The organism is Rhodococcus sp. MH15 (assembly GCF_019266045.1).
Taxonomy (GTDB): Bacteria; Actinomycetota; Actinomycetes; order Mycobacteriales; family Mycobacteriaceae; genus Rhodococcus_F; species Rhodococcus_F qingshengii.
In genome coordinates, this window is the sequence record NZ_LPNP01000061.1 from 1 (window position 1) to 115,343 (window position 115,343).

103 protein-coding genes, 3 tRNA genes, 1 rRNA gene and 1 riboswitch (1 of these 108 running past the window's edge) are annotated in these 115,343 nt (G+C 63.1%); of the genes, 66 read left to right on the forward strand and 41 right to left on the reverse strand.

Annotated features, from left to right (window positions below; all coding sequences use genetic code 11):
* Positions 1–6: 6 nt before the first annotated feature.
* The 19 genes from rrf (at position 7) to ATN37_RS08175 (ending at position 18,238) form a co-directional block, all read left to right on the forward strand.
* Positions 7–123 (forward strand): 5S ribosomal RNA (gene rrf, locus ATN37_RS08085).
* A gap of 61 nt (positions 124–184) precedes the next feature.
* Positions 185–1,126 carry a hypothetical protein gene (locus tag ATN37_RS08090; RefSeq protein WP_080961175.1) on the forward strand — a complete coding sequence of 314 codons (942 nt, stop codon included), beginning with the start codon at positions 185–187 and terminating at the stop codon, positions 1,124–1,126.
* Positions 1,123–2,106: an HAD-IIA family hydrolase gene (locus ATN37_RS08095; protein WP_007731903.1), complete on the forward strand. Its 984-nt coding sequence runs from the start codon at positions 1,123–1,125 to the stop codon at positions 2,104–2,106. Before ATN37_RS08090 ends, ATN37_RS08095 begins: the two co-directional genes overlap by 4 nt.
* Before the next feature lie 76 nt (positions 2,107–2,182).
* Positions 2,183–2,425: a hypothetical protein gene (locus ATN37_RS08100; RefSeq protein WP_003946140.1), complete on the forward strand. Its 243-nt coding sequence runs from the start codon at positions 2,183–2,185 to the stop codon at positions 2,423–2,425.
* A gap of 1 nt (position 2,426) precedes the next feature.
* The gene (locus ATN37_RS08105) at positions 2,427–3,266 is read left to right on the forward strand and encodes a TlyA family RNA methyltransferase (protein ID WP_003946142.1); all 840 of its coding nucleotides are present in this window, start codon (positions 2,427–2,429) and stop codon (positions 3,264–3,266) included.
* The gene (locus tag ATN37_RS08110) at positions 3,263–4,210 is read left to right on the forward strand and encodes an NAD kinase (RefSeq protein ID WP_003946132.1); all 948 of its coding nucleotides are present in this window, start codon (positions 3,263–3,265) and stop codon (positions 4,208–4,210) included. Before ATN37_RS08105 ends, ATN37_RS08110 begins: the two co-directional genes overlap by 4 nt.
* A gap of 2 nt (positions 4,211–4,212) precedes the next feature.
* Complete coding sequence (recN, locus tag ATN37_RS08115) at positions 4,213–5,991, forward strand: DNA repair protein RecN (RefSeq protein WP_003946143.1); 1,779 nt, start codon at positions 4,213–4,215, stop codon at positions 5,989–5,991.
* 86 nt (positions 5,992–6,077) lie between these two features.
* The gene (gene steA, locus ATN37_RS08120) at positions 6,078–7,262 is read left to right on the forward strand and encodes a putative cytokinetic ring protein SteA (protein ID WP_007731902.1); all 1,185 of its coding nucleotides are present in this window, start codon (positions 6,078–6,080) and stop codon (positions 7,260–7,262) included.
* Positions 7,259–8,212: a copper transporter gene (locus ATN37_RS08125; RefSeq protein WP_007731900.1), complete on the forward strand. Its 954-nt coding sequence runs from the start codon at positions 7,259–7,261 to the stop codon at positions 8,210–8,212. The genes steA and ATN37_RS08125 overlap by 4 nt, the downstream gene beginning before the upstream one ends.
* A 156-nt stretch (positions 8,213–8,368) precedes the next feature.
* The gene (locus ATN37_RS08130) at positions 8,369–10,129 is read left to right on the forward strand and encodes a CTP synthase (protein ID WP_003946139.1); all 1,761 of its coding nucleotides are present in this window, start codon (positions 8,369–8,371) and stop codon (positions 10,127–10,129) included.
* A 6-nt stretch (positions 10,130–10,135) separates the two neighbouring features.
* A complete protein-coding gene (locus ATN37_RS08135; protein WP_081557917.1) occupies positions 10,136–10,768 on the forward strand; it encodes an NUDIX hydrolase in 633 nt (210 codons plus the stop codon).
* A 1-nt stretch (position 10,769) separates the two neighbouring features.
* The gene (xerD, locus tag ATN37_RS08140) at positions 10,770–11,693 is read left to right on the forward strand and encodes a site-specific tyrosine recombinase XerD (RefSeq protein ID WP_007731892.1); all 924 of its coding nucleotides are present in this window, start codon (positions 10,770–10,772) and stop codon (positions 11,691–11,693) included.
* Between the two features lie 143 nt (positions 11,694–11,836).
* Positions 11,837–12,850 carry a ParA family protein gene (locus ATN37_RS08145; RefSeq protein WP_003946138.1) on the forward strand — a complete coding sequence of 338 codons (1,014 nt, stop codon included), beginning with the start codon at positions 11,837–11,839 and terminating at the stop codon, positions 12,848–12,850.
* A gap of 50 nt (positions 12,851–12,900) precedes the next feature.
* Entirely contained in the window at positions 12,901–13,722 is an 822-nt protein-coding gene (locus tag ATN37_RS08150) for a ScpA family protein (RefSeq protein ID WP_046379919.1), read from the forward strand.
* A 41-nt stretch (positions 13,723–13,763) separates the two neighbouring features.
* Positions 13,764–14,447, forward strand: a complete 684-nt coding sequence (scpB, locus tag ATN37_RS08155; protein WP_037127047.1) for an SMC-Scp complex subunit ScpB — start codon at positions 13,764–13,766, stop codon at positions 14,445–14,447.
* A gap of 77 nt (positions 14,448–14,524) precedes the next feature.
* Positions 14,525–15,946, forward strand: coding sequence for a pseudouridine synthase (locus ATN37_RS33135; protein ID WP_019748584.1), 1,422 nt, complete (start codon positions 14,525–14,527; stop codon positions 15,944–15,946).
* Between the two features lie 11 nt (positions 15,947–15,957).
* Positions 15,958–16,638: a (d)CMP kinase gene (gene cmk / locus ATN37_RS08165; RefSeq protein WP_182261235.1), complete on the forward strand. Its 681-nt coding sequence runs from the start codon at positions 15,958–15,960 to the stop codon at positions 16,636–16,638.
* A complete protein-coding gene (gene der, locus ATN37_RS08170) occupies positions 16,635–18,062 on the forward strand; it encodes a ribosome biogenesis GTPase Der (RefSeq protein WP_003946199.1) in 1,428 nt (475 codons plus the stop codon). The genes cmk and der overlap by 4 nt, the downstream gene beginning before the upstream one ends.
* 102 nt (positions 18,063–18,164) lie before the next feature.
* Positions 18,165–18,238: transfer RNA gene (locus ATN37_RS08175), tRNA-Pro, on the forward strand.
* 270 nt (positions 18,239–18,508) lie between these two features.
* Here the strand turns inward: ATN37_RS08175 and ATN37_RS08180 are convergent.
* Positions 18,509–18,934: a hypothetical protein gene (locus ATN37_RS08180; protein ID WP_054828053.1), complete on the reverse strand. Its 426-nt coding sequence runs from the start codon at positions 18,932–18,934 to the stop codon at positions 18,509–18,511.
* A 467-nt stretch (positions 18,935–19,401) separates the two neighbouring features.
* On the opposite strand from ATN37_RS08180, the gene ATN37_RS08185 reads away from it, so the two are divergent.
* On the forward strand, positions 19,402–19,857 hold the full coding sequence (locus ATN37_RS08185; protein WP_021333520.1) for a hypothetical protein: 456 nt from the start codon (positions 19,402–19,404) through the stop codon (positions 19,855–19,857).
* On the opposite strand, the gene ATN37_RS08190 is transcribed toward ATN37_RS08185, so the two are convergent.
* From ATN37_RS08190 to ATN37_RS08225, 8 genes are all read right to left on the reverse strand, one after another.
* Complete coding sequence (locus ATN37_RS08190; RefSeq protein WP_042451032.1) at positions 19,858–20,199, reverse strand: hypothetical protein; 342 nt, start codon at positions 20,197–20,199, stop codon at positions 19,858–19,860.
* A gap of 35 nt (positions 20,200–20,234) precedes the next feature.
* A complete protein-coding gene (locus ATN37_RS08195; RefSeq protein WP_081557915.1) occupies positions 20,235–20,798 on the reverse strand; it encodes a hypothetical protein in 564 nt (187 codons plus the stop codon).
* Positions 20,799–21,093: 295 nt separating this feature from the next.
* Positions 21,094–21,978 carry a hypothetical protein gene (locus ATN37_RS08200; protein WP_007731949.1) on the reverse strand — a complete coding sequence of 295 codons (885 nt, stop codon included), beginning with the start codon at positions 21,976–21,978 and terminating at the stop codon, positions 21,094–21,096.
* A gap of 65 nt (positions 21,979–22,043) precedes the next feature.
* Positions 22,044–22,904, reverse strand: a complete 861-nt coding sequence (locus ATN37_RS32465; protein WP_075833273.1) for an ABC transporter permease — start codon at positions 22,902–22,904, stop codon at positions 22,044–22,046.
* Positions 22,901–23,845 (reverse strand): ABC transporter permease, encoded by a 945-nt coding sequence (locus ATN37_RS08210; protein WP_075833272.1) that lies wholly within the window; start codon positions 23,843–23,845, stop codon positions 22,901–22,903. Before ATN37_RS08210 ends, ATN37_RS32465 begins: the two co-directional genes overlap by 4 nt.
* Before the next feature lie 98 nt (positions 23,846–23,943).
* Positions 23,944–25,476, reverse strand: coding sequence for an ABC transporter substrate-binding protein (locus tag ATN37_RS08215; protein WP_190287613.1), 1,533 nt, complete (start codon positions 25,474–25,476; stop codon positions 23,944–23,946).
* 130 nt (positions 25,477–25,606) lie between these two features.
* On the reverse strand, positions 25,607–26,581 hold the full coding sequence (locus tag ATN37_RS08220) for an ABC transporter ATP-binding protein (protein ID WP_007731960.1): 975 nt from the start codon (positions 26,579–26,581) through the stop codon (positions 25,607–25,609).
* Complete coding sequence (locus ATN37_RS08225; RefSeq protein ID WP_232329862.1) at positions 26,581–27,492, reverse strand: ABC transporter ATP-binding protein; 912 nt, start codon at positions 27,490–27,492, stop codon at positions 26,581–26,583. Before ATN37_RS08225 ends, ATN37_RS08220 begins: the two co-directional genes overlap by 1 nt.
* A gap of 275 nt (positions 27,493–27,767) precedes the next feature.
* On the opposite strand from ATN37_RS08225, the gene ATN37_RS08230 reads away from it, so the two are divergent.
* Positions 27,768–28,325 carry a QsdR family transcriptional regulator gene (locus tag ATN37_RS08230; protein ID WP_021333511.1) on the forward strand — a complete coding sequence of 186 codons (558 nt, stop codon included), beginning with the start codon at positions 27,768–27,770 and terminating at the stop codon, positions 28,323–28,325.
* A gap of 85 nt (positions 28,326–28,410) precedes the next feature.
* Here the strand turns inward: ATN37_RS08230 and ATN37_RS08235 are convergent, their stop codons facing one another.
* Complete coding sequence (locus tag ATN37_RS08235) at positions 28,411–29,232, reverse strand: class II glutamine amidotransferase (RefSeq protein ID WP_031331541.1); 822 nt, start codon at positions 29,230–29,232, stop codon at positions 28,411–28,413.
* Positions 29,233–29,253: 21 nt separating this feature from the next.
* Positions 29,254–29,697, reverse strand: coding sequence for a hypothetical protein (locus tag ATN37_RS08240; protein ID WP_218694993.1), 444 nt, complete (start codon positions 29,695–29,697; stop codon positions 29,254–29,256).
* 342 nt (positions 29,698–30,039) lie between these two features.
* Here ATN37_RS08240 and ATN37_RS08245 point away from each other — a divergent pair, with 342 nt between their 5' ends.
* From ATN37_RS08245 to ATN37_RS08265, 5 genes are all read left to right on the forward strand, one after another.
* Positions 30,040–30,762 (forward strand): hypothetical protein, encoded by a 723-nt coding sequence (locus ATN37_RS08245; protein ID WP_209922930.1) that lies wholly within the window; start codon positions 30,040–30,042, stop codon positions 30,760–30,762.
* The gene (locus ATN37_RS08250) at positions 30,759–31,373 is read left to right on the forward strand and encodes a class F sortase (protein WP_308125198.1); all 615 of its coding nucleotides are present in this window, start codon (positions 30,759–30,761) and stop codon (positions 31,371–31,373) included. The genes ATN37_RS08245 and ATN37_RS08250 overlap by 4 nt, the downstream gene beginning before the upstream one ends.
* Positions 31,374–31,466: 93 nt before the next feature.
* Positions 31,467–32,267 (forward strand): bifunctional hydroxymethylpyrimidine kinase/phosphomethylpyrimidine kinase, encoded by an 801-nt coding sequence (gene thiD / locus ATN37_RS08255; protein WP_003946192.1) that lies wholly within the window; start codon positions 31,467–31,469, stop codon positions 32,265–32,267.
* A gap of 48 nt (positions 32,268–32,315) precedes the next feature.
* Positions 32,316–34,799 carry an aminopeptidase N gene (pepN, locus tag ATN37_RS08260; RefSeq protein WP_218694994.1) on the forward strand — a complete coding sequence of 828 codons (2,484 nt, stop codon included), beginning with the start codon at positions 32,316–32,318 and terminating at the stop codon, positions 34,797–34,799.
* 65 nt (positions 34,800–34,864) lie between these two features.
* Positions 34,865–36,154: an esterase family protein gene (locus ATN37_RS08265; RefSeq protein WP_218694995.1), complete on the forward strand. Its 1,290-nt coding sequence runs from the start codon at positions 34,865–34,867 to the stop codon at positions 36,152–36,154.
* On the opposite strand, the gene ATN37_RS08270 is transcribed toward ATN37_RS08265, so the two are convergent.
* Complete coding sequence (locus ATN37_RS08270; protein WP_099698225.1) at positions 36,116–38,383, reverse strand: DUF2254 family protein; 2,268 nt, start codon at positions 38,381–38,383, stop codon at positions 36,116–36,118. The two genes, ATN37_RS08265 and ATN37_RS08270, sit on opposite strands and share 39 nt — an antisense overlap.
* Positions 38,384–38,387: 4 nt before the next feature.
* Positions 38,388–40,523, reverse strand: coding sequence for a bifunctional lysylphosphatidylglycerol flippase/synthetase MprF (locus tag ATN37_RS08275; protein ID WP_218694997.1), 2,136 nt, complete (start codon positions 40,521–40,523; stop codon positions 38,388–38,390).
* A gap of 139 nt (positions 40,524–40,662) precedes the next feature.
* Between ATN37_RS08275 and ATN37_RS08280 the strand changes: the two genes are divergently transcribed.
* From ATN37_RS08280 to gcvP, 11 genes are all read left to right on the forward strand, one after another.
* Entirely contained in the window at positions 40,663–41,277 is a 615-nt protein-coding gene (locus tag ATN37_RS08280; protein ID WP_003946186.1) for a CoA pyrophosphatase, read from the forward strand.
* A gap of 109 nt (positions 41,278–41,386) precedes the next feature.
* Entirely contained in the window at positions 41,387–41,986 is a 600-nt protein-coding gene (locus ATN37_RS08285; protein WP_030537518.1) for a CDP-alcohol phosphatidyltransferase family protein, read from the forward strand.
* Positions 41,983–42,849, forward strand: coding sequence for a DUF881 domain-containing protein (locus ATN37_RS08290; RefSeq protein WP_003946177.1), 867 nt, complete (start codon positions 41,983–41,985; stop codon positions 42,847–42,849). Before ATN37_RS08285 ends, ATN37_RS08290 begins: the two co-directional genes overlap by 4 nt.
* Positions 42,850–42,862: 13 nt before the next feature.
* Positions 42,863–43,213 carry a small basic family protein gene (locus ATN37_RS08295; protein WP_003946178.1) on the forward strand — a complete coding sequence of 117 codons (351 nt, stop codon included), beginning with the start codon at positions 42,863–42,865 and terminating at the stop codon, positions 43,211–43,213.
* A gap of 3 nt (positions 43,214–43,216) precedes the next feature.
* A complete protein-coding gene (locus ATN37_RS08300) occupies positions 43,217–43,999 on the forward strand; it encodes a DUF881 domain-containing protein (protein ID WP_007731994.1) in 783 nt (260 codons plus the stop codon).
* A gap of 45 nt (positions 44,000–44,044) precedes the next feature.
* Positions 44,045–44,449, forward strand: a complete 405-nt coding sequence (gene gcvH, locus ATN37_RS08305; protein WP_003946160.1) for a glycine cleavage system protein GcvH — start codon at positions 44,045–44,047, stop codon at positions 44,447–44,449.
* Between the two features lie 211 nt (positions 44,450–44,660).
* On the forward strand, positions 44,661–45,155 hold the full coding sequence (gene garA, locus ATN37_RS08310; protein WP_003946166.1) for a glycogen accumulation regulator GarA: 495 nt from the start codon (positions 44,661–44,663) through the stop codon (positions 45,153–45,155).
* Positions 45,155–45,892 (forward strand): MerR family transcriptional regulator, encoded by a 738-nt coding sequence (locus ATN37_RS08315; RefSeq protein ID WP_003946161.1) that lies wholly within the window; start codon positions 45,155–45,157, stop codon positions 45,890–45,892. The genes garA and ATN37_RS08315 overlap by 1 nt, the downstream gene beginning before the upstream one ends.
* Before the next feature lie 93 nt (positions 45,893–45,985).
* On the forward strand, positions 45,986–46,459 hold the full coding sequence (locus ATN37_RS08320; RefSeq protein ID WP_003946194.1) for a bifunctional nuclease family protein: 474 nt from the start codon (positions 45,986–45,988) through the stop codon (positions 46,457–46,459).
* A gap of 332 nt (positions 46,460–46,791) precedes the next feature.
* Complete coding sequence (locus ATN37_RS08325; RefSeq protein ID WP_021344354.1) at positions 46,792–47,346, forward strand: MerR family transcriptional regulator; 555 nt, start codon at positions 46,792–46,794, stop codon at positions 47,344–47,346.
* 220 nt (positions 47,347–47,566) lie between these two features.
* Positions 47,567–47,695: riboswitch (glycine riboswitch) on the forward strand.
* A 53-nt stretch (positions 47,696–47,748) separates the two neighbouring features.
* Complete coding sequence (gene gcvP, locus ATN37_RS08330; RefSeq protein WP_218694999.1) at positions 47,749–50,607, forward strand: aminomethyl-transferring glycine dehydrogenase; 2,859 nt, start codon at positions 47,749–47,751, stop codon at positions 50,605–50,607.
* 22 nt (positions 50,608–50,629) lie between these two features.
* Here the strand turns inward: gcvP and ATN37_RS08335 are convergent, their stop codons facing one another.
* The 8 genes from ATN37_RS08335 to ATN37_RS08370 form a co-directional block, all read right to left on the reverse strand.
* Positions 50,630–51,778, reverse strand: a complete 1,149-nt coding sequence (locus tag ATN37_RS08335) for a metallophosphoesterase (protein ID WP_218695001.1) — start codon at positions 51,776–51,778, stop codon at positions 50,630–50,632.
* The gene (locus ATN37_RS32915) at positions 51,778–53,472 is read right to left on the reverse strand and encodes a VWA domain-containing protein (protein WP_058038818.1); all 1,695 of its coding nucleotides are present in this window, start codon (positions 53,470–53,472) and stop codon (positions 51,778–51,780) included. Before ATN37_RS32915 ends, ATN37_RS08335 begins: the two co-directional genes overlap by 1 nt.
* Positions 53,473–53,631: 159 nt before the next feature.
* Positions 53,632–55,815, reverse strand: a complete 2,184-nt coding sequence (locus tag ATN37_RS08345) for a malate synthase G (RefSeq protein WP_064074336.1) — start codon at positions 55,813–55,815, stop codon at positions 53,632–53,634.
* A gap of 152 nt (positions 55,816–55,967) precedes the next feature.
* Complete coding sequence (locus tag ATN37_RS08350) at positions 55,968–57,218, reverse strand: trans-acting enoyl reductase family protein (RefSeq protein ID WP_042451005.1); 1,251 nt, start codon at positions 57,216–57,218, stop codon at positions 55,968–55,970.
* Between the two features lie 44 nt (positions 57,219–57,262).
* On the reverse strand, positions 57,263–57,694 hold the full coding sequence (locus tag ATN37_RS08355; protein ID WP_218695003.1) for a universal stress protein: 432 nt from the start codon (positions 57,692–57,694) through the stop codon (positions 57,263–57,265).
* Between the two features lie 156 nt (positions 57,695–57,850).
* Complete coding sequence (locus ATN37_RS08360; RefSeq protein WP_074447104.1) at positions 57,851–59,392, reverse strand: SDR family NAD(P)-dependent oxidoreductase; 1,542 nt, start codon at positions 59,390–59,392, stop codon at positions 57,851–57,853.
* Between the two features lie 108 nt (positions 59,393–59,500).
* Positions 59,501–59,586 (reverse strand) — tRNA-Leu (locus tag ATN37_RS08365).
* A 162-nt stretch (positions 59,587–59,748) separates the two neighbouring features.
* Positions 59,749–59,834 (reverse strand) — tRNA-Leu (locus tag ATN37_RS08370).
* Positions 59,835–59,952: 118 nt separating this feature from the next.
* Between ATN37_RS08370 and ATN37_RS08375 the strand changes: the two genes are divergently transcribed.
* Both ATN37_RS08375 and ATN37_RS08380 read left to right on the forward strand, forming a co-directional pair.
* Positions 59,953–61,305: a M20/M25/M40 family metallo-hydrolase gene (locus tag ATN37_RS08375; RefSeq protein ID WP_003946170.1), complete on the forward strand. Its 1,353-nt coding sequence runs from the start codon at positions 59,953–59,955 to the stop codon at positions 61,303–61,305.
* A gap of 65 nt (positions 61,306–61,370) precedes the next feature.
* Entirely contained in the window at positions 61,371–61,907 is a 537-nt protein-coding gene (locus tag ATN37_RS08380) for a YbhB/YbcL family Raf kinase inhibitor-like protein (RefSeq protein ID WP_007733394.1), read from the forward strand.
* 58 nt (positions 61,908–61,965) lie between these two features.
* On the opposite strand, the gene ATN37_RS08385 is transcribed toward ATN37_RS08380, so the two are convergent.
* The 3 genes from ATN37_RS08385 to ATN37_RS08395 form a co-directional block, all read right to left on the reverse strand.
* Positions 61,966–63,036 (reverse strand): quinone-dependent dihydroorotate dehydrogenase, encoded by a 1,071-nt coding sequence (locus tag ATN37_RS08385; protein WP_054187384.1) that lies wholly within the window; start codon positions 63,034–63,036, stop codon positions 61,966–61,968.
* A 75-nt stretch (positions 63,037–63,111) separates the two neighbouring features.
* A complete protein-coding gene (locus tag ATN37_RS08390; RefSeq protein ID WP_003946171.1) occupies positions 63,112–63,360 on the reverse strand; it encodes a DUF5703 family protein in 249 nt (82 codons plus the stop codon).
* Positions 63,360–64,385 (reverse strand): YncE family protein, encoded by a 1,026-nt coding sequence (locus ATN37_RS08395; protein ID WP_081557902.1) that lies wholly within the window; start codon positions 64,383–64,385, stop codon positions 63,360–63,362. The genes ATN37_RS08390 and ATN37_RS08395 overlap by 1 nt, the downstream gene beginning before the upstream one ends.
* 183 nt (positions 64,386–64,568) lie before the next feature.
* On the opposite strand from ATN37_RS08395, the gene ATN37_RS08400 reads away from it, so the two are divergent.
* A complete protein-coding gene (locus ATN37_RS08400; RefSeq protein WP_007733387.1) occupies positions 64,569–64,991 on the forward strand; it encodes a hypothetical protein in 423 nt (140 codons plus the stop codon).
* Here ATN37_RS08400 and ATN37_RS08405 read toward each other — a convergent pair.
* The 5 genes from ATN37_RS08405 to ATN37_RS08425 form a co-directional block, all read right to left on the reverse strand.
* A complete protein-coding gene (locus ATN37_RS08405; RefSeq protein ID WP_007733386.1) occupies positions 64,972–65,835 on the reverse strand; it encodes a heme ABC transporter ATP-binding protein in 864 nt (287 codons plus the stop codon). The genes ATN37_RS08400 and ATN37_RS08405 overlap by 20 nt on opposite strands.
* Positions 65,832–66,929 (reverse strand): iron ABC transporter permease, encoded by a 1,098-nt coding sequence (locus ATN37_RS08410; protein WP_030537529.1) that lies wholly within the window; start codon positions 66,927–66,929, stop codon positions 65,832–65,834. The genes ATN37_RS08405 and ATN37_RS08410 overlap by 4 nt, the downstream gene beginning before the upstream one ends.
* A gap of 63 nt (positions 66,930–66,992) precedes the next feature.
* Positions 66,993–68,000: a hemin ABC transporter substrate-binding protein gene (locus ATN37_RS08415; RefSeq protein WP_042450998.1), complete on the reverse strand. Its 1,008-nt coding sequence runs from the start codon at positions 67,998–68,000 to the stop codon at positions 66,993–66,995.
* On the reverse strand, positions 67,997–68,683 hold the full coding sequence (locus tag ATN37_RS08420; RefSeq protein WP_218695004.1) for a heme oxygenase (biliverdin-producing): 687 nt from the start codon (positions 68,681–68,683) through the stop codon (positions 67,997–67,999). Before ATN37_RS08420 ends, ATN37_RS08415 begins: the two co-directional genes overlap by 4 nt.
* A gap of 92 nt (positions 68,684–68,775) precedes the next feature.
* Entirely contained in the window at positions 68,776–69,711 is a 936-nt protein-coding gene (locus ATN37_RS08425) for an aldo/keto reductase (RefSeq protein WP_063316377.1), read from the reverse strand.
* A 228-nt stretch (positions 69,712–69,939) separates the two neighbouring features.
* Between ATN37_RS08425 and ATN37_RS08430 the strand changes: the two genes are divergently transcribed.
* From ATN37_RS08430 to ATN37_RS08445, 4 genes are read left to right on the forward strand one after another with little or no spacing between them, the layout of a single operon-like run.
* Positions 69,940–70,785: an undecaprenyl-diphosphate phosphatase gene (locus ATN37_RS08430; RefSeq protein WP_218695005.1), complete on the forward strand. Its 846-nt coding sequence runs from the start codon at positions 69,940–69,942 to the stop codon at positions 70,783–70,785.
* A 58-nt stretch (positions 70,786–70,843) separates the two neighbouring features.
* The gene (locus ATN37_RS08435) at positions 70,844–71,539 is read left to right on the forward strand and encodes a histidine phosphatase family protein (RefSeq protein ID WP_003946173.1); all 696 of its coding nucleotides are present in this window, start codon (positions 70,844–70,846) and stop codon (positions 71,537–71,539) included.
* A 55-nt stretch (positions 71,540–71,594) separates the two neighbouring features.
* Entirely contained in the window at positions 71,595–72,194 is a 600-nt protein-coding gene (locus ATN37_RS08440) for a DUF3090 domain-containing protein (RefSeq protein WP_003946200.1), read from the forward strand.
* 4 nt (positions 72,195–72,198) lie between these two features.
* On the forward strand, positions 72,199–73,005 hold the full coding sequence (locus ATN37_RS08445; protein ID WP_003946172.1) for an SCO1664 family protein: 807 nt from the start codon (positions 72,199–72,201) through the stop codon (positions 73,003–73,005).
* Here ATN37_RS08445 and ATN37_RS08450 read toward each other — a convergent pair.
* On the reverse strand, positions 73,002–73,460 hold the full coding sequence (locus ATN37_RS08450) for a MarR family winged helix-turn-helix transcriptional regulator (RefSeq protein WP_218695006.1): 459 nt from the start codon (positions 73,458–73,460) through the stop codon (positions 73,002–73,004). The two genes, ATN37_RS08445 and ATN37_RS08450, sit on opposite strands and share 4 nt — an antisense overlap.
* A 127-nt stretch (positions 73,461–73,587) precedes the next feature.
* Here ATN37_RS08450 and ATN37_RS08455 point away from each other — a divergent pair, with 127 nt between their 5' ends.
* Both ATN37_RS08455 and mshC read left to right on the forward strand, forming a co-directional pair.
* On the forward strand, positions 73,588–75,678 hold the full coding sequence (locus tag ATN37_RS08455) for an MMPL family transporter (protein WP_374103514.1): 2,091 nt from the start codon (positions 73,588–73,590) through the stop codon (positions 75,676–75,678).
* A gap of 10 nt (positions 75,679–75,688) precedes the next feature.
* Positions 75,689–76,930 (forward strand): cysteine--1-D-myo-inosityl 2-amino-2-deoxy-alpha-D-glucopyranoside ligase, encoded by a 1,242-nt coding sequence (mshC, locus tag ATN37_RS08460; RefSeq protein WP_064688179.1) that lies wholly within the window; start codon positions 75,689–75,691, stop codon positions 76,928–76,930.
* Between the two features lie 57 nt (positions 76,931–76,987).
* On the opposite strand, the gene ATN37_RS08465 is transcribed toward mshC, so the two are convergent.
* The 6 genes from ATN37_RS08465 to ATN37_RS08490 form a co-directional block, all read right to left on the reverse strand.
* Positions 76,988–81,163, reverse strand: coding sequence for a TIGR02680 family protein (locus tag ATN37_RS08465; RefSeq protein WP_064688180.1), 4,176 nt, complete (start codon positions 81,161–81,163; stop codon positions 76,988–76,990).
* Positions 81,160–82,602, reverse strand: a complete 1,443-nt coding sequence (locus ATN37_RS08470; protein WP_058226710.1) for a TIGR02678 family protein — start codon at positions 82,600–82,602, stop codon at positions 81,160–81,162. Before ATN37_RS08470 ends, ATN37_RS08465 begins: the two co-directional genes overlap by 4 nt.
* Entirely contained in the window at positions 82,599–84,104 is a 1,506-nt protein-coding gene (locus ATN37_RS08475; protein ID WP_081557900.1) for a TIGR02677 family protein, read from the reverse strand. The genes ATN37_RS08470 and ATN37_RS08475 overlap by 4 nt, the downstream gene beginning before the upstream one ends.
* A gap of 33 nt (positions 84,105–84,137) precedes the next feature.
* Positions 84,138–85,223 carry a hypothetical protein gene (locus ATN37_RS08480; protein ID WP_081557899.1) on the reverse strand — a complete coding sequence of 362 codons (1,086 nt, stop codon included), beginning with the start codon at positions 85,221–85,223 and terminating at the stop codon, positions 84,138–84,140.
* 146 nt (positions 85,224–85,369) lie between these two features.
* Positions 85,370–86,530, reverse strand: a complete 1,161-nt coding sequence (locus tag ATN37_RS08485; protein ID WP_050655280.1) for an MFS transporter — start codon at positions 86,528–86,530, stop codon at positions 85,370–85,372.
* Positions 86,527–87,381 carry a PAC2 family protein gene (locus tag ATN37_RS08490; RefSeq protein ID WP_232330052.1) on the reverse strand — a complete coding sequence of 285 codons (855 nt, stop codon included), beginning with the start codon at positions 87,379–87,381 and terminating at the stop codon, positions 86,527–86,529. The genes ATN37_RS08485 and ATN37_RS08490 overlap by 4 nt, the downstream gene beginning before the upstream one ends.
* A 168-nt stretch (positions 87,382–87,549) precedes the next feature.
* Here ATN37_RS08490 and metH point away from each other — a divergent pair, with 168 nt between their 5' ends.
* From metH to hisG, 6 genes are all read left to right on the forward strand, one after another.
* Positions 87,550–91,119: a methionine synthase gene (metH, locus tag ATN37_RS08495; protein WP_047270513.1), complete on the forward strand. Its 3,570-nt coding sequence runs from the start codon at positions 87,550–87,552 to the stop codon at positions 91,117–91,119.
* Positions 91,112–91,810: an HAD family phosphatase gene (locus ATN37_RS08500; protein ID WP_007729900.1), complete on the forward strand. Its 699-nt coding sequence runs from the start codon at positions 91,112–91,114 to the stop codon at positions 91,808–91,810. Before metH ends, ATN37_RS08500 begins: the two co-directional genes overlap by 8 nt.
* A 12-nt stretch (positions 91,811–91,822) precedes the next feature.
* Positions 91,823–92,683, forward strand: a complete 861-nt coding sequence (locus tag ATN37_RS08505; RefSeq protein WP_042450983.1) for a rhodanese-related sulfurtransferase — start codon at positions 91,823–91,825, stop codon at positions 92,681–92,683.
* Positions 92,684–92,740: 57 nt separating this feature from the next.
* Positions 92,741–93,601, forward strand: a complete 861-nt coding sequence (locus ATN37_RS08510) for a pseudouridine synthase (protein WP_047270562.1) — start codon at positions 92,741–92,743, stop codon at positions 93,599–93,601.
* Positions 93,602–93,660: 59 nt separating this feature from the next.
* Positions 93,661–93,924 carry a phosphoribosyl-ATP diphosphatase gene (locus tag ATN37_RS08515; RefSeq protein WP_003944933.1) on the forward strand — a complete coding sequence of 88 codons (264 nt, stop codon included), beginning with the start codon at positions 93,661–93,663 and terminating at the stop codon, positions 93,922–93,924.
* Between the two features lie 97 nt (positions 93,925–94,021).
* Positions 94,022–94,873 carry an ATP phosphoribosyltransferase gene (hisG, locus tag ATN37_RS08520; RefSeq protein WP_003944905.1) on the forward strand — a complete coding sequence of 284 codons (852 nt, stop codon included), beginning with the start codon at positions 94,022–94,024 and terminating at the stop codon, positions 94,871–94,873.
* Positions 94,874–94,919: 46 nt separating this feature from the next.
* Here the strand turns inward: hisG and ATN37_RS08525 are convergent, their stop codons facing one another.
* Positions 94,920–95,729 carry a thioesterase family protein gene (locus tag ATN37_RS08525; protein ID WP_003944950.1) on the reverse strand — a complete coding sequence of 270 codons (810 nt, stop codon included), beginning with the start codon at positions 95,727–95,729 and terminating at the stop codon, positions 94,920–94,922.
* Between the two features lies 1 nt (position 95,730).
* The gene (locus tag ATN37_RS08530) at positions 95,731–96,621 is read right to left on the reverse strand and encodes a RecB family exonuclease (RefSeq protein ID WP_372482296.1); all 891 of its coding nucleotides are present in this window, start codon (positions 96,619–96,621) and stop codon (positions 95,731–95,733) included.
* An 87-nt stretch (positions 96,622–96,708) separates the two neighbouring features.
* Between ATN37_RS08530 and ATN37_RS08535 the strand changes: the two genes are divergently transcribed.
* On the forward strand, positions 96,709–97,683 hold the full coding sequence (locus ATN37_RS08535) for a tRNA (adenine-N1)-methyltransferase (protein WP_218960111.1): 975 nt from the start codon (positions 96,709–96,711) through the stop codon (positions 97,681–97,683).
* Between the two features lie 64 nt (positions 97,684–97,747).
* Here ATN37_RS08535 and ATN37_RS08540 read toward each other — a convergent pair whose 3' ends face one another.
* Positions 97,748–98,272 (reverse strand): hypothetical protein, encoded by a 525-nt coding sequence (locus tag ATN37_RS08540; RefSeq protein ID WP_003944789.1) that lies wholly within the window; start codon positions 98,270–98,272, stop codon positions 97,748–97,750.
* A gap of 195 nt (positions 98,273–98,467) precedes the next feature.
* Here ATN37_RS08540 and arc point away from each other — a divergent pair, with 195 nt between their 5' ends.
* Together arc and ATN37_RS08550 are read left to right on the forward strand one after the other, a co-directional pair.
* Entirely contained in the window at positions 98,468–100,243 is a 1,776-nt protein-coding gene (gene arc / locus ATN37_RS08545; protein WP_003944870.1) for a proteasome ATPase, read from the forward strand.
* Between the two features lie 118 nt (positions 100,244–100,361).
* Positions 100,362–101,039: a TIGR00266 family protein gene (locus ATN37_RS08550; RefSeq protein ID WP_003944961.1), complete on the forward strand. Its 678-nt coding sequence runs from the start codon at positions 100,362–100,364 to the stop codon at positions 101,037–101,039.
* Positions 101,040–101,090: 51 nt separating this feature from the next.
* On the opposite strand, the gene ATN37_RS08555 is transcribed toward ATN37_RS08550, so the two are convergent.
* Positions 101,091–101,648, reverse strand: a complete 558-nt coding sequence (locus tag ATN37_RS08555) for an NUDIX domain-containing protein (protein WP_007729886.1) — start codon at positions 101,646–101,648, stop codon at positions 101,091–101,093.
* Between the two features lie 58 nt (positions 101,649–101,706).
* Between ATN37_RS08555 and dop the strand changes: the two genes are divergently transcribed.
* The 4 genes from dop (at position 101,707) to prcA (ending at position 105,188) form a co-directional block, all read left to right on the forward strand.
* The gene (gene dop, locus ATN37_RS08560; protein WP_003944852.1) at positions 101,707–103,206 is read left to right on the forward strand and encodes a depupylase/deamidase Dop; all 1,500 of its coding nucleotides are present in this window, start codon (positions 101,707–101,709) and stop codon (positions 103,204–103,206) included.
* A 148-nt stretch (positions 103,207–103,354) separates the two neighbouring features.
* Positions 103,355–103,549: a ubiquitin-like protein Pup gene (locus ATN37_RS08565; RefSeq protein ID WP_003944925.1), complete on the forward strand. Its 195-nt coding sequence runs from the start codon at positions 103,355–103,357 to the stop codon at positions 103,547–103,549.
* Positions 103,546–104,424, forward strand: a complete 879-nt coding sequence (gene prcB, locus ATN37_RS08570; RefSeq protein ID WP_007729873.1) for a proteasome subunit beta — start codon at positions 103,546–103,548, stop codon at positions 104,422–104,424. The genes ATN37_RS08565 and prcB overlap by 4 nt, the downstream gene beginning before the upstream one ends.
* Positions 104,421–105,188, forward strand: a complete 768-nt coding sequence (gene prcA, locus ATN37_RS08575) for a proteasome subunit alpha (protein WP_003945006.1) — start codon at positions 104,421–104,423, stop codon at positions 105,186–105,188. The genes prcB and prcA overlap by 4 nt, the downstream gene beginning before the upstream one ends.
* 37 nt (positions 105,189–105,225) lie before the next feature.
* Here prcA and ATN37_RS08580 read toward each other — a convergent pair whose 3' ends face one another.
* Positions 105,226–106,644: a bifunctional phosphatase PAP2/diacylglycerol kinase family protein gene (locus ATN37_RS08580; protein WP_007729871.1), complete on the reverse strand. Its 1,419-nt coding sequence runs from the start codon at positions 106,642–106,644 to the stop codon at positions 105,226–105,228.
* Between the two features lie 144 nt (positions 106,645–106,788).
* On the opposite strand from ATN37_RS08580, the gene pafA reads away from it, so the two are divergent.
* From pafA to ATN37_RS08615, 7 genes are all read left to right on the forward strand, one after another.
* A complete protein-coding gene (pafA, locus tag ATN37_RS08585) occupies positions 106,789–108,147 on the forward strand; it encodes a Pup--protein ligase (protein WP_007729869.1) in 1,359 nt (452 codons plus the stop codon).
* Positions 108,148–108,257: 110 nt separating this feature from the next.
* Positions 108,258–109,268, forward strand: a complete 1,011-nt coding sequence (locus ATN37_RS08590) for a YafY family protein (RefSeq protein ID WP_003944939.1) — start codon at positions 108,258–108,260, stop codon at positions 109,266–109,268.
* A complete protein-coding gene (locus ATN37_RS08595; RefSeq protein WP_030536343.1) occupies positions 109,268–110,245 on the forward strand; it encodes a YafY family protein in 978 nt (325 codons plus the stop codon). Before ATN37_RS08590 ends, ATN37_RS08595 begins: the two co-directional genes overlap by 1 nt.
* 134 nt (positions 110,246–110,379) lie before the next feature.
* Positions 110,380–110,655, forward strand: coding sequence for a Sec-independent protein translocase subunit TatA (tatA, locus tag ATN37_RS08600; RefSeq protein ID WP_003944836.1), 276 nt, complete (start codon positions 110,380–110,382; stop codon positions 110,653–110,655).
* Between the two features lie 73 nt (positions 110,656–110,728).
* A complete protein-coding gene (tatC, locus tag ATN37_RS08605; RefSeq protein ID WP_003945030.1) occupies positions 110,729–111,757 on the forward strand; it encodes a twin-arginine translocase subunit TatC in 1,029 nt (342 codons plus the stop codon).
* Positions 111,758–111,805: 48 nt separating this feature from the next.
* Positions 111,806–114,517: an RNA helicase gene (locus ATN37_RS08610; protein WP_218695008.1), complete on the forward strand. Its 2,712-nt coding sequence runs from the start codon at positions 111,806–111,808 to the stop codon at positions 114,515–114,517.
* Positions 114,518–114,569: 52 nt separating this feature from the next.
* Positions 114,570–115,343: the 5' portion of a DUF4333 domain-containing protein gene (locus ATN37_RS08615; RefSeq protein ID WP_218695009.1), read on the forward strand. 39 nt of this gene lie beyond the right edge of the window; only the first 774 of its 813 coding nucleotides appear in the window; the start codon lies at positions 114,570–114,572; its stop codon lies beyond the right edge, outside the window.

Here is a 115,343-nt window from a genome sequence, read left to right on the forward strand (position 1 = left end):
TAGAGTTACGGCGGTCATAGCGAAGGGGAAACGCCCGGTCCCATTCCGAACCCGGAAGCTAAGCCCTTCAGCGCCGATGGTACTGCACTCGACAGGGTGTGGGAGAGTAGGACACCGCCGAACACCCGTTAACCGAAAGGGGACCCAACATATTGGGTCCCCTTTCGTGCGTTGTATGAGAGGAATGACTGTGTCGGAGAATGGCGACGAGCGTCGGTCCTTCCGTGGGGGAGGAGCGCCTCGATCAGGTGGCCCCCGTCGTGACAACGACGGGCGTGGATCACGCGGCGCTGCAGGCGGAGACCGCCGCGGTGGTGCCGGAGACAACAACCGTGGCGGTGCTGGAAACAGTAACCGCGGCGGCGGATTCAACGGCGGACAGCGTCGCGGCGGCGAGGGTGGGTTCACCCCTCGTGGACGCGACGGCGACCGCAACCGTCAGCAAGCACGACCTGACGAACCGGATTTGCCCGACAACGTAGAGCCCACGGAGTTGGACCCGGCCGTTCGTCGGGATCTGCTCAGCCTCGACAAGGACAACGCCAACACAGTTGCGCGTCACCTCGTCATGGCGGGCAAGCTCGTCGACGAAGATCCGGAACTCGCACTGCTCCACGCTCGCGCTGCCCGTCAGCGCGCCGGCCGAATTGCGGTCGTTCGTGAAGCTGCCGGAATCACCGCGTACCACGCCGGTGAATGGGCTGAAGCTCTCTCCGAGCTTCGTGCTGCCCGTCGAATGGCTGGCGGACCGGGTCTGATCGCTGTCATGGCCGACTGCGAACGCGGTTTGGGTCGACCCGAACGCGCGATCGAGCTCGGCCGTAGCGACGAGGCTGCCCTGCTTTCGGGCGACGAGGCGTCTGAGTTGAGGATCGTCGTCGCGGGCGCCCGCATGGATCTCGGTCAGTTCGATCAGGCAGTTGTCACACTGCAGACCAAGGATCTGGACGCAGCGCGTACCGGTGAAGCTGCGGCTCGGCTGTTCTACGCCTACGCCGATGCCCTCGTTTCAGCTGGTCGTGTCGAAGACGGACTGAAGTGGTTCCTCAACGCTGCAGCTGCTGACCTCGAGGGTGACACGGATGCTGAAGAACGGGTGGCCGAGTTGACCGGAGAAGATCAGTGACCGTGCTTCGTACTCAGTACGACGTACTTTTGCTCGATCTCGACGGCACGCTGTACGCCGGAGCTCATGCGATTCCCGGCACCCAGGCAGCTCTCGGTCAGGGCACGCAGGCCTTGTACTACGTGACCAACAATGCGAGTCGCTCGCCTTCGGCAGTGTCGGCGCATCTGACCGAACTCGGTTTCGATTCCGAAGACGATCGTGTCGTCACCAGTTCTCAGACGGCAGTGCGTCTGCTGTCGGAGCGTCTCGAACCCGGTGCCGCTGTGCTCGTCGTCGGTACCGACGCATTGGCCGACGAGGTGACGCGCGTCGGGTTGCTTCCGGTGCGCGAATTCGCGGATTCTCCGGTTGCTGTCGTTCAAGGACATTCGACGGAGACCAACTGGTCGATCCTTGCCGAGGCGTGCTTGGCGATCCGGGCCGGTGCGCTGTGGGTAGCGGCAAACCTGGACACAACACTGCCGTCGGAGCGGGGTTTGGTGCTGGGCAACGGCTCGATGGTGGCAGCTCTGCGCGCTGCGACCAAGCAGGAACCGTTGGTGGCAGGGAAGCCTGCTGCACCGCTGATGGAGGATGCGCTCGCTCGCAGCGGGTGTTCGCGTCCTCTGGTGGTCGGTGATCGTTTGGACACCGATATCGAAGGCGCACAAGCTGTTTCGATCGACTCGTTGTTGGTTCTCACCGGTGTGAGCACGCCGGGTGACGTACTGCGGGCTCCGGTTGAGCAGCGCCCCACCTACATTGCAGCAACTCTGGATTCGCTCAATCAGCCGGCCGTCGAATCGCTGGTCGGTGCGGACTCCAAGTGGTCTGTCTCCGTGAACGGGTCGGCGCTGGTTGTCGACGGCCCGGTTGTCGGGGACGAGATGTCGCTTCTACGCGCGGTTGCGCCTGTCGCATGGGCTAATCCGTCGTTCCGGACCCTGGAAGCGTCGGATGCCGGCGTGGCGGATCTGTTTGCATCCTGGCTCGTCTGATCTCTCGCAAATGTGTTCGACTCGCGGGGGTGCGGGTGTATGCGTAACCGAGAGTCATGCACTAACGTTGTGCCCGATGAGCACGCCGACACCGCACCCCGGAAACACGAGTAACGGATCTCCGTTGCCCGGGCCACGCCCTTCCGTCGATCCGGAACGCATACGTTCTGACGTCGACGGTTTGCTGGCGCGCCTGGGCGGCATCGAACAGGATCCGAACGATCAGCACGGAGCGGGTGTGATTCCGCAGAAGGCACATATTTTGGAACAGGCACACGAGGTGCTCGTCCAGGCACTCGCCTCTGTGGACAGGGCTTGACGTGGCACGTAGAGCACGGGTGGACGCCGAACTTGTCCGTCGCGGACTCGCACGGTCACGAGATCATGCGCAAGAACTGATTTCCGCCGGGCGAGTTCTCATCTCGGGAGCCGTTGCGACCAAGCCTGCTACGGCGATCGAAGCCGGAACGCCACTTCGGGTCGTCGAGGTGGAGCAGGAAGTTTCGTGGGCGTCGCGAGGTGCTCACAAACTGATCGGCGCACTCGACGCCTTCGGTGCCGAAGGATTGACGGTCGAAGGTCGCCGTTGCCTCGACGCCGGCGCATCCACCGGTGGGTTCACCGATGTTCTGCTGACGCGTGGTGCGAAGGAAGTTGTCGCAGTCGACGTCGGCTACGGACAACTGGTGTGGCGCCTGCAGTCCGATGACCGGGTGCACGTCATCGACCGAACCAATGTTCGTGCAATTGATGCGGAGACCATCGGCGGAACTGTCGATCTCGTTGTCGCGGACTTGTCGTTCATTTCTCTCAAACTTGTACTCGGGGCGTTTGTCGCCTGTACTGCTGACGGCGCGGACCTGGTTCCGATGGTCAAGCCTCAGTTCGAGGTGGGCAAGGACCGCGTCGGTGCCGGTGGCGTCGTACGAGATCCGGAATTGCGAATCTCGGCTGTGCTCGACGTGTCGGAGGCTGCTGCAAAGGTAGGTCTGCGGACGTTAGGTGTTGTGGCCAGCCCATTGCCCGGTCCGTCGGGAAATGTCGAGTATTTCCTGTGGCTTCGAAAGACAGGTTCGCCCGGTGATCACGAGCCGGACACCGAGGGAATTCCTTCGGTGGAGGACATGATTCGCAAGGCTGTAGAGGAAGGGCCCCAGTGAACGCGGTCACGAACGGCGAGTCGCGCGAGATCCTTCTTGTCGCACACCCTGGTCGACGTGACATCACGGAAACCGCCAAACGAGTCGGGAAGATTTTCGAACGGGCGGGAATCGGGCTGCGAGTCCTCGTCGACGAAGCAGACAGCTCGCGCATCGAAGCAATGACGGAACCCGCGGGCTTCTCTGCGCCGGGTCTCGACGTCACGGTTGTTCATCCCGGCCCTGATGCTGCCGTCGGATGCGAGTTGGTTCTGGTTCTCGGTGGTGACGGCACATTTCTGCGCGCCGCCGAACTCGCTCAAGAAGCGTCCATTCCGGTACTGGGCATCAACCTCGGACGGATCGGATTTCTGGCAGAGACCGAGGCCGAGCATCTCGACGAGGCTCTCGCACAGGTAGTTCGCAAGGAATATCGCGTCGAGTCCCGTATGACACTCGACGTTGTGATTCGGGTGGACGACGAGATCATCGATCGCGGGTGGGCGCTCAACGAGGCCAGTATCGAGAATCGTTCGCGTTTGGGAGTTCTCGAAGTTGTCCTCGAAGTCGACGGCCGACCGGTGTCTGCCTTCGGTTGCGACGGTGTTCTCGTGTCCACTCCTACAGGCTCGACCGCTTATGCCTTTTCCGCAGGCGGCCCTGTCGTGTGGCCAGAACTCGAAGCTTTGCTCGTCGTACCCAGCAACGCGCATGCGCTGTTCGCGCGGCCGTTGGTCACCAGCCCGAATTCGATCATCGCGGTGGAGACCGTCGCCGGTAGCCACGACGGCCTGGTCTTCTGCGACGGTCGTCGTACGTTGGAACTGCCTGCCGGCGCTCGCGTCGAGATCGTTCGCGGCGCCACTCCCGTCAAGTGGGTCCGGTTGGACTCTGCGCCCTTCGCTGATCGGATGGTTCGCAAGTTCGAGCTTCCGGTTACCGGATGGCGAGGAAGGAAGCCTTAATCGTGCTCGCAGAGATCCGTATCGACAGTCTTGGTGTGATCTCCGAGGCCAGCGCCCAGTTCCACGAGGGCCTGACCGTCCTGACCGGTGAAACCGGCGCAGGTAAAACGATGGTCGTCACCAGCTTGCACCTCCTCAGCGGAGCGCGAGCCGATGCCGGGCGGGTGCGGTTGGGCGCGTCGCGAGCCGTCGTCGAAGGACGATTCATCGCCGACGACGTCTCACCGGCCACCGAGCGTGAGATCGTCCGAATCCTGGAATCGTCCGGCGCCGAGCGCGACGAGGACGGGACCATCATCGCCGTCCGGACAGTCGGCAGCGACGGCCGCTCACGGGCTCATCTCGGCGGACGAAGCGTGCCGGCGGGAGTTCTCTCCGAATTCACGGATCCACTTCTGACTGTCCACGGACAGAACGATCAGCTGCGATTGCTTCGTCCCGACCAGCAACGCAATGCGCTGGACCGCTTCGGGGACAAGGCAATCGGAACGCTGCTGACGAGGTACCGCAAACACCGTCGTGAATGGCTAGATGCTCGTTCGGAGTTGATCGAACGCACGTCGAAGGCTCGTGAACTGGCGCAAGAAGCAGATCAGTTGACCTTCGCGCTCAACGAAATCGACGGCGTGGCACCCGAGCCAGGCGAGGACACGGCAATCGTTGCCGAAGTTCGTCGACTCAGTGAACTCGATTCGCTCCGCTCGGCTGCGGAAGAGGCGCACGCTGCGCTCGCCGGTAGTGACGACATGGCCAGCGGCGACGTCGGGGTCATGCCGGCGCTAGACCTGATGTCCGAAGCGCGGGCGCGTATCGAGTCGGTCACCGACGCAGATCTGGACGGCCTCGGTTCCCGGTTGGCCGACGCTATTGCCGTCGTCACCGATGTTGCCGGTGACCTGAACACCTATCTGTCCGGGCTGCCCGCAGACCCGGGTGCGCTGGACTCTTTGCTGTCGCGGCAATCGGAACTGAAGACTCTGACTCGCAAGTACGCCGCCGATGTCGACGGTGTTCTCGAATGGGCAGATACCGCTCGCGCTCGTCTGTCCAAACTCGACGTGTCGTCGGATGCGTTGTCGCTGTTGGCCAAGCAGGTCGAGGAGACGGCTGGCCTCACCGCGGAAGCCGCCACAAAGCTGAGCGCCGCCAGAGTCAAGGCAGCGGCAAAGCTCGCCAAAGCCGTCAGCGCGGAACTCGCCGGTCTGGCGATGGGACGTGCGGGTCTCGAGGTGACTGTGCGTTCTCAGCCTGCGGGCCCGCAGGACTCGGCGCCGCTCAGCGTCGGGGGAGTAGACCTTCATGCCGGGTCTGCCGGCGTCGACGAGGTGGAATTTCGTCTGTCTGCGCACAGCGGGGCACCGTCACTTCCGATCAGTAAGAGCGCTTCCGGTGGCGAGCTGTCACGCGTCATGCTGGCGCTCGAGGTTGTTCTCGCTGGTAGCGACACCGGTGCGACGATGGTTTTCGACGAAGTGGACGCGGGGGTCGGTGGTCGCGCTGCTGTCGAGATCGGCCGCCGATTGGCGAAACTTGCTCGTACGCATCAGGTTATCGTCGTCACCCACCTTCCGCAGGTTGCTGCGTTTGCCGACACCCACCTCGTGGTGGACAAGGTCGACGACAAAGGCGGCGTGGTGAGCAGTGGCGTGCGGACCTTGTCGGATTCGGATCGGGTGGTCGAATTGGCCCGTATGTTGGCAGGGCTGGACGACACCGAGACCGGTCGTGCGCACGCCGAAGAACTGCTCGAGATCGCGAATGCGGCCCGCGTCACAGATTGAAGGTTCTGTGGTGTTGGTGTGACTGATGTGGTAGTTGTCGGCGCGCCTCCACCGGTCAACGCGGTTTCAGGTTCATCATCGAAGCCATGAAGATGCCCGGATTGCTCTCACGTAACACCGAATCCTTGCCTGGGATCAGTGGCATCGCCAGGGCCGATCGGAACACGGCGAAGCTTCTACGCCGCGTCGGTCCTGGAGACATCGTGATCCTCGACGAAGTCGACATCGATCGCCGGACCGCCGATGCTCTGGTGAAAGCCGGAGTCATGGCCGTGGTCAACGCGTCGCCGTCGATTTCGGGGCGGTACCCCAACCTCGGACCGGAAGTGATCGTCGCCAACGACATCGTTCTGATCGATGCCGTAGACGGTGACGTCTTCAAGAACGTCAAGGACGGCAGCAAGATCCGCCTGCACGAGGGCGAGATCTTCAACGGCGAGAAGAGCCTCGTCAAGGGCGAAGAGCAGACCGAGGCCGAGATCTCCGATCGGATGATCGAGGCCAAGACCGGCCTGGTCGATCACCTGGAAGCGTTCTCGGGTAACACCATCGAGTTCATCCGCACCGAAAGTCCTTTGCTGATCGACGGAATCGGTGTTCCGGACATCGACATCGACTTGAAGGATCGCCACGTCGTGGTCGTCTCCGACGGACCCGAACACGAGGCCGATCTGAAGAACCTCAAGCCCTTCATCAAGGAGTATTCGCCGATCCTGATCGGTGTCGGTGCAGGTGCGGACGTGTTGAGCAAGGCCGGATACCGCCCCGATCTGATCGTGGGCGACCCGGAAGAGATCACCAGTTCCACCCTCAAGTCCGGCGCGGAAGTTGTTCTGCCCGCAGACCAGGACGGTCATGCGGCGGGGCTTTCCCGAATCCAGGATCTCGGGATCGGGGCGATGACGTTCCCGGCGACCTGCTCACCGACCGACCTTGCGTTGCTGCTCGCCGATCACCACGGAGCTTCACTGATCGTGACGGTCGGCAACGTGGTGTCCTTGGACGAGTTCTTCGACCGTGGGCGTCGTGAAAGCAATCCGTCGGCGTTCATGACTCGGCTCAAGGTGGGACCGAAACTGGTCGACGCCAAGGCTGTGGCAACGCTGTATCGAAGTCGAGTGTCCGGCGGCGCGATCGCGCTCCTGGTGCTCGCCGCCCTGGTGGCAGTGATCGTCGCCCTGGTCGTGTCCAATGCCGGTAGTGAAGTTCTCGACTGGGCAATCGCAACGTGGAACAGCTTCGCGCTGTGGGTTCAGGGGCTCTTCAAGTGATTTCGATGCGTCAACATGCAATTTCCATAGCGGCAATCTTCCTGGCACTCGCGATCGGCGTGGTGCTCGGTTCCGGAATGCTGTCCAGTGGATTGCTTTCGGGTCTGCGCGACGACAAGGCGGACCTGCAGAACGAGATCGAAGACCTCAATCAACAGTCCAATCAGCTTCAGCAGCAACTCAATTCCGCGGACGGCTTCGATGCTGCTGTCGGCGGTCGCGTCGTGCGTGACAGTCTCGCTGGTCGCACCGTCGTCGTCATCACGGCACCGGACGCCGATCCCGGTGATCTCGACGGTGTCAACCGACTCGTCACTGCCGCCGGTGGCGCCGTGACCGGACGCGTCTCGCTCACCGATTCGTTTGTCGACGCCACGGGCGGTGACCGCTTGCGGACCGTCGTCACCAATGTCATCCCTGCGGGCATCACACTCAAGACCGGTGCGGTCGATCAGGGCAGTCTCGCGGGTGATCTGCTCGGTTCGGTTCTGCTTCTCAACGGGCAGAACAGCGAGCCGCAGAGCACTCCGGACGAGATGAATCTCGCGCTCGACTCGCTGCGTAGCGCCGGTTTCATCAGCTACGACGACGGAGCGGTCAAGCCGGCTCAACTCGCGGTGGTTCTCACCGGCGACAACAAGAGTGAATCCGACGCAGCCACGGGTAACCGCGGCGCCGTCATCGCCCGGTTCGCCGGTGCTCTCGACGGACGCGGCGCAGGAACGATTCTCGCGGGCCGGCCTGGCTCGGCCGAGGGCAGTGGTCCGGTTGCCGTTGCTCGTGCGGACGCGGCGCTCTCAGCGGGCTTGACGACCATCGACAACATCGATCGGGAGTCGGGCAAGATCACCACGCCGTTGGCGCTGCAGGAACAGTTGAACGGCGGCGCCGGCCGCTACGGCACGGGACCGGGAGCGGCGGCGGTCACCGTCGGCGCACCCACCAACTGAACACCCCGGTATTGATACGCCGGTCACATCGGGGGCGGAAAGTCGGCGCGTTGTAGGCACCGACCCCCGATAGGTGTTACCGTGAAATCCCGTGGGTCGGCAGGCCCCAGCATGCTTCATCAGACCAAGCCCTGCACAGTCGTCACGGGAGCCCCTTTGCCACAGTCACGCACTAACACGCGTACCGCCACCAAGCACATCTTCGTCAGCGGAGGTGTAGCTTCCTCGCTCGGCAAAGGTTTGACCGCCTCGAGCCTGGGACAGTTGTTGACCGCGCGGGGAATGCGCGTGACCATGCAGAAGCTCGATCCCTATCTCAATGTGGATCCGGGCACCATGAACCCCTTCCAGCACGGCGAGGTCTTCGTTACCGAAGACGGTGCCGAGACCGACCTCGACGTCGGACACTACGAGCGGTTCCTCGACCGTGACCTCTCCGGCCAGGCGAACGTCACCACCGGCCAGGTCTACTCGACGGTCATCGCCAAGGAACGCCGCGGCGAGTACCTCGGCGACACCGTTCAGGTCATCCCGCACATCACCGACGAGATCAAGCGTCGCATCCTCGAGATGAGCGGTCCGGATCTGCAGGGACACCGCCCGGACGTCGTGATCACCGAAATCGGTGGCACCGTCGGCGACATCGAATCGCAGCCCTTCCTCGAAGCCGCTCGCCAGGTCCGCCACGACGTCGGCCGCGACAACGTCTTCTTCCTGCACGTCTCCCTCGTGCCGTACCTCGGCCCCTCCGGAGAACTCAAGACCAAGCCCACGCAGCACTCGGTTGCGTCGTTGCGCAGCATCGGCATTCAGCCCGACGCGCTGATCCTTCGTTGCGATCGTGACGTTCCGCAGGGCCTCAAGAACAAGATCGCCCTGATGTGCGACGTGGACGTCGACGCCTGCATCTCGACGCCCGACGCTCCCTCGATCTACGACATCCCGAAGGTTCTGCACCGTGAGGGCCTCGACGCCTACGTCGTTCGCCAGCTCGGTCTCCCGTTCCGCGACGTCGACTGGACCGTGTGGGGCAACCTCCTCGATCGTGTTCACCAGCCGCGTGAGACCGTGCGGGTCGCGTTGGTCGGCAAGTACGTCGACCTGCCCGACGCATACCTCTCCGTCACCGAGGCACTGCGCGCCGGTGGATTCGCGAACCGGTCCAAGGTCGAGATCTCCTGGGTCCCGTCGGACGCCTGTGAGACCGAAGCCGGAGCGCAGGCCGCTCTCGGTGACGTCGACGGTGTTCTGATCCCCGGCGGCTTCGGCATCCGCGGCATCGAAGGCAAGCTCGGCGCGATCCGTTTCGCACGTTCGCGCAAGCTGCCGCTGCTGGGTCTGTGCCTGGGTCTGCAGTGCGTCGTCATCGAAGCTGCTCGTAGCGTCGGCCTCGACGATGCCAACTCGGCCGAGTTCGAGCCGGACACCAAGCATCCGGTTATCTCCACGATGGCTGATCAGGAAGACGTCATCGCCGGTGACGCCGACCTCGGTGGCACCATGCGTCTGGGTGCTTACCCGGCTGTGCTGACCAAGGGTTCCGTCGTCGCTCAGGCCTACGGAACCGAGGACGTTTCCGAGCGTCACCGTCACCGTTACGAGGTCAACAACACCTACCGCGACCGGATTGCCAAGTCCGGCTTGCAGTTCAGCGGAACCTCACCGGACGGTCATCTGGTCGAGTTCGTCGAGTACCCGCGTGAGCAGCATCCGTTCTTCGTTGCCACCCAGGCACACCCGGAGCTCAAGAGCCGCCCGACGCGCCCGCACCCGCTGTTCGCGGCCTTCGTCGAAGCAGCGTTGACGTACAAGCTCGAAGAGCGCCTGCCCGTCGACGTCCACGGTGACGAGAAGATCGACACCGCCGCCACCGAGACGGCGCTCGACGCTGCAGTCGAGAACGTGGAAAAGGTCTAGCCACACATGAGCGATCCCGGTCGGCACGAATTCGACACCCTCGGCTCCAAGACGGTCTACACCGGCGCGATTATCGCATTGCGCGTCGACACCGTTGCGATGCCTGGTGGTCAGCGTGCCGATCGGGAAGTCGTCGAACACCACGGCGCCGTTGCCGTCGTGGCACTGGACGAGCACGACAACCTGGTGCTGATTCACCAGTACCGTCACCCGCTCGGGCACCGGTTGTGGGAAATCCCTGCCGGTCTGCTCGACGCTGCGGGGGAGAGCCCGGTCGAGGCGGCAGCGCGCGAGCTGGGCGAAGAAACCGGACTCGGCGCCGATCGGTGGTCGGTGCTGGTCGATGTCGCTCTCTCACCCGGGTTCACGGACGAGGCGGTTCGCGTCTTCCTCGCCGAGGGGTTGCGCGAGGTGGAGCGCGACGATCCCGAACACGAAGAAGCCGATCTCGAGATTTCGCGGGTTCCGCTCGCCGACGCCGTCGACATGGCGCTACGCGGCGACATCGTCAATGCCACAGCGGTATCAGGCATTCTCGCGATCGCCACCGCACGCGCGACGGGAAAGCCGCTACGCCCCGCCGACGCACCGTGGCCCGATCGTCCTCGCGCATTCGGAGAACGCAAGTCGCGAGCCTGAAGTGCTTGCCCGACAGGTGGACTCGTATCTCGATCATCTAGCGGTCGAGCGAGGATCTGCGCGCAATACTCTACTTTCCTATCGCCGCGACCTGAATCGGTACGCGGAGTACCTGCACGGACGCGGCATCGACGACGTCGCGGGCGTGACGGAGAACGACGTCACCGAATTCGTGACACATCTGCGCCTGGGTGACAAAGATTCCGGCGTCGTACCATTGGCGGCCAGTTCGGCAGCACGCACCCTGATCGCGGTTCGCGGATTCCACAAGTTTTCCGCCGCCGAAGGTCTGGTCAGCGTCGACGTGGCCCGAACGGTCAAGCCGCCGACGCCCGGACGCAAGCTGCCCAAGGCCCTGCCTCTCGACGACGTGATCGCCCTGCTCGACGCTTCGGGTGGCGGTGCGGCCGGTGACGGGCCCCGCGACCTGCGGGATCGCGCTCTGCTCGAGCTCCTGTACTCGACCGGAGCGCGAATCACCGAGGCGATCGATCTGGACGTCGACGACATCGATACCGAAACTCGTTCCGTGCTGCTCAAGGGCAAGGGCGGCAAGCAGCGGATCGTCCCCGTCGGCAGGCCGGCGATCGCCGCCGTCGACGCGTATCTCGTCCGCGGGCGCCCCAGCCTGGCGACGCGCGGTGTTCCTGCCCTCTTTCTCAACGCGCGCGGTGGACGCCTCTCGCGTCAAAGTGCGTGGCAGATACTTCAGGATGCGGCGGCGTCGGCCGGGATCAAGGCGGACGTCTCACCCCACACGCTCAGGCACTCGTTTGCCACACACCTGCTCGACGGCGGCGCGGACGTACGCGTCGTGCAGGAACTTCTCGGTCACGCTTCGGTAACCACGACGCAGATCTACACGCTGGTCACCGTCACCGCGCTGCGCGAAGTGTGGGCTCAGGCACACCCGCGTGCCCGTTAGGGGTTGGTTGGCTCATGCGTGTCTGCGAGACCATTCGGTGATGTAAGCGGTAGCGTTCAAGGAGCGCGAGCGGCCTCCACCGCAGTTTCGGGGGTTTGCCGGCGCCGAGAGCAACCGCCGAAAGAGTAGGGGAGCATCGGACCGTGTCGACATCGCAGCCACCAGCGGCGGAGTCCGCGCCGCCGCATGTCAATGCCCAACTCTTCGAGCGCGTGAACGAATCAGCACCAGCTGTACCCTCCGAACCAGAGGCGATGTTCGAAATAGATACGACGCCAGTAGCCTCTCCACCTGCGGAAACCCTCACCGTTTCCGCGGAAGAACTCGGCCCGACAGGTCGACCGGTCCGCGAGGTACCCCAACCGACACCGTTGGCGCACCACGGACCCGCGATGATCATCGCGATGTGCAACCAGAAGGGCGGCGTCGGCAAGACGACGTCGACCATCAACCTGGGTGCGTCGTTGGCCGAATACGGTCGCCGAGTGCTCCTGGTGGATCTCGATCCCCAAGGAGCACTGTCTGCCGGACTGGGCGTTCAGCATCACGACCTCGAACTGACCGTCCACAATCTCCTGGTCGAACCACGTGTGTCCATCGACGATGTGCTGATGAGAACCCGAGTCGACGGCCTCGACCTGCTGCCCAGCAACATCGACCTTTCGGCCGCCGAGATCCAATTGGTCACCGAGGTCGGACGTGAGCAGACCTTGGGACGCGTGTTGCACCCTGTTCTCGATCGGTACGACTACGTGCTCATCGACTGCCAGCCGTCGCTTGGCCTGCTCACGGTGAATGCACTGGCCTGCGCCGATTCGGTCATCATTCCGATGGAATGCGAGTACTTCAGCCTGCGCGGCCTGGCACTGCTCAACGACACCGTCGAAAAGGTGCACGATCGTCTCAATCCCAAGCTCGAGTTGGCCGGCATCGTCGTCACGATGTTCGACGCTCGGACCCTGCACGCTCGTGAGGTGATGGCGCGAGTCGTCGAGGTGTTCGGCGACGTCGTCTACGACACGGTGATCAACCGCACCGTCCGATTCCCCGAAACCAGCGTCGCCGGTGAGCCGATCACGACGTGGGCGCCGAAATCGGCTGGGGCCGAGGCATATCGAGCATTGGCCCGCGAGGTCATTCACCGGTCTGGTCGTTAGTGGAACTGATTGCATCGCAAGAAGATTCGGTCGAAGTCGAGCCGGATTCGATCGACCCGAACGTGCCGACCGACGCTCAGACCGCAGCCAAGGCTGCCGGTTTCCGAGTCACTCTCCGGAACTTCGAAGGCCCGTTCGATCTGCTGTTGAACCTGATCAATCAACGACAGCTCGATGTCACCGAAGTCGCCCTGCACACCGTCACTGACGATTTCATCGCATACACCAAGGAACTCGGCAGTGCGATGGGCCTCGATCAGACAACAGAGTTTCTGGTCGTCGCAGCCACTCTTCTGGACCTGAAAGCGGCAAGGCTGTTGCCCGCCGGGCAGGTCGAGGACGCGGAGGATCTGGCGCTTCTCGAAGCCCGCGACCTTCTCTTCGCGCGACTGCTGCAGTACCGGGCGTACAAACAAGTTGCGGCGCTGTTCGGTGAGTTGGAGGAAGCAGCGCTGCGGCGCTATCCGCGCTCGGTTGCCGTCGAGGATCAGTTCACCGAACTCCTGCCCGAGGTGTTGTTGGGCGTCGATCCTCAGCGTTTTGCGGAGATCGCGGCGACGGTGTTCACACCGCGTCCGGTGCCGACGGTGGGCCTCGATCACCTCCATGTGTCCAATATCTCGATACCCGAGCAGGCTGAGCGAATTCTCGAGTTGCTGCGCGAGCGAGGCATAGGGGAGTGGACACCCTTCGGGGACCTCGTTGCCGAGTGTGAGATCACCGTCGAGATAGTCGCAAGATTTCTCGCGTTGCTCGAGTTGTATCGCAGGCAGGTCATTGTGTTCGAGCAACCCGAAGCACTCGGACCGCTGATGGTGAGTTGGACCGGAGACGACCCGGCCGCGCCGGTCACAGAGGAGGACTACGGATGAACGCCGAGCCGACGGAATCAGAGTCTTCGCAGCTAGACGAGATGATCGAGCCTACCGAACACGCCTCGGAGTCCGAAGATTCCGCCCCCGATTTCGAACTCGACGACGATCAACTCGACGCAGTGCTGGAGTCGCTTCTGCTTGTCGTGGATTCGCCGGCCGAAGTGAACCAACTCGCATCTGTCACCGGAACCGCGCCGGAACGAGTCGAAGAACGCCTGACGTCGATGTCGGCCGCATTGACCGCTCGCGGCAGCGGAATGGACCTTCGCTACGCGGGCGACGGATGGCGTCTGTACACGCGACAAGAGTTTGCCCCGTACGTGGAAAAGCTGCTATTGGACGGCGCACGCACCAAATTGACCAGGGCGGCATTGGAAACTTTGGCCGTAGTCGCATACCGTCAACCGTTGACTCGTGCGCGGATCAGTGCGGTACGAGGCGTCAACGTGGACGGGGTGGTACGCACCCTCCTTGCCCGCGGACTGATCGCGGAAGCCGGGCCTGACCCGGACACCAACGCGACACGGTACTCCACGACCGAACTGTTCCTCGAACGGCTCGGCCTGGCCTCGCTCAGCGAGCTCCCGGAGTTGGCCCCGCTCTTGCCTGATGTCGATCTCATCGACGACATCAGCGAAAGCCTGGAATCCGATCCGCGATTTGCGAGAATGAACAAGGCAGACGTGCCCGCTGACGTAGTGGACACCGAAGTCGACGACTGACCGGAATTCCGGCCGTCGTCAGCACCGAGAAAGACCCGACCACGCTCGGGAAACAGTAGAAAACTGACAGGAAAAAAGTGAACAATCCCGCTCGCCGAGATGGCACACCGGACCGTAACAACTCCCGCGACAACCGCGGCGCACGCAGCGATGCACCTCGTGGTGGTCGCAGCGACGCCCCCCGCGGCGCACGTAGCGAAGCGCCCCGTGGTGGACGCAGCAACACTTCCCGCAGTACCTCCGGATACGACCGCAACGCCGGATCCGACCGTCCCCGCACGGACGACCGTCGCGGTGGATTCAATGATGACCGTCGCCCGCCGCGCAGCGATGACCGTCGCCCGCCGCGCAGCGATGACCGTCGCCCCGCACGTACCGACGACCGTCGTGGTGGCTACAACGACGACCGTCGCGGACCGCGCACTGACGACCGCCGCGGACCCCGCAGCGATGACCGCCGTACCCCCCACGTCGACGCCCGTCGCGCACCGCGTGGCGGCGCTGACCGTCGTAGTGACGATCAGCGCGGCGCACGCCCCGACGCTCCTCGCGGCGGCGCATGGTCGAACGCACCTCGTGGGTCCAAGTTCGACGGACCTCCGCGCAAGCGCCCGGCAGCCCCGACACCGCCGGCGACCAACAAGCGTGGCAAGCCGAAGACCGAGAAGCCGCAGCGCGTCGTCTCTCAGAACCCGTTGGTCTCCAACGCCAAGCCGGCGCGTCATCAGCATGCCGAGATCACCAAGCACGACGGCCCGCCGAAGGGCGACGGCGTCCGCTTGCAGAAGGTGCTGGCTCAGGCCGGCGTCGCATCACGCCGTGCAGCTGAAGAGCTGATCGACCAGGGTCGCGTCGAGGTCGACGGCCGCATCGTGGTCGAACAGGGTCTGCGTGTCGACCCCGAGAACGCAGTGGTTCGTGTCGACGGCGTCCGCGTCGTCGTGCAGAAGGACCTCGTCTACCTCGCGATGAACAAGCCGCGTGGCTGGCAGTGCACCATGTCCGACGATCTCGGTCGTCCGTGCGTCGGCGACATCGTCTCCGAGCGCGTTCAGTCGGGTCAGCGACTCTTCCACGTCGGCCGCCTCGACGCCGACACCGAAGGCTTGCTCCTCTTCACCAACGACGGCGATCTGGCTCACCGCCTGATGCACCCGTCGTTCGAGGTTCCGAAGACGTACCTCGCCACGGTTCACGGCGTTGTCGAGCGCAGCACCGGCAAGCAGTTGCGCGACGGTGTCACCCTCGACGACGGTCCGGCCAAGGTGGACGCGTTCACCGTGCTCGAGATCAACGAGGGCAAGACGCTCGTCAAGCTGGTTCTGCACGAGGGTCGTAAGCACATCGTGCGTCGCCTCCTCGATGCCGTCGGTCACCCCGTTGTCCGTCTGGTTCGCACCAACGTCGGAGTTGTCGCCCTCGGCGATCAGCGTCCGGGAACGCAGCGCGTCCTCGGACGTAGCGAGGTCGGTGGACTGTACGAGGCGGTCGGCCTGTGACCGATTCGTCCATGCCGCTGGTAGTCGCTATGGACGGACCGTCCGGAACCGGCAAGTCCAGCGTCTCTCGCGCGTTGGCGCAGCGTTTGGGTGCTCGCTACCTCGACACCGGAGCCATCTACCGGATCGCGACCCTGCACGTGCTGCGTCAGGGAATCGATCTGGCGGATTCCGCCGCGATCACGGCCGCCGTTGCGGCGTTGCCGTGGTCCATCGGTACCGATCCGAGCAGCGAGCAGGTGCATCTCGACGGCGCGGACGTCAGCGAGGAGATCCGCGGCGACGCGGTCACCAAGGCTGTCTCCGCAGTGTCGGCCGTACCCGAGGTTCGCGACCTGCTGGTCGCCACTCAGCGTGAGTTGGCGGCAAGCGCAGACCGGATCGTCGTGGAAGGTCGCGACATCGGAACCGTCGTACTCCCCGATGCAGACGTCAAGATCTTCTTGACCGCATCGGCGGAAACCCGTGCGGCACGGCGCAATACGCAGAACATCGGCCAAGGCCGTGAAGACAATTACGAAGCGGTGCTGGCTGATGTGCAGCGCCGTGACCATCTCGATTCGACTCGGGCAGTGTCGCCGTTGCGCCCTGCCGACGACTCCATTCTGGTGGATACGAGCGAATTGGGAATTGAAGATGTGATCGCCAAGTTGCTGTTGGTGGTCAGCGACAGAACTGGAGCAGTGCAGTGAGCGACGATCTGGTAACCGAATATGCCGGTGACGGAACTTGGTCCGAGGAATCGGAGTGGGATTACGCCGATCTCGAAGCGGACGGCGAAGGCGAAGCGCACATTGCCGTCCCGACCTTGGCTGTTGTCGGTCGACCGAACGTCGGCAAGTCGACGCTCGTCAACCGCATCATCGGCCGTCGTGAAGCGGTAGTCGAAGACATCCCCGGCGTTACCCGTGACCGCGTCTCGTACGAGGCGAACTGGGCCGGACGACGCTTCCTCGTCCAGGACACCGGCGGATGGGAGCCCGACGCAAAGGGTCTTCAGCAGGCGGTCGCACGTCAGGCGGAGTTGGCCATGGGAACGGCTGACGCCATTCTCCTGGTCGTCGACGCTGTTGTCGGCGCTACCGCGACGGACGAAGCTGTTGCTCGCGTGCTTCGCCGCTCGAAGACTCCGGTCATCCTCGTTGCCAACAAGGTGGACGACGGACGCACCGAGTCCGAGGTTGCAGCGCTGTGGTCCTTGGGCCTCGGTCAGCCGTACTCCGTGAGTGCGACGCACGGCCGCGGTACCGGAGACCTGCTCGACGAGGTTCTCGAGAAGCTGCCGGAAACCCCGCGTGAAGGTATCCCCGGCGGCGGTCCGCGTCGTGTTGCTCTCGTCGGAAAGCCGAACGTCGGAAAGTCCAGCTTGCTCAACAAGCTGTCCGGTGACGAGCGGTCCGTCGTGCACAATGTTGCCGGCACCACCGTCGACCCGGTCGACTCCATCGTCGAACTCGGCGGGCGCCCTTGGCGTTTCGTCGACACGGCTGGTCTGCGCAAGCGCGTCAGCCATGCCAGCGGCGCGGAGTTCTATGCGTCGCTGCGTACGAAGAGCGCGATCGAGGCCGCTGAGGTTGCGATCCTGCTGATCGACGCGCACGAGCCGATCACCGAGCAGGACCTGCGTGTTCTGAGCATGGTGGCCGACACGGGTCGTGCATTGGTGATCGCATTCAACAAGTGGGACCTCGTGGACGAGGACCGTCGACTCATGCTGGACAAGGAAGTGGACCGCGATCTGGTCCGCGTTCCGTGGGCTCAGCGAGTCAACATCTCCGCCCACACCGGTCGCGCCGTGGCGAAGCTCGTGCCGGCTCTCGACACGGCTCTGGAGTCCTGGGACAAGCGCATCCCCACAGGTCGCCTGAACACCTGGCTCAAGGAAGTTGTGGCAGCAACGCCGCCTCCTATGCGTGGTGGTCGCCTTCCGCGCATCATGTTCGCGACGCAGGCAAGCACGCGCCCGCCGACATTCGTTCTCTTCACCACGGGCTTCCTCGAGGCCGGCTACCGCCGCTTCATCGAGCGGCGTCTGCGTGAAGAGTTCAACTTCGACGGCAGTCCGATCCGCGTATCCGTCCGAGTGCGCGAGAAGCGTGACCGTAAGGGCCGCTGATTCTGCGTCCAATTCGGTACTGAAACGGCTCTGACCAGCCGATTGGTACTTCGGCCCGTCCCTGATGTAATCTTTCCAAGCGCCCGAAACAAGGGCGTGGGACGGGCTGTGGCGCAGCTTGGTAGCGCACTTGACTGGGGGTCAAGTGGTCGCAGGTTCAAATCCTGTCAGCCCGACCGAAGTTAGATCAAAAAGGCAGTTTCTCAGAGATGAGAAACTGCCTTTTTGTTTGTGCCTTCAAAGGTTCGGCAACGGATCTCGTGGAAAGTCCTGCGGTGACGTGATCTCCGCGTCGGCAGCGTTCACGACTGCAACATATTCTTCGTCGGTTTCGCGCTCATCAGAACTTCTGCTGGAAACGCGTAGTGGATCTCGTCGTCTGGATGCAAGTGGGAGCGAAGGCGCGCACGGACACTCGCGGAAACCGGCATGCGCGGAAGGCGAGCTCAGGTTCGCTGACTGAGGCGAATATTGTGAACGGCAACGGTTACTCCGAAGAGCGCGATCAGAATGGCGGTAAAGATTGCTGCCAACCACCACGGCGCCGAACCTGCTGTATTCAGCCAGATGGTCAGTGCACCGAAAATTGTAGTCGGAATGCCGACAGCACGAGACAGGTCGACGTTCCTCGGATTGACCGGCGGTGTTCTCCACCAATGAAGGCGATGTCCTCGATTCTCACGCAGCATTCGCAGGATGGACCAGACAGTAAGCGGCAGACCAATCGCGAGGATGACCATCCCGCCAATGATCGCCAAAGTGCACCCGTCTCGGAAGTACGTCACGGCAGCGCCCACAACACCTGCAAAACCGATGGCCGTGAATACTTTCCACGCCGGGGTTATGGACTGGCCATGCGGTTGTGTTGCCATGCAAGCACCCTTCCACAAAACATAATCGAAAACTTCAACCCTGTTGCGGCCGTCGATTGTGCATCAGGGTGACAATCAAACTCGGTAGGCCGTTAACTACTCCGAGTACAGCGACTGCGATACCCGCACTCAAGAGAGGTGCTGTCTCCCAATAGTTGTCGACGATGGCAGATGCTCCGATCAAGCTCGATACCCAGCCCGTGAGTTGAGCACGTCGGACATGTTGTGCCGCTCGCGAGGAGGTCGGTCCTACCGAGAGAGGTAATCTCCGCCCGTAGTCGCCGTGAGTTGCGAGGCGAGCGCCATAGATATGGGCACCAGTGGCAAGCGCCAGTGCTCCCCATGCGCTCAACATAGTTTGATCCATTCTTTGATTAGCGTTGACGGTATCGACCTTCCACGCAGTTCGAGTCGTAATTGCTTTCTTCTCCGGAGCGCAATTTCGCCTACTGGCATGATCTCTTCGTATGATTGGGATTCGGATCGCGTGGGTTGTATTGGCGGTCGCCACCGGGATTCTGGGATCCGCGACGGCACAGTGGCCGCTGTACGAGATCACCGATTGCGAAATAGGCCTCGGCCCGCTCAGTTCTGCCGATTGTTACCGCTCGATTCACGACTATTTCGGGCGGGAGCTCTTCTTGGTGCTGGCGTTGCCGGTGGCTCTGTGCGTTATTCCAGCCGTGATCCCACGACCATTAGTTTCCTGGATCGTCTCGGCGACAATGCTTTGCGCTGCAGTACTGGGTTTCTTTACCGCTTTCAGCTCTGGTATGCCTTCTCTGCTGTCGATGGTGGGGAGCCTCCCTGCTGCAGTGCTGGCATTGGTACTTGCTGCGGTGCATCAGGGGATCGCATTGCGCAACAAGGGCGCCATTGCGCGTGCGCGCAGTGGGGTTCGCGATACGCAGCCGAGTGAGTGATCAGTCGGGGCTGAAGAACAGTTCCATCGAGATCCAGAACCACGCCACCATTGCTGCCACAGAAAGGAACGCGAGCACCAATGGCAACGCGAATTGCCTGCCGGTGCGGCTGGGAATAGTCATAAGTCCGAGAATGACGAACACGGCGGCAGGCGCCGCCCAACTTATCCAGTAGGTGAGCGGTGGCGGGTTGGGGCCGAACGACGTGAACGAACGGTTCGGATAAAGCTGCGGCTGCGGGACATCTGCGAAATGTTGCCACAGGAGTACCAACGGCAGATAGCCGAACAGCCCGAGCAGAAGGCCGACGACGAGTCCCGCGAAGATTCGCTCGCCCCTCATCTCGATGCGCCCGTCGGAATCAATCGTTCCACCGCCTATGCCACTTCTGGAAAGTCACGAGCCTGCATCCGTAGTGCCCACGCCCGGGCCGCAACGAACGTCACGGCCAATACGAGCACCACCAGCAGTACGACTGCAATCCAGGTGGGAGCGGCGGTGGAGAAGCCCAGCTTCCACGCAGTACAGACACCCGCAGCAGTCGCCGCCAACGCCCCTACCGGAAGCATCGCCGCGACCGCTCGCGTCGTGCGAACAGTAAGTCGATCCCCGGCAGCGCGAAGAACTCCGAACACGGCGGCGACCGAAAGGCCATAGGCCAGAAGACCGCTGACGGCGTAGACCAGGAGCGGGGACCATCCCATATCAACCGACCCGGTGAATGCCATGCCGATCAAGACCAACAGGGGCGTCAGCCCAAGCGTGACGCCTGCGATGCCTGCCACCACAGTTCGGACCATTCGATTGTCCTGGCCTCCGGAGATTCGCACGCCCGCGAGGCGGAGCACGAACGCGGTCAGCGCGCCCAGAACGGCGCCGATCACCGCAGCCTCTATCGGCCAGTTCCATTGCGGTTCACCCGCGAAGCCCGAGATTGTCATGCCACCCAAAAAAGAGGGTGATCGTGTCCGATGCCTGTGAAGTCCCCTGTGTCAGCGACGCGGCGACCAAGGCAACGGCCGCCCCGAACAAAGCAAACCCGAGAGCCTGTTTCCACATCAAGCCATCATCACCTAAACGGAGCGGGAATTCGGCACAACGGCAGTCTCATCCGGATGCCTTCTCACTGTGTAGATTCGGGGCGCAGCCGACTTCGGCGACAATCATGTGAAGGGGCTGGTGGTGACACCCTCGTCGTATCACCACCAGCCCACGTCCGACACTCACGACCTGCTGTCACGCACGCAATCGGCGACGTGCTGCCAGTGCTGCCGGAAATCCGAGATCTGCATCGATCACTTCACCGGAGAGACGTTCCGAGATTTCGATCAGTCGACTGCATCCGGTCTCTCCGATCGCCTCGTACGGGTACGACCCCAGCACATCGGTCTGATGCTCAACCCTCTGCCGGCGATCGCGACCCACCTCGTTCAGGTGAAGCTCGGGGCCGTCTTCGAGCCATCCACGCGCCCGCACACTTTCGACGCCTTCCGCCCACTGATCGTTGTCCCATGCCCGGCTCATTTGCAGAGCAGCAGCAGGAACATCACCGGTTGCGGCGTGAACTACCAGCGCTTCGACACCGTTGAGCCCTTCGGTGTGAAGTAGGGCGACATGAGAATCGCCGCGATATTCCCGGAGCAAGGATTGGGCATGCCACAACACGAGATGGGGCTCTTCTGGCCACGGTAGGGATGCGTGTCCACCGAACAGCGGCCGACCTTGCGGTCTGTTGCATGCGCGCTCCGCTGCTCGACGTGCGAGTTCGGCGGCTTCTCGAACCTCGGCGCCGTCGACATGTTCTCCCCATGCCTTGCGCAGCGAACGGTCGACAGCGTCGAGTCGAGCGGCCAAGATCTGTTCGGGGGTGGCGATCGTCCAGGCATTCGGCAGGACCGCGTGTACCAGTTCGGGGTTGAAGTTGAAGAAGGTAGCGATGGTGACTTCTGCCGCTACTGCACCCATGGGTGCGGACCGCGAAGCGAAGTACCCCATTCGAGGATGCGTAAAGCCCAGTGCAGCATAGGCTTCCGCGCCGAATGGAGTGAAGTAGATCATGCCGTGTATCGGTTCGGCTCCACGGAAGACGCGGCGCGCAGTTTCTGGTGCGATCAAGGTCATCGGTATTCCTTCATACGGGTGGTGTGGTGGTCGAGAAGTCGGACTGGGTGCGGGATCTTCGTAAGCTATCTCCCTTTGACATACATGCGGTCTCGGACGGCATCACCCACTCGGTAGACGGCCAGGACGACCAGTGAAATCAGAATGCCGGAGGGGAGAATCTGTTGTGGGGCGCTCAAGATGTGCAGGTACGCATCGGATAAGTCACCGCCCCAACTCGGAGTGGGCGGCTGTATACCCAACCCGAGGAACGAGAGGGCGGCCTGCGCGAGAAAGGTCAGACCGGTGAGCACAGTCACCTGAACGACAACCGGTCCGATCGCGTGCGGTAGGAGATGACGCAAAAGCACTACGTGCGGCGGACATCCCGAGAGTCGCGCGCTCAGGACGAAGTCTCGGTTCCTCGTCTCGCTGACCCCGGCAGCCAGAATTCTTGCAATCGTGGGTGCGTAGACGACTCCGAGGGCAGACATCGACGTAATCAGGCTCGGCCCCAGAACGCCCGTAATTGCCACTGCAAGAACCAAACCGGGGAATGCCAGTAGTGCGTCTGCCACCCGGAGGAGCGACGCACCGATCCAGCGTGGCCAGTATCCGGCGATCAGTCCCCATGGAATTCCCAACAGCAGGCTGACAGCGACCGCAATCGCAACGCCGAAGAAGGCGGAGCGTCCTCCCCAGATGAGCCGACTGAGCACGTCGCGGCCGAATCCGTCAGTGCCCAGCAGGTGCTGGGCACTTGGCCCGGCGAACGTGTTGGTCAGGTTCTGATCGGTCGGACTGTACGGAGCCACGAACGAGGCCAAGGCGGACGCCGCGATCAGTATTCCGAGAAAGCAGTAGCTGAGCCATAATCCGGGCGCCAGTCGGTAACGAGGCCGCTTGGAACGAAATTCGCCTGCAGTGGTCACTACGAGTTGGCTCACGAGATCGTTCCCTTTCTCAATTGCGGGCTGATCATGTTGTTGACGACGTCGACCAGGATGTTCACGAGAAGCACGATCACGACGAACAGCAACACGATGCCTTGAAGCATCGGATAATCTCGCGTGTCGATCGCGATGACCAAAGCGCTGCCGAGGCCCGGTAGCACGAAGATCTGCTCGAGGATGACCGTCGCACCCAGCATTGCCACGGCGAGCAATCCATAGACTGTGACAATGGTGGGAACGATGTTTCGTAACGCATAGCGCCACACGATCTTCCGCTCGTCGATACCCATCGCACGCGCGGTTCGCACGTAGTCACCGGACAGCGTCTCGATCATCGCGGCCCTGGTCTGCCGGACCGCAATCGATGCTGCGCCGGCAGCGAGTGCCGTTGCAGGTAGGACGAGATGGCTCAGATTGTCGATCACACCGTCGCCCGGAGGAACCCAGCCGAGCACCGGTAGAACTCCCAAGCCGAGGGCAAAGACATCGACCAGCACGATAGCGAGGAAGAAGTCCGGCACCGCGAGTCCGATCCCTGAAACCGTGCGGGTCAGGCCATCGCTGCGTCGTCCCTGCCGCGTCGCGGTCCACACTCCGAGCGGTATGGCGACGACGGCGGAGAGTAACAGTGCGAGTACAACGAGCTCGGCGCTCGCCGGCAGGCGCGCAAGGATCTGTGGGCCGACGGGGGCGCTGTTCTGTAGCGACGTGCCTAGATCTCCGTGCAGAGCCGACACCACCCAGTTCCAGTACTGGGCCAGGAAGGGTTGATTCAATCCGAGGCGCTCGTTGAGTGCGGCGATCGATTCATCGCTGCCGTTCGGACCGAGAAGGGCCTCGGCTGGTCCACCTGGAATGATCCGGATAAGGGCAAAGGTTATGAAACTGGCGATAACCGCGGTCGGAATGATTTGCGCGAACCGGACGGCGATCATCCGTATATGTGGATTGACGGGCGATCGGTGAGAGTTTCGAGTCGGAACGCTCTCAGGCTCGGGCCTCACCGAATTCTCGTGTGATACGACGGTCGCTGTCATGACTTCGAGAGGTACGTCAGATTGGGGGAGCCGTTCAGTGCAGGAACGGCCCCGTGGACGTTCTTGGTGTAGGCGACCACGTCGGGAGTGAAGTACAACGGTACGTACTCAGCGGACTTGATCACGACTTGATTGATCTGTTTGACGATGTCGAGCTGAGCGGTTTCGTCATACGTGTTGTTCAACAGTGCGATCAACTTCTCCAAATCCTCGTTGGGGACGGAATTCTGCCGGAAGTACGACCGCGAACCCAGCGAGGCTTCGAAATTGAGCGGTGCGGATGCTCGCGTGGGCCATCCCACGCTGAAGACGTCCGCGCTGTTGTGTGCGACGAACTCCGTAATCGCCTGAGGTCCACTCATTTCGACGAAGTCGACCTTGATGCCGACTTTCTCCCATTGTTCTCCGACAAGGACCGCGTTGGTCGAGTACGGCGGTAGGTTGCCTGCTAGTCCGCGCACGGTGACCCCATTCGGATACCCCGCCTCCGCTAGCAGCGATTTGGCCTTCTCCGGGTCGTACGGCCATGCATCTTCGGTTTCCTCGTCGTAGAACTGCGAACCGGGAGGATATTGACCGAACGCCGCAGTTCCTTCCGAGCTGTCCAGCGCGGCTCGCGCAATTGCCTTGCGGTCGAGCGCATACTGCATCGCCAGACGAACCCGGACGTCGTTAACCACAGGGTTCTTGTTGTTGATCACGACGAGCGCAACTCCGAGTCTCGGGTCGTGACTGACGTTCAGGTTGGGATTCCGTTCGAGGATCGGAGCACTCGACGGTGTGAGCCCGTATGCAAAATCCGCAGCGTTCGATGTCAGGGCATTTGTCAGCGCTGTGGGATTGGAGATCACCTGGATCTGGATCTTGGCGAGCTGGGGGCTGGGTGGACCTGCCGGTTTGTAATCGTCGAATCGACTGAATGTGTATGAACTGTTCGGGACTGCGCTGGTGAATGTGTACGGCCCTGCGCCTACAGGCTTGTTGGCGAAGTCTGCCCCTGCTGCTGCCAGCGCAGTGGGGGAGACCACCATTCCCAATCTGCCGTTGAGCCAGCCTGGTAAACCGGAGGTAGGTGAACTCAACGAGATCGTGACGTGATCTGGGGACGTTGCTTCGATGCTCTTGATCGTCGGGACGGAAACGATTCCGAGACTCAAGCAGTGTTCCATGCTTGCCTTGACGGCTGCTGCATCGACAGCTGTACCGTCGTGGAAGGTCAAGCCGTTCTGCAACGTCATCTCGAACGTCAGGTTGTCCGGTCCGGAGAAGCCCCACTCGCTGGCGATTCCGGGCCGCAACTTCTGGGTGGCAGGTTCCGCATCGATCAGTGGTGCATACATCAACTGTAAGTAGTCGATGTCGTATCCGATGTTTCCCGCACACGGGTCGAGCGAGGCGGGCACGTGCGATGTCGCGACCTTGAGTTCGGCGTTCGGATCGGCAGGTCCGGTATCGCCGGCGGTACCGGTGGCGCTGCTCGAACAGCCGCTGAGCACAAGAGCAGAAAGTGCAAACGCAGCTACCAGCACACGTGGGCCACTTTTCCCATGATTCTGGAAGCGTGTGATCGGATATCGGGATCGCAAAGACAGACGCGGATTCATATGGTGGACTTTCGCTTTGGTCTTCTCGGAAGGGGGAGACTGACGCGGCACGCATTTACTGCGGCGGGTTGGAGATTCCGATCGATGTGGCCGGGGACGATAGATGGCAGGCGGAGCTGTGTGCGGAATTCGAGGCCGCGCGAAGTGACGGCGCTTCCGACGCACAGCGATCCATCGCAAACGGGCAGCGGGTGCGGAATCGACAGCCCGAGGGTGGATTCCGTGGGTCGGGTAACTCGCCCCGCACCAATGCTTTCCGACGACTGCGCCGCTCGAGTTCGATGTGCGGGGCCGCGGCGAGAAGCGCCTGCGTGTAGGGGTGCGATGGAGTCCTCAGGACCGTGGCAACCGGTCCGATCTCGACGATTCGGCCGAGGTACATCACCGCGACGCGATCGGCGATCCGTGCCACCGAACCCAAATCGTGCGAAATGAAGATGTACGTGAGGTCATGTTCTTCTCGGAGATCGGCAAGAAGTTGCAACACCTCTTCCTGAAGCGAAACATCTAGGGAGGCAACAGGTTCGTCGCAGAGAATCAGTGGCGCCTTGGAGGCAAGTGCACGAGCGATGGTCACGCGTTGGCGTTGGCCACCGGAGAGCTGGGTCGGGAGGCGGTCGGCAAGCTCAGCGCCGAGACCGACCCGACGCAACAGCTCGACGGCTTTCGGCCGCAAGGACTGTGGGATGCGCAGACGCCCTGGCGCCATCGGCTCGGCCACGCAAGCCCATGAGGCCATCCGATTGTTCAAGGCCGACGTAGGGTTTTGAAAAATGAGATGGGAAGATCCACCCTTGCCGAACGCCGGGTCGTCGAGATTCATAGTGATGGAGCCTGCGGCCGTAGCCACCAGACCCGCGAGAGCGTGAGCCGTCGAGGATTTTCCCGATCCTGATTCACCGATTATCGCAAGGGTTTCGCCCCTCTGTACGGAGAAGCTGACGTCGTCGACCGCGCGAAGAGCTTTGCGTCCGCGTCCGTACTCGACTGCCAGATTCCGAACGTCGACGATGACGTCGGTGTTGCTCATCAGCTCACCAGTCCGAGCAACTCGAGTTCGTCGCTGCGGTGACATCTTGTTGCCGATTCCGGTGATCCGATCAGAAGTGGATGATCGGATATGCAGAGCTCCTCGGAGTAGTTGCACCGGGCGACGTATCGGCAACCCACGCCGTCAGCAGGGGCTTTGCTGGTGAAATCGCCTCGCGCCTTGGGTGATTGGGAGGAGACTTCTTCGAATGTCGAGCGTGCCGCCTCGAGAAGGCTGAACGTGTAGGGATGCGCGGGCCGCCGAAGCAGCGCGTCCCGCGGCGCGACGTCGACGATCTCGCCGCGAAACATGGTGATGACTCGATCCGCGACCTCGGCGACAACCGCGAGGTCGTGACTGATCAACAACACGGCAAGATCGCGCTGTTCGGCCAGTTCTCGAAGGAGATCGACAATCTGAGCTTGGATGGTGACGTCGAGCGCTGTTGTCGGTTCGTCCGCGATCAGCAACTTCGGACCGCATGCCAGGGCCATCGCGATAATCACCCGCTGACACATCCCGCCGGAAAGCTCGTACCCGTACGACTTCAAGGTTCTGCTCGGGTCGGCCAGTCCGACCTGGTGGAGAAGATCTGTAGCCACGTCCTCCGCATCGACTTTCGTGATGTCGCGGTGGGCCTTCAACACATCGACGATCTGGCGACCGATGCTGACGGAGGGGTTGAGAGCCGAACTCGGGTCCTGGAAGACCATACTGACGTCGCGACCGCGTATTTTCCTCAACTCGGCGGCGGGCAGACCCACAAGTTCCTGTCCTTCCAAACGGATGCTTCCGCTGGTTGTTGCCGTACGGGGCAAGAGACCGAGCAGAGCGAGTCCGGTCAGTGTCTTTCCGCTCCCGCTCTCTCCTACGAGACCGGTGATTTCGCCCGACCCCAACTCGAAGCTCACGCGGTCGAGGAGTCTGTTCGAAATCGATTCTGTCCCAATGTCAACCGTGAGGTCTCGTACTTGCAGAAGTGGGCTCATCGTCGGGTCGTCCACGTGTAATCGTTCATCGCATTCCTCCGTAAACAACTGAACTGTTGTGACTGGAATCACGTACCGGGGAACCATAAACACTCACCTGCAACAAAGTCAATGAATGTTGCAACGATTGCCGTCGATGGCGCCGTCTGATCGCCTCCGGCTACCGACCAGCACGTCGTCAGCGATACATTCACTCCATGGCCGAGACACGTGACATCCGCGCGGAAGCGTTGAGTGCCGCCCGACGACAGTTCGCGGCCGGAAAACCGCTCGATGTGAACGCTTTGGCCACCGAGTTGGGGGTGGATCGGACCACCTTGTTCCGGCGTGCAGGGAATCGCGACACAATTACCGGTGACGTGCTCGATTCGCTGGCGCGCCGAACGTGGCGAATGGGCCTCGAGGAGTGCGGTGGAAGCGGAGCGTCAAGGGTTGTCGACGTCCTCACTTACCATGCACGGGCGACAATCGAGACCGAATTCTTCCGGACGTATTTGACTCGGGAACCGCAAAAGGCGTTGTGCATACTCACAACTGGACTGGGGCCGATTCAGGGCACGATGGTCGAATCCGTGCGAAGGCTGATCGAAGCTGAAATACCGGAGCAGATTCGGCCAGACCTGCCCGTCGAGGACATGGCGTATCTGCTGGTTCGCGTGGGTGAGTCGTTCATCTACAACGATTTGCTCACTGGTGGCACTCCGGATACGGAGAAGGCTCGCTTGGCGTTCCGGCTCATCCTCTCGCGTGACTAGTGTGCCGAGTTTCCGTTTTCTCAGTTTTCGTGAAAGCGCTTCGAATGCAAGCTATTTCATAGCTATGCCTGGTTGTATGACCCAATCAGGCTGGTGGGATCGGCACAAAGCTCCGCATCTCGTCCCGTCCGGGCCGGATGACGCCTGCGGCGGATTCGGGAACCTCGTTCCAGGCGCCGGGAAGGTCACGTAGAGGCTCGGAGACGACGATTCGGGTCTCCTCACTCAGATGGTGCAGGGCATCCACCTCAGGATGGAGCTTGCGCAACGTGGAAATCTCGGTGGAGAAGAACAACGACCTCGACTGGTGCTCGCTGGAATAGCGAAAGATCCAGGTGGAGATGCCATCCGACGTGGCGACGGTCATCTGAACCGGATTGTCGATTCCCTGCGAGCGGGCCGTGTGCTCGACGAATCCGACGGCCCTCGCGACACCTTCGAACGGATCGTCGGTCAGGCCGAACGTCAGCGCGAGGAAGAACAAGGTTTCCGAGTCCGTCGATCCTTCGAGATCCGGAAAGAGCGACGGATCAATGGCAGTCACCAATTCCCGTTTCATGTCGTGGAATCCGTGTAGTGAACCGTTGTGCATCCACAACCATTGCCGGTGCCGGAACGGGTGACAGTTGCTGCGCTGCACTGCAGTTCCCGTCGAGGCGCGGATGTGAGCGAACAGCAGAGGGGTGCGCAATTGGGAGGTGACTTCGCGCAGGTTCGAGTCGTTCCACGCGGGTTCGATGCTCTTGAAAACTGCCGGTTGGGGGCCTTCCCCGTACCAGCCGATTCCGAAGCCGTCGCCGTTTGTCGTCGTGGCCCCGAGTTGAGAATGCAGGCTCTGGTCGATCAGCGAGTGCTGTGGCCTGAACAGCAAGTCATGGGCCAGTATTGGCTCTCCGGAATACGCCATCCACCTACACATACTTTCAACTCAAGCAGATCGAGTCGGCGTTGACGGTGCATGCGCAGCGGCGTGCGTCGTCTGGGTGGGCTTCCATGTCGACACAGCCCAGATCACGACGATGTTCAGCGCGATGATGAGAGTCGACCACCAGGGGTAGTACGGCAGCCACAAGAAGTTCGCGATGATCGAGATCGCGCAGATCACCACTGCCGACACCCGCGCCCAGACCGCTCCGGTGAACAGTGCAAGCCCGACGAGAGCGACGAGCGCGCCCAGCACGAGATGGATCCAACCCCACGTCGTCAGGTCGAACTGATAGACGTAGTCGATCCCGACTACGAACACTTCGTTTTCGGCGACGGCAGCGAGTCCTTGGAAGAACTGCACGATGCCGACCGTCACCAAGATGACGGCTGCCCCGATCGATGTTCCTACCGCGAAACCCTGCTTGACTGATGTTGTATCCGACATGACGGTTTCCCTTGATTCGGTGGGGGCGACCGGACACGTGCCCGGCACGCTCGTTGTAGTGATCGTTGTTCCACCGGCTGACCGCTATGAAACGGAAATACCTGTCCAATGCGGTGAGAAATCAGTGCGATCTGCTCCGATGTGCGGGCGAAATGTAACTTCTGACCCCTGTTGATCCGATGTACCCCTTGCCGGAACGTGTGTGCGGAGAAATTGCTCGTAACCGAAGTTCACAGAAAACAAGAGGAATTCGGCACGGAATTCGACCTATTTGTCCAGCTGTACTGGTATTTTGACTGAATTGACCGGAAGCTACGGTCCGCGGAAAAAGGTAGCGAGAGAATGACGATCTTCGGCAGGCGTACCGCGGGCATCACCGCGACGGCCTTCGTCTTGGCGACCGTTGTGTCGACAGCACTCCCCGCAGTGGGATCGGCTGCCCCCGTTTCGCTCACCCGCGCGTGCAACTCGGAAATCAACGAAAATTCGATGTCACTCGATCCGGCCGTGATCGACGGTTGGTACGACATCTCGACTGGATCGCCTGGAACGAAAATCAACTCGATCGAGGCGTGGCGGACAGTGCCGGGAGACATCCTCGAGTTTCGCGCATCGGTGACGATCAGAGCCCACGGAAGTCCCGTCCGAGGGACCCTTCGGATCGACGGCGCCGGCTTGACCGGAGATCAGGATTTGATCTCCAGAATGACGTTGACCCAAGATCTCGGTCGCTCAGGATCAACGGTCACCGATGCCGACGACGGTTCGGTCATCCCCGTACGTGCCAAGCTCGCATTCGACGTCACAACTCCTGGACAAGTCGCGCAGAACCAGACGGTCAACCTCTCGGCAGTCAAGATTGTCTTGGCAGGCGACACCACCGATCCGGGAGGTGAGTGCCCCGGCCCCGGCGGCGGGGGGAATGGAAGCGGTGGCGGAAACGGCAGCGGTGGTGACGGTTCCGGTGGCAACGGTGGGGATTCCGGTGACGCACTTCCCGGTCGTGACGTAGGAAACCGAGTACCAATTGCCCAGATTCCGTCCGGCCCGACTTCTCGTCCGTGACAGCGGCACCTGGATCCACGGCCAGCCGAACGTGGGCCGCTGCAGTAGTGGCGACAATGCTCTTGATCGGCGGATGTTCCGACGACGGTGACTCGCCGACCCGCGTCCTCGCGACCGGCCAACAAGATTTGCCGCCGGCAGTTCGCGCCGCAGTCGACGGTCCGGATGTCCCGACCACGCTGCGCACAGGCAACAGCACCGCTGACATCCTGCCGATCAAGACGACGACGGACGGCTCGCTCATTCCGCCCGAGGATGTCAGTGAGATCGGATGGTGGGCAGATTCGGCATTTCCCGGCTCCGGCGCGGGCACTGTGGTGATCACCGGACACGTCAACGACATCTATCAGGGTGACGGTTTCGGAAAGAAGTTCTCGACACTGGAAATCGGCTCGGTCGTGACCGTGGCGGGCGCCGGGGGACAGACCTGGAACTACCGTATCGATGCGGTCGATCACTACAGCAAGGACGGCGAGCTGCCGGTCGAGCGATTGAACAGCCTCGACGGACCCGAAACCCTCGCGCTGATCACCTGCGGCGGCGAGTTCGTCGGTCCGCCGTTCGGATACGAGGACAACGACGTCGCGTGGGGAACTCCGGTGCCCGCATAGCCGAAAACCAGACGTCGGAACGGTTGATAAACTGGGTCCCGCGTTCGTGGCCATCCACGCACGTTTCGAAAGTCCGAAGAAGGAGATTGTGCTGTGGTTGACCTCGCCTATGTCATCGCTGGGTCCGAAGCGACTGGCGGTGCCGGCCTGCAGGTCGACCTGAAGACGTTCCAGGCATTGGACGTCTACGGCGTAGCGACCACCACATGTATCGTCTCGTTCGATCCCAAGAACAATTGGGGTCATCGCTTCGTGCCGATCGCTCCTGACGTGATCGCTGATCAGATCGAGGCTGCCACGGCAGCTCACGATCTGGACGTCGTCAAGATCGGAATGTTGGGAACTCCCGCCACGATCGAGGTTGTGGCAGAGGGTCTGCGTCGGCAGTCCTGGCGCCACGTCGTCCTCGACCCGGTCCTGATCTGCAAGGGCCAGGAGCCCGGCGCGGCTCTCGATACTGATACAGCACTTCGTGATTCGATCCTCCCGCTCGCCACCGTCGTCACACCCAACCTGTTCGAGGCACGCACCCTCGCCGGAATGGACAGCATCGAAAGCGTCGACGACCTCATCGAGGCCGCACGTCGTATCCATGATCTCGGACCCAAGTACGTGCTCGCAAAGGGCGGTGTCGAACTCGCCGGTGGCGACGCCGTCGACGTGTTGTTCGACGGGACCGACGTGACTGTTCTCTCCGCCCCCAAGGTCGGCGAAGAGCGCGTCTCGGGTGCCGGTTGCACGCTGGCCGCCGCAGTGACCGCGGAGCTGGCAAAAGGCGCCGACGTGGGAGAAGCCGTCGCTCTGGCAAAGAAGTTCGTCACGGCGGGCATCGAAGGCCGCGTCTCGGCACACACGCCGTTCGACACCGTCTGGCAGGGCGCGTTCAAGGGATAGGCGCACGGCGGCTCACATCGCCGCGCGCGGCCTGGCAGGATCGAGTGCGTGAGTACTGCGAACCTGAATCGAAGCGAAGTCGCCGAACGATCTCGAGCCATCTCCGTCGCCGGTTACCGGGTGGAGTTGGATCTGCGATCGGCGGTCGACTCCGCCGTGAAGACCTTTTCGACGGTCACGACAATTGATCTGACGTCCTCGGTGGAGTCCACGTGGCTCGATTTCATCGGTGCTGCAGTCGATTCCGTGGACGTCGACGGTGCGTCGATTCCGGTGGAGTACGACGGATCCCGGATCGTGCTGCGCGGACTCGGCGGATCGAACGTCGTGCGAGTGGCAGCTCACGGCCACTACGGCCGTTCCGGCGAAGGGCTGCACCGATTTGTCGACGACGCTGACGATCAGACGTATCTGTACACGCAGTACGAGCCTGCCGATGCCAGGCGTGTTTTCGCCTGCTTCGAGCAGCCGGACCTCAAGGCGCCCTTCACATTCGAGGTGACAGCACCTGACGGCTGGGAAGTCCTGTCGAATCAGCCCGCGACCCAGACTCTCTCCGTGGACGGTGCACAACGCGTCACTTTCGCCCCGACGCTGCCGATCTCGACCTACATCACCGCGATCGCGGCCGGGCCGTATCACCGCGTGGCGTCGTCGTGGAGTCGCGGCGAACTCACTGTCGAGTTGGGTGCGCTGTGCCGGGCGTCGTTGGCTCCGTACCTCGATGCAGACAACGTTTTCGACATCACCCGTCAGGGGCTGGACTTCTACGCCGAGCACTTCGACTATCCGTATCCGTTCGGCAAGTACGACCAGATCTTCGTCCCCGAGTACAACCTCGGCGCCATGGAGAACCCGGGACTGGTGACCTTCACCGAGGCTTACGTGTTCCGCGGCTCCGCAACCGACGAGCAGCATCAGCGCCGCGCCAACACGATCCTGCACGAAATGGCGCACATGTGGTTCGGCGATCTCGTGACCATGGTCTGGTGGGACGACCTGTGGCTCAAGGAATCTTTTGCCGATTTCATGGGATCGCTGGTCAGCGCCGAAGCCACTCGCTTCACCGATGCCTGGGTGGCATTCGCCATCAAGCGAAAAGCGTGGGCGTACCTCCAAGATCAGCTGCCGACGACTCATCCCATCGTCGCCGACATCGTCGATCTCGAAGCTGCGAAGCTGAACTTCGACGGAATCACCTACGCCAAGGGCGCCAGTGTCCTCAAGCAACTCGTGGCGTTCGTCGGCCGTGACGCGTTCTTCGAAGCGGCACGACGGTACTTCAAGGCCCACGCCTTCGGGAACACCACGCTGGTTGATCTGCTCGACGTGCTCGCGGAGACTTCCGGACGTGATGTGCGCGAATGGGCCCGAATCTGGTTGCAGACCACCGGAGTGTCCACGCTGTCGCTCGACGGAACAGACCTGGTCCAGACGGACCCGAGGCCGCATCGGCTCGCAGTCGGAATCTACGACTACAACGAGTCCGGAGACCTTGTTCGCACCGAACGTGTCGAACTCGACATCACCGAATCACGCACGTCGGTCGACCTTCCGCCCGGAGCACTCACACTGCTCAACGACGAAGACCTCACCTACGCCAAGGTGCGATTGGACGCGGAATCTCTGTCCACTGTCGAGGCATCCCTGGACCGCGTGAGCGATCCGCTTGCGCGCGGGGTGATCTGGTCGTCGCTGTGGAACTCGGTGCGTGATGCGCAGCTCTCGGTGTTCCGGTACCTCGACATGGTGGAACGATTCGCTCCCGCGGAGACAGATCTTGCGATTCTCAGCTCGATCCTGACCGATGCCCAATACGCGGTTCTTCACTACGTTCCGAAAAGCTTGCGGCCCAATGTAAGTGCAGGCTGGTTGGAAACGACATGGAAGGCGGTGTTCGAAGCCGAACCGGAGTCCGGAAGACAGCTGGCATGGGCACGGGCTCTGTCGGCCGCTGCAGCGGTCAACGATGCTCGCGCCGACGAGGTGCGGTCGATACTCGACGGCACCTGCCCGGGGCCGGTCGGACTGGCTCTCGATCCTGATCTGCGGTGGGCATTGTGGATCGCCCTGTCGGCGACCGGCCATGCGAGTGTGAGCGACTTCGACGGTGAGCTGAGCAAGGACAGCACGTCAGCGGGTCGAACGGCGTACGTCCGCGCCGCGGCGTCGATTCCCAATGCCGAGACCAAGGCGGCTGCCTGGGCGTCGGCGACCACTGACGGCTCACTCTCGAACGACCGCCTGGATGCGACGATCGCCGGATTCCGTTCGGGCACGGACCCGTCGTTGATCGAGGGATATGCGGCAGAGTACTTCTCGTCCCTGGGGAAGTGGTGGTCCGAACGCAGCATCGAGATCGCCCGACGGTTGGTGAACGGACTCTTCCCGGCAGCTGAAGACACCTCTGCTGTCGATTCCTGGATCCAGGCCAATGCTGAGGCGCCCGCGTCGCTGCGGAGGCTTGTTCTCGAGCGTCGGGATCACCTGGCCCGAGACCTACGTGCCCAGGCGTCGAACGCGGTGATCTGACGCCATCAGCTCCGAAATGTCCTGTTCTTGGATATTGTCTAAACAGGGCTGCGACAGGAGACGACGTGCACACGATCACGGATCTGTCGCTGGTCACGGGCCCGGTTCCGCCCGTGGTGACGGTGCTCGGAATTCTGGCACTTCTCTGGCTGATCTTCTCGAGATCGAGGCGTCACGTGCTGATCTCGATTCCGGTCTGCATCGTCGCGGCAATCGCGATCACTCTCGTGCTGTACTGGCTGATCGAGAAGGTGTGGCACCCGTTCCCCGATCCGATTGCCCGTCCGGTCTACGTGTGGATCGGGTTGGGCATTCTCGGCGTGCTGCTGGGTGGCTCGCGGGTATTTGCGGCGACGCGGATCGACGGTCGCGTGCTCACCGTGGTCTCGGTGCTCCTGGTGGTCGTGTCGAGCGCGGCTCACGTGAATCTGCAGTTCCAGTCGTATCCGACGTTGGGAACAGCGCTGGGACTCTCGGACGCGGAGAAGGTTTCACTCGCCGACCTGGACGACGGCAAGGACGGGGCGGTACCGGTTTCGCAATGGAAGGCTCCCGCCGACATGCCGTCGGCGGGCAAGGTCAGCACGGTCACGATTGCGGGGACGGTCTCCGGATTCAGCGCCCGCGACGCCGAGATCTACCTACCGCCCGCGTATTTCACCAACCCACGACCGGAGTTGCCGGTGTTGGTCCTGCTGGCCGGCCAACCAGGCGCGCCCGAGGACTGGCTACAGGGCGGACGTCTCGTCCAGACCATGGACGCCTACGCCGCTGCGCATTCGGGCTTGGCTCCCGTTGTCGTCGTTGCTGACGGGACCGGGTCGGAACTGGCGAATCCGCTCTGCGTCGATTCCCAACTCGGGAACGTCGCGACGCACCTTTCGCGCGATGTTCCCGACTGGGTGCGCGGGAACCTCCAGGTGGATCCCGACCCGAGGAAGTGGGCGATCGGGGGACTTTCCTACGGCGGTACCTGCGCGTTCCAGATGGCAACGAACTTCCCCGCGGTCTATCCGACGTTCCTGGATCTGTCCGGTCAGATCGAACCCACACTCGGCGATCGCAAGCAGACGGTCGATGCAGCGTTCGGCGGCAATGAAGCCGCGTTCGTGGCAGTGAATCCGCAGGATCTGCTCCGGGAGAAGAAGTTCCCCGACAGCGCCGGGGTGTTCGTGGTCGGCAAACAGGACAACGACTACCGCCCAGGTCTTCAAACGCTCTACGAAGCCGCAAAGGCCGCAGGGATGGACGTCCAGTACGCCGAGGTAGACGGAGGGCACAGCTTCCAGGTGTGGTCGGCTGGATTGGCGAGTCAATTAGGTTGGCTGGGAACGCGACTCGGTCTGCCCGGATGAACGATCGTCCGGAAGTTCCGAAGACCCGATGATCAGCGGGTGAATTCTTCCGGTCGCCCCGGCTTCGGAGCCCAATCCCTGCGGATCCGCCACACTCGCGAGCCGAAGGTCGAGTGCGCCGGTCCATTCTCGGGTCAATTGCGCATCGAGTGCGTCGACGCGCTCGAGTAGCGGAGGGTGCTGGTCCGGCGGGCAGGCTTCGAGCAAGGTCGCGAATACCGCGCGTAGACGGCGCTGGACCTGCGCGGAATTGGTACTGAAGTGCCGGATCTCGTCGGTGGCGACGGACACGTAATCGGTCCAGGTGCGTTGCTGCCCTCGGATCAGCGTGAGATCCGAGGTTGATGTGTCGAAGCGGACCCGCGGGGCGAGAAGTACCAGAAGATCTTCGATGTGGTCGAGAGCCTGGACGGCTCGGCCCGGGTCGTTGATGGCGGGTGACAGTGCCTTGAGCGCGATGTCCACGATCGACTGAAGCGCTGCACCGGGGCTGACGACCGGGCTGTGCGTGTCACCGAAGATCAAGCACGACATCAAGGTGTCCGGGCGTACCTTCAGCGACGGTCCGCGTACCTCGAAGAGGGGCGCGTTCTGGGCGACGAACTCGCCGATGCTGGGGACGACCTCGACCGAGACGTCCCAGCGGCCGGCCAACCGCTGCAGGCGTGCGAGATCGATCGCCAGCAGAATCCGGCCGTCGGGTGAGAGGTGGCGCAGGCGAATCACCAGTGCGTCGGCGCTCTCGGAGGTTTCGGACTCGTGCGGTTGGTGGAGGGGAAGTGGCTGACTGGGTTTCGGTGCGCCCGAGGGTAAGTCCTCGTACAGCGGATAGGCACGAATCGTCGCGCTCCGGCCCTGGGCCGCTATCCAACGCAGCAACCGACTGGAATTGAGGATCGACCCGACCTTCGCCACCAACGCGATGAACAGGATCGCACTGGCCAATGCCAGAAGCAGTGCGATCGCTGTGGAGATGGTCGGTGAGGAATTCTCCGAATCGAGCGCCAGATCGAGCGCAATGATCAAGGAGAAGACGAACGTGGCCAGAAACATGCCGATCGACCACCGCATCACCCGCTGCTGCGCGAGCATCGGGACCACCCGCACCGAAATCTGCGAGGCGCCGAACTGCATTGCGAGGGTGATGGCGGTGAACACCAGACCGGTGAGAGTGATCATCCCGCCGGCGATGACGCTGAGCAGCGTCGCGGTGGCCCCGGCGTCGACGCCCTCGGAAATGGTACCGACGTCGCCGTCGCTGACCAGGTCTCCGTCGATCCCGACGAGGATGTTCGCGGTGACGACGGACAGGACGACGAGGATCACCGGGAGACGCCAGACGGGGACTGTTCGTAGTCGTCGGCGAGTTCGACGCCAGCGAATTCTGTCCGAGAGCCGCCGCGACAATCCGACCTTCGACGTGGGGGTTGTGGTGTCGACGACGGGGAGCGGTGGTGGGGGCGGGGGAGTGGAACCGAAACTTCCCGACACCGTTTCCTGAACGTAGATCTTCGCGTGGATCATCGGCTCGCGATAACGCTGTTCACGGGCCACTGCCCGGCTCATCTTCGCCGGCTTGTCGCGGTAACGCGAGCGCGCCCACGGCGCACCCGGGCGACTCAACCGAATTGCTCCGATCAACAGAAGTGGGGTGAAGAACAGCCCGATCAAGCCGGTCCAGAGTTTGCCCTTCATCAACGTGATCACGGCGAGTCCGAGTTGGATCACGATCGCGACGACAACGCCGATCAACGTCGCCAGGCTCCGGTCCTGCTCGTACGGGTCGAACTCTCCCGCGAACCCGATCGGGTGGACCCCGAGAAGGAAAAGGAACGAGATCGCGATGGCAACGAACACCGCGTCGATGGACGAGCGACCTTCCTCGGCCCAGTAGACATCGCGCAGATGCAACACGAGCGCGTACTCGTCGAGGACCAACGCGCTGCCGATACCGAACACCGACGCGAGAACACAATTGGCGATCGGGGTGTGATAGTCGGCCAGAGCGATGAAGGCGAAGCCGGACACGAGCATCATCATCAAACCGAAAACCATGTGGTGGATGTGCATTCCACCGGGCGTGACATTGCCTGGCCACCACGAGACCTCGGCCCGGATCATCCGGACGCTGAAGCGGATGAACAGGAACGTCAGGACAAAGGCGAGTAGGAGGAAGAACAGCGGGAGCCTGCCGGTGTCGACGACCGTGTGCTCGAACCAGGACCGCACGGCGTCAACTCTTGCTGGTGGCGAGCTTGATCAGCTGAGGAGCCGTTGCGTCGGGCAGGTAGGCACGCGTCAGTGCGATTCCGATCCGAGGCAGGTCGGCCTCGTCGCGGAAACACAGGAAAACGGGTTCGTACCTCGGCTTGAACTTCTTCTTGAACGCGTGAAGAGACCGGAAGCCGTAGAGCGGTTCCATCGCGGCACCGAGCATGTCCAGTAGGCGGTCCATCGATGCGGCGTCGGCGCCGTCGTCGCTGCGGGCGAGCGGTGCTCCGGACAGTGAGACGAATTGGGCACCTTGTTCTTTGAACTCGAGGGCCGACGATGCGATGAGGAACTCGACCACCGGACGGAACCCGTCAGGACGTCGACGCATGACGTCGAGTGTCCAACCCTGAACCACGCCGCCTTCGCCGTACACCGGCAACCACGAGGTGACGCCGTGAATGCTTCCGGTCGGGTCGACGGCCAAGCCGACACGGACGTCGCGATCGAGCGCCTCCTCGACGCTTCCGAGGGTGAACCCCATCTCGGGCAGCCCCTTGTCGCCCACCCATTCCTCGGAGATGGCGCGCACCTGAGCCAATACGGAGAACGGCTCGTCGGCCAATGTTGTCATCCGGAAGGTGATGTCGTCCTTCTTGGCCTTGTTGAGCGCCGAGCGGATGTCCTGCCAGGATTTACCGGTGAACTGCAGTTCTGGTAGGTCGACGATCGTGTCTTCGGCGACCTGAACGGTGCGCCAGCCACGCCGGGCGGCGGCATCGGCTGTCTCCTTCCCCACGGAGAACAAGCAGGGAGTGAGGCCGTTGGCTTCGGACATCGTCGTGAATTCGTCCACCGCTGCGGCAAGTCGGTCGGGGCTCGCTATCGGATCGGCCAGGACCACGACGACACCGACATGCCGTTGGAATGCAACGACGCTCTCACCCGACTCGCCGAAGTAGTAACTGTTGCCGTCCCACGTCGTCATCCACGACATGGTTCCGCCGCCGTGCCGTTTGAGCAGTTCCCGAGCGGCGGCGCGCGGATCGTTCCCGGAAAACGGCCCGCCTCGAATCTTGCGCCGCATCGCTACGTGGAAAGCGTGGCGGCCCTTGATCAACAAGATGAGTTCGAGAAGCCAGAGCAGCGCGGTACCGACCGTGACGGCGCCGGCGCTCTCGTAGTCGAAGAAGATGACCGAAACGAGGACGAGGGCGGTGGCCAAGACCGTCAGTGAACCGAACACCACGGCAACCCACCAGGCCCAGCGGCGACCTCGTCGCAACTGGTCCGCGATGAGGGCAACGATGACCACGTCGATCAATGCCGTCCAGCCCGAACCGGTTTCGGCTTCCGTCGGCCCGAACGGTCCGCTTCCGGGGAACAGCCAGACGGCGATCTCGACCACGCCGATCAGGAGCAGGCCGATGAATCCGAGCAGGCGGATCTCGCGTCGCGTTCGGGGGATGAACCCGCGCTCTCCGTCGCCGAAGAACTTCTCGCCCACCGGCAGGAATATCGCGACCGCGATGAGGTGCTGCACGTCGGCGAGGCGGCCTTCGAAGAGGAACGCGATCGCAATGTACGCACACAGAATGGCGCGGACTCGCATTCGCCAGGGCGAGCGGAGTGTTGCTGTGGTCGCGGCGAGTGCGGCGATGATTGCAGTGGTCACGCCGACGTCGCGGTGGGTGGCGAGGTTGCGAGCCCAATCCCAGTCGGTGTGGCTGCCCGCCCAGAGGAGGAGCGATGCACCGAGTTCGCCCGCCAACTGACCGCTGATCGTGACGATGGCCGCGTTCTTGGTTCCCAGGCGCCATTCGCACCAGCCGACCGCGAAGGCAAAAACGACGATGATCGAAACATACTGACCCGGCGTCAATCCGAAGAACCACCCCGTGACGAGAGTCCACCACTTGCCTTCCTGCAAGGCAGGAACTCCGTAGGCGATGTCGTTGAACCACGAGTAGGTACGGACGTGATTCCACAGGGCGCCGGTCGCGATCCCGACGACGGTGATGGTGAGGATGACGATCGAAGTGAACGGCACGCGCCGCAGGACGCTCAGCGTGTCGGAAGCAAAGCGAGAGGCCCGATTCGACGCGCCCGGCGCGCTCTGGTCGGTCTGCGGGGTGGGGGTCTGGGACTGCTCAGCCATCGAGGTTCTCTTCTCGCCATGCCGCACGGTGGATTCTGCCTGTTCAGCATGACAGGAATACAGACCGATAATCAGGCGAAGCGGCCAAAATGGACCAGACTGGCTGAGGGTCTCAGTCTCGTGGCGCTACTGTCGAGCCATGGTGAACGGAGATTTACTGAATCGGGACCACGTGGTCGCCTCACTTGCCGCTTTCGAACCTCGGTCGGTCGAATTGGACGGAAGGCGCTCGGCGTCGGTGGTCATCGTCGTCATGCGGACTGCGGACGGAACACCAGTGTTCCCGGTGACGAAGCGGCCGAGCAAGATGCGCGCCCACCCCGGTCAATTCGCGTTGCCGGGCGGAAGCGTCGACCCGGGCGAGTCGTCCGAACAGGCAGCGGTTCGGGAACTTTCCGAGGAGCTGGGTGTCGACGTTCCCGAGTCGAAGATCATCGGCCGGCTCGACGACTACGTCACTCGTTCGGGATTCGTGATCCGGCCGTTCGTCATGTGGTCGGGCGAGGACATCGGGGGACTGGTACCCAATCCCGACGAGGTGGCCCAGGTGTATGCCGTCACGTCGGAGGAGCTCGACGTGGACTCGCGCTTCGTCACCATCGAGGAGTCACCGAACCCGGTGATCCAATGGCCGTTCCGAACGAGCCTGATCCATGCGCCGACCGGAGCCGTCATCTATCAGTTCCGCGAAGTGCTGAACGGACGGCACACGCGCATCGACAAGCTCGAGCAGCCGGTGTTCGCCTGGAGATAAGGGCAGCTCGACACGCTCGGGACAGTTCAGGCTACGGCGCCTCGGCGAATAGTCCGTCGTGCTGTGGAAAGCTGGCCGCACGGCAATCGAACGACGCGAGGTGTGTGCAGTGAACTCTGGCGAACAAGAACCGATCCCCACGGATCGGATTCTCACTGTTCCCAACGTGCTCAGTATCGTGCGTCTACTCGCTCTGCCACTGTTCGCCTACCTGCTGCTCGTCACGCACTCGGACGGCTGGGCATTGGCGCTGCTGATGCTCAGCGGGTTCACCGACTGGCTCGACGGCAAGCTGGCCAGAGTGCTCGGACAGACCTCGCGTCTGGGAGCGCTTCTCGACCCGCTGGTCGATCGTCTGTACGTCGTGACGACACTGGTCACCTTCGTCGCCCGCGATTTCATTCCCTGGTGGGTCGCAGCGATACTCATCGGCCGTGATCTTCTGCTTGCGTTGACGCTGCCGATCTACCGCAGGCGTGGCCTGCCACCGCCCGAGGTGGTTTATCTCGGCAAGGCTGCGACCTTCCTACTGATGTTCGCGCTGCCGTTGATTCTTGCCGGGCACGGAGACTGGGCCATCGGACCGTTCACCCATGCCTTCGGTTTCGCTTTCCTGATCTGGGGAACCGTCCTGTACGTGTGGACTGCCGCGATCTACGTGCTCAAGGCCGTTGACGTTGCGCGAACCCACGAGGTCGTGCCCCGATGAAGTCGACCGGGGAGGACGTCCGTCGTAACCCGGTACCGTCGCTGCTTCGGTCACTCATGACCGAACATCTCGACCCGGGCTACGAGGCAACTGCATTCGAACGCCAGCACGAGCACACCAAGAACAGATCCTCGAAGACGGGGCCGTGGCTGGCCCTCGGCGCACTGTTGATCGGGTTCATCGTCACGGTCTCGGCTGTTCAGGCGACGAAGCAGGTGACCGGCACCGAAGAGGTTCGAAGCGAGTTGGTGGCGAAGGTCCGTGATGCGGAGGATCGAATCGATTCACTGGCCGCGTCCCGCGATTCACTCGGCGGCGCCGTCGACGCAGCGCGCGGCGTGGCGCTCGAAGGCGATGCACGCGGCAGCGCCGTCCTCGACCAACTGCGAGCGGTCGAATCCGGCGCAGGAGCCGAAGCTGTTCACGGGGAGGGACTGGTGGTGACGTTGACGGACCCGGCCGGACGCCCGAACCTCTCGGATGCGTCGCAACGGAGTGTCGGCGGTAAGACAGTTGTCCTCGATCGCGATCTGCAGACCGTCGTAAACGCTCTGTGGGCTGGGGGAGCGGAGGCGATCGCCGTCGGCGGCGTGCGAATCGGGCCGACGGTGACCATTCGTCAGGCGGGCGGCGCGATGCTCGTCGACAACCAACCTGTTTTCTCCCCGTACCTCGTCGAGGCGATCGGAGACACGCGAGCACTGCAGCGGAAATTCGTCGTCAGCGACGCCTACGTGAGAATGTCTAGCGTCTCGCAACTGTACGGAGTCGGTTTCGCGGTGGCCGAAGACGATTCGTTGACTCTGCCGCCTGCGGCGCCTCGCGCCGTCCGAGTGGCAACAGAACCCACAGAACCCAAGTGACAGAAGGAGTTCGATGAAGGCCGGTTCCGCCCTGTACGGACTCGCAGCACTGGTCGTCGGCATCGTCCTGGGCGTAGTTTTCAGCCCGCAGGTGCCCGACGTGATCCAGCCCTATCTTCCGATCGCTGTCGTTGCGGCGCTCGACGCCGTCTTCGGTGGACTACGCGCGTATCTGGACGAAATCTTCGACGCGAAGGTGTTCGTGGTTTCCTTCGTCTTCAACGTGCTTGTCGCGTCGTTGATCGTCTGGCTCGGTGATCAGTTGGGTGTCGGTACTCAACTCTCGACGGCGATCGTCGTCGTGTTGGGTATCCGGATCTTCGGCAACGCAGCGGCATTGCGACGCCGACTGTTCGGAGCGTGAGTCATGGCGGAACATTCCACGACCGAACCGGAAGAAGAACCTCCCGTCACCACTGCGGGTGAAGGTCGTCACGAGTTGCGTTCACCGTCCAAACACCGCACCAACGTCGTCTTCGCAATCCTCGCTGCTGTGCTGTTGGGCGTGCTCGGCGTTGCGATTGCCACACAGGTACGCAGCACAGTGGCCGGAGATTCACTCGACGCCGCGCGCCCTGCCGACCTCCTGGTGGTTCTCGACAATTTGAATCGGCGCGAAGCCGCGCTGAGGCAGGAAGTCGCGAATCTTCAGGAATCGCTTGCCACTTTGGAAGCCGGTGGCAACACGGGAGCAGCGCTGGACGAGGCGCGGGCGCGGCTGACCTCACTCTCCATTCAAGTGGGGACCGCTCCGGCCACTGGACCGGGTGTGACGATGACCCTGACAGATCCGGCGGGCGGGGTCGGATCGGAAGTGATTCTCGATCTCATCCAGGAACTGCGTGCTGCCGGTGCCGAAGCCATCTCGATCGCAGGTGCGAACGGCGAACCCATTCGTATCGGCGTGAACTCGTGGGTGAGTGGGCGCGGCGGCGAGATCGAATTGGACGGAACCCGGATCGAGCAGCCGTACACTGTGACCGCGATCGGAGATCCGCCGACATTGGCGGCAGCGTTGAACATTCCCGGAGGCGTCTTCGACAATGTCGCACGCAATGGCGGAACGTCGTCCGTCGAGCAATCGCAGCAGGTCACGATCTCCGTCTTGCGACAATTGAATCCGCGCCAATACGCTCAACCCGGAAATTGATCTTTTTGCGTCCGACTTTCGGACGGCCTGTGAAAGGAAGCCACTGTGAGTGAGCTCGATACACCTACCGATCTGCGCTATACCGCGGAGCACGAGTGGGTGAAGCGAACCGGCCCGACCTCAGTTCGAGTCGGTATCACCGACTTTGCTCAGTCGCAGCTCGGTGACGTCGTGTTCGTCCAGCTTCCCGCTGTCGACGAAGACGTGACCGCCGGTGAATCGCTCGGTGAGGTCGAGTCGACCAAGAGCGTCTCCGACATCTTTGCTCCGTTCACTGCGAAAGTTCTTGCAGCGAACGGTGAATTGGACGGACAGCCCGACCTCGTCAACACCGACCCGTACGACACGGGTTGGTTGGTCGAACTCGAGGTTGCCGACGAGGCCACACTCGACGCCGCACTCGCGGCAACTCTGGACGCGGAGGCATACAAGGGACTCACGTCCGAGTAGAAAACCTGCGCGTGGACCGGCCAACTCGTGTTGTGTCGCGGCCTGTCTCGCTGCACACGGCGGTCTGCGCAGGGTACGGTCGTTAGGTACGCATGTGCCGAGTCGGGGCGCAGGGCCGTATCGAACGTGACTGTGAAAGATGCTCGTGAAGAAAGTGCACTGCGTAGTCCAGTGATTCATGATCTGGATGATTGACCCAGGAGGAGAAACAGTGAGCGAGAACGGTAACGACGCGGGCTATGGGGAGTCGCCGGCGGAGACCACTTCGGTTTTCCGCGCGGACTTCCTCAATGAGCTCGACAACACCTCCTCTGCAGCACCGGCCGCCGAGCAGCCGGTTTCGGGCGTGGAAGGCCTTCCCGCCGGAGCCGCACTTCTGGTGGTCAAGCGGGGACCGAATGCAGGATCCCGCTTCTTGCTCGATCAGCCGACGACGTCGGCAGGTCGGCACCCGGACAGCGACATCTTCCTGGACGACGTGACCGTCAGCCGTCGTCACGCCGAGTTCCGTCAGGAAGATGCAGATTTCCACGTCGTCGACGTCGGAAGCCTCAACGGCACCTACGTCAACCGTGAGCCTGTCGATTCGGCAGTTCTCGCGAATGGTGACGAGGTTCAGATCGGCAAGTTCCGTCTGGTGTTCCTCACCGGCCCTCGTGCCGGCGGTTCGCAGGTCGGCGAGTCGTCAGCAGGTGCGGGTAGCTAATGACGGCAGTGCGGCAGCAGAGCCAGCCCGGAATGTCGATTGGTTCCGTGCTGGATCGGTTGCGTCCAGATTTTCCCGACGTGACGATTTCGAAGATCCGTTTCCTCGAGTCCGAGGGCTTGATCAGCCCGCAACGGACACCGTCGGGATACCGCAGATTCTCTGTCGAGGACTGCGAGCGTCTTCGCTTCGTGCTGACCGCTCAACGCGATCAGTACCTGCCGCTCAAAGTGATCAAAGAACAACTCGAAGCGATCGACAGTGGCGCAGCGACGGTGAGTGCAGAAGTTCCTGCGCCTCGTCGTGCTCGCGTCCTGTCGATCGCTACGGGCGATGTCTCACCCGAGGCGTTCCGGGTCGATCGCGAAGTTCGAGTCGGTCGTCAGGATCTTCTCGCGCGCGCTGACATCGACGATCGGTTTCTGACCGATCTGATCCGCACCGGTTTGGTCGTTCCCGGCGCGGCGGGCTTCTTCGACGAGGATGCCGTGACGTTGGCGCGCACCGCTAAGGCGATGTCCGAGTACGGCTTGGAGGTTCGCCATCTGCGCGCGTTCAAGTTGGCTGCTGATCGCGAAGCGGGACTGGTGACTCAGATCGCCGGACCGGTTGCCAAGGGTCGTGACGCCGGAGCACGTGATCGTGCCGAGGAAATGGTGCGGGAGCTGGCCGCTCTGTCACTGACTTTGCACACGTGTCTGGTCAAATCGGCAGTTCGGGGAAGTCTCGATCGCTGAGTTCCTCGATCAGCGGGGCACACTCGAATAGAATTTCAGTACGACCGCATCGGAGTCGGTCGGCTGGATCACGTCAGGTTGGAGGCAAGCTCGATGGGCGAAATGCGTGTGATCGGAGTTCGTGTCGAGCAGCCTCAGAATCAGCCGGTCCTGTTGCTGCGAGAGTCCGACGGCGATCGGTACCTGCCGATCTGGATCGGGCAAACCGAAGCTACCGCGATTGTTCTCGAACAACAGGGAGTCGAGCCGGCGCGGCCGCTGACTCACGACCTGATCAAGATCTTGATCGAATCTTTCGGTCGGAGCCTCAAGGAAGTTCGGATCGTGGACCTGCAAGAGGGCACTTTCTACGCGGATCTCGTCTTCGACGAGCAGACCACTGTCTCGGCACGTCCGTCGGACTCGATTGCATTGGCCCTGCGCATCGGCGTTCCGATCTTCGCGTCGGAGGCTGTTCTCGCCGAGGCCGGTCTGGTCATTCCCGACGAGCGCGAAGACGAGGTCGAGAAGTTCAAGGAATTCCTCGACACCATCTCGCCGGACGATTTCAAAGCCACTGATGGTTAGCCTGAATTGACTGGTTGCGGACTTTAGTCTTCAACTCTCAAGTAGAGGTTGAGTCTCGGTCGGCGTGTTGCGTTGACCATGCACCCTCCTGGACTTACCGTTGCGTGCGGTGGAGATCTTCTCGCCTTGTCGATCGAGGCGTACTCTGGGTAAGTCCACTCATGGAATTACCTGCCTTGGATTCACATCTGAAAGTTCGGTCGGCACGGGATTCTCGTGACTGCTGATAGCACAGGTTGGTTACATGATGGCGAAGCGAGAGGGAGACGGCAGTGGAAGAACAGTCGAATGAGCGCGGGACGGGCATAGCCGGTAGTGCCGCGACTGCAGAAATGTCTTCCGAAGAGCTGCAGCCGGGCTTGTTCCCGGACGATTCCATCCCCGACGACCTCGTCGGATATCGAGTACCCAGTGCGTGCCAGATCGCCGGGATCACGTACCGCCAACTCGACTACTGGGCACGGACGTCGTTGGTTGTTCCGTCGATCCGTGGCGCTGCCGGATCCGGAAGCCAACGTCTGTACTCCTTCAAGGACATTCTCGTTCTGAAGATCGTGAAGCGTCTGCTCGATACCGGCATCTCACTGCAGAACATCCGCGTTGCCGTCGATCACCTCCGTAAGCGTGGCGTCCGCGATCTTGCCAACATCACTCTGTTCTCCGACGGCACCACCGTGTACGAATGCACGTCCCCCGAAGAGGTCGTCGACCTCCTCCAGGGTGGGCAGGGCGTATTCGGCATCGCAGTCAGTGGCGCGATGCGTGAACTCACCGGAACGATCGCCGACTTCCCCGCCGAGCGGGCCGACGGCGGCGAAAGTGATCCCAACCCGGAAGACGAGTTGGCTTCGCGACGCAAGAATCGCGCCAGCCGCAAAACCGGATAACGTACGTCACATCTCTTTGGAGGATGCCACGGTGCAGGTAGGCGTTTCGGTCAACTAGACTGAGCCTGCGTCGCCGGCGTACGGGAGAGCCTCGGATACCGATTCACCGAACTTGTCTTTGTTTCAGTCTTTGTCTCAAAGGTCAGTCGTGAGCGGGATCAGGGCGCCGAAGGAGCAATACCTCCCCGTCAATCTCTCAGGCACCAAGGACCGTACGGGCTCCGACGCCTCTGGAAAGCGGTGGGACAACCCACCCGCCGACGGGGAAAGGCTGTGGCTTCCGCCTTCGGCGGATCACTACCGAATCTCTCAGGCGCTCGGGAATCGAGCATGCGACAGAGGGGGAGGAACACACCGCAGTTCGGTGTGTGTCCTGATCCTCCGATCTGTCTGGGAGTTGTCGTGATCGACGCTGCAAGCCGTATATTTGCCGACCGCCATGTCGGTCCGAACGCCGCGGAACTCGCGCGCATCCTCGAACTCGTCGGGGTCGATTCACTCGACGAGCTGGCAACCAAGGCCGTTCCCTCCGTCATCCTCGACGCTGCCCCGAACGGCATCGCTGCCGGACTCGACGCTCTGCCGCTTCCGGTCGGAGAGCACGAGGCACTTGCCGAACTGACTGCACTCGCAGCCCAGAACACCGTCGCGACGTCGATGATCGGCCTCGGCTACTTCGACACGTTGACGCCGCCGGTGTTGTTGCGCAACATCATCGAGAACCCGGCCTGGTACACCGCGTACACCCCGTATCAGCCGGAGATCAGCCAGGGCCGTCTCGAAGCCCTCCTCAACTTCCAGACCATGGTCGCCGATCTCTCCGGCATGGAACTGGCAAACTCGTCGATGCTCGACGAGGCCACCGCCGCTGCCGAAGCCATGACGCTCCTGCGCCGCGCGAACCGCAGCAAGTCCCCACGATTTGTCGTCGACGCCGATCTCTACCCGCAGACCCTCGCCGTCATCGAGACTCGCGCCGAGCCGCTCGGCATCGAGATCGTCTCCGCGGACCTCACCGCTGGTCTTCCGGAAGGTGACTTCTTCGGCGTCATCGCCCAGATCCCAGGTGCCTCGGGACGAGTCGTCGATTACACCTCGATCATCGCGGAAGCTCACGAGCGCGGCGCACTGGTTGCCGTCGGCGCCGACCTCCTCGCGATGACGCTCATCACCTCACCCGGTGAGCTCGGCGCGGATGCGTGCTTCGGAACCACCCAGCGTTTCGGTGTTCCCATGGGATACGGCGGACCGCACGCCGGTTACCTGGCCGTACACTCCAAGCATGCGCGTCAGCTGCCCGGCCGCTTGGTCGGCGTCTCCATCGACGCAGACGGAGACAAGGCGTACCGCCTGGCGCTGCAGACACGTGAGCAGCACATTCGCCGCGAGAAGGCGACGTCCAACATCTGTACCGCTCAGGTGCTCCTCGCCATCCTCGCTGCGATGTACGCGAGCTACCACGGCGCCGAGGGACTCAAGGCGATTGCGTTGCGCGTCGCTGCCCGCGCACACGCGTTGGCAAACGGCCTGCGCGAAGGCGGCGTGACCGTCGTCCACGATTCGTTCTTCGACACCGTGCTCGCTCAGGTTCCGGGCAAGGCGGCCGACGTCGTCGCTGCGGCCAAGGAATCCGGGATCAACCTGCGTCTGGTCGATGCCGATCATGTCGGTATCTCCTGCGACGAGGCCACGACCGCCGACCACGTCCTTGCCGTGCTCGACGCGTTCGGGATCGAGGATGCTGTTGTCGCCATCGAAGCCGAGGGCAATTCGGTTCCGGCTGCTCAGGAGCGCACCTCCGACTACCTGCAGCACGAAGCCTTCACCCGTTACCGTACGGAAACGGCAATGCTTCGCTACCTGCGCGCGCTGTCCGACAAGGACATCGCCCTCGATCGCAGCATGATCCCGCTGGGTTCGTGCACCATGAAGCTCAATGCGACCGCCGAGATGGAATCCATCACCTGGCCCGCGTTCAACGCGATCCATCCGTTCGCGCCGACATCGGATGCGCCCGGTCTGCTGAAGATCATCAAGGATCTCGAAGACTGGCTGGTCGCGGTCACCGGCTACGACAACGTCAGCCTGCAACCCAACGCCGGCAGCCAGGGGGAATACGCGGGCCTGCTCGCGATCCGCAACTACCACCTCAGCCGGGGCGACGACCACCGCGACACCTGCCTCATTCCGTCGAGTGCTCACGGCACCAACGCGGCTTCTGCCGTCATGGCCGGGATGCGCGTCGAGGTTGTCGCCTGCCGTCCCAACGGTGACGTCGACGTCGACGATCTGCGCGCGAAGATCGCCGATCATGCCGAGCGTCTCGCCGCGATCATGATCACCTACCCTTCAACACACGGTGTCTACGAGCACGAGATCTCCGACATCTGTGCAGCGGTACACGACGCCGGTGGCCAGGTGTACGTCGACGGCGCCAACCTCAATGCGCTTGTCGGCCTTGCCCGTCCGGGCCGATTCGGCGGCGACGTCAGCCACCTGAATCTGCACAAGACCTTCTGCATCCCGCACGGCGGCGGCGGACCCGGCGTCGGCCCGATCGGTGTGCGCTCACACTTGACGCCGTTTTTGCCCGGACACCCGATGGCGCCCGAACTCGGTGGTAGAGGAACGATCTCGGCAGCGCCCTACGGCAGTGCGTCCATTCTGCCCATCACCTGGACCTACATCCGGATGATGGGAGCTGCGGGCCTGCGCCGCGCCAGCCTGACCGCCATCGCGTCGGCCAACTACATCGCGCGTCGACTCGACGAGTACTTCCCGGTTCTCTACACCGGCGAGAACGGCATGGTCGCGCACGAGTGCATCCTCGACCTCCGGGGGTTGACCAAGGACACCGGCGTCACCGTCGACGACGTCGCAAAGCGTCTGGCCGACTACGGTTTCCATGCTCCGACCATGAGCTTCCCCGTGGTCGGCACACTGATGGTCGAGCCCACCGAGAGCGAGAACCTCGAAGAGATCGACGAGTTCTGCGAGGCGATGATCGCCATTCGCGGCGAAATCGATCGCGTCGGAGCGGGCGAGTGGACGGTGGAGGACAACCCGCTACGCGGTGCTCCCCACACTGCGGGAAGCATTGCAGCGCAGTGGGATCACCCGTACTCGCGTGAGATCGCCGTCTTCCCGCGTGGCAAGGCTCGCCCGAAGGTGTGGCCGTCCGTGCGTCGTATCGACGGTGCACATGGCGACCGCAACCTGGTCTGCTCCTGCCCGCCGATCGAAGCGTTCGCAGGCAACTAAGGCGTGTGCCCGCCGGAGATCATCACCTCTCGTGTACGAGTTCGAGAACAGTGATCTCCGGCGGGGCGCCGACGCGTACCGGCGGACCCCAAGCCCCGGCGCCACGCGTCGTGTACAGCACTGTGTTTCCGACCCTGTCCAAGCCTTGCACCGAAGGCTGCTGCAGCGGAACGAGATACCGCAGCGGCCACATCTGACCGCCGTGAGTGTGCCCGGACAGTTGCAGATCGATACCCATCTCGGATGCCTCGATCGCTTGACGCGGTTCGTGCGCGAGAAGCAAGGCGAAAGTATTCGGATCGCGACCTGCGAGCGCGGCAGTCAGGTTCGGCTCGTACGGGGCCGGCGACGTGTAGTCGTGGATGCCCACGATGTCGATGGTATCGCCGCCATGCTGGATCGAGGTGCGGCTGTTGCGAAGTGTGGTGATCCCCAATGTCTCCCACACGTCGAGCCATTTGCCGCCGTCGTCGGCGTAGAACTCGTGGTTTCCGCTGACTCCGAAGATTCCGTCGGGCGCCCGAAGATCGGCGAGCGGAGCAAGATCGGGAGCAACTTTCGCGACGGTTCCGTCTACGAGGTCGCCGCCGATCGCGATCAGATCGACATTCTGCGAGTTCACGATATCGACCACCTTGCGGGTGAAGTCGACCCCGCGGGCCGGTCCCACGTGCAGGTCGGTGATCAAGGCGATCCGGTATCCGTTGAAGCCCTCAGGTAGACGAGCGAGCGGCACGCGGACGCGGGAAATCTTGGGGCCCGACGCCTCGTAGACGCCGTAGCCGGCGGTGCTGATCGCCGCGAGAGTGACTGCTGCTGTAGCCAACTGCAACGTACGACGCTTGGCTGGGTCGACTTCGGTCGTGGTATCCGTGTGGCGTGCACGTAGTCGACCGATCCCGGCGAACAGGCCGATCACGAGCAGTCCGGGAATCAGATACAGCCACGAAGCCAGCCAGACCCATCCGACAAATCCGATCGGTCGCGCCCACGATGTCGGAAAGACTTCGCCGCTGCCGACCCCTATGAGCGTCGAGACCGCCAAGACGACAAGCGCAGTGTCGGCGAGACGAGCCCATCGCCTCGGGATGCCGGTGGCGCGAACGAGTCGGCGATGCAGCAACCAGGTCAGAAGGGCGAGAAGGACTGCAAAAACCGCGACGCGCCCCATCAGGACAGCATCTTGGTCACTGCGGCCGCGAGAGCGGGGTCGGACGTCGAATCGACCCGAACCAATGTGCCGCCCGTCCGATCCGAGACGTCTTGGAGTGTGGAGACGTCGTCGCCCGCACCGACGACGATCACGTCGACCTGTACCGGACGCGACGGATTGCCCGCAGCGGCGATCGCGCTGAGCAGTTCGGCTCGCGTCGTGGTGGATTCGTCAGGCGTACTCGAGGTGATCAGCAGCACCGAGTTGACTCGCCCCGCGTCGAAACCGTCCACGGCGGCTTTGTAGGAGCTGGCAAGCGCCGGGTATTTGGAGGTCTTTCCGCCGGCCCGAAGCCCGTTGAGGAAATCGGTGATCGTGGCACGCCGATTCGGCTCGGACAGTGAACCGCCCGGAACCAGGATGCGCTCGGACGGTTTTCCGTCGGTGCCCGTGCTGAACTCGCGAAGGCCGATGTCCGAAGCGTCAGGGCTGCGACCCAATTGGGTGTTCACCGCCGAGGCAACGTTCGCCAAGCGGGTAGTGCCACCGTCGTCGGTACCCATCGACGCCGACGTGTCCATCAGGATGGTGGCACTACGCGGCGAGACCGGGTTGGCGACTATGTCACCGAGCGCCGCTGCGGTCTCCGCCGAAGCCGGTTTCAACGTGGACGAGATCTTGGCCGGGGACACCGCCCCGAGATCGGGAAGGTCTTGGCCCTCGACCCGGAAACCGGCGCCGACGAACAACTGTGACTGATTCGGCTCACGCATGAAATCGGCAAACTGTGCCGCTGCGCGCGACGCGGTTTCGTCGATCCCGCTGCCCGAGACGATGACCGCCGGATAGTCCGCGACTGGCGTTGCGCCGGCGGGGGAGTACGTCGTCATCGCCGCGTTCGCGCTCTGCGCTATCGACTGTTCCGTGGCCGGAACGGCTTTCACCGAATCCGGTGTTCCGGCGCTCAGTGCTCCGAGGGCTTCGGCGGTGGACGAGGGGGGAGTCGGCAAGGATTGGAACTGCAACGCCCGTGCACTGAGCGCAGCGTTGACCTGAGCGGACTTCGCCTGATCCGTCGTGACCGGACCGGCACCCGCATCGGCGACGTCGGCAGCGATCGCCTGTGCAGCCATCGAGGTTTCGGTACTTCCGACCGGCAGGGCGACCGTCAGATCGGAAGGCAAAGACTTCCAACTCGATGCTGCGCCGGCCAATGCTGCCGCGGTCTCGGGACCGGCTGCCAGAACGATCGGGGAACTCGCGAGCGAGCGAGGATCACCGTTGATCACGGCCTTGCCCGACAGTGGCGCGAGTTCGAACGAACTCGTCGGGATCCACAGGGAGGGACGCGGTCCCAATGCTGCGTCGTCCCAGGGGGCCGCCGGACCGGCTTCGAGTGCCGTCGAGACCGACGCGGACGGCGCACCGTGCACCACGACGGCGATGCAGTGATCACGCACCACCGGCGAGGTCTGGGTGTACCGCTTCGCCAGTTCCTCGACCTGTGGGGCTATGGACGGATCCGCGGTGACGTCGAGTGTCTTGTTGCCCTCGACGCACGTACCGGCTGCCTGCTGTCCCTGATGGTCGATCCGGTTGCTGAGGGCCTTCCATCCGAAGAAGCCTGCCACGATCAAGACGATCAGCACGACGACGAGAATCGGCCCCTTACTGATACCTCTGGCGCCTGACCCGCCGCGATGTTCGCCCACGTACCTTGCCCTACCTTGGTCACTCGAAGAATGTCTGTTGAACGGACTTTGTCCTCGGCCAGTCTAGTGACGAAACTTCGGGGCCTACGCGAACAGCCTCGACACCGGGAGCGGTGCCGAGGCTGTTCGGGTTCAGCTTCGAGTTCGAAGAAGGTGAAATCAGGCGTTGGCGGCCTTGTACTCGCGGCGGCGGCGATGCAGGATCGGCTCCGTGTATCCGCTGGGCTGCTTCGCGCCTTCGAGGATGAGTTCCTTGGCAGCCTGGAACGCGATGTTGGAATCGAAATCAGGTGCCATGTTGCGGTACTCGGCGTCGCCCTCGTTCTGACGGTCGACAACCGGGGCCATGCGCTCGAGTGCACTGACAACGTCGCTCTCGCTGACGATGCCGTGACGCAGCCAGTTGGCGAGCAGCTGGCTCGAGATGCGCAGCGTGGCGCGATCCTCCATGAGCGCGACATCGTGGATGTCGGGAACCTTGGAGCAGCCGACGCCCGCGTCGATCCAACGGACCACGTAGCCGAGGATGGACTGGCAGTTGTTGTCGAGCTCTTCCTTCTTCTCCGCGTCCGTCCAGTCGGTGCTGGGAGCGAGCGGGATGGTCAGGATGTCGTCGACGCTCGCGCGAGGCTTGCCCTTCAGGCTGTCCTGAACTGCGAATACGTCGACGCGGTGGTAGTGCGTCGCGTGCAGCGTTGCGCCGGTCGGCGAAGGTACCCATGCGGTGTTGGCGCCGGCCTTGGGGTGACCGATCTTCTGCTCGAGCATGTCTGCCATCAGCTCGGTCATGGCCCACATGCCCTTGCCGATCTGCGCCTTGCCCTGCAGGCCGCAGGCCAGTCCGGTGTCGACGTTCCAGTCCTCGTACGCACCGATCCACTTCTGCTTCTTCATCTCGGCCTTGCGCACCATCGCGCCGGCTTCCATGGAGGTGTGGATCTCGTCGCCGGTGCGGTCGAGGAAGCCGGTGTTGATGAACACGACGCGGTCGACGGCTTCCTTGATGCAGGCGGCGAGGTTGACCGTCGTACGACGCTCCTCGTCCATGATGCCGACCTTGAGCGTGTTCTCCGGAAGCCCGAGGACCTGCTCGACACGGCCGAACAGTTCGGTGGTGAAGGCAACTTCCTCGGGACCGTGCTGCTTGGGCTTGACGATGTAGATCGAGCCGGTGCGGCTGTTGTCGAGCGGTCCGTTGGCGTCACTGATCGAGAGGCCGTGCACTGCACAGGCACTGGTGATCAAGGCGTCGAGGATGCCCTCGGGGACCTCGTTGCCGTCGGCGTCGAGGATCGCGGGGTTGGTCATGAGGTGACCGACGTTGCGGACGAACAGGAGCGAACGACCGTGCAGGCTGAGTTCGCTGCCGTCGACTGCGGTGTACTTACGGTCGCCGTTGAGCGTGCGGGTGAAGGACTTGGCGCCCTTCTTGATCTCCTCGGACAGGTCACCACGGTTGAGACCCAACCAGTTTCGGTAGCCGACAACCTTGTCGTCGGCGTCGACAGCGGCGACAGAGTCCTCGAAGTCCATGATCGTGGTGACGGCGGATTCGAGAACGACGTCCTTGACGCCGGCGGCGTCGGTGCTGCCGATCGGGGACGAGGCGTCGATCTGGATCTCGGCGTGCAATCCGTTGTTGAGCAGCAGGATGCTCGTCGGTGCGTCCTTCTCGCCGAGGTAGCCGACGAACTTCTCCGGCTGGGCGAGCGTGGTGACAGTACCGTCTGCCAACGTGATCTTCAGTTCACTGCCGTCGACAACGTACTTGGTTGAATCTGCATGCGATCCCGACGCGAGAGGTGCTGCCGCATCGAGGAATTCACGCGCCCAGGCGATGACCTTGTCGCCGCGGACCTTGTTGTAGCCGGAACCCTTCTCGGCGCCGTTCTCCTCGGAGATGGCGTTGGTGCCGTACAGCGCGTCGTACAACGAACCCCAGCGGGCGTTGGACGCGTTGAGAGCGAAGCGCGCGTTGAGGATCGGCACGACCAACTGCGGGCCGGCCGTCGAGGTGATCTCGGTGTCGACGTTCGCGGTGGTGACCGAGAACTCGGCAGGCGTCGGCAGGAGGTAGCCGATTTCCTGCAGGAACGCCTTGTACGCGGCGGCGTCGATGGGAGCGCCGGCGTGATCGCGATGCCACTGATCGATCTGAGCCTGCAGATCGTCACGCTTGGCAAGCAAGTCGCGGTTCTTCGGTGCGAGCTCGGTGATGACCTTGTCGGCGCCGGCCCAGAACGTTTCGGCGTCTACACCGGTGCCGGGAAGAGCCTCCTCGACCACGAAGTCGTAGAGAACCTTGGCAACCTGAAGACTGCCGACCTGAACGCGCTCAGTCATGAATAGCCTCACTTTTCCGAAAGCGGAGCATCACATATGGATGCCATGAACCAACATCAATGTTACCTGGGAGTATTCCCACCGCTGTCCGCGCCCTGAGCTGCGATAATCGGGCGCGAAGAGCTGAAACGATCAAGTGAAATTCGTTCTGTCTAGAGTTTGCGCGCGGAAATCTCGAAACCAGCCGCGCGTAGACGCTCGACCAGGACGTCGCCGAGCGCTGTCGCTGGAGTCAAAACGCCGGTGGCCGGGGGAAGAGCCTTTTGGTCCTTCGCCAACGACAACGCAGATTCGCCGAGCATTACCGCCGTCGCGCTGTATCCCGGGTCGCCCTTCGCCTTCACTCGTGATGTGTATCGGGCGCCGGTCGTGGTCGTGGTGAACACGTCGAGCGTGAAGTGGCCCTTCTTCTGGGTGCTCTCGCTCGGACCTTCACCGGGAGCCGGCAAGACCTTGTCGAGAAGGAAACGTGTCGGAGGTAGAGCGAGTCCGGCGACCAGCGCGCCGAGGCCGACCGCCACGCCGCCCGCAATCACCGGTGACACCACCGATGAGCCGACGCTCATCACCTCGCTGTACTTGAACTTCTTGCCGTACGCCCACTCTCGGAGCGCATTGCTGCGACGGACGACTCGTGTGTTGTACGACGCCATCACGAACGGCGCTTTCCACCCCTTCAACGACGGATCGATCTTCTTGCCGTCGATTACGCTCACGTCGCTCTGGCGTCCGAGTTCGGGCTCCCGATCACGATCGGGGCTCAGCGAGTACGGCGAGGCAGCAAGTTTCCGCAGGCGCGCATCGTCTTTCGACACGTCGATTTGGTTGCGAAGCGAATCGATGGTGCCACCGCTCACGCCGCCGCGCAGGGCCGTGACCACCAGGGTGGTGTCGGTGAGCTCGCCGGCGCCGTCGGCGGCGACCTTCTCGTGCAGGACGTGAACTCCGAGATCGGAAGGGATGGAATCGAATCCGCAGGAATGGACGATCTTGGCACCGGTCGAGACCGCCAGCTCATGGTTGTCGTCGATGCTCTCGCGGTGGAACAGCACCTCACCGGTCAGGTCGACGTAATGAGTTCCGGCGGAGGCGCATTCGTGAACAAGGGCGTGGCCGTACTTGGCATACGGGCCGACCGTGGTGGCGACGACCCGGGTTCGCTGGGCGAGTGCCTTCAGTGCGGTTGCGTCGTCGGCGTCGGCGATGATCAGGGGAAGATCGGCAGCGGCGGTACCCAGATCGGCGCGAGTGGCTGCCAACTTCTCGAGGGAACGGCCACCGAGGCCGATCTTCGTGCCTTCGGGAGCATGTTTGACGAGGTAGTCGGCGAGTAGCTTACCGACGAAGCCGCTCGCTCCGTAGACGATGATGTCGAGTTCTCGGGCGGGCGAGGTTCCAGTCATGGAGCCAGCCTACAAACGAGCACCCGAAAGTGATGTGACCGAGATCACTCGGCGGGGAGGGGTTCCTTGACGACGAGGATCGGAGCCTCCACTTCGAGCAGGAGACGCTGCAGCGGGCGTTCGAGGAGGAACTTGCCGATGGGGGACATCCGGCGTGTTCCGACGATCAGGAGATCGACACCCGCGTCGTGGACCAGGTCGACGAGTGCGGTAACCGGGTCGCCGTCGTGCTCGGTGGTGCGCAGATCCCACTTCGTCTGCGAGAATCCACCGGCGTCGAGCGCTGACTGGATCTCGCCGCGAAGAGCGGCCCGATCGTCCTCGCTGTCTCCGAGGTTGACCGTGCCTCCGATGTTGACGTCGTCCAGGACGTGCAGAACCAGCAGTTCCTCGCTTCGACCCACGGATTCCCGTGCGGCGGCCACGATTGCGGCACGGCCTTCCGGGCTGTCCTTGTGTACGACGGCGATCGTCATGGTTCCTCCGAGTCGGTGAGCAGTGTCGGCTCCATTATCGCCTGCAATGCTGTGCTCTACCTGAAATGAGCTACTCGACACGGGGGTTTGGGGGTGACGAGATCGCCACATCGGGGCGGCTGGGTGCCGCCCATCACGAATGCGGCGTGCTGCCGATCACCACGGCGAAGGTTTGTAATCCTTGAGGAAGCAGCCGTGCAGGTCGACGCCCAGTTCACCCTGAACGATGGGGTCGTAGACGCGGGCGGCACCGTCGACGAGGTCGAGTGGTGCGTGAAAACCTTCGTCGGCCAACCGCATCTTGGTGAAGTGTGGGCGTTCGTCGGTGATCCAGCCGGTGTCGACGGCGGTCATGAGGATGCCGTCGTCGAGCATTTCCTTGGAGCTGGTGCGGGTCAGCATGTTCAGTGCTGCCTTGGCCATGTTGGTGTGCGGGTGGCCAGGGCCCTTGTACGCGCGGCTGAACTGGCCTTCCATGGCGGAAACGTTCACGACGTACTTGCGTCGCGCAGCGGCCGCGGCCATCGACGGGCGCAAGCGCGAAACGAGGATGAAGGGCGCGACCGAGTTGCAGAGCTGGACTTCGAGAAGCTCGATCGGATCGACCTCTTCGACGGTCTGAACCCAGCTGTTGGTGTGCGCGAGGTCGGGCAGCAGCCCGCCCGCGTCGATGGCGATGCCCTGCTCGATGCGATCGGGTGACGCCGACTTGGCGACGAGGGCGAGTGAACTGACCGCGTCGGCGGACAGATTTCCGGAGGTGATGCTTGCGACGTCCGACAGCGATCCGGCCAGAGCCGCGGGGTGAGCGTCGCTCGTCTTGCCGAAGGTCAGGACATCGGGCAGTTCACCGGCAGGCAGTGCGCCGGACTCGGCGTCCACCAAAGCGCCGTAAGCACCGGGGGAGCGTCGGACGGTTTGCGCGGCGTTGTTGATGAGGATGTCGAGTGGACCCTGTGCGGCAACGGAATCCGCGAGTGCAACAACCTGGGCGGGGTCGCGGAGGTCGATGCCGACGATGCGCAGACGGTGAATCCAGTCGTTGCTGTCTTCCATCGCTTTGAATCGGCGGATCGCGTCGTTGGGGAATCGCGTCGTGATGGTCAGATGTGCGCCGTCACGCAGCAGGCGCAACGCGATGTACATGCCGATCTTCGCGCGGCCGCCGGTCAGAAGTGCGCGTCGGCCGGTGAGATCAGTGCTGGCATCACGTTTGCTGCGGCTGGTGGCAGCGCAATCGGGGCACAGTTGGTGGTAGAAGGCGTCGACTGCGGTGTAGCGCTGCTTGCAGATGTAGCACGGCCGCGCCTTGATGAGCGTGCCGGCGGAAGCGCCCGCGGTGTTCGACTTGATCGGAATGCCGGCGGTCTCGTCGTCGATGCGATCGGGTGAACCGGTGGCAGTCGCAGCGACCACTTGGCGGTCGGCTTCGTTGACGGCTGCGCGCGAGGCGAGGCGACGCTTCTTCTTGAGTCGCTTGAACAGATGGCCGACAGCGCGCTGCATGGTGATCGAATCGGGATGCTCGTCGTCGAGTTCGGCGGCTTCGGAAAGGACCTTCAGGCAGATTTCGAGTTCTGCGGGGTCGAGTCCGGTGAGTTCGGCTCGAGCAGATTCTGAATCGGCTGTTTCCAGCGAATCTGCCTGCAGTGCATCCGACTTCTTGGTGTCTGTATCCACTTCGAACTTCTGTTCCATCTCGATCGCCGCTCGCGCGGACTGTTCCCTGGTGCGGGAACTTCGCCAATTACGAGAAAAGCTCCGGTTCGATGAACCGGAGCTTTTCCTGTCTGTCTCAACACAGAGTGTCCGAGGGGGGACTTGAACCCCCACGTCCGTTAATAGGACACTAGCACCTCAAGCTAGCGCGTCTGCCATTCCGCCACTCGGACTCGGCCCCGATTTCTCGGTGCTGGGAAAGAGTATCCGATGCCATCCCCAGGTCCCAAATCGCCCCACTGCTGTGCGCCCTTATTAACCGCCGGGGGTTAATAAAGGCGCACAGCAAAAAGACCCCAACCTGATCAGGTTGGGGTCTTTCTGCTGTATTCGAGTGTCCGAGGGGGGACTTGAACCCCCACGTCCGTTAATAGGACACTAGCACCTCAAGCTAGCGCGTCTGCCATTCCGCCACTCGGACTCGGCCCCGATTTCTCGGTGCTGGGAAAGAGTATCCGATTAGGTGAGCTGCCCCAAATCGCCAGGTTGCGGGGCATTCAGGTCGCCCGCGTCGTTTGATTCGATGGTAGGAAAGTGGAATGACCACAACCCCGAATAATCCGAATCCGAGCAGAGCCGAAGCAGAAGTAGTCGAACTGGTCAGTTCCCTCATCCGCTTCGACACCTCGAACACGGGAGAACTCGAAACCACCAAAGGCGAGCGTGCGTGCGCGGAGTGGGTTGCCGCGCAGCTTCAAGAAGTCGGTTACGAGACGGAATACGTCGAGTCCGGAGCACCCGGCCGAGGAAATGTCTTTGCTCGCTTGAAGGGAGCCGAGTCGGGTCGTGGTGCGTTGATGCTTCACGGTCACCTCGACGTAGTTCCGGCCGAGCCCGCCGACTGGAGCGTCCATCCCTTTGCCGGCACCGTCCAGGACGGTTACGTCTGGGGGCGCGGCGCCGTGGACATGAAGGACATGGTCGGGATGATCCTGGCCCTCGCCAGACAGTTCAAGGCGGAAGGCGTCGTACCGCCGCGTGATCTGGTGTTCGCTTTCGTGGCGGACGAGGAAGCGGGCGGAAAGTACGGATGCCAGTGGCTGGTCGAGCACCGCCCGGATCTGTTCGAGGGAGTGACCGAGGCCGTGGGTGAGGTCGGCGGTTTCTCGCTGACGGTTCCGCGGCCTGACGGAACCGACCGCCGTCTCTACCTCGTGGAGACTGCGGAAAAGGGCCTCGGTTGGATGCGTCTGACTGCCAAGGGACGCGCCGGACACGGCTCCTTCCTCCACGACGACAACGCGGTCGCGACACTCGCCGGCGCGGTCTCGAGGCTTGCTGCCCACCAGTTCCCGATCGTGATCTCGGATTCGGTCGCGGAGTTCCTGACCGCCGTCGGCGAGGAGACCGGATTGGACTTCGATCCGGGATCACCCGACATCGACGGAACCCTCGCGAAGCTGGGCACGATCGCCAACATCATCGGCGCGACGTTCCGTGACACCGCGAACCCGACGATGCTCAAGGCCGGATACAAGGCGAACGTCATTCCGCAGACGGCCGAGGCGGTCTTCGACTGCCGCGTGCTGCCGGGACGTCAGGCCGAATTCGAGCGAACGGTGGACCAACTGATCGGTCCCGACGTGACCCGCGAGTGGATCACCAAGCTGGATTCGTACGAAACAACGTTCGACGGCCATCTCGTAGACGCCATGAACGAGGCGATCCTCGCCCACGATCCGGAGGCTCGCACAGTTCCGTACATGCTCTCCGGCGGAACCGACGCGAAGGCATTCGCGAAACTGGGCATTCGCTGCTTCGGCTTCGCGCCGTTGCAGTTGCCGCCCGAGCTGGATTTCAGCGCGCTGTTCCACGGCGTCGACGAGCGAGTTCCGGTGGACGCACTACTGTTCGGGACACGTGTTCTGGAACATTTCCTGCTCAATTCCTGACGAGCACGTAGATAGATCCGTGAGCTCGACGCACATCGAGCTCTCTTGTCACAGAAAGGATTCGCATGGCGCACGATCCGTACGAACCATTGCCGAAGTTGCCGAGTTTCGAGCTGACCAGTGACGACATCACTGCGGGCCAGCCGCTGAAGCTTGCTCAGGCCAGTGGAGCCTTCGGTGTCCCCGGTGGCGAAGACATCTCACCGCAGCTCTCGTGGTCCGGCTTTCCGGCCGAGACGAAGAGCTTCGTCGTGACGGTGTTCGATCCGGACGCACCGACTGCGTCGGGGTTCTGGCACTGGGCCGTGGCGAACATCCCCGCTTCCGTCACCGAGCTCCCCGCCGGTGCCGGCGCGGCGGACAGCGATGTCCTGCCCGCCGGAACCGTCACCCTCCGCCACGATGGTGGTGGGTTCGGTTTCATCGGTGCAGGCCCGCCTCCCGGGCACGGTCCGCATCGCTACATCGTCGCGGTGCATGCCCTCGACGTGGAGACACTCGACGGAGTCACCCCTGACTCGTCGCCGGCGTTCCTCGGTTTCAACGTGTTCCATCACGCGATTGCGCGTGCAACCTTGACCGGGACGTTCGAGGTCGAATAGTCACTTTGCTGTGCGCCTTTATTAACCGCGGGCGGTTAATAAAGGCGCACAGCACTCTCTAGCGAGGGTTCTCAGCTCCCACAGCCTGGGCGATCGACGAGAAACCCGCTGCGCGGACCCGCTTGGCTATCCCCTTGTGGATGCTGCGAGCCCAGAACGGTCCGCCGTAGATGAAGCCGGTGTATCCCTGCACCAGTGTCGCGCCGGCGAGGATCCGTTCCCACGCCTGATCGGCCGTCTCGATACCGCCGACCGAGATGATGGTCATCTTGTCGCCCACTCGGACGTACAGGCGCCGAAGTACTTCGAGTGAGCGCTCGGCGACCGGTGCACCGGACAGCCCGCCTGCGCCGAGTGCAGCTACCTCGGCGTCCGGGGTCTTCAAACCGTCGCGACGGATCGTGGTGTTGGTCGCGACGATTCCGGCAAGCCCGAGTTCGATTGCCAGATCGGCGACCGCGTCGACGTCCTCGTCCGAGAGGTCGGGCGCGATCTTCACCAGTACCGGCACGCTGACGGTGTCGAGCACGGCCTGCAGGATCGGGCGCAGTGATTCGACGGCCTGCAGATCACGGAGTCCGGGCGTGTTCGGCGAGCTGACATTCACGACCATGAAGTCGGCCAGCGGACCCAGAAGCTGCGCGCTGGCGGTGTAGTCGGCAGCGGCGTCGGCGGCTTCGACGATCTTGGTCTTGCCGATGTTGGCACCGATCGGGACCGTGACGCGGCGCTGTCGCAGGAAATTCGCCGCGTGACCAGCGCCGTGGTTGTTGAAGCCCATCCGGTTGATCAAAGCGCGGTCGGCCGGAAGACGGAAGAGACGCGGCGCGGGGTTACCGGGCTGAGCCTGGGCCGTCACTGTTCCGACCTCGGCGAAACCGAATCCCAACGGGCCCCAGGCGTCGACGCCGGTGGCGTCCTTGTCGAATCCTGCGGCGAGGCCGAGAGGTGCCGGGAACGTCAGACCGAATGCCTGACTCCGCAGAACCGGGTCGTCGACGACAAGGACTTTTGCGACCAGCCAGCGAAGGGGAGCGAACCGTGTCACCAGTTTCATCGCGGTGAAGGCAATGTGGTGGATGCGTTCCGGTGGGACCCGGAACATCAGGCTCAGCAGCAGTTGGTACACGATTCTCCAGCTCTTCGATGGTGTGATTTTGTCAGCGGTTTCGACAGCGGCGGGCCCTGGTCGTCTGTTGGACGATCAGTGCTGAATGCCGTCCGGATCGGTCACGTGCAGCGGCGTCTTCTTTCGCTTGAGGAGCACGCGACGACTGCCGTCGGGGTAGAGACGGACTCGGGAGAGTTCCCATCCGCCGAACTCGGCGGAGATCGCCAGACGCATCGACGCCGTGACCCGCGAAACATTCGGCGGTAGTCGAAGGGGCACATAGTCGAACTTGTCGTCCGACGTCTCCCACTGCGCGGGGATCCCGCGCGTACGCTTTTCCATCAGTTCTCCCGTGACGGGATGACCTGCAGCCCGTCACCGGTTGCCGATCCGACGATCAGATTGCCGTTGGAAGAGTCTACGGCCAACGAATTCGGCTGTCGCACCGTCTTGAACCGTCCGGTCTCCACGGGGATGCCGGACGACAGATCGAAGCCGACCACTTCATTGGTCGCGGTCAGTGTCACCCACACCCGATCCGCGGCCTCGTCGTAGGCGACGGCGTATGGCGACTCGCCGACGGGGTAGCGCTGGTGCAACAGGAGCGGATCGGCAGTGAAGACGAGCAGTTCGTTCCCGGTGGTGTCGGTGACAAGGATGCGTCCGAAGCGATCGGTGGCCAGATGAGTTGCGCCCTCACCGGCGCGAAGAGCGACGCCGAGTTTGCCGTCTTCGAGATTGATCGCCGTCAGCGAGGTCTGACGGTGATCGAGGGCGCTCAGGTTGTCGCCGGTGACCGCGAGTTCGTCGACGGATGCGAATCCCGAAACCGTCTGTGACTGATCGGTCTTCGGGTCGACGATGTGAACTGAACCATTGTCCGTGCCGATCGCGATGCGGCCGTCGTTGAGTTCGACCGCTGAATTCGCCTGCCCGTCTACCGGGATGGACGTCCGTTCGCCCGAAGTCAGATTCAGCTTCACGACCTGGCGATCCATCGACAGAAGAGCGCTACCGTCAGAGCCGATCGAAACGTCGCGTACGTCGGAATCCAGGGCTGTCGGACGACCTGCAGAGGCGGGGTCGGCGCCGGCCAAACTGTCCGAAGGAACGACCAGCACCGATCGTGGGTCGTTGGCAACCAGAACAGCGCTGCGCGTGATCGGGTCGAATGTGATGGAATCGATCAGACCTGAATACGGGTGAACCACGCCGTCCGGGGTGCTGGTGGTGGCCGGTGAGACCGCTGCCGTTGCGGGATCGATCGTGATGAGGTCGTCTCCGCCATCTCCGGAAGAACATCCTGTGACCAGCAGAACCGCCGCCCCCATTGCTGCTGCAGTGGTGCGGATCCCTAGGCGAGCCATGTGTAGTTCCTCTTTTTCTTGTCATCTGTTCTTCACGCAGTGCGACTGTCATCGATCATCCCTGATCGCAGTCGGGCGCCGTTCATCGCGTCGAGGAACTACCGACCATTCCGCTCACACCCTTGACGCGATACCGTACGAACAGCGATTGCGGTTGACGCTGCAATCACCGAGGAGATCATTGTGATTCCCACAGAACCCACCGATTCCGGCGCGCAGTCGCCCGAACCGGCGCGGCCGGGCTTCGAGATCGAGGACCTCACCGTCGGCGCCCATGCACACGGTTTCGGCAGGTCCGACGGTCGAACTTTCGCGTTCCGCGTACGAAAGAGCATGCTGTTCGTCGAGGTATACGGCGAATACTGCGAGCACAGTGTGCCGACCCCTGCAGACGTTGTCGCCACCGCGGAGCGATCGGTGACCGACATCGATCTGACCGACGAGCGAAGCATCGCCGGTGTGGTCCGCGACGCAGTTCTGTCCACGGAGGCTGATTGGTCACAGCCCGGTCCCGGTGACGGAGTTCGCGAGGGAGACGGCCGCAGCCTGCCGACGGTGAGAGCCGTCCTGAACAGGCTGGGATCGATCATCGATTCTGTTCGGTGAATTCTCGGCGCGGGATGACCAGGGTTGCTCCGGTTGTCGGATGCGGGAACACCTCGACCGGATAACCGTAGACGCGGGTCAGAAGCTCTTCGTGCAACACCGATTCCGGGGGACCGTCAGCGGCGATGCGGCCGTTTTCGAGCACGACGATCCGATCCGCGTACGCCGCTGCCAACGCGAGGTCGTGCAAAACGACGACGACGGCATCGCCGTCCGCAGCGCGAGCGCGCGCCACGGACATCACCGCTTCCTGGTGTCCGAGGTCGAGAGCTGCAGTCGGCTCGTCCAGCAGGATGGTCGACGTTTCCTGTGCCAGTACCCGGGCCAGCGCGACCCGCGCTTGCTCGCCGCCGGACAGCACGGCGAACGGCCGATTGGCGAACCCCTCGACATCGCAGGTCTTCATCGCCGCGGTGATAGCAGCGCCGTCGCGGTCTTCTCGGCGAGTTCCGGTCCATGGCGCACGTCCCATACGAACCACCTGGCGAGCGCTGAACGAAAATCCGATGGTGTGTTTCTGGGGGAGCACCGCGCGTCGGCGCGCCATGTCGATCGGCGACCACTGAGTGAGGTCGGTGCCGTCAACGTCCACCCGCCCAGCGATGACGGGCTGATCACCGGCCAACGCCGCAAGAAGAGTCGACTTACCGGCGCCGTTCGGTCCGACGAGAACGACTAGCTCGCCTGCCCGGACTTCGATGGACACGCCTTCCAGAATCTGCCGACCACCGCGTTCGACTGTGATGTCGCGCGCCTCGAGGGTGACATCACCGACGGCTGGGCTCTTCGGTTCGGGGGTGACGCGGCCGAACAGTTCGCGCCAGTTTCTTACGAGGCTGCTCATGCCCACCCGCCCTGTTGCGCGCGCGTGCGTCGGAGAAGCCAGAAGAAGAAGGGGCCGCCCACCAGAGCGGTCAGCATTCCGAGGGGCAGGTCTGCGTTGTCGATCAGCGACCGCGAGCCCAGATCTGCGACAAGCAGAACCAGTGCGCCGGCGAGGGCGCTCGCCGGAATCAGCGCGCGGTGGCCAGGTCCGACGAGAATGCGCATCAGGTGCGGAACGACCAGGCCGACGAAGAGGATGATTCCCGTGAAGGCAACACTCGCCGAGACCAAGAGAGCGACGATCAGTACCGCGAACTGGCGAAGCCGTTCGACGTTGACGCCCAGATGACGGGCCGCGTGTTCACCGAGCGCCAGCAGGTCGAGACGTGGGGCGATCATCATGGTCGCGGCGATCCCGACGACGGTCATCGGCGCCACGATCAGGACTGCGTTCCAGGAAGCGCCGTTGAGTGAGCCGAGTTGCCAGAACACGATCTGATCGCGAGCGGACGGGCTGGCGACGAAGGTGAAGAACGCGATGAGCCCGCCGGCGAACGCGTTGATCGCGACGCCCGTCAGCACCAACGTCACTACTTCGGTTCGGCCTTCGTGCCGAGCCAGAAGGTAGACCGCCGCGGTGGTGACCAGCCCGGCGACGAACGCAGCCGCAGCAACGGCCCAGCCGGCCACGAACGTTCCCCCGACGACGATGACAGCACTCGCGCCAACTGCCGCGCCCGCAGACACTCCGATCACTCCGGGTTCTGCGAGCGGATTGGAGAACACACCCTGCAGGAGCGCACCGGAACATCCCAGCGCCGCGCCGACACAGATGGCGAGCACGACGCGGGGGAAACGAACCTCCCACAAAGTCACTTCACCGCTGGGATGGGCGGGCATCGGACCGAGGTCGAGCCCGATGCGATGCAGGATGCTGCCCAAAACCTCGAGAGGCGACGTCGGAACTTGGCCGATGCACGCCGACAGTACCGCGACGATCACCAGGGCGAGAGTCAAGCTGACCAGAACCGCACTCACCCGCGACCGCGACGCGGGGCCAGACGCCGACTTGTCGGCGCCCCCGACGTCGTGTGAATCCTCGGCTGCGGACACAGTCTTACCTGCTTCGGAACTACCTGTCTCTGTACTCACGAATCAGCACTCACGAATCTTTGCTCACGATCCACCGGGCTCGTAGATCGCTTCGGCGAGTGCCGCCATGACGCGTCCGGTGTTCGGCCCGAAGCTGAGCAGTACACCGTCCGCCATGTCGACTACTCGTTTGTTCTTTCCAGCCGGCGTCTGAGCGATGCCAGGGACCTTTTCGAGGCCGTCGATTCCGCCGATCGATGCCAATCCGTCCGTCATCATCAGCAGGGCGTCAGGCGCTGCGGCGATGAGCGCTTCGCTGGTGATGGGCACGAACTGTTGTGTGATGCCCGAGGCGGTTCCTGCATCGGTGGCGCCGAGTGCCTCGATCAAGGAATCTGCTCCGGACCCTTCACCGCCGATCATGGTGATGGCCGATCCGCGCATGTAGAGGAATGCGATTTTCAGTGGATCGCCCTCGGTGGGGACCAGGTCACGAGCTCCAGCGATTTCCGATTCGGTCCGGTCGACCAGCGCCGCGCCCTGGGCAGGGACGCCGAGCGCGTCGGCGACGGCCTGGAGTTGTCCTGGCACACCCTCGAGTGTTCGGGTCGGATCGAAGAAGACGACGGGAACACCGGCGGCGCGCAACTGATCCTGGACGCTCTTGGGCCCGATACTGGTGTCGGTGAGAACAACGGTGGGATTGAGGTCGAGAATTGCCTCGGTGTTGAGCGATTGGCCGCCGACCGTGACAACCGGCACGTCCGCGACCGCGGGGAACTTGGCGGCGGTGTCGCGGCCGACGAGATTGTCACCGAGGCCGAGCGCCACCGTCGTCGTCGCGAGCGTCCCGTAGCGGTCGGCCGCAACAATCCGGCTGTTGTCGGTGATGGTCACGTCGACGCCGTCGAAGCTCTTCACCGTCACGGGCAGTGTCGCGGTCGGGTTGTCGGACACGGGAACCGGGCTGGAATCTTCGAGTACCGCGGTCCTGGCACCCTGAGATGTCGTCGAAGTGTCGCTGGACCCGCAAGCCACCAGACCGAAACCGGCTGCTGCGACCAGAGCCGCCGCGGCCAAGCGCTTCATCATTTGACGAGGTAGCTCTCGATGTCGCCTTCGAGGTCGGCGAACAGGTCGCCGTTGAGGCGGTACGCCAGATTCACCTCGTCGATGAAACGCTGCTGTTCCTCGGCGGGAATCTGCAGTGCATCCAGATTCGAGCGGTAGTCGTCCTTGAAAGGCTTCGGCTTGGGGATGCCTTCGAAGATGTAGAAGCGAAGTCCGTCGGTCTCGAATCCGTAGGCGCGTTCGAGCATCCGGCGGATGATCTGTCCGCCCGAGAGATCGCCCATGTACCGAAGGTAGTGATGTGCGACGAAGCCGGCAGGCCAGTCGAACGCCACCTCCTTCAGGCGGGCGATGTAGCGCTCGGTTGCCGGCAGTGCCACGAGTTCGTCGCGCCAGTTCGGTCCGCCGAGGAACTCGAGATCGGCCTCGAGTGAAGCCACGCGCAACAGATCCTCGGACAGGAACGGGGCGACCAACTCGTTGTCGGCGTGTGTGCGGCCGGCCTCTTCGAGGCTCGTGTAGACGAGGTACGTCTGTCCCAGAAGTGCGGCGTAGCCAGCCGTGGTCAGCTCACCGCCGAGTAGTGAGCCTACGAATCGCGACTGCTCCGTCTCGCGGTGTGCTGCGTCCGTCTCGGTCTTGATTCGTTCGGAGAAGGCTGGGCCTGCGTCTGCGGAAAGGCTGTCTACGTCGAGCGTGGTCATTGATTCTCCTGAGGCTGTAGTCAAGCGTTGCCTACTAGGTTAGCCTGCCCTCGCCAACGCGATACCTCCGGTATTTCGATCAGCGGGACAGATCAAGCGCTCACATCGTCGAGAGCCGCGGCAATCGCTTTCGGAAGTTCCAATTCTTCGGTTGCCAGTACTCCTGTCAACTGGGCGAGATCACGCGTGCCGACGACGGCGCTGGCCACCCCGGCGCGATCGCGCGCCCAGGCCAGTGCCACCGCCAGTGGGGAAGTACCCAGACCGTCGGCAGCGGTAACGACTGCGTCGACCACCCGGATCGAGGAATCGGTCAGATAGCTCTGCACATCCTGCGAATGTGCTTCGTCGGCGCCGCGGGAATCGACGGGAATGCCGTCGCGGTACTTGCCGGTCAGCACACCGCCCGCGAGGGGTACTGCGGCGAACACTCCGACGCCGTGATGGGCCGCCGCTGCGAACAATTCTTCCTCGACGCCGCGTGCGAGCAACGAGTACTCGGCCTGCGTCGCGGCGAGTGTTGTTGCGCCACCGGCTCCTACGGCCGTCGCGAGCTGCCAGCCGAGGTAGCCGCGAACTCCGACGTACCGCACCTTGCCGCTCGAGACGGCGTAGTCGAGGGTTGCTGCAACCTCGTCGACGGGCGTGAGCGGATCCCAGGTTGCGACCTGCCACATGTCGAGGAAGTCGGTTCCGAGTTCACGAAGAGTCGCGTCGAGCTGGCGGAGCAATCCGCGCCGCGAGCAGTCGACGCGGTCGGTGCCGATCGGTGTGGGGTCGATGCCGGCGCTCGAGCTGACGATGAGTTCGTCACGTGGAACGACGTCGTCGAGCAACTCGGCGAGGATCCGTTGCGCCGCACCGGCGCCGTAGGCGGGCGAGGTGTCGACCAGGGTTCCGCCGGCCTCGGCGAACGCGAGTAGCTGCGCAGCAGCCTCGTCGCCGTCCGTGTCGCGTCCCCATGTCAGTGTGCCGAGCCCAAGTCGCGAGACCCGAAGTCCGCTCGTTCCGACAGATCTGTGCTTCATAACCGCCTGCATCTCGCGCCCGACTCGTGTGCGCAAGTGCGGCACCCGAGAGATCTCACCACGTGCAGACTAGTAGGCGGTCGCCTCGAGTCGGGGTATTCGGACACGGACGTGCCGGGCGCGGCGCGGCGCCGTGGGCCCCGGTAGCGTGGCGCCGGTGAAACGTGAACCCGACACACGAAACCTGTGTGCAGTAACCCCATTCGAATCAGCCGGGATCGGTGAGTGATGGGCGAAGCGATGACCTGGCTCCAGGCCGTGATCCTGGGCCTCGTGCAGGGCTTGACCGAGTTCCTGCCCATCTCGTCTTCCGGACATTTGCGAATCGTGTCGGATATATTCTTCGGCAGTGACGCCGGCGCATCGTTCACCGCGGTGACGCAGCTCGGCACCGAGTTGGCGGTCCTGATCTACTTCGCACGCGACATCGTGAGGATCATCACTGCCTGGTTCCGAGGTGTGTTCAATGCCGAGCACCGGGGCGATCTCGATTACCGGATGGGCTGGTACGTCATCATCGGCACCATCCCGGTCGGCATCCTCGGGTTCTTCTTCAAAGACCAGATCCGTACCGGCGCACGCAATCTGTGGCTGATTGCCACGATGCTGATCGTGTTCGCGCTCGTCATCGCTGCTGCCGAGTACTACGGACGCAAGACGCGCCCGATCGAATCGCTCACAGCGCGTGACGGCATCATCATGGGTTCGGCTCAGGCGCTCGCGCTCATCCCGGGTGTCTCACGTTCGGGTGGCACGATCAGTGCCGGCCTTTTCCTCGGACTCACCCGTGAGGCCGCAGCCCGTTACTCGTTCCTGTTGGCGATTCCGGCAGTTCTCGCCTCCGGTTTGTTCAGCCTCCCGGATGCCTTCGAGCCGGCCGGTGAGGGTCTGAACGCGAGCGGTCCGCAGTTGCTGGTGGCAACCGTCATCGCCTTCGCGGTCGGTTACGCAGCGATCGCCTGGCTGCTTCGATTTGTTGTCGATCACTCCATGTACTGGTTCGTCGGATACAGAATCGCTCTCGGCGTAGTCGTCCTTGCGTTGCTGGCCACAGGGGTCGTGTCCGCGACATAGGGCCCGTTTCGACGTCGACCACCCGTCCGTGCGGCCACCGCCCCATTAGGGTTGTGGAATGACAGTTGTCCTACTGCGGCACGGGCGGTCGACGTCCAACACTGCCCATACCCTGGCCGGTCGAACGCCGGGTGTGGAACTCGACGACCACGGCCGGAAACAGGCCGAAGGCGTCGTCGATCGGCTGGTCGGTCTGGACATCGCGGAGATCGTCCGCTCGCCGCTGTTGCGGTGTGAGCAGACGGTCGGCCCCATTGCCGTCGACCGTGGTCTGACGCCGGTGGTCGAGGATCGCCTCATCGAGGTCGATTACGGCGACTGGACGGGTCGCCCGCTCAAGGAACTCTTGGAAGAACCGCTCTGGAAAGTGGTGCAGCGCCACGCTTCCGGTGCAGTGTTTCCCGGCGGTGAAGGGCTGGCCCAGGTACAGGCGCGAGCCGTTGCCGCGATCCGAGAGCACGACGCACGGCTGGCCGAAGAACACGGCAAGGACGTCGTCTGGATCGCGTGCACGCACGGTGACGTCATCAAATCGGTTCTCGCCGACGCGTTTGCGATGCATCTCGATTCGTTCCAGCGCATCGTCGCCGAGCCCGCCTCGGTCAGTGTGATTCGCTACACGGCGACACTGCCGTTCGTTCTTCGCGTCAACGACACCGGAGACGTACTCGCCGCGATCGGTGCAGCTAAGGCCGCGACCAACGGTTCGGCTCCCGCGCAGGAGTCCGTCCCCGGCGGAGAGGTCGGTGCGTGAGCTGTGACGGATAATGGGTATTCAGTGATGTTCTGCTCGAACTCGAGGAGGTGCAATGTCGCGCGCGATTCACGTATTTCGCACTCCTGACCGATTTGTCGCAGGAACGGTGGGCGAACCCGGTGACAGGTCTTTCTATCTCCAGGCCGTGCACGAATCACGGGTGGTGAGTGTGCTGCTAGAGAAGCAGCAGGTTCAGGTCCTCGCCGATCGCATGGGCTTACTCCTCGAAGAGGTACATCGACGCTTCGGAACCGAGGTTCCGCCACAAGCCGACGACGTCTCCGACCTCAGCCCGCTGGTCACACCACTCGACGCGGAGTTCCGGGTCGGCACGATGGGGCTCGGTTGGGACGCCGATGCCGGGGCGGTCGTCGTGGAGCTGCTTGCCGTCAGCGAGACGGAGTTCGACGAATCGGTTGTCCTCGACGACGCCGACGACGGTCCGGACGCAGTCCGTGTGTTCCTGACTCCGGAGCAAGCGCGCGAGTTTTCGCTGCGGTCCGAACGCGTCATCGCGGCGGGACGCGCGCCGTGCCCGCTGTGTGGTGAACCGTTGGCGCCCGAGGGGCACGTCTGCATCCGCACCAATGGGTACCGACGCGGCGAGTCCTTCGGTTTCGCGATCGACGACGCAGACGACGACGAGGTCTGACGTCGTGTCCGAACCTGGTGTGCCGGACGTTCTGCTCGAGGGTGATCTGACTCTGATCGGTCAGATCACCACAGCGAGCAACGCCACGCTGGTATGTGAGTCGACTCTGGGGGAGCAGTCCACCCGTGTGGTCTACAAGCCGGTGCGGGGTGAACGCCCACTGTGGGATTTCCCGGACGGCACTCTGGCGGGGCGTGAGGTCGCGTCGTACCGCGTGTCCGAGGCGCTGGGTTGGGGAGTGATTCCGCGAACAGTGTTGCGGGACGGCCCCTTCGGTCCAGGCATGGTGCAGCGATGGATCGACACCGTCGATCGCCGCGCGGATGGATCTGGCGGACTCGAGATGGTGGACCTGTGCAGTCCCGGCAACGTTCCGCCGGGGTGGTTCGAGGTCCTGCAGGCCTTCGACTCGGAGGGTGAACCAGTCTCCCTGATCCATGCGGACGATCCACGGCTGCAGCGAATGGCCGTTCTGGACGTCCTCATCAACAACGCCGACCGCAAAGGTGGTCACGCTCTCGAAGGCGTCGACGGCTCGGTGTACGGCGTTGATCACGGAATCTGTCTTCACTCGGAGAACAAGCTGCGGACCGTGTTGTGGGGGTGGGCCGGGCAGCCCGTACCCGGTGCTTTGATCGCCGACGTCGCCGAATTCGCGACAACTCTCGACGGGGATCTCGGCGACGAGTTGTCCGAACTGATCACCGAAGAGGAAATCGTGGCCTTGGCGGTGCGGGCGATGCAGTTCGCCGAGTCCGCTGTGATGCCTGAGCCGAACGGCCATCGAACGATTCCCTGGCCGGCCTTCTAGTCGCGAGACTTTTCCTGCTGTTCGCGAGTTGCCGTCAATCCGGGTGAGCGAACCAATCGCAGTAGTTGTTCGCGCAGCGCGGCGACATCCCCGACGCCGACGGTCAACGCCGCATCTTCCTTCTCGAGCGTCAGTAGTCGCTCGTACGTCAGTCTTCCGGCGTCGGTTATCGCGATCACGCGCCGACGCTCGTCCCTCGGATCGGTGTCACGAGTGACGTAACCCGCTCGTTCGAGACGGTCGATCGTGCGGCTCATCGTCTGATCGGTGACGCGGGCGTTCTTCGCGATGTCGCGTTGAGACGCCGCCCCACCGGCGATCGAGTGGAGCACGATCAGGCCCGCGTGCGTCATGTCCTGAGACCGCAAGACCTTCTCCCACGAGTGCTCCACCAGGCGTGCAGCGGTGGACAACAGCCGGCCGGTGGGCCAGTCGTCCAGGCCGTCGCTGCTCATTTTTCTGCCTTCCGTTTGCAATTACTCAGCATGCTGAACAAAATAGTCGGCAAGTCCTCTGCTGCCGATCCCTGGAGACCCAGTGAGCACACCAGTACAAAATCGTCCTGTTCGTCGCCTTCGATGGATTGTGCCAGCTCTCCTCGTGATCGGCTGGCTGGCAATCGGAGGATTCGGCGGTCCGTTCGCCGGAAAGCTCAGCACGGTGCAGCAGAACGACAACACGTCGTTCCTGCCCGCGTCGGCCGAAGCGACCGAGGTGGCAAAGCTTCAAGAGAGCTTCACGGACACGCGCTTCGTGCCGGCCATCATCGTGGCGGAACGACCGGGTGGCCTCGAGCCCGCCGACTCGACCTTCCTTTCCCAGACCGTCGATTCGTTCGTCGGTACCGAAGGATTCGGCGACGCCTCATCGCCGCCGATCCCGTCGGCCGACGGCCAGGCACTCCAGATGTTCCTGCCGGTCGACAGCACCCTCGAAGTCAAGGACAGCGTGAAAGCGCTGCGCGCGGCGCTGGAGTCGAGCCCTGACGGACTGACAGTCAAGGTCACGGGCCGCGCTGGGCAGGTTGCGGATCTGTCGGCAGCATTCGCCGGTATCGACGGATTGCTGTTGTTGGTAGCCGGATCCGTCGTGATCGTGATCCTGATCATCGTTTACCGAAGCCCGATCCTGCCGTTCGTGGTGATCTTCTCGGCGATCTTCGCACTCGGATTGTCGAGCTTGCTCGTGTATCTGCTCGCGGACGCGGACGTCATCGCACTGAACGGTCAGAGCCAGGGCATCCTGTTCATCCTCGTGTTCGGTGCCGCCACCGACTACGCGCTACTGCTGGTCTCTCGCTACCGGGAAGAATTGCGGATCGAGAAGGACAAGTACGCAGCAATGCGCACTGCGTGGCGCGCGACGCTCGAACCTGTCGCAGCGTCTGCAGGAACGGTCATCGCGGGCGTTCTGTGCCTGTTGCTCTCCGACCTGAACTCGAACCGCGGACTCGGTCCGGTGGCCGCCATCGGTATCGCCGCGTCCTTCCTCGCATCGATGACCTTCCTACCTGCTGTCCTGGTTCTGTTCGGGAGGACGGCGTACTGGCCGACCAAGCCGAAGTTCGATGCCGACCGCGAGCACCACGACGAGGCGAACGATCACCGGTTCTGGGCCGGGCTCGCTGCTCGAATCGGTAGGCATCCGCGCCGCTTCTGGGTGGCGTCGACGCTGGTGCTGGTGATCTTCGCGATGATGATGCCGCAGTTCAAAGCCAGCGGTGTCTCGTCGTCCGACATCTTCTTGCTCGATGTCGATTCGGTTGCAGGCCAGGAGATTCTCGGCGAGCACTTCGACGCGGGTTCGGGTTCACCGGCCGTGGTCATCGCGAATGCAGACCAAGTGGATGCCGTTGCGGCAGCCAGTCGCGTGGAGGGTGTCAGCGACGTAAGCGTCGTGCAGAACGGGGGAGCCCCACTGGTTGTCGACGGGCGAGTCTCCCTGCAGGCGACGTTGACTGACGCTGCCGACTCGCTCGAGGCCGAAGACACCATCGTGCGACTGCGTGATGCAGTTCACTCAGTGGAGGGCGCCGACGCATTGGTCGGTGGCGTCACTGCGACCGACCTCGACACGAAGACCACCTCGACACGGGACCGGACACTCATCATTCCCGTGGTGATCATCGTGGTGTTCGTGATTCTCTCGCTCTTGCTGCGTTCGCTTCTCGCACCGCTGCTTCTCATGGGCACCGTTGTGCTCTCGTTTGCTGCGACACTGGGCATTTCGTCGCTGGTGTTCGACCACGTCTTCGGTTTCCCCGGCGCGGATCCGGTGGTCCCGCTCTTTGCGTTCGTGTTCCTCGTGGCTCTGGGAATCGACTACAACATCTTCCTCATGACGAGGGTGCGTGAGGAAGCGCTGAAGATCGGCACCAGGGCGGGTGCTCTGCGGGGACTCACGGTGACCGGCGGGGTGATCACATCTGCCGGAGTTGTTCTGGCAGCAACCTTCTCGGCGTTGGCGGTGATCCCTCTGTTGTTCCTCGCCCAGATCGCGTTCATCGTGGCGTTCGGTGTCCTGCTCGACGCTCTGATCGTCCGATCCTTGCTGGTCCCGGCCTTGACCTACGACATCGGTCAGAAGATCTGGTGGCCGAGCAAGCTCGCGTCGACGCCCGAACCGGAGCAGGATCAGCCAGCACCTTCCCAGCCTCAGAGCAGTCTCCACTAGGCTCGGCAGCATGCAGTCTTGGTCCGATACCGCACTCCCGTCCGTTCCCGGTCAGGGGCCGCCGTTGCGGCTGTACGACACAGCCGACCGTCAGGTTCGCCCCGTCACCCCGGGCGAGAAGGCGACGATGTACGTCTGCGGCATCACCCCGTACGACGCCACCCACCTCGGCCACGCGGCCACGTACCTCACGTTCGACCTCGTGAACCGCATCTGGCGCGACGCCGGACACGATGTCCACTACGTCCAGAACGTGACCGACGTGGACGACCCGCTGTTCGAGCGAGCCAATCGCGACGGCGAGGACTGGATCGTCCTCGGCATGCGTGAGACGGCTCTCTTCCGCGAGGACATGGAAGCGCTGCGTGTGCTTCCGCCGAAGGACTACATCGGCGCCGTCGAATCGGTGAACGAAGTAGTGGAGTTGGTGGAGAAGTTCGTGGCGTCCGGCGCCGCGTACATCGTCGACGACGCGGAGTTCCCCGACGTCTACTTCCGTGCCGACGCGACCGAGCAGTTCGGCTACGAGTCGGGCTACGACCGCGCGACGATGGAGAGGTTCTTTGCCGAACGCGGCGGAGATCCCGATCGCGTCGGAAAGCGCAATCCTCTCGACGCACTTGTCTGGCGTGCGGAGCGTCCGGGCGAGCCCTCGTGGCCCTCACCCTTCGGGCCGGGGCGCCCCGGCTGGCACATCGAATGCGCGGCCATTGCACTCAACCGCATCGGCTCCGGCTTCGACGTCCAGGGCGGTGGCAGCGATCTGATCTTCCCGCACCACGAGTTCTCGGCTGCGCATGCCGAATCGGCAACGGGTGATCGCCGATTCGCGCGGCACTATGTGCACACCGGCATGATCGGTCTCGACGGCGAGAAGATGTCGAAGAGTCGCGGAAACCTGGTCTTCGTCTCCAAGCTGCGCGGCGAGGGGGTGGACCCAGCGGCAATCCGTCTCGGACTTCTGTCCGGCCACTACCGCCAGGATCGCGCGTGGACCGATCAGGTCCTCGCGGATGCTCAGTCGCGCCTGAAGGTGTGGCGCGAGGCAGCAGCTCTCGGTTCTGCGCCGTCTGCCACTGACACTGTTGCGCGTTTGCGTCAGCACCTGGCCGACGATCTCGACACCCCGAAGGCGCTCGACGCGCTCGACGGTTGGGCCCGCCGCGCCATCGAGGGCGGCGGATCCGACACGCAGGCACCCGGCGAGTTCGCCGATGCCGTCGACGCCCTACTGGGTATTTCGCTTCGCTGAACCCCTGCTGTGCGCCTTTATTAACCGCCCGCGGTTAATAAAGGCGCACAGCAGTTTCTAGGCGTAGTCCAACGCACCTTCGGCGGGTGTCGGCACCCGGCGCCGTAGCGGCGAGCCCAATGCCCTCGCCAGATCCGTTCCGTCGTGCTCGGCGAGCAGCTCACCGTTCGACCAGACCAGCAGCGCGGCGCTGACAGCCTGTTCGGCCGTGGAGTGCGCGAGGTCGTAGTGCGCACAGCCGGGGACGTCTGCGTACGTGATCCACAGGTCGTAGCCGGTCATGAAGAGGTCCAGGTCGAACTGAACGCTCAAGCCGAGAAGCTCGCTGCGACCGTTGTCGTCGACACCGGCGAAGGCCTCGTCGAGTGCCAGCAGACGCGGGGCGTGCGGGTCGGCCGAGTCCAACATGACGTGCGCCGCGGCGAACAAAGGAAGGTGCAGCGAGACGGACTGCTCGCCACCGGACAGCGCGCTGTGCCGCGCGACGGTAAGACGGTCTTCCTTGCCCTCACCGCTGATGAGGGTGAACGAGAACACGCGCCATTGACGGTAGTCGAGCGCCGAGGACAGAATCTCCGGGTACGAGCGTTCGGGGTGCGCCGCGCGGGCGGTACGGATCTGCGTCGCGAAATGTGCTCGCAGAGTTGCCAGTTCATCGACGCCGAGGGCCGACGCGTCTCGATCCAGCAGCTTGGAGATCGCCCGCGAGCTGTCGTCGAGGTTGTCGGCGAGCACCCAGTGAACGCCGATGGTATTACCTGAGGACATCCGACGCTCACGCATCTCGGTGCCCATCTGTGCGATCAACTCGCGTGCGTCGACCGTGCGCTCGTGGATCTGCTGAGCCAATCCCGTCAACAGGGCATCTTCGAGAATGCGACGCTCGGATTCGGTGAGCAACTGCTCCTGATCGCCGCGAGCGTCGTGGATCCGCGTTGCGAACTCGCCGATCGACGAATAGCCCTGATCGTCCTGGACTCGTACGACGGTCAGCCCATCCGGTGCATCCCACTGCAGACGGTAGTCCTGTCCGGCTGCTGCGAGTTGCGCGTCGAAGTCCTGCAGCGCCGAGGTCAGTGCCGTGCGGGTTGCCTTTCGGGCGCCGTCGGTGACTCGGACTGCCGAGGTCGCAGCTTCGAGCGCTCGGTACAACTTGTCGACGTCTTCGGGGAGGACAGGCGGGTGGGCCGCGTCCTCGCTGCGATCTTCGTTCTGGATGCGGTAGACCAACTGATCGGGGCTCATCCACGCCGCTGAACTGGCCGGCCAGCTCAGGTGATCCTTGACGCCCAACAATTCCAGCAAGTCGGGGCGAGCATAGGGTGCGAGTCGCTCTGCATCACTGCGGGTTTCGGTCAGGGTGTGCCGAAGAGTCTCGACAGCGGTGTTGTACGCACCCTCCGCCGTGCCGATCTGGAGGACGGCAGCGTCGTACGCCTTTCGCGCCGCACGCTGTTCGACCTTGCATTCTTCGATCTTCGCGCGGGCTTTTGCCAGGTCCAGGTCGATCTGCTCGGCGCTGGCACCGAGGGTGTCGCGCAGCGTCTCGAGACGCTGCACCTGCTGGAGCAGACTCTCCTCGGCGATGGCGGCTTCCTCGGCGAATTCCTCCGCATTGGCGCGTGATTCGTCGAGACGGTCGCGAGACTCGCGTTCGAGTTCGACTTCCTTGGCATGCTCCCGTCGGCAGCGCAGCGCCAGTTCCCCCTGCTTCTCGAAATGACGGATCGCCGCCGCGAGGGAGTCGAGTTCACGGCCGATATGCGGGGTCCGGTGCTGCGACGCCGTCGCTCGGAGTTGCTTTTCCTTCGCCGCGAGATCAGCGATCGCCGCATCGAGTTCGCGTTGTGCCGTTTCCGTGGCCTCCGAGCGAGTACGGAGTGCGCCGGCGGATTCGGTGACCGTCTTGAGTGCGCGCAGGATCGAACCTGTCTTCGGCAATTCCTTTGCTGCAGAGTTGATTCGGCTCAGTTGCTCGTTGGTCTGCGCCACCAGTGCCTTGGCCGTATCGACTGCCGCGGCAAGTTCTTCCAGAGCCGCGTCGATCTCGGTGATCCGAGCTTCGCGTCGACGCGCCCGTGCTGTGGTGCCGATGTACTCGGCATCGGCCTTGACGTGCCGACCACGCGCGACGCCCTGCCAGAAGCGGCCGTCGACGCCGATCGCGACGCTTGCGTCGGAGTCGCCCGGCGCCTCGACGAGACTGATCGACGCGAGAATGTCCTGTACCCGAGCGTCGGGTACGTCGGCATTGCCTTCGACCTGGAGGACGTCGGCCAGCGTTCGTCCCTTCGGACGCTGCTTGACGGTCAGAGCCGTCAGGAACTGCTCGCTGACGTGCTCGGGAATCTTCTCGTCCGGGCAGACCCAGCCGTCGAGCAGATTTGCCGCTTGGAGTGCGGATTCGATTCCCGTGGCCACGTCTGGTTCGACGGAATCGGCGAAGCGCACCAACTGCCATAGCGGTGCACCACCCAGTTCACTGCGGTTGTCGGTGCGTGCGTGGAAGGCAGGCGGAGCGTCGTCGTGTTCCGCCGAGACGGCCTTGCGCTCGGATTTGAGAGCCGCGATGGAGGCGTGTGAGGCAGATATTTCAGCTTCGGCCTCACGTCGACGCTCGCGCAGCGTCTCGGTGCCGGCTTCGGTGTGCTCGGCGAGAACTGCGGACAGCGCCGGAGCGTCTTCGTCGCCGACTTCGGCGAGCGCCGCGTCGAGAGCTTCGAACAGCGACGTGTCGGCGCCGACAGCCGAAAACAGGGAGGAGTGATCGGTCCACCACGCGCGCAGCCCGCTGGCGCACTGACTTCGTGCGAGTTCCACGGCAGCTTCGCCCTCGAGCACAGCCGCCTTGGACGCTTCGAGCAGCTCTTGTCCACGGCGAGAGCTGTTTTCGGCCCGGGTTCGTTCGGTCGCCGCCTTCTCGACGGTCGCCAGTGCGGTGCGGACGACGCGTACGTCACCGTCACGCTCCTCGGCATGGCCACGGACGGCTGCCGTGATCTGGTCACTGCGTGAGCCGTCGGGCAGGGGAGTCCAGACGATGCCGGCGTCCTCGGCTGCTGCCTGAAGTTCGTCCTCGGCGCGCGAGAGTGCTTCGGCCGCACGCTTGACTGACGATGCAGCCTTGTCGGCTTCGTCGCCGCGTTGAGCGAGTGCGGCCTGCGCTTTCCGGGACTTGTCTGCCTGCTGCTCGGTCGAGAGCTTGAGCGTCGAGACGGCCTGGGCGAGATCGTCGAGTTGCTGTTTGCCTTCGTAGGCGCTCGAGCGTTGCAACGCTTCGACATTGGCGCGCGCGTTCTCGAGTGCCTGCTCGGCCTGGTTGAAGCGCTCCTCGGCTGCTGCCCGGGCCTCACGGCTGCGGGTCTGGGCAAGCGACGACTCGTCCATGGCGGCAACGCCTCTGGTGACTGCTGCGAGGCGGGTGCTGACCTGTTCGATCTCTCCGCGAGACTGCTGACGCAGGTACTTGGTGTAGACCCCGATGAAACTCTGGGCTGCCTGATCGGCGGCCGCGAGCCCCTCGAGCGCGCGGCCGACTTCCTCCATGTCGCTGAACGAACGCGCAGCTTCGAGGACCAACTGATCGTCGAGTGGACGGAGACCGTCGGTGAGTGCCTGCGAAAGGCCCTTCGGGTCGAGGTTCTTCGCGAGCTGGGGGCGGCGAAGCGTGAGAATGAGGTTGATCAGCTGGTCGTATCGCTGCACACCGAGACCGAACATCCGCGCGTCGATGGCTGTGCGGTAGTCGAGGGGACGGTCGGTGATGGCATCGCTGCCGAGTTGTTCGGCAAGCTGCTTCTTGGTCAGGGGGCGATCGTCGTTGCCGATCAGCGAGAAGTCGACCCCGACGCGGCCGTCGGCGACGAAGTACCAGCGGGTGACCTTGTCGTTGGTGCGTGTTGCGCGCATGCCGATTCCCACGGTCACCGACTCGGGATCTTCGAGGGAGCCGCGGCAGAACTCCATCCACACGTAGGAGTGCGCGCTGTCCTGGCCCCGGTAGAGCAGGTTGGACTTCATCGTGCGCTCTTCACCGGCGAACGGGTTGAGGCGCCGCGGTTCGATGCGGCCGTCGAAGACGAACGGGAACAGGACCTCGAGGGCCTTGGTCTTGCCGGATCCGTTGGGTCCCCGCAGAACCAGTCGACCGTCGGCGAACGAGAACTCTTGGTCTCGGTAATCCCAGAGGTTGATGATTCCAGCCCGAGTAGGTCGGAAGCGGGCGTTGCTCATACGTTCTCTACCTCTGATAGTTCGCCGTTGGGGGAAGGTTCGGGGCCGAATTCGTCGACCGGATCCGGTGCGGAGTTGTCCACCGCGAAGTCGATCTGAGGATCGCGTTCGCGCACGGAGACCACGACGTCGCGGTACCGGGCAAGGACGGGCAACACCAGTACGCCGCCGTCGACCGCATGCGTCAGGCGCAGACGTTGCAGCAACCCGAGCGCCTGCTTGCGCAGCCCGTTGTGATCGGCCTGCCACTGCGCCGCGAAAGTTCGCCCGAACTGGTCCACCAACTCGGTGACCTTGTCGGCGAGCCAGTCGTCGTCGATTTTCGGGTACGTGACGGGTGGCGGTGGCTCGGCCGGTTCGCCGGCGGGCAGCACGAAGTCGTCGTCCTCGTCGGCGAGGTCCTCGAAGATCCCGGCCTCGGGGATGGCGGCATCGAGTTGTTCGATCAGGTGATCGTCCGACACGTGCGGGATCGGAAGTTTCGGCAGTTCAGGAGCGTCGACGTCGAGTACGCGGTCGGCAATCTCGCCGGCCAGGAGAAGTGCCACCTGAGCGATCGTTCCGGTGCTCGGGAAGCGGACGTCGGAGAGTCGGCCGGTGGGATCGATCATCGCGATTCCCTCGGCGCGGCGCTCGGCCACCAACCCCGTCAGTAGTTCGACTTCCGACGCGGTCTTGGGCTGCGCCAACGCGATCAATTCGTGCTGATCGAGTTCACCGGCCAGTACGACCGGCCGCTCGACCAGAGCCCGACGCACTCGGCGTCCGATCTCTTTCGCGTCCACGGGAATTCCGTCGTCCTCGGAGGCGCTCGAGGTCTCGGCGGCCAGGAGTCCGCGGATGGAGTGAAGGTGCTGCAGGGCGCGCGGTGGACGGAACAGCGCTACGACGACGGAACGGTCGATGTCGTAGAGTGCTTCTCCCGCTTCGGGATTGGACGCCCAGCCGTTTGCGTCACCGTCGGCGAGGGCGATGGCGCCTCTGACTCCGAGCCAGCCCACTGCGTCGACGAAGGCGTCGCGGTCGGACGCACGATCGGTGGAGAGTTCGACGCCGTCGACCTGCGCGGCGTCGGCCGCGACGTGATCGGCCAACTCCGACAACGTGATCTGGTTTCCGGCGCGGCCCAATGCGGCCAGGCACAACGCCAGGTACGCGTAGCGCGTGCGATCGAAGGTTCGCTCGGAGGCAGTTCTGGCCGGTGCTGACGGGTTGAGCCGATCCGACACCGTGAACAGGCGCGCGGTGGTCTCCGTCACCTCGAGGCGGTAGCCGAACAGTTCGAGTAGGTCGTCACGCAGTTCGGTGGCCCAACGGCGCAAGAGCGGCAACGCAATTCGATCCGGGTACGTCGAGGTGATCAGGTGGTTGGACAGGATCACTCGCGCCGCGCGTTGATACGAGTCGAGGGCTAGGGGCGTGATCTCGCGAGCTCTCATCGAACACTGACCTCGATGCCGTCGAGATGCATTCGTCCGCGAGCAGTCTTGATGGTGGTCGAACCGTCCGAGGGACTGAGTGTCAGCTTCACCCCGTTCTCGCTACCGGTGGAGCTCTTGACGCGTCCCACCACCGGAACGCGCGCGGTCAGTGCTGCATTGAGCAGACTCAGCAAAACTTCGGTCTCCTGCTCGTTGAGTTCGCGCTGATAAACACCGTTCGACGCGAGTGATTGCGCCGCGGCGCTGCGCGTACGTTGCGCCGCCAATTGCTCTTCGCGCAGACGGCGGATGCTGCCGTCGTTGCGGGCGACCTTGCTCGGCAATCCTGGTGAGGGCGGGCGGCCGGTTTCGGCGAGTGTTCGCGCGATCTCGACCGGCGGTGCCTCCCACCACGAGCGTGAGTGAGAAATGATGTCGGCGTCCGGATGCACCATCGAGAGGTGGCGTGGACGGCCGAGGTCGAACACTGCCTGGAACAGAGCATGAGCTGCGTCTTCGGACGGCGTGGCGGCGAACCAGCCGGCGAGGTGCCGGAGCTGGCTCTCACGGCTGACGCCGCCGCGACGGGTTTCCGTGACGCGGCGAAGGAGCGCCAGAACCGCGGCGATCGCGCTCATCGTGCCCTCACGTAGACGCTCGGACTCGCTGATCCCCGATTCCGCGGAGACGAACCAGGCGGTCAATCCTCGCCAACGCGCAGCCCAGTCGTCTTCGCGTTCGGAGATCGGGACGAACACCCGTTCGTCACTGGCGGCGGCGAGGCGGATCATGCGATCGACCCCGGTGGATTCGACGTGCTCGATCGCTTCCTTGAGCTTGGGGGCGTAGCGCGCCAGATCAGAGCTGAACTCCCGCATGTGCGTGAGCAGAGCGTCCTTGTGCGTGAGGAAAGCCTGCGGAGTGATCTCCGTGGTCCGTACGAGGTCCCCGAGGGTCAGATAGAAGTGCGCGGCTCGATCAGCCATGTCGGAGAGTGTTGAGTCGAGGCGCTTGAGCTTGCGGAAGATCAGATCGCCGTCGGAGCTTCGGTTGGCCTCGGCGAGTTCGGACATGTCTGCGAGCAGGTCCGGCAGAGCGAGACGCGAGAGCGACGCCGAGTCCAGGCGTGCGGCGAGAACGTCTTCGACTGATCGATAGACCTGGTATCCGGCCTGACCGAACTGGTAGACGAAGTGGCGATTGCGGTACTCGGCCAGCGTGGCCGCGCGGGTGCCGTCGTAGCTGCGCTCGAGGATCTCCCACACGTGGAGCTGATCCAACAGGGGAGTGACCTCTGCTGCCGACAGATCGGCCGCCGGATCCGATCCACCGATCTTCTCGAGGATGTGCGCGACGGCTCCGGCATGCAGCAGGACGGTGTAGTTGGCGCGAGCATGGTCGAAGGCACGAAGTACCCAGAGGTACTCGGCCCGTTTTTCCGCGATCGTGAACGAAAACAGCTTCAGTCGATTGGTGTCGGCGTACGCGGCGTAATCGGGCGCACTCGTTTCTTCCACCATGACAGGGTAGGCGAGAGACGCCCCCTCTTTTTCCTACGGGCGATCCGTAGCAGGGGATGCGGCGCGTCGCCACTGCGATTCGTTCTCGATCATCCATGTGAGCAGGTGCTCGGCCGCCGCCTCGTCGGAGTCCGGGCCGACCAGCAGATCGGCGAACGCTTGGCTGGGGGCGACGATGCGGATGCCGTCGCGGGTGAGCAATCGGTCGAAGGCAGACGGTGAGAGGGGAGCGGTGATCCACACGTCACCGCCGGATTCCACACGCCGTAGTCCGAGAGCGTCGGCGAACTGATCGACGTTGTCGGCATGGAAGTGGGCACGTCGAGTGGGCGCGTACCGAGCAAAGGGTGCGGCGGCCACCGAGGCGGTACCGGCGTAGATGTGACCGCTGAGCTGACGCAGTTGATCGAAGAGTGCTTCCAACCCGTCCGGCGCATGAAAGCCGTGAGGCGTCGGCGCTTTGGCCCCGGCCTCAGCCGCCCATTCACGAAGCATCTTCGGCCAGCGGACGTCACCGATTCCGCCGCGGGGGAGCCGGGTGACCAGTTCGCGATCCGACAGTGTCTGAACCACCCGGTAGGTTGCTCCCGTCGATGCACCGGCCAGGCGCACCAAGGCAGTGATCGCCAGTGGCGCCGCGAAATCGGCAAGCGCACGCACGACGCGAGCTGACGGATCACCCGTCAGCTGTCCGGAAGGACGTCCGGGCCCCCGCCACGGATCGGCGTCGGCTCCGCGTCCACGCACCCAGACGGCGGGTCGATCAGCGGTCAACGACACGTTGCCCGTGGCGTCTGCGTACGAAATCGCGTGGGAATCGAGCTGCCGGCGAACCGGCTCGGACAGATATTTTGCGCACACGAAGCCGGGTTGACCGGTGGGGAAGCGATCGGCGATACCGGGAACGTCGCTGCTCAGGACACCGTGAGCGGCGTAGACGCCGAATTTGGCCACCGCGCCGTCAGGGGAGCGGAGGTCGAGTCGGAGTGGTGCCTCGGACAGGTCGGGGGAGCGCTGTGTCGACAAAGACCAGGTAGGAGGCAAATTTTCTTCGATGACGGCAACCGATCGCCGAAAAATGTCGATCGGCCGTTCCGGTTCCGACTCAGAATCGCTCATGTTCCAATGGTATCAATATCTGTCGACGACGGAAACACAAGATTTTCCGAATAATGTTCGACCCGACAGCCTCGCGACAACGGTGGTCGCTTTCGCCGAGAAACTCACTACCTACACAACTTCAAATTCGAAATTGCCGAGACCGATCAGCGTTGCTTCGGCATGATCAGGGGAGCGACGACGGCGAGCAGTAGTGCGGGGATCAGGAAGCTCGCGGCAGGCGAAGAGTCGTAAATCGGTGTCAGGGCCAGGGGAGCAAGAGCGGCGCCGCCGAAGCGCATCGCTTGGACGACGGACACGGCGCCGCCACGGTTCGGCCCCGCGGATCCGAGGACCGCCGCGTTGACGCCGACCAGCACGAACTGGCTCGCGACGCCTGCGACAAACCATGCGATCGCGATCACCGGCACCAAGCCGGCAAGGCCGACGACGGAGACCAGAACTGCTCCGCCCAGGGCGCCGATCATCACGGAGGAGCGTGCGCCGATGCGATCGATGAGGATTCCGATGCGCCGGGCCGAGAGGATGCCGGCCACGCCGAAGACGGTGAGCAGTAGGCCGCGGACGGTGGGGGACAGCCCGAACTCGTCTTCGAAGCGGAAGGCGAGCAGGAAGCTCAGTCCACCGAGGGCGCCCCAGCCGAGCAATGCAGCGATACCGATGCGGAGCACTTCGGGGCGTAATGCATCGCGGAGACGGGCGGGAGTGGTCGCTGCCGGTGCTTCGGACTTCGGAAGTCCGACGGCTCCCAGAATGCCCGCGACCACTGCGATGACGAGAAAGGCCAGACGCCAGTCGAATTCGGCCGCCAGTCCGCCGATCAACGGAGCCGACGACTGCCCTGCGGCCTGGAAAGCGCCGAAGGCTCCGAGGGCTCGACCCAGCCGTGCCTGCGGTGTTGCGGCCGCCAACGAGGCAAGCAGTAGCGGCGTGGTGAATGCGTTCGCGGAGCCCTGCAGTACCCGGGCGGCAAGGAAGATCTCGAGTGTCGGGGCGAGGAAGCATGCCAACGACGCGAGGACGTAGACGCCGTAAGCGATGCGCACCGTCCGAACCTTGCCCCACCGCGTCCCGAGTGTCCCCGACACCAACATCAGAGCGGCGAAGGGGAGCAGGTACGCGGTGAGGGAAGAGGCGGCCGCCGACGGACCGACCCCTAGATCGTCACCGATCTCGGGAAGGATCGAAGCAACCACGCCGCCGCCGAACGGGCCGAGGAACCCGCCGGCGTACAGCGCGATCAGCTGAAGCCGGAGGCGCAGTGGGCGCTGTGTACTTCCGCCTTCTTCTGGAGTGTTCTTGCTCACAGTCCGAAGCTGCCGGGGCCTCGCCGTCTGAGGTAGCGCTCGAATTCCGCGGCGATGGCATCGCCGTCGATCTTGGAGATTGCTTCGCTGATGTCGGTTTCGGCGTCTCCCCGTTCTTCCAGGGTGCGCACGTATTCGCCGATTTCCTCATCGTCCGCGGTCATTTCGTTGACCGCTTCCTCCCAATCCTCCGACTGAGCCGGGAGCTCCCCGAGTGGGACCTCGATGTCGAGAACATCCTCGACTCGTTGAAGGAGGGCCACTGTGGCCTTCGGGTTGGGTGGCTGCGAGACGTAGTGCGGAATCGCCGCCCAGAACGAAATAGCGGGTACACCAGCACGAACGCACTCGTCCTGAAGAACCCCGGTGATGCCCGTCGGGCCTTCGTACCGCGTCTGTTCCAGGTTGAATCGGGCGGCGGATTCACTGCTGTAGGCCGTGCCCGTCACCGGGACCGGTCGGGTGTGCGGAGTATCGGCGAGCAGGGCGCCGAGGATGACGACCGTCTTGACGTTCAGTTGGTCGATCAGCTCGAGCAGATCCTCGCAGAAACTGCGCCACCGCATGTTGGGCTCGATCCCGCGAAGCAGGACGATGTCGCTCTCGCTGCCAGGAGGCGAACAGACCGACAAACGTGTTGCCGGCCAAACGATTTCGCGAGTGACACCGTCGACCTGCCGGACTGTGGGGCGGTTGACCTGATAGTCGTAGTAGTCCTCTGAATCGAGTTCGGCGAGCGGCTGGGCATCCCAGATCAGCTCGAGATGTTCGACCGCACCGCTGGCTGCGTCACCGGCGTCGTTCCAGCCCTCGAAAGCTGCAACGAGGATGGGATCACGTAGGACAGGGATGTCGCCCTCGAGGCGGTCGCTGCTGTCGACGGCAAAGCCGTCAGGGCTCTCGAAGGCCGCGGAATCATCGAAATCGACCGGGCCGTCGGGAGTGACGGGGAACTCACTTGGACTCACCCACCCAGCCTACGGCCAGAGCTTGTCGGTGCGCCCACTACTCTGGACGGCATGTCTGCCCCATTTAACTCTGCCCTGCTTGATGCGCTGAAACAGCGCGTTGTCATCGGCGACGGAGCGATGGGCACCATGTTGCAGGCCGCGGACCTCACCCTGGACGACTTCCTCGGCCTCGAGGGGTGCAATGAGATCCTCAACGACACCCGTCCCGACGTGCTCAAAGACATCCACCGTGCGTACTTCGCCGCTGGTGCCGATGCCGTCGAGACCAACACCTTCGGTTGCAACCTGCCCAACCTCGCCGACTACGACATCTCTCACCGGATCCGCGAACTCGCGGAAAAAGGCACTGCTCTCGCCCGTGAAGTAGCGGACGAGATGGGACCAGGCCGCGACGGCATGGCCCGATTCGTACTCGGCTCGATGGGACCGGGAACCAAGCTCCCCAGCCTGGGACACGCACCGTACGCAGTCCTGCGTGACGCGTACACCGAAGCTGCGCTCGGCATGATCGACGGTGGCGCCGACGCCATCCTCGTCGAAACCTGCCAGGACCTGCTTCAGGTGAAAGCTGCAATCCTCGGCAGCCAGCGTGCGATGGAGCAACTCGGACTGCGGTTGCCGATCATCACGCACGTGACGGTCGAGACAACCGGAACGATGCTCCTGGGCAGTGAGATCGGTGCGGCGCTGACGGCACTCGAGCCACTCGGTATCGACATGATCGGTCTGAACTGTGCCACCGGGCCGGCCGAGATGAGTGAACATCTCCGTCATCTGTCCAAGTACTCCACGCTGCCGGTGTCGGTCATGCCCAATGCCGGCCTGCCGCAGCTCGGCCCCAAGGGTGCCGAGTATCCGCTGACTGCCGACGAATTGGCCGAAGCCCTCAGTGGTTTCGTCTCCGAGTTCGGACTCGGCCTCGTCGGTGGCTGCTGCGGTACGACGCCCGAGCACATCAGCGCGGTCGCCGACGCGGTTCGTCAGGTCGAGAAGGCCCAGCGCACGCCGATCCACGAGCCGAGCACCTCTTCGCTGTACTCGGCGGTGCCGTTCGAGCAGGACGCCAGCATCCTGATGATCGGCGAACGCACGAACTCCAACGGCTCCAAGGCTTTCCGCGAGGCGATGCTCTCCGCGGACTACCAGAAGTGCCTGGACATCGCCAAGGACCAGACCCGCGACGGCGCACACATGCTCGACCTCAACGTCGACTACGTGGGCCGCGACGGTGCCGCCGACATGTCGGAACTTGCCAGCCGCCTGGCGACGTCCTCGACGCTGCCGATCATGCTCGACTCCACCGAGCCTGCCGTGCTGCAAGCCGGCCTCGAGCACCTCGGTGGCCGCTGCGCCGTCAACTCCGTCAACTACGAAGACGGCGCCGGCCCCGAATCGCGTTTCCACAAGATCATGACTCTGGTCAAGGAGCACGGCGCGGCGGTCGTCGCCCTGACCATCGACGAAGAGGGCCAGGCTCGCACCGCCGAGACGAAGGTCGCCATCGCCAAGCGTCTGATCGAGGACATCAAGGGAAACTGGGGACTCGCCGAGTCCGACATCATCGTCGACGCCTTGACCTTCCCCATCTCCACCGGTCAGGAAGAGGTGCGACGCGACGGCATCGAGACCATCGAAGCCATCCGTCAGCTCAAGGCTGCGTACCCGGAACTCCACTTCACCCTGGGTATCTCGAACATCTCGTTCGGTTTGAACCCGGCCGCACGGCAGGTCCTCAACTCGGTGTTCCTGCACGAGTGCACCGAGGCAGGTCTGGACACGGCGATCGTTCATGCGTCCAAGATTCTGCCGATGGCCCGAATTCCTGACGAGCAGCGTGAAACCGCACTCGACCTCGTCTACGACCGTCGTAGCGAGGGGTACGACCCGCTGCAGAAGCTGATGGCTCTGTTCGAGGGTGTCTCGGCTGCGTCGGCGCGCGAGTCCCGTGCGCAGGAACTGGCGGGACTTCCGTTGTTCGACCGGCTCGAACGCCGCATCGTCGACGGCGAGCGCAACGGCCTCGACGACGACCTCACCGAGGCGATGACGATCAAGCCTCCGCTGGCCATCATCAACGAGACCTTGCTCTCGGGCATGAAGACCGTCGGCGAGCTGTTCGGCTCCGGACAGATGCAGTTGCCGTTCGTGTTGCAGTCGGCCGAGGTCATGAAGGCTGCCGTGGCATTCCTCGAACCGCACATGGAAGCGAGCGACGAGGACGGCAAGGGTCGCATCGTGATCGCGACCGTCAAGGGCGACGTTCACGACATCGGCAAGAACCTGGTCGACATCATCTTGAGCAACAACGGCTACGAGGTCGTCAACATCGGTATCAAGCAGCCGATCGCGACCATCCTCGACGTCGCGTTGGACAAGAAAGCCGACGTGATCGGCATGTCCGGACTGCTCGTGAAGTCCACTGTCGTGATGAAGGAAAACCTCCAGGAACTCAACGCACGCGGAGTCGCCGAGAAGTTCCCGGTTCTGCTCGGTGGTGCGGCGCTCACGCGCTCCTACGTCGAGAACGACCTGCAGGAGGTGTACGAGGGCGACGTCAGCTATGCCCGCGACGCCTTCGAGGGTCTGAACTTGATGGACCAGATCATGACGACCAAGCGTGGTGGCGGCCCGGCGCCGGACAGCCCGGAGGCCATCGCTGCTCGCGAGAAGGCTGCCGAGCGTAAGGCACGTCACGAGCGTTCCAAGCGCATCGCCGAAAAGCGTAAGGCTGCAGCGGTTCCCGTGGTCCTGCCGGAGCGTTCCGATGTCGCAACCGACATCGCGGTGCCGACACCTCCCTTCTGGGGCTCGCGCATCGTCAAGGGAATCTCGCTGTCCGAGTACTCGGGGCTGCTCGACGAGCGCGCTCTTTTCCTCGGCCAGTGGGGCCTTCGCGGTCAGCGCAAGGGCGACGGTCCGACGTACGAGGAACTGGTCGAGTCGGAAGGCCGTCCGCGACTTCGGTACTGGCTCGATCGGCTGACGTCCGAGGGCATCCTCGCGCATGCCGCGGTCGTGTACGGGTACTTCCCGGCGATCTCGGAGGGCGACGACGTCATCGTGCTCACCGAGCCGAAACCGGATGCACCCGAAAGGTTCCGGTTCACCTACCCGCGCCAGCACCGCGACCGCTTCCTGTGCATCGCGGACTTCGTTCGCTCGCGCAAGGACGCCGAGGCCACCGGGCAGGTCGACGTCCTCCCGTTCCAGTTGGTGACGATGGGTCAGCCGATCGCGGACTTCGCCAACGAGTTGTTCGCGTCGAACTCGTACCGCGATTACCTCGAGGTTCACGGAATCGGTGTCCAGCTCACGGAGTCTCTGGCCGAGTACTGGCATCGACGCGTCCGTGAAGAGCTAGTGCTTCCCGAGGGTCACACCGTCGCGGAGCAGGATCCCACCGAGGTTGCCGGCTACTTCGATCTCGAGTACCGCGGCGCTCGTTATTCGTTCGGATACGGCGCGTGCCCGGATCTCGAGGATCGAGCCAAGTTGGTTGCGTTGCTCGAACCCGAACGAATCGGCGTCGAATTGTCCGAGGAACTGCAGCTGCATCCTGAGCAGTCCACGGACGCTTTTGTCCTGCACCACCCGGAAGCAAAGTATTTCAATGTCTGAGTTGTTGACCGAAGTATCCGAATCAACGCTCGGTGGTGTCCTGTGGGACATGGACGGCACCCTGCTCGATTCGGAGAAGCTGTGGGACATCGCGCTTCGTGAGCTGTCCCTACGCCTGGGCGGACCGATGACGGAAGCGACACGCGTTGCCGTCATCGGTGCGTCGAGTCCCTTCGCCCTTGCGACGGTGTTCGACGCGCTCGGCCTGGAGAAGCATCCCGATGCCATCGCCGAGGCGAAGGACTGGATGTACACCCGCGTCGGCGATCTGTTCGAGGACGGCGTGACCTGGCGGCCAGGTGCTCGCGACGCACTGTCGACCGTGCGTGACGGTGGTTTGCGTTCGGCACTGGTCACCAACACCGAGCGAGTTCTGGTAGATCGGGCACTCGGCATGCTCGGCCGTGAGTTCTTCGACCATTCGGTGTGTGGCGACGAGGTCCCCAACGGGAAACCGGCAGCGGATCCGTACCTGCGCGGCGCGCATCTGCTCGGACTCGAGCCTGCGCAGTGCCTCGCGATCGAGGACTCGCCGACCGGCACGGCGTCGGCCAGCGCTGCGGGTTGCGCGGTGCTCGTCGTTCCGTGTGAGGTCGACGTCCCCGCCGGCCCTGGACGCGTGTTTCGAGAGTCCCTGTTGGACTTGTCCATTCACGATCTTCACGACGTTCACTCGAGCGCGGCACGTTAGGCTGGATTTGCTGTGGCTATTCCGAAAATTGTTCTCTTCTACCAGTTCACGCCGTTGGCGGACCCGGAAGCGATCAAGCTGTGGCAGCACAGCCTGGCCGAGTCCAACAACCTGACGGGCCGGATCATCGTCTCGCCGCACGGGATCAACGCGACGGTCGGCGGAGACATCGAGGATGTCAAGCGATATGTCCGTGGTACGCGTGGTTACGAACCCTTCCGTACCGCTGACATCAAGTGGTCGGACGGCCTCGGGAACGATTTCCCTCGTCTGAGTGTCAAGGCACGCTCGGAGATCGTGACGTTCGGTGCCCCCGACGAGCTGAAAGTCGACGAGAACGGTGTGGTCGGCGGAGGAGTTCACCTGGTGCCCAAGGAACTACACGAACTCGTCGACACTCGCGGTGACGACGTCGTGTTCTTCGACGGGCGCAATGCCTTCGAAGCCGAGATCGGCCGTTTCCGAGATGCGATAGTTCCGGACGTCGCCACCACTCGGGATTTCGTCAACGAACTCGACAGTGGCAAATACGACCATCTCAAGGGCAAAGCCGTGGTCACGTACTGCACCGGCGGAGTGCGCTGTGAGGTGTTGTCTTCGCTGATGCGCTCACGTGGCTTCGACGAGGTCTATCAGTTGGACGGCGGAATCGTCCGTTACGGCGAGACTTTCGGCGACCGCGGCCTCTGGGACGGTTCCCTGTACGTGTTCGACAAGCGGATGAACATCGAGTTCTCATCCGAAGCCAAGACACTCGGCGTGTGTGTCGATTGTGGTACTCCGACCCCGCGGTACCGCAACCGGATCGATGGCGACGGCCGAACCCTCGAATTGCTCTGCGAGAGTTGTTCACCAGACCTCGAGCAGGACTGAGCTGTGCCCAAGGCTCCGTTGCCGATCCGAAACGGTCTCGGACCTGACCGGCTGCGGATGCCGGCGGAGTCGTCGGCGCGGACCGTCCTCGAGCACCTGGTCGGCGAGCATCCCGGGGAGCGGGACCTGTGGGCGGACCTCGTCAGCGCCGGGGACGTCGTCGACGAGCACGGGCGGAAGATCACGAGCCGAACGCCCTATCAGCCGACCCGGTTCGTGTACTTCTACCGCGAGCCGGCCCCCGAGATTCCGGTTCCGCACGAGATCGAGATCTTGTACCGCGACGACTCGATTCTCGTGATCGACAAACCGCACTTCCTGGCGACCATTCCACGGGGAGCGCACATCGTCGAAAGCGCAGTCGTGCGCCTGCGCCGTGACCTGGACCTTCCGGATCTTGCGCCAGTTCACCGCCTCGACCGGATGACGGCGGGTGTCATCGTGTTCACCGTGACACCGGACCTACGACGGCCGTACCAGGAACTTTTTGCCGAGCAGCGGATCGTCAAGGAGTACGAGGCGATTGCGGGCTTCGATCCGGAACTGACTTTCCCTCGCACGGTGCGCAGTCGCATCAACAAAGTTCACGGCGAGATGACGGCTACCGAAATCGCGGGCGAGCCGAACAGTGAGACCTCGATCGAACTGATCGAGGTGATCACCGACTCGGCCGGCCGGACGCTCGGGCGATACAGGTTGCTCCCACGGACCGGCCGGACCCATCAGCTTCGGCTGCACCTCAACTCGCTGGGCGTCCCGATCGTCGGTGACAACTACTATCCGGAGTATCTGCCCGCAGTGCCCGGTGACTTCTCGACTCCGTTGCGATTGTTGGCGCGAGCGTTGGAGTACCCGGATCCGATCACCGGGCAGACCCGCAGGTTCGTGAGTTCGCGCAGCCTCGACGCAGGCCTGTGAACACCGCTGTTCGTGGGCGTGTGAAAACCGCTTCCGTCCTCGTGAAAGAATAGCTACCCGTGAAGACCTTCGAATCCTTGTTCGCCGAATTGACCGAGCGCGCTGCTACTCGCCCCGAGGGGTCCGGCACTGTCGCCGCCCTCGACGCCGGTGTGCATGCTCAGGGCAAAAAGGTCATCGAGGAAGCCGGTGAAGTGTGGATCGCTGCGGAATACCAGAGCGATGAGCAGCTAGCCGAGGAAATTTCCCAGCTGCTGTATTGGACGCAGGTGTTGATGGTCGGTCGCGGACTGACCCTCGAGGACGTGTACCGACATCTGTGATCGGAGCTGACCAGCGAGATGTACTCCGTCTCGCTCGTCCAGGGCTTCCGATTCATGTCGTCTCACGTCACCCACACCTTCCGAAAGGACATCCACCATGCTGCGCGTAGCAGTTCCCAACAAAGGCTCACTGTCCGAGTCCGCCGCCGAGATTCTCAGCGAGGCCGGCTACCGTCGACGCACCGATTCCCGTGATCTGACAGTCCTCGATCCGGCCAATCAGGTCGAGTTCTTCTTCTTGCGCCCCAAGGACATTGCGATCTACGTCGGCTCCGGTGAGCTGGATCTCGGCATCACCGGTCGTGATCTCGCCGGCGACTCGGGTGCTCCCGTATCCGAGCGTCTGTCACTGGGCTTCGGCCGTTCGTCGTTCCGTTACGCAGCACCGGCCGGCAAGGACTGGGCCGTCGAGGATCTGTCCGGCCTGCGCATTGCAACGTCGTACCCGAACCTGGTCCGTAAGGACCTCACAGATCGCGGACTCGACGCCACCGTCATCCGTCTCGACGGAGCAGTGGAAATCTCGATTCAGCTCGGCGTCGCCGACGCGATCGCCGACGTGGTCGGATCGGGTCGTACTCTCCGCCAACACAACCTCGTGGCTTTCGGTGAATCGCTCTGCGATTCCGAAGGTGTCCTGATCGAGCGCACCGGCGCTCCGCAGGACGATCCCGCCCGCAACCAGCTCATCGAACGCGTACGCGGAATTGTCTTCGCGCAGCAGAATCTGATGATCGACTACGACTGCCCGCGCACCATCCTCGACGACGCCATCAAGATGACTCCGGGTATGGAATCGCCGACCCTCTCGCCGTTGGCCGATCCCGACTGGGTCGCGGTTCGCGCGATGGTCCCGATCAAGGGACACAACCAGGTGATGGATGCCTTGGCCGAACTCGGTGCCAAGGCCATCCTCGCGTCGAACATCCGCTCGGTACGCGCTTTCTGATCACTGCCTAAATAGATTTACGCGCATTCGCGCCCGTTCCTGGAAATCAGGAACGGGCGCGAATCTGCAAAGTCTGGGCGATACGGCCCACGGCACCCTGCTCGTCGTAGAGCACGCCCGCGCACATGCCGACGCCGTCCGGACCCGTTGTGGTTTCGGCGGCGACACCGACCCACTCTCCCTCGGGCACACGGAAGATATGCACCGTGAGATCTGTGTTGAGGAACGTCCAGTGCTCCGGGTCGAGCTTGGCGCCGACCCCGTTTGAGATGTCGGCCACCGCGAACAAACGCTCGAGAGCAGACATCTTCTCACCCTCGACCAGCTCTGGCTTGGGGCGCGCCCATACCTTCCCGGTTCCCACGCACCCGATCGGAGCAATCCAGGACCAGTCGAGGGTCTTGAGATAGCCGACGCTCCACAGACCCTCGAGAACGCCCGGGGTGCCGCTGTCGCGGGGTTCGAGCGGGGGATCGACTACGTGGACGACGTCGCCGGTATCCACCGTCTCCATCCGCCACGCCGTACCGCGCGCAACCGCGCGTGCAGATCCGTCGGCGGTGGTTGCCCACAGTTCGGCGACGATCAATTCGATTCGGCGACCGGGTCGTTCGATCCAGGACCGGACTTCGAGGTCGGCAATCGGAATCGGTCCGAGAATCTCGACGACGACGCGCGTCAGACGGGTTTCGTCGCGCGCACCGCACCGCTCGAGGGCTCGTACCAACAGCGCCGACGGGGGAGCGCCGTGCTGCAGTGTCGGGCCCCAGATGCTGACAGTTGCCTGCGTGCTCGCGAACCGCTCGTGCCCTTCCTCCGTCGTTCCGAGGTAGCGGTAGTACGAACTGTCCGTCATGTTATGAATTCTCCTTTGCGGCAACAGGTTCGGTGCTCAGCAGGTCCGGCCAACCTGGATAGGGCGGAGGTGTTCCGCCGAACGAGGGGCACAGTGACTTGTGATCGCACCAGTCGCACAGTTTGCCAGGCTTGGGTCTGAAGTCTCCGGTCGCACCTGCTGCGAGGATCGCTCTCCAGATGGCGGAGAGGGTTCGCTCGAATCGGATGAGCTCGTCGTGATCCGGGGCGTACGTGAGAATCGAGCCGGAGGCCAGATAGATCAGGCGCAGTTGTGCGGGAACGATTCCGCGAGTGCGCAGCAGTACGAGCGCGTAGAACTTCATCTGGAAGAGCGCCTTGGATTCGGTGAACTCGCGAGGCGCTTTTCCGGTCTTGTAGTCGACCACCCGCACCTCACCCGTCGGTGCAACGTCTATCCGGTCGACGAAGCCGCGGAGTCGAACGCCGTTCTCCAATTCGGTCTCGACGTAGACCTCGCACGCCTCGGCATCGAATCGAGTGGGATCTTCGAGCGTGTAGTACGTCGCGACGAGCTTGCCGACTTCGTCGAGGAACGAATCCAGCTCGCCCTCCGGAACAAGGTCAGCGGCCTCGGGAGACTCGGCACTGACACGTTCCCACGCGGGACGGACGAGTTCGGCTGCGCGATCCGGAACCCGGTGACCGGTCGGGAGTGCAAACAGTGCTTCCAGTGCCGCGTGTACGACGGTGCCTCTGACCTGGGCTCTGGTTGGCGTTTCCGGAATTTTGTCGACTGCTCGGAAGCGATAGAGCAGGGGGCATTGTTTGTAGTCACCCGCCCGAGACGGAGAGAGCGCCGGCCGACTACGCGGGCGCTCGTGTGATGTTGCACCCGTTGGAGTGGGGGTTGGCAATTCGACAGAGCTCACACCTGGCAGGCTATGCGGTTGGTCCGACAACTCCGTCGGAGCCGGTGGCGAGGACACCGGAAACAAGCGAACAGGGATCATCTGCGCATGGCGAACGAGCTGCAACCAGAAGAAGGCACGACCGAAGTGGATGAGGTTGCGCAGTCCGCTGTCGCCGAGATTCCCGAACAAGAGCTTCCAGAAGCTGATCTCACTGCGCCGGGCAAGCGGCCGTCAGGTCCGTTCCGCGTCGGCGACCGAGTACAGCTGACCGACGGCAAGGGACGCCACTACACGATCGTTCTCGAGGCGAACCGCGAATACCACACCCACAAGGGCGGAATCGTTCACAACGATCTGATCGGTGCCGACGAGGGCAGCGTCGTCAAGTCGGTCAACGGCACGCCCTATCTCGCACTGCGCCCCCTGCTGGTGGACTACGTGCTGTCCATGCCGCGCGGTGCCCAGGTCATCTACCCGAAGGACGCAGCTCAGATCGTCCACGAAGGCGACGTGTTCCCAGGAGCACGCGTGCTCGAGGCCGGAGCCGGCTCCGGCGCACTGACATGTTCGCTGCTGCGTGCCGTCGGACCCGAGGGCAAGGTCATCTCCTACGAGGTCCGCGACGATCATGCCGAACATGCGGTTCGCAACGTCGAGACCTTCTTCGGGGAACGTCCGCCGAACTGGGAACTGACCATCGCCGATCTCGCCGAGTTCGATCCGGAAGCGCACGGAGGCAAGGTCGATCGCGTCGTCCTCGACATGCTGGCCCCGTGGGACGTCCTGCCCGCCGTCTCGAAGGCACTCGTGCCGGGCGGCGTGTTGATCGTCTACGTCGCGACCGTTACTCAGCTCTCGAAGGTCGTCGAGGCGATGCGCGAGCAGGAATGCTGGACCGAGCCACGCTCGTGGGAATCGATCGTGCGCGGTTGGCACGTCGTCGGATTGGCGGTGCGCCCCGAACATCGGATGCAAGGCCACACCGCGTTCCTCGTGAGCGCTCGTCGTCTCGCCGAAGGAACTGTCACCCCGAAGCCGCAGCGGCGTGCGGGCAAGGGCTCGAACACCGCGGCCAAGTAGTCACACGAAAACAACAAGAGCGGCGATCCGGTATCCGGATCGCCGCTCTTGTAGTAGCTGGAAGTTATGCGGTGCAGGAAGCGCGGCCCATTTCCAGGAGCACGCAAGCCGAGGTGTCGGACAGCTTCCAGGAGCCGTCTTCGAGCTCCCAGGTCCACGGGGTGGCCGGGGCGGCGCCGTGCGGGCTGACGACGGCGACGTCTGCGGTTGCGGTCTGACCGTCGACCTTGACGTTGTCCACGTTGAACGTGATCGCGTAGGCCGGGTTACCGCCCAGTGCAGCACTCATCGTCTCGATGTTGGCCTGACGCTTGGTTCCGTCGACCACCAGAGCGGTCTTCTCCTCGATCGGCTTGGCCGGATCGATCAGAGCGACGAGCGAAGCGTTGAGCTCCTCGGCCGTCGGAGCGGCAGCGGCAGCGGCAGCTGACGTCGTGGCGGAAGCCGAGGCCTTGGCCGTGGTGCTCGAGGCGGCGGCGGAAGTAGAACTTGCAGCCGTCGAATCCTTGTTGTCGTCCGAGCTGCATGCACCCATGGTCAGGACGGCAGCGACAGCACAAGCGCTGATGAGAGTCTTGCGGATGATCACAGCGTTACCTTTCGTTGTAAAGAGAGACAGGCGCTGTCTCCATCTTGTAGGCAAGGCTAACATGACCAAAATCTGGCTCGAGACCAGTCGGCACGGTCCGCGCGCAGGTGTGAATTCGCACTCGCGCACCGTGTCTGGCGACAGTTGGGGCCTTATGCCGGTAGCGTTGATGGATCGCACTGGGAGGAGACGCACATGAGCTCGACAGAGAACCCGGATTCGGTTGCGGCAGCAGAAGAACTCCACGCGCTACGAGTGGAAGCACAAGTACTGCGCCGACAACTTGCACAATCGCCGGAGCAGGTGCGTGAGCTGGAGTCGAAGGTGGACTCGTTGTCCATCCGAAACAGCAAGTTGATGGACACCCTCAAAGAGGCCCGTCAGCAGCTCATCGCGCTTCGTGAAGAAGTCGACAGACTCGGTCAACCGCCGAGCGGTTACGGAGTCCTTCTCTCGGTACACGAGGACAAGACCGTCGACGTGTTCACGTCGGGTCGCAAGATGCGGTTGACGTGCTCACCGAACATCGACACGGACACCCTCGCCCTCGGGCAGACGGTTCGCCTCAACGAGGCACTCACGATCGTCGAGGCCGGCACCTACGAGCAGGTCGGTGAGATCAGCACGCTCCGTGAGGTACTCGACGACGGCTTGCGCGCACTGGTGGTCGGCCATGCCGACGAAGAGCGCATCGTCTGGCTCGCAGCACCGCTGGCGGCCGTCTTCGCCGACCCCGAAGCCGACATCATCGCGTACGACGCCGATTCTCCGACCAGGAAACTGCGTCCGGGTGACTCGTTGCTCGTCGACACCAAGGCCGGGTACGCCTTCGAGCGCATCCCGAAGGCCGAGGTCGAAGATCTGGTTCTCGAAGAAGTTCCGGACGTTCACTACGACGACATCGGTGGTCTCGGGCGTCAGATCGAGCAGATCCGTGATGCCGTCGAACTCCCGTTCCTCCACAAGGATCTGTTCCACGAGTACTCGCTGAGGCCGCCGAAGGGTGTACTGCTCTACGGTCCGCCTGGTTGCGGCAAGACGCTCATCGCCAAGGCCGTCGCCAACTCGTTGGCCAAGAAGATCGCCGAAGCCCGCGGTCAGGACAGCAAGGACGCCAAGTCCTACTTCCTGAACATCAAGGGCCCGGAACTTCTGAACAAGTTCGTCGGCGAAACCGAGCGTCACATCCGGATGATCTTCCAGCGTGCTCGTGAGAAGGCGTCCGAGGGCACTCCGGTGATCGTCTTCTTCGACGAGATGGACTCGATCTTCCGTACCCGTGGTTCGGGAGTCTCCTCCGACGTGGAGACAACGGTCGTTCCGCAGCTGCTCAGCGAGATCGACGGTGTGGAAGGGCTCGAGAACGTCATCGTCATCGGCGCTTCCAACCGTGAGGACATGATCGACCCGGCCATCCTGCGTCCCGGCCGACTGGACGTGAAGATCAAGATCGAGCGCCCCGACGCGGAATCCGCTCAGGACATCTTCTCGAAGTACCTGGTGGACGGTCTGCCGATCAATGCAGACGACCTCGCCGAGTTCGGTGGAGATCGCACTGCATGCTTGAAGGCGATGATCGTTCGCGTCGTCGATCGCATGTACGCGGAGAGCGAAGAGAATCGTTTCCTCGAGGTCACGTACGCCAACGGCGACAAGGAAGTTCTGTTCTTCAAGGACTTCAACTCGGGGGCGATGATCCAGAACATCGTCGACCGCGCCAAGAAGTACGCGATCAAGTCTGTGCTCGACACCGGTGCTCCGGGCTTGCGTGTGCAGCACCTCTTCGATTCCATCGTCGACGAGTTCGCCGAGAACGAGGATCTGCCCAACACCACCAATCCTGATGACTGGGCACGTATTTCGGGCAAGAAGGGTGAGCGGATCGTCTACATCCGCACTCTCGTCACGGGCAAGAACGCCAGTGCGAGCCGCGCGATCGACACGGAGTCGAACACGGGCCAGTACCTGTAGCGAAACGAACATCGATCGGGCCGGCCACTCCGCGAGAGTTGTCGGCCCGATCTCTGCGTCGCTGCCGTTGACTTCGTTGCGATTGGACCGGTCGGTCGCGCTGGTTTAGAGTCCCGCCGTGCAGATACATCTTCGACACAATCCGTCGTCCACAGTCGCTCGCTGCTACCTCGCGCCCGGCGAACCGCTGCGCGTGGAGAGCGGGGCGATGCTCGCGCATTCTGCCGGCGTAGTTCTCGAAGCGAAGGCGCAGGGCGGCGTCCTGCAGGGACTCAAGCGGTCGATGCTGAGCGGCGAATCATTTTTCGTCACGACGTATACCGCTCCGCCGCAAGGTGGTTGGGTCGACGTGACTGGTGTGCTTCCCGGAGATCTGATCCCGCTGACCATCACCTCTGATCGCCCGTTCTTCCTCAACCGTGGAACCTGGTTGGCCAACTCCTACGGTGTGACGGTCGAGTCCAAGTGGGGCGGCATGTCCAACCTCTTCGGCGGTGAAGGAGGCTTCGGCCTGCGGGCAAGTGGCGACGGTGAAGTAGTGCTGGCCGTCTACGGCGCGATCGACGTCATCGACTTGCAGCCAGGCGAGACAGTCACGATCGATACCGGTCACGTGGTCGCCTACGACCTCGGCATGAATTTCAACATGCGGCGCGCCGTTCAGGGGCGCACCATTCAGTCGATGAAGTCCGGTGAAGGATTTGTCTTCGACTTCACCGGACCCGGTCGCGTTCTCGCGCAGACCCGCAACCCCAGCGCGTTCGCTGCGTGGCTCTCGGCGATCACCCCGGGCTGATCACAGGTCCCACCAGTGTTCAGTCCCAGCGGTGTTCAGTCCCAGCGGTGTTCAGCTCCAGCAATAGTCGGCCAGCAGCGCGCGTGAGTCCGGAACGAACGGCCACGACGGGTCCTGCAGGTGGGCGCCGAGTTCTTTCGGCGTCCACCACCAACCTTCGGCGATCTCGCTGGGCTGATGTGCCATCGGCCCGTCGTATCTGAGTTCGAACGCAAACAGGTGACAGCGCAACGGAGAGTTGTTCCACTCGCCGTCCCAGGATTTTCGAGCGATCTCCGTCAGTCGGAGTGGCTGGTCTGCCGTTCCGAAGATTCCGAGTTCTTCACCGACTTCACGGATCGCAGTTTCCTGCGGCGTCTCACCTGGATCGACGACACCTCCGGCAAGACAGTCGTGATAGCCCCCGAACACCGCTTTCGTGTCGGTTCGGCGATGGACGTAGATGCGGGAGCCGTCCCCGGTACGAACCAGGACGCCCGCACTCGCGTGCCAGAGCCCACCCGAGTAGACGACCGAACGTGGTGCTCGGCCGATCGGATTACCCGTCCGGTCGTACACGGCGACTACCTCGTCCGCGGGATTCAGGTCTGCGGTGAGAGGTTGGTGCATTCCTCCAACTGTGCCACGCCTGTGGGTGCCGCGCCGCAATCACATAGGCTCTTGTGTCATGCAGCGGATCATCGGTGTCGAGGTCGAATACGGAATATCTTCACCCAGTGAGCCGTCGGCGAATCCGATTCTCACTTCAACCCAGGCGGTGCTTGCCTACGCCGCCGCAGCGGGCGTGCCACGGGCCAAGCGCACACGCTGGGATTACGAGGTCGAATCTCCGCTGCGAGATGCCCGAGGCTTCGATCTGGGGCGAATGAGCGGTCCCGCGCCGGTGATCGACGCGGACGAGATCGGCGCCGCGAACATGATTCTCACCAACGGGGCACGGTTGTACGTCGATCACGCCCATCCGGAGTATTCGGCGCCCGAGGTCGCCGACCCGCTCGACGCCGTGATCTGGGACAAGGCCGGCGAACGCGTCATGGAAGCGGCTGCGCGGCACGCATCCAGCGTGCCGGGTGCGCCACGGCTGCAGCTGTACAAGAACAACGTCGACGGCAAGGGTGCCTCGTACGGCACGCACGAGAACTACCTCTGCTCACGTGAGACCCCGTTCGCCTCGATCGTGACCGGTTTGACGCCGTTTTTCGCGTCCCGGCAGGTGATCTGCGGTTCCGGTCGTGTGGGTCTCGGTCAGTCCGGCGACGAGGCCGGATTCCAGCTTTCGCAGCGATCCGACTACATCGAGGTCGAAGTAGGCCTCGAGACCACTCTCAAGCGCGGAATCATCAACACCCGCGACGAACCGCACGCGGATGCGGACAAGTATCGCCGCCTGCACGTCATCATCGGTGACGCGAACCTCGCGGAGATGTCGACGTACCTCAAGGTGGGAACAACGGCGCTGGTACTCGACCTGATCGAGGCAGGTGTCGACCTCACCGATCTGCAACTGGCGCGTCCGGTCACCGCCGTCCACCACATCAGTCACGACCCCACTCTGCGCAAGACCGTTGCGCTGGCCGACGGACGTGAACTGACAGGGCTTGCGCTGCAACGCATTTACCTCGAACGTGTCTCGAAGTTCCTCGACCGTGAGACCGATCGTGATCCGCGAGCGGACGATATCGTCGCCAAGTGGGCGATGGTTCTCGATCTCCTCGAGCGCGATCCCATGGAGTGCGCGAACATCCTCGACTGGCCGGCCAAACTGCGTCTGCTCGAAGGGTTCCGCAATCGTGAGGGACTCGCGTGGTCGGCGCCGCGATTGCATCTGGTGGATCTGCAGTACTCCGACGTGCGACTCGACAAGGGCCTGTACAACCGCCTGGTTGCTCGCGGCTCCATGGAGCGGCTTGTCACCGAACAGCAGGTTCTCGACGCGGTCACGAACCCTCCCACCGACACTCGCGCATACTTCCGGGGCGAGTGCCTACGCCGATTCGGTGCCGATATCGCGGCCGCGAGCTGGGATTCGGTCATCTTCGATCTCGGCGGTGAATCGTTGATCCGTATCCCCACCCTCGAGCCGCTTCGAGGTACCAAAGCGCACGTCGGAGCGTTGCTCGACTCCGTGGACAGCGCCGCGGAACTGGTTGATCAGCTCACTCACTGAAATCAGCCGATGCGGCTCGCCGTCGCGTCTCTCCACACCTGACGGTGCCGCTCGGTAGGGTGAAGGTCCGAGCGGGATCAGTTACCGACTCTGCTGGGCCGAACAGGATGCTCGCGAGAGCTCCCTTCACACAAGGAGGTCGACGGCGATGGCTCAAGAACAGACGCAGCGTGCCGGTGGCGGCGAAGACGACGAAACCACTGGTGGCGACGGCAGTGCCGGCCAGGAACGTCGCGAGAAGCTAGCTGCAGAAACCGACGACCTGCTCGACGAGATCGACGACGTGTTGGAAGAGAACGCCGAGGACTTCGTCCGTGCCTACGTCCAGAAGGGCGGCCAGTGACGGTGGATCGCGCGCCCCGGATCACAGACGGGGACACACGGTTGAGCTTCGGCTCGAATCTGTCGTCATTCTCGGAATACCTTCGGGTGCATGCACCGGAGCATCTTCCGCAGAACCGCTTCGCCGACACAGGAGGTGTTGTCATGGGCGGGGGAGACGTAGCTCCGCACGGCACCACCATCGTCGCGATCAGCTATGCGGGTGGTGTTCTGCTCGCGGGTGATCGCCGAGCGACGATGGGCAATCTCATCGCCAGCCGTGACGTGCAGAAGGTGTACGTCACGGACGACTACTCGGCTGCGGGTATTGCCGGTACGGCCGGGATCGCAATCGAACTGGTCCGGCTCTTCGCGGTCGAGCTCGAACATTACGAGAAGATCGAAGGCGTCCCACTCACGTTCGACGGCAAGGCCAATCGACTTTCGTCGATGGTTCGAGGAAATCTCGGAGCAGCGATGCAAGGTTTGGCGGTTGTGCCACTGCTCGTGGGTTACGACCTGGACGCGGTCGATCCGTCCACCGCCGGTCGCATCGTCTCCTACGACGTCGTCGGTGGGCGATACGAGGAGCGCGCGGGCTATCACGCAGTCGGATCCGGCTCCCTGTTCGCGAAATCGGCGCTCAAGAAGCTGTATTCACCGGGAATCGACGAGGACACCGCGCTTCGGTTCGCCGTCGAGGCGCTGTACGACGCGGCAGATGACGATTCGGCTACCGGTGGTCCTGATCTGACACGAGGGATCTATCCGACGGCGGTCACCATCACCTCGGCCGGCGCTGTCGAGTTGTCGCCCACCAGGGCTGCCGAGATCGCCAGGGAGATCGTCGCGGCTCGCACGGCGACCGTGAGTCCGGAAGGGGAGTCTGCGCTATGACGATGCCGTATTACGCATCAGCCGAACAGATCATGCGCGATCGTTCGGAATTGGCGCGCAAGGGAATTGCCCGCGGGCGCAGCGTCGTCGTTCTCACCTACCGCGACGGAGTGCTCTTTGTCGCCGAGAATCCGTCGCGTGCTCTGCACAAGGTCAGCGAACTGTACGACCGTCTCGGATTCGCGGCAGTGGGCAAGTACAACGAGTTCGAGAATCTGCGCCGCGCGGGCATCGTCCACGCAGACATGCGTGGGTACTCGTACGACCGTCGGGACGTCACCGGGCGTTCGCTCGCCAATGCGTACGCACAAACCCTGGGAACGATCTTCACCGAGCAGCCCAAGCCGTACGAGGTCGAGATCTGTGTTGCCGAGATCGGTCGCTTCGGAAGCAGTACGCCGGCTCAGCTCTACCGGATCACGTACGACGGATCCATCGCGGACGAGCAGGAATTCGTGGTCATGGGCGGCACGACCGAACCGATCGTGACGGCGATGCGCGAGTCGTACCAGCGAGACCTCGACCTCGAATCCGCAGTGCGGATTGCAGTCGGGGCGCTCCAAAAGGGCGGCCCGGCACCGGCCGGAACCACTGAGGCGGAACCACGAACTCTCGATGTGAGTGCACTCGAGGTTGCCGTACTCGACAGCAATCGTCCACGCCGTGCGTTCAAACGGATCGCTGGAACGGTTTTGGAAGAGATGCTTCCAGCTCCGGCAGCAGTCGAGGATGCGCCGCCGGCAAACGGCGACGCACCCTCGTAGATACTCCGTAGGTCTGGGAGTTACTGCAGGTCTGGAGTTACTGAGTGACTCGGTAGACGGCCACCGCGCCCGGTTCGGTGTCGAAATCGAACCGGCGCGCGTCTGCCACCACTTCACCGTCGGTGGCGATGGCTACCGGTGAATCGGCGACTCGGACCGACATCGACGAGACGAGTTCGCGAACGTAGACCCGCGAGCTGCCCAATGTTCCTGTGGCAGCCGCAAACAGCAGACGTGAGCGCGAGAATTTCTTGTCCGCGCGCAGATAGCGGACGTCGAGTAGTCCACGGTTCATCTCCGGACGCGACATCGGCACCTGATCGGCGGGGGAGTATCGCCCGTTTCCGACGAACAGCATCCAGATTGTGGTCCGCTTCCCGTCGATGGTCACCGTCATCGGCTCCGCCGCTGCGAGAACCCGGATCATCGCGGCTCCTGCGGCCGGCCACTTACCGAAACGCGGTTCCCATTTTTCCCTCAGGCGCACAGCATCCGGGTATCCACCGAGGCTGGCTGTGTTGAGAAACCGTGCAGTCACTCCGGAATCCGTGCGCACCACCGCGTGGTCGACGAATGCCGCCTGACCGGACTCGACTGCCTGTGCGGTCTCCTCGACATTCACCGCCCCGACGTCGCGGGCGAAATGGTTCAATGTTCCGCCGGGAAAAACCGCAAGTGGTAGCTCGTGCTTTGTCGCCGCGGTCGCGACCGTGACCACTGTTCCGTCGCCGCCGCATACACCCAACGCTTTCGGCGAGAGCTCGGGGATCTTGGCATCGATCTGCATGTCGAAGTCGATGTCCGCGTCGAACTCGTAGACGATCGCTTCCGGTAGTAGTTCTCGAATCGATTCCACGATCCCGTCGTCCTCGGAGCCTGAACCCGGATTGGTGAAGACCAACAAGCCTTCTCCGCGCGGGAGCGCGGGAACCACGCACTCGGGTCCGAGTTCGGCGGGCTCTTCGTCGCGTACCGCCCACCAACGACGCGTGCCGGCAGCGATAGCACCGCCGACCGCGAGGCCTGCGAAGACGTCGGACGGCCAGTGGACTCCGTTGTGAACGCGTGAGTACGCCACTGCTGCGGCCAGTGGTGCGAGAGCAGCTCCAGCAACCGGGGACTCCATGGCCACTGCCGCGGTGAATGCCGCGGCCGAAGACGAATGTCCGGAGGGGAACGAGGACGACGTCGGAATGTCGACGCCTCGCTTCGGGCTCAGCCAGACGCGTGCCGGTGGGCGTCGGCGGGGAAAGAGGGGCTTGAGTATGCCGTTGGCCAGCGCGCTGGAACCGGCCAGTGCGAGCAGCCCGCGTGCTGCTGCCCTACGGGGCCGCCCGCCGATCATCGCGAGCAAGGCGGCGACAACCATCCACAAAACGCCGTGATCGGCGGCTCTGGAGAGAAACCGCATGGTCGGGTCGAGCACGGAAGGGCGCAGTGCTCCAGTGCTTTCCATGACTTTGACGTCGCTTCGGACAACTTTTCGGCGAATAAGGCTCACACCGTCACACTATGCTGCCGCCCGACGTTGTCGAGTCGTGACTTACGACGCGATCGAAGTACACGGGTGAACCTCGCATTCTGGTTGTACTGTCGAAGTGTGCAGAGACGAATCATGGGTATCGAGACGGAATTCGGCGTTACCTGCACCTTTCACGGGCACAGGAGACTGAGCCCCGACGAGGTTGCTCGTTACCTCTTCCGTCGTGTCGTGTCGTGGGGTCGCAGCTCCAACGTCTTCCTCCGTAACGGAGCTCGCTTGTACCTGGATGTGGGTTCGCACCCGGAGTACGCGACGGCCGAGTGCGACAGCCTCATCCAGCTGGTCAATCACGACCGTGCCGGTGAGCGTGTGCTCGAAGAACTGCTGATCGACGCCGAGGCGAGACTCGCCGAGGAGGGTATTGGTGGCGACATCTATCTCTTCAAGAACAACACCGACTCGGCCGGAAACTCGTACGGCTGCCACGAGAACTTTCTCGTCGCGCGCGCCGGTGAGTTCTCCCGCATTTCGGATGTCTTGTTGCCGTTCCTCGTCACGCGCCAGTTGATCTGCGGCGCCGGAAAGGTACTGCAGACTCCGAAGGCCGCGACGTTCTGCCTCTCGCAGCGCGCGGAACACATCTGGGAGGGCGTCTCGTCGGCTACCACTCGCTCGCGTCCGATCATCAACACCCGCGACGAACCGCACGCGGACGCCGAGAAGTACCGCCGCCTGCACGTGATCGTCGGCGATTCGAACATGGCCGAAACGACGACGATGCTCAAGGTCGGTTCTGCCGCACTGGTGCTCGAGATGATCGAAGCCGGGGTGTCGTTCCGCGATTTCGCGCTGGACAACCCGATTCGTGCCATCCGCGAGGTCAGTCACGACGTGACCGGTAAAAAGCCGGTTCGCCTTGCTGGTGGACGTCAGGCCAGTGCCCTCGATATTCAACGCGAATACCACGCCAAGGCAGTCGAACATCTGCGTAACCGCGAACCGGACCCGCAGGTGGAGCAGGTTGTCGACCTGTGGGGTCGCACCCTCGATGCCGTCGAAGCTCAGGATTTTGCGAAGGTCGACACGGAGATCGACTGGGTCATCAAGCGCAAGCTGTTCCAGCGCTACCAGGACCGTCACGGTTTCGATCTGTCCGATCCCAAGATCGCGCAGCTCGACTTGGCGTACCACGACATCAAACGCGGCCGGGGTGTCTTCGACGTTCTCCAGCGCAAGGGCTTGGTCAAGCGGGTCACCGAGGACGAAACGATCGACGACGCCGTCGAGAATCCGCCGCAGACCACGCGCGCCAAATTGCGGGGCGACTTCATCACCGCAGCCCAGGCAGCAGGCCGGGACTTCACAGTCGACTGGGTTCACCTCAAGCTCAACGATCAGGCGCAGAGAACGGTGCTGTGCAAGGACCCGTTCCGCTCCGTCGACGAGCGTGTCGAGCGTTTGATCGCTTCGATGTAGGTCACTCAATTTCGAGATGTACAAGACGGCAGGTCTGTTTTGCGGCGACGCGCCGGGCACGAAAGTGTCCGGCGCGCGTTCGGTTATCGGATAGCCACTAGGATTTCGGCGTGGCGACATCAAAAATCGAGCGGTTGATGAACCTGGTGATCGCATTGCTGTCCACCAGACAGTTCCTCACGGCGGAGAAAATCCGTGACAGTGTGGCCGGGTACAACGATTCCGCGAACTACGAAGCGTTCAGTCGCATGTTCGAGCGCGACAAGAACGAACTTCGTGACCTGGGTGTCCCGTTGGAAACCGGTCTGGCAGGACGTTTCTCGACCGTCGAGGGGTATCGGATCAATCGCAATGCCTACGAGCTTCCGGACGTGGACCTCACCAGCGAGGAATCTGCTGCTGTCGCCGTCGCGGTGCAGTTGTGGGAGTCGCCGGAACTGATTTCGGCAGCCCAGAGTGCACTACTCAAACTCCGAGCGGCGGGCGTCCAGGTCGACTCAGAAGTCAGTGCCGCCCCGGTCACCGCGATTCCGGCACGCACTCGCGGTTCGGAGCCCGCGCTCGGCAAGCTGCTTGCAGCGGTCGACGCCGGCCGAGCAGTTCATTTTCAGCACCGCGGCGCATTGAACGAACCGTTCACCGAACGCACCGTCGAGCCGTGGGGCGTCGTCACGCACAACGGCAAGTGGTACCTGGTCGGGCACGACGTCGACCGTGATGCGGTGAGGACCTTCCGGCTCTCACGGATCGGTGACGACGTCAGGGAGTTCGGCCCGGCCGGTTCGGTTCACAAACCTGAAGGTGTCGACCTTCGCGAGGTCGTCGATCGCGTGACCGGTTCGGGCGTCGTGACCGGGACGGCTACGGTGTGGGTCGCAGACGGCCGCGCCCATGAGCTTCGGCGGCTTGCGACGTCGTCGTCCGAACGGCGGTTGACCGATCGCGACGGCAGCGTGCTGGCCATCCCCGTTCGATCCTGGGAATGGACCGCTCGGTTGATCGCCGGTCACGGGTTGGACGCATTGGTGCTGGACCCACCGGATTTGCGTGCTGAGGTCGTCGCGAAGCTGCGCGCCGCCGCGGCGAGCCCGATCACCGGCAATGGACAGGGGGACCACTGATGAGCAATCGACTGTCGTCGCGGTTGGCACGGCTGCTCAACCTCGTGCCGTACTTCATCGCAAATCCTGGCATCAGTCCCGCCGAGGCCGCCGAGGAGCTCGGTGTCAGCACCACTCAACTGATGACCGACCTCAATCAATTGTGGGTGTGCGGACTGCCCGGTTACGGTCCCGGTGATCTCATCGACCTGTCCTTCTCCGAGGAAAGTATCGAGGTCACGTTCTCGGCCGGGATCGATCGCCCGTTGCGCCTCACCTCGACGGAGGCGACGGCGTTGCTGATCGCCCTGCGGTCCTTGGTGGAAATGCCCGGCATGGTCGATCCGTCCTCGGCGCAGCGTGCCATCGCGAAGATCGAGGACGCAGCAGGCTCGGCCGCGGCACGAGCCATCGGTCAGGACCGGGACACATCGCCGGCGCCGGACATCGCCGAAGACCCGATAGCAGCGACGGTCAGAGCCGCGCTCGCAGACAAGACCGCCCTGCGATTGACGTATTACTCCGCCTCGCGCGACGCGGTCTCCGAGCGCATCGTCGACCCCGTTCGTATCGTGTTGGTCGACAACTACAGCTACCTCCAGGCGTGGTGCCGTCAAGCCGAGGGAGTGCGGTTGTTCAGATTCGATCGGATCGACGCCGCCGTCCAACTCGACGAGCCCGCCGACCCGCCGCCGCAGGCCCTCGAGGAGGATTCGAATCTCGAATTGTTCAGCGGCGACGGTTCCCTTCCGGAAGCGCGGTTGTTCATCACCAAAGAGTGGGTGTGGATGCTCGACTACTACCCGTTGGACGTCGAGCACGTGAACGACGACGGGTCGGTCGAGGCGACGATGAGTTTCGGAACACTTGAATGGATGGCAAGGCTGGTGTTGGGATTCGGTGAGGGCGTTCGGGTCCTTCATCCGCCGGAACTGGTCTCCGAAGTCCATGATCGAGCCGTTGCGGCGCTCGACGCCTATGACGTAATCGGTTCGTAAAACTTCGGGAAACTTCACGTTCAGTGAGTTCGCAGGAAACAAACAGGTAAAAGGTAGCTGAAGTAAGTGCTTTGGCACCTCCGAGCGCCGGTTGTGTCCGGTAGCATCGAGGAATCTGATCATGGGAGGTCGTTATGGGTGCAATGCAGCCGATGCATTGGCTGATTGTCGCTGTTGTCGTCGTAATTCTGTTCGGGTCGAAGAAGCTTCCCGATGCAGCACGCGGTCTGGGTCGTTCCCTCCGCATCTTCAAGAGCGAAGTCAAGGAAATGCAGAACGACGATGCGGCGCCCGCAAGCGCGCCGGTCGCACAGCCTGCTCCGGCACAGTTGCCGACGGCCAACACCGCGGTGGTCGCAAACGGTGCAGCAGCACCTGTTGCGCAGCCGACCGAAGTCAAGCCGCTCTAGTACACACTGCGTTCTAGCCGGGGTGAAATATTCGTTCACCCCGGTTGTCTGCTGACCAAGACCAGGATGCACAGTGCGTATTCCGTTAGACCCGCGTAACCGCAAGCGGAAGGTCAACCCAGACGGCACCATGTCGTTGGTCGACCACCTGTACGAATTGCGGACTCGTTTGTTGTTCGCATTCCTCGGCGTGATCATCACCACGGCGTTCGGCTTCTTCTGGTATTCACACTCGATACTCGGTCTCGAAAGTCTGGGCGATCTGCTTCGCGGACCGTACTGTGAGCTTCCGTCCGAGAGTCGCGCCAACCTCAGCACCGACGACGCGTGCCGATTGCTGGCGACCGGGCCGTTCGAGCAGTTCATGCTGCGATTCAAAGTGGCGCTCACCGCCGGCATCGTTCTTGCCTGCCCGGTGTGGCTTTACCAATTGTGGGCATTCATCACCCCGGGCCTCTACGCCAAAGAGCGTCGCTACGCGGTCGGATTCGTCACCGCAGGTGCCGCTCTCTTCATTCTCGGCGCAATCCTGGCGTACCTCGTCGTGGCGAAGGCTTTGCACTTCCTCCTGACCATCGGTGACAACGTCCAGATCACCGCGCTCAGTGGTTCGGAGTACTTCGGCTTCATCATCAATCTGCTGCTCATCTTCGGCGTCAGCTTCGAAATCCCACTGCTCGTCGTCGTGTTGAACTTTGCCGGCATTCTGACGTACGAGCGTTTGAAGGCCTGGCGTCGAGGATTGATCTTCGGGCTCTTCGTATTCGCTGCAGTTGCCACGCCAGGGTCGGATCCGTTCTCGATGTTGGCGCTCGCGCTGGCTCTGACGCTTCTCTTCGAGGTCGCGGTCCAGATCGCTCGCCTCAACGACAAACGTAAGGCCAAGCGAGCCGGTGAAGACTGGGGCGCACTGTCCGACGAGGAAGCTTCCTCCATCTCGGCTCCGTCCGATCTGAACGAGGCTTTCGACAATCCGACCAAACCCAAGGCCGAATCGAGTGGATTGTTCGGACGTAAGTCCAAGTCCAAGGCTCCGGTCGCGGAGAAATCCGACACCGCCGGCGACAACGCGCCCGGCCAGGATTTCACTGACACTCTCTGAGCGCCGTGCCACCACGTCGGCGGCGTGTGAAACCCTGACGAGGTGGTTATGAACAAGAGTGAACTGAGCACGTTCGCGTCCAGCCTGAAGTTCGAACTCGATCCATTCCAGGTGAAGGCATGCGTTGCGCTCGAAGCGGGCCACGGCGTCCTTGTCTGCGCGCCGACCGGTGCAGGCAAGACCGTGGTCGGCGAGTTCGCTGTCCACCTGGCTCTGGCGGCGGGCCGCAAGTGTTTCTACACGACGCCGATCAAAGCGTTGAGCAATCAAAAGTACGCCGAACTCGTCGAGCGGTACGGCCCCGGCGAAGTCGGTCTGCTGACGGGTGATTCGAGTATCAACTCCGACGCACCGGTGGTCGTCATGACCACCGAAGTCCTGCGGAACATGCTCTACGCCAACTCCGAGGCACTGCGCGGGCTTTCGCACGTCGTCATGGACGAAGTGCATTACCTGGCCGACCGGTTCCGTGGGGCGGTGTGGGAGGAAGTGATCCTGCACTTGTCCGAGGACGTACGCCTGGTGAGTTTGTCGGCGACCGTGAGCAATGCCGAAGAATTCGGTGCCTGGATGGAAACCGTCCGCGGCGACACCACTGTGGTCGTGGACGAGACTCGGCCGATCCCGCTGTGGCAGCACATCATGGTCGGTAGGCGAATCTTCGATCTCTTCGACAGTCGTAGTCATCCTGCTGCCGGGCCGAAGACCGTGCTCGTCGATCAGGATCTGGTTCGCCACGTCAAGCAGCGTCAGGCTCTCGAACGCGTCGAGAGCTGGCAGCCGCGTGGCCGCGGACGACGCGGCAGCTACCGGAGTTCCAACGATTTCCGGCCCTTGCCACGACCTGACGTCATCGCTCAGCTCGATCAGTCCGGACTGCTCCCGGCCATCACTTTCATCTTCAGCCGCGCCGGTTGTGATGCGGCTCTTGCACAGTGCCTGCGGTCCAGACTGGATCTCACTTCGCCGGAGCAGGTCCGCGAGATCGACACCATCATCGAGAAACACACCGGGGAACTACCCGAAGAGGATCTCGAAGTTCTCGGATATCGGGACTGGTGCAAGGCACTACGACGCGGACTGGCATCTCACCATGCCGGCATGCTGCCGGCATTCCGCCAGACAGTCGAGGAACTGTTCGTCAAGGGGCTCGTGCGGGCGGTCTTCGCGACCGAGACGCTGGCCCTCGGCATCAACATGCCGGCACGCACGGTGGTGCTCGAACGTCTGGTCAAGTACAACGGTGAATCGCACGCCGAACTGACGCCGGGGGAGTACACGCAGCTGACGGGTCGGGCCGGCCGACGCGGCATCGACGTCGAAGGCCACGCTGTGGTCCTGTGGCAGCCCGGGGTCGAGCCGACGGATGTCGCCGGCTTGGCGTCGACACGGACGTTCCCGCTCCGCAGTTCGTTCCGCCCCTCGTACAACATGTCGATCAATCTCGTCGAGCGCATGGGCGCGGCGGATTCACGGAAGCTGCTCGAACGTTCCTTCGCGCAGTTCCAAGCGGATCGCTCGGTGGTCGGCCTGGTGCGTGGCATCGAGCGGAACGAAGAAGCACTGAAGGGTTTGCAGGAGAAACTCGGCGGTGCGGACGGCGAATACTTCGAATACGCGTCGTTGCGTGAGCGGCTCAGTGCGCGCGAGCGCGCGCTCGAACGTAAGGGCCGCGAAGACCGACGCGGAGATGCGGTGGAGTCCCTTCGTGCACTCGCCCGCGGTGACGTGATCGCAATTCCCATCGGTCGTCATTCCGGGGTGGCGGTGGTCCTCGTCCCGGACAACGATCCGAAGGACCCGCGTCCGCTGGTTCTGACTGCCGACCAGTGGGCCGGCCGACTCTCCTCGGGTGATTTCCCGGAAGCAGCCGACGTTCTGGGAAAGATGCGACTGCCCAAGCATGTCGATCACCACACCGCCCGGATCCGGCGCGATCTGGCCTCGGCGTTGCGTAGTACCGGGATCAGTGCCCCCCGGCGAAAGAAGCGCCGCAAGGCGGGCGCATCCGAAGATGCCGAGGTCGCTACTTTGCGACGTGCTATTCGCTCGCATCCGTGCCATAGCTGGCCCGATCGTGAACATCTGAGCCGGATCGGTGAGCGCTACAACCGGCTGGCCAGGGAAACGCAGTCGATGAGGGAAAAGGCTGCGGCCACCACCAACTCGTTGGCGCGGACGTTCGACCGCATCATTGCGCTACTCAAAGAGCGTGAGTACATGACTGCCGAAGCAGCGCCCGAAGTCACCGAATCCGGACGACGACTCAGCCGCATCTACTCGGAAAGCGACCTTCTGGTCGCCGAATGCCTGCGGACCGGGGCGTGGACAGGTCTCAGCCCGGCTGAGTTGGCGGCCGTCGTGTCCTCGGTGGTCTACGAATCACGTCGGGACGGGGACACCGTGGATCGGGTGCCGACAGCGGCGCTTCGTCACGCCCTCAACGACACTCAACGATTGTGGAGCGAACTGCGGTCGGACGAGATTCGCCACAAGCTGCCGCCGACGCGGGAACCGGATCTCGGATTCGTCACTGCCGTTTATCACTGGGCGAGCGAGAACTCGCTTGTCGACGCACTGATCGCGGCCGGAGTGCAGGGTCGTGCGCTGTCTGCGGGTGACTTTGTACGTTGGTGTCGTCAGGTGATCGATCTCCTCGATCAGGTCCGCCTGACTTCGACGGATGCCGACGTCGCGAAGACTGCGGCGCGGGCGGTAGCTGCAATTCGTCGCGGGGTAGTTGCTGTCGACGCAGCATGACCGCAACTATGTGGTTTGATTCGCAGACTGGTATTTCGAGTGGGAGGCGAACATGAGCGGGCCTTACGGACCGAACGATCCGAATCGGCAATGGGGTCCTGGTGATCAGCAGCAGCCGAACGAGCAGCAGTGGGGGCAGAATCCTCAGCAGCCGGGCGGACAACAGCAGCCTGGTCAGCAGCCCGGCCAGCAACAGCCGTGGGGTCAGCCTGGTCAAACACCGCAGCCCGGCCAGCAACAGCCGTGGGGACAGCCTGCCTACGGCCAGCCGGGTGGTCAGCCTGCGTACGGTCAGCCGCAGCAACCTGGACAAGGACAACCCGGCCAGCAACAGCCGTGGGGACAACCCCAGCAACAACCTCCCGCACAGCCGTGGGGTCAGCCCGGGCAACAGCAGTCACCTGACGCAACCCAGGCGTGGGGTCAGCCTCCGGCTGCCGCACCGCAGCAGGCGTGGGGCGCCACGGCCCCCGGGCAGACTCCGGGACAGCAGAACCAGTGGAACCAGGCTCAGCCGTTCCAGAGTCCCGGTGCGCCCGGAAACCAGTCGGGTAAGTCGAAGAAGCCCCTGATCTTCGGTGCGATCGGCGTTCTCGTCGTTCTTGCCGCTGTCGTGGTGGCCCTGGTGTTCGGAGTCTTCGGCAAGAACACACTCGATCAGAGCGCGGCTCAGGCCGGCGTCGAGAAGATCGTCACCGAGTCCTACGGGGCGAAGAACGTGAGCAACGTTCAGTGCCCCGCGGACCAGGAAGTCAAGTCAGGCAACAAGTTCACCTGCACGCTTTCGATCGCGGGTGTGAAGTCGAACGTGACCGTGACGTTTGTC

Excerpts from the sequence above, each read along its gene's own strand:
- ATN37_RS08090 (WP_080961175.1), top strand. The coding sequence starts at position 185 with ATGACTGTGTCGGAGAATGGCGACGAGCGTCGGTCCTTCCGTGGGGGA.
- ATN37_RS08100 (WP_003946140.1), top strand. The coding sequence starts at position 2,183 with ATGAGCACGCCGACACCGCACCCCGGAAACACGAGTAACGGATCTCCG.
- steA (WP_007731902.1), top strand. The coding sequence starts at position 6,078 with ATGAAGATGCCCGGATTGCTCTCACGTAACACCGAATCCTTGCCTGGG.
- ATN37_RS08135 (WP_081557917.1), top strand. The coding sequence starts at position 10,136 with ATGAGCGATCCCGGTCGGCACGAATTCGACACCCTCGGCTCCAAGACG.
- scpB (WP_037127047.1), top strand. The coding sequence starts at position 13,764 with ATGATCGAGCCTACCGAACACGCCTCGGAGTCCGAAGATTCCGCCCCC.
- cmk (WP_182261235.1), top strand. The coding sequence starts at position 15,958 with ATGCCGCTGGTAGTCGCTATGGACGGACCGTCCGGAACCGGCAAGTCC.
- ATN37_RS08180 (WP_054828053.1), bottom strand. The coding sequence starts at position 18,934 with ATGGCAACACAACCGCATGGCCAGTCCATAACCCCGGCGTGGAAAGTA.
- ATN37_RS08185 (WP_021333520.1), top strand. The coding sequence starts at position 19,402 with ATGATTGGGATTCGGATCGCGTGGGTTGTATTGGCGGTCGCCACCGGG.
- ATN37_RS08190 (WP_042451032.1), bottom strand. The coding sequence starts at position 20,199 with ATGAGGGGCGAGCGAATCTTCGCGGGACTCGTCGTCGGCCTTCTGCTC.
- ATN37_RS08195 (WP_081557915.1), bottom strand. The coding sequence starts at position 20,798 with ATGACAATCTCGGGCTTCGCGGGTGAACCGCAATGGAACTGGCCGATA.
- ATN37_RS08200 (WP_007731949.1), bottom strand. The coding sequence starts at position 21,978 with ATGACCTTGATCGCACCAGAAACTGCGCGCCGCGTCTTCCGTGGAGCC.
- ATN37_RS08210 (WP_075833272.1), bottom strand. The coding sequence starts at position 23,845 with ATGATCGCCGTCCGGTTCGCGCAAATCATTCCGACCGCGGTTATCGCC.
- ATN37_RS08220 (WP_007731960.1), bottom strand. The coding sequence starts at position 26,581 with ATGAGCAACACCGACGTCATCGTCGACGTTCGGAATCTGGCAGTCGAG.
- ATN37_RS08230 (WP_021333511.1), top strand. The coding sequence starts at position 27,768 with ATGGCCGAGACACGTGACATCCGCGCGGAAGCGTTGAGTGCCGCCCGA.
- ATN37_RS08235 (WP_031331541.1), bottom strand. The coding sequence starts at position 29,232 with ATGGCGTATTCCGGAGAGCCAATACTGGCCCATGACTTGCTGTTCAGG.
- ATN37_RS08240 (WP_218694993.1), bottom strand. The coding sequence starts at position 29,697 with ATGTCGGATACAACATCAGTCAAGCAGGGTTTCGCGGTAGGAACATCG.
- ATN37_RS08245 (WP_209922930.1), top strand. The coding sequence starts at position 30,040 with ATGACGATCTTCGGCAGGCGTACCGCGGGCATCACCGCGACGGCCTTC.
- ATN37_RS08275 (WP_218694997.1), bottom strand. The coding sequence starts at position 40,523 with ATGGCTGAGCAGTCCCAGACCCCCACCCCGCAGACCGACCAGAGCGCG.
- ATN37_RS08280 (WP_003946186.1), top strand. The coding sequence starts at position 40,663 with ATGGTGAACGGAGATTTACTGAATCGGGACCACGTGGTCGCCTCACTT.
- ATN37_RS08290 (WP_003946177.1), top strand. The coding sequence starts at position 41,983 with ATGAAGTCGACCGGGGAGGACGTCCGTCGTAACCCGGTACCGTCGCTG.
- ATN37_RS08295 (WP_003946178.1), top strand. The coding sequence starts at position 42,863 with ATGAAGGCCGGTTCCGCCCTGTACGGACTCGCAGCACTGGTCGTCGGC.
- ATN37_RS08300 (WP_007731994.1), top strand. The coding sequence starts at position 43,217 with ATGGCGGAACATTCCACGACCGAACCGGAAGAAGAACCTCCCGTCACC.
- ATN37_RS08315 (WP_003946161.1), top strand. The coding sequence starts at position 45,155 with ATGACGGCAGTGCGGCAGCAGAGCCAGCCCGGAATGTCGATTGGTTCC.
- ATN37_RS08320 (WP_003946194.1), top strand. The coding sequence starts at position 45,986 with ATGGGCGAAATGCGTGTGATCGGAGTTCGTGTCGAGCAGCCTCAGAAT.
- ATN37_RS08325 (WP_021344354.1), top strand. The coding sequence starts at position 46,792 with ATGTCTTCCGAAGAGCTGCAGCCGGGCTTGTTCCCGGACGATTCCATC.
- ATN37_RS08335 (WP_218695001.1), bottom strand. The coding sequence starts at position 51,778 with ATGGGGCGCGTCGCGGTTTTTGCAGTCCTTCTCGCCCTTCTGACCTGG.
- ATN37_RS08345 (WP_064074336.1), bottom strand. The coding sequence starts at position 55,815 with ATGACTGAGCGCGTTCAGGTCGGCAGTCTTCAGGTTGCCAAGGTTCTC.
- ATN37_RS08350 (WP_042451005.1), bottom strand. The coding sequence starts at position 57,218 with ATGACTGGAACCTCGCCCGCCCGAGAACTCGACATCATCGTCTACGGA.
- ATN37_RS08355 (WP_218695003.1), bottom strand. The coding sequence starts at position 57,694 with ATGACGATCGCCGTCGTACACAAGGACAGCCCGGAAGGCCGTGCCGCA.
- ATN37_RS08360 (WP_074447104.1), bottom strand. The coding sequence starts at position 59,392 with ATGGAACAGAAGTTCGAAGTGGATACAGACACCAAGAAGTCGGATGCA.
- ATN37_RS08375 (WP_003946170.1), top strand. The coding sequence starts at position 59,953 with ATGACCACAACCCCGAATAATCCGAATCCGAGCAGAGCCGAAGCAGAA.
- ATN37_RS08380 (WP_007733394.1), top strand. The coding sequence starts at position 61,371 with ATGGCGCACGATCCGTACGAACCATTGCCGAAGTTGCCGAGTTTCGAG.
- ATN37_RS08390 (WP_003946171.1), bottom strand. The coding sequence starts at position 63,360 with ATGGAAAAGCGTACGCGCGGGATCCCCGCGCAGTGGGAGACGTCGGAC.
- ATN37_RS08395 (WP_081557902.1), bottom strand. The coding sequence starts at position 64,385 with ATGGCTCGCCTAGGGATCCGCACCACTGCAGCAGCAATGGGGGCGGCG.
- ATN37_RS08405 (WP_007733386.1), bottom strand. The coding sequence starts at position 65,835 with ATGAGCAGCCTCGTAAGAAACTGGCGCGAACTGTTCGGCCGCGTCACC.
- ATN37_RS08415 (WP_042450998.1), bottom strand. The coding sequence starts at position 68,000 with ATGATGAAGCGCTTGGCCGCGGCGGCTCTGGTCGCAGCAGCCGGTTTC.
- ATN37_RS08420 (WP_218695004.1), bottom strand. The coding sequence starts at position 68,683 with ATGACCACGCTCGACGTAGACAGCCTTTCCGCAGACGCAGGCCCAGCC.
- ATN37_RS08425 (WP_063316377.1), bottom strand. The coding sequence starts at position 69,711 with ATGAAGCACAGATCTGTCGGAACGAGCGGACTTCGGGTCTCGCGACTT.
- ATN37_RS08430 (WP_218695005.1), top strand. The coding sequence starts at position 69,940 with ATGGGCGAAGCGATGACCTGGCTCCAGGCCGTGATCCTGGGCCTCGTG.
- ATN37_RS08435 (WP_003946173.1), top strand. The coding sequence starts at position 70,844 with ATGACAGTTGTCCTACTGCGGCACGGGCGGTCGACGTCCAACACTGCC.
- ATN37_RS08440 (WP_003946200.1), top strand. The coding sequence starts at position 71,595 with ATGTCGCGCGCGATTCACGTATTTCGCACTCCTGACCGATTTGTCGCA.
- ATN37_RS08450 (WP_218695006.1), bottom strand. The coding sequence starts at position 73,460 with ATGAGCAGCGACGGCCTGGACGACTGGCCCACCGGCCGGCTGTTGTCC.
- mshC (WP_064688179.1), top strand. The coding sequence starts at position 75,689 with ATGCAGTCTTGGTCCGATACCGCACTCCCGTCCGTTCCCGGTCAGGGG.
- ATN37_RS08465 (WP_064688180.1), bottom strand. The coding sequence starts at position 81,163 with ATGAGCAACGCCCGCTTCCGACCTACTCGGGCTGGAATCATCAACCTC.
- ATN37_RS08470 (WP_058226710.1), bottom strand. The coding sequence starts at position 82,602 with ATGAGAGCTCGCGAGATCACGCCCCTAGCCCTCGACTCGTATCAACGC.
- ATN37_RS08475 (WP_081557900.1), bottom strand. The coding sequence starts at position 84,104 with ATGGTGGAAGAAACGAGTGCGCCCGATTACGCCGCGTACGCCGACACC.
- ATN37_RS08480 (WP_081557899.1), bottom strand. The coding sequence starts at position 85,223 with ATGAGCGATTCTGAGTCGGAACCGGAACGGCCGATCGACATTTTTCGG.
- metH (WP_047270513.1), top strand. The coding sequence starts at position 87,550 with ATGTCTGCCCCATTTAACTCTGCCCTGCTTGATGCGCTGAAACAGCGC.
- ATN37_RS08500 (WP_007729900.1), top strand. The coding sequence starts at position 91,112 with ATGTCTGAGTTGTTGACCGAAGTATCCGAATCAACGCTCGGTGGTGTC.
- ATN37_RS08510 (WP_047270562.1), top strand. The coding sequence starts at position 92,741 with ATGCCGGCGGAGTCGTCGGCGCGGACCGTCCTCGAGCACCTGGTCGGC.
- hisG (WP_003944905.1), top strand. The coding sequence starts at position 94,022 with ATGCTGCGCGTAGCAGTTCCCAACAAAGGCTCACTGTCCGAGTCCGCC.
- ATN37_RS08525 (WP_003944950.1), bottom strand. The coding sequence starts at position 95,729 with ATGACGGACAGTTCGTACTACCGCTACCTCGGAACGACGGAGGAAGGG.
- ATN37_RS08535 (WP_218960111.1), top strand. The coding sequence starts at position 96,709 with ATGGCGAACGAGCTGCAACCAGAAGAAGGCACGACCGAAGTGGATGAG.
- arc (WP_003944870.1), top strand. The coding sequence starts at position 98,468 with ATGAGCTCGACAGAGAACCCGGATTCGGTTGCGGCAGCAGAAGAACTC.
- ATN37_RS08555 (WP_007729886.1), bottom strand. The coding sequence starts at position 101,648 with ATGCACCAACCTCTCACCGCAGACCTGAATCCCGCGGACGAGGTAGTC.
- dop (WP_003944852.1), top strand. The coding sequence starts at position 101,707 with ATGCAGCGGATCATCGGTGTCGAGGTCGAATACGGAATATCTTCACCC.
- ATN37_RS08565 (WP_003944925.1), top strand. The coding sequence starts at position 103,355 with ATGGCTCAAGAACAGACGCAGCGTGCCGGTGGCGGCGAAGACGACGAA.
- prcA (WP_003945006.1), top strand. The coding sequence starts at position 104,421 with ATGACGATGCCGTATTACGCATCAGCCGAACAGATCATGCGCGATCGT.
- ATN37_RS08580 (WP_007729871.1), bottom strand. The coding sequence starts at position 106,644 with ATGGAAAGCACTGGAGCACTGCGCCCTTCCGTGCTCGACCCGACCATG.
- ATN37_RS08595 (WP_030536343.1), top strand. The coding sequence starts at position 109,268 with ATGAGCAATCGACTGTCGTCGCGGTTGGCACGGCTGCTCAACCTCGTG.
- tatA (WP_003944836.1), top strand. The coding sequence starts at position 110,380 with ATGGGTGCAATGCAGCCGATGCATTGGCTGATTGTCGCTGTTGTCGTC.
- ATN37_RS08610 (WP_218695008.1), top strand. The coding sequence starts at position 111,806 with ATGAACAAGAGTGAACTGAGCACGTTCGCGTCCAGCCTGAAGTTCGAA.